At 71.2% G+C, this 112,350-nt stretch carries 103 protein-coding genes and 4 pseudogenes (2 of these 107 running past the window's edge); 54 read left to right on the top strand and 53 right to left on the bottom strand.

What is annotated here, in order from left to right; genetic code table 11:
- Nucleotides 1-705, bottom strand: the 5' portion of a protein-coding gene (locus tag AB0M63_RS18630) for a M56 family metallopeptidase (protein WP_355901747.1). It extends 231 nt beyond the left edge of the window; the window shows 705 of its 936 coding nt (coding positions 1-705); it begins with the start codon at nt 703-705; its stop codon lies off the left edge, out of view.
- Between the two features lie 110 nt (nt 706-815).
- Nucleotides 816-1,367, bottom strand: coding sequence for a DUF5134 domain-containing protein (locus AB0M63_RS18625; RefSeq protein ID WP_366020381.1), 552 nt, complete (start codon nt 1,365-1,367; stop codon nt 816-818).
- A 241-nt stretch (nt 1,368-1,608) separates the two neighbouring features.
- On the opposite strand from AB0M63_RS18625, the gene AB0M63_RS18620 reads away from it, so the two are divergent.
- From AB0M63_RS18620 to AB0M63_RS18610, 3 genes are all read left to right on the top strand, one after another.
- Nucleotides 1,609-3,291: an FUSC family protein gene (locus AB0M63_RS18620; protein ID WP_366020123.1), complete on the top strand. Its 1,683-nt coding sequence runs from the start codon at nt 1,609-1,611 to the stop codon at nt 3,289-3,291.
- Nucleotides 3,288-3,860: a MarR family transcriptional regulator gene (locus AB0M63_RS18615; RefSeq protein ID WP_355901745.1), complete on the top strand. Its 573-nt coding sequence runs from the start codon at nt 3,288-3,290 to the stop codon at nt 3,858-3,860. The genes AB0M63_RS18620 and AB0M63_RS18615 overlap by 4 nt, the downstream gene beginning before the upstream one ends.
- Before the next feature lie 118 nt (nt 3,861-3,978).
- Complete coding sequence (locus AB0M63_RS18610) at nt 3,979-6,627, top strand: cellulosome protein (protein WP_366020122.1); 2,649 nt, start codon at nt 3,979-3,981, stop codon at nt 6,625-6,627.
- A gap of 22 nt (nt 6,628-6,649) precedes the next feature.
- Here the strand turns inward: AB0M63_RS18610 and AB0M63_RS18605 are convergent, their stop codons facing one another.
- Nucleotides 6,650-7,417, bottom strand: a complete 768-nt coding sequence (locus tag AB0M63_RS18605) for a VOC family protein (protein ID WP_366020121.1) — start codon at nt 7,415-7,417, stop codon at nt 6,650-6,652.
- A gap of 97 nt (nt 7,418-7,514) precedes the next feature.
- A complete protein-coding gene (locus tag AB0M63_RS18600; protein WP_355901742.1) occupies nt 7,515-7,907 on the bottom strand; it encodes a VOC family protein in 393 nt (130 codons plus the stop codon).
- Between the two features lie 75 nt (nt 7,908-7,982).
- Between AB0M63_RS18600 and AB0M63_RS18595 the strand changes: the two genes are divergently transcribed.
- A complete protein-coding gene (locus AB0M63_RS18595; protein WP_366020120.1) occupies nt 7,983-8,522 on the top strand; it encodes a GNAT family N-acetyltransferase in 540 nt (179 codons plus the stop codon).
- A gap of 3 nt (nt 8,523-8,525) precedes the next feature.
- On the opposite strand, the gene AB0M63_RS18590 is transcribed toward AB0M63_RS18595, so the two are convergent.
- Complete coding sequence (locus AB0M63_RS18590; protein ID WP_355901740.1) at nt 8,526-9,209, bottom strand: glycerophosphodiester phosphodiesterase family protein; 684 nt, start codon at nt 9,207-9,209, stop codon at nt 8,526-8,528.
- Between the two features lie 393 nt (nt 9,210-9,602).
- Here AB0M63_RS18590 and AB0M63_RS18585 point away from each other — a divergent pair, with 393 nt between their 5' ends.
- The 5 genes from AB0M63_RS18585 to AB0M63_RS18565 all read left to right on the top strand — a co-directional run bounded on the left by AB0M63_RS18585 (nt 9,603) and on the right by AB0M63_RS18565 (nt 14,219).
- A complete protein-coding gene (locus tag AB0M63_RS18585) occupies nt 9,603-11,000 on the top strand; it encodes a DUF6421 family protein (RefSeq protein ID WP_366020119.1) in 1,398 nt (465 codons plus the stop codon).
- A gap of 38 nt (nt 11,001-11,038) precedes the next feature.
- Nucleotides 11,039-11,785, top strand: a complete 747-nt coding sequence (locus AB0M63_RS18580) for an SDR family oxidoreductase (protein WP_366020118.1) — start codon at nt 11,039-11,041, stop codon at nt 11,783-11,785.
- Nucleotides 11,782-12,861, top strand: coding sequence for a low specificity L-threonine aldolase (locus AB0M63_RS18575; RefSeq protein ID WP_366020117.1), 1,080 nt, complete (start codon nt 11,782-11,784; stop codon nt 12,859-12,861). The genes AB0M63_RS18580 and AB0M63_RS18575 overlap by 4 nt, the downstream gene beginning before the upstream one ends.
- A gap of 85 nt (nt 12,862-12,946) precedes the next feature.
- Nucleotides 12,947-13,519: a transglutaminase domain-containing protein gene (locus AB0M63_RS18570; RefSeq protein WP_366020116.1), complete on the top strand. Its 573-nt coding sequence runs from the start codon at nt 12,947-12,949 to the stop codon at nt 13,517-13,519.
- Between the two features lie 7 nt (nt 13,520-13,526).
- Nucleotides 13,527-14,219 (top strand): phenylalanine--tRNA ligase beta subunit-related protein, encoded by a 693-nt coding sequence (locus AB0M63_RS18565; protein WP_366020115.1) that lies wholly within the window; start codon nt 13,527-13,529, stop codon nt 14,217-14,219.
- A 4-nt stretch (nt 14,220-14,223) separates the two neighbouring features.
- On the opposite strand, the gene AB0M63_RS18560 is transcribed toward AB0M63_RS18565, so the two are convergent.
- Both AB0M63_RS18560 and AB0M63_RS18555 read right to left on the bottom strand, forming a co-directional pair.
- Nucleotides 14,224-14,952 carry a lysophospholipid acyltransferase family protein gene (locus AB0M63_RS18560; protein WP_033278392.1) on the bottom strand — a complete coding sequence of 243 codons (729 nt, stop codon included), beginning with the start codon at nt 14,950-14,952 and terminating at the stop codon, nt 14,224-14,226.
- A 186-nt stretch (nt 14,953-15,138) separates the two neighbouring features.
- On the bottom strand, nt 15,139-15,555 hold the full coding sequence (locus AB0M63_RS18555; RefSeq protein WP_366020114.1) for a DUF4395 domain-containing protein: 417 nt from the start codon (nt 15,553-15,555) through the stop codon (nt 15,139-15,141).
- A 75-nt stretch (nt 15,556-15,630) separates the two neighbouring features.
- Between AB0M63_RS18555 and AB0M63_RS18550 the strand changes: the two genes are divergently transcribed.
- From AB0M63_RS18550 to AB0M63_RS18535, 4 genes are all read left to right on the top strand, one after another.
- Complete coding sequence (locus AB0M63_RS18550; RefSeq protein WP_355901733.1) at nt 15,631-16,044, top strand: thioredoxin family protein; 414 nt, start codon at nt 15,631-15,633, stop codon at nt 16,042-16,044.
- Nucleotides 16,045-16,251: 207 nt separating this feature from the next.
- A complete protein-coding gene (locus AB0M63_RS18545; RefSeq protein ID WP_355901732.1) occupies nt 16,252-16,767 on the top strand; it encodes a flavin reductase family protein in 516 nt (171 codons plus the stop codon).
- A 244-nt stretch (nt 16,768-17,011) separates the two neighbouring features.
- Nucleotides 17,012-17,800, top strand: coding sequence for an electron transfer flavoprotein subunit beta/FixA family protein (locus AB0M63_RS18540; RefSeq protein WP_355901731.1), 789 nt, complete (start codon nt 17,012-17,014; stop codon nt 17,798-17,800).
- 61 nt (nt 17,801-17,861) lie between these two features.
- Nucleotides 17,862-18,824, top strand: a complete 963-nt coding sequence (locus tag AB0M63_RS18535) for an electron transfer flavoprotein subunit alpha/FixB family protein (RefSeq protein WP_366020113.1) — start codon at nt 17,862-17,864, stop codon at nt 18,822-18,824.
- A 67-nt stretch (nt 18,825-18,891) separates the two neighbouring features.
- Here the strand turns inward: AB0M63_RS18535 and AB0M63_RS18530 are convergent, their stop codons facing one another.
- A complete protein-coding gene (locus tag AB0M63_RS18530) occupies nt 18,892-19,785 on the bottom strand; it encodes an endonuclease/exonuclease/phosphatase family protein (protein WP_366020112.1) in 894 nt (297 codons plus the stop codon).
- A gap of 184 nt (nt 19,786-19,969) precedes the next feature.
- Between AB0M63_RS18530 and AB0M63_RS18525 the strand changes: the two genes are divergently transcribed.
- Together AB0M63_RS18525 and AB0M63_RS18520 are read left to right on the top strand one after the other, a co-directional pair.
- A complete protein-coding gene (locus AB0M63_RS18525) occupies nt 19,970-21,274 on the top strand; it encodes an aldolase/citrate lyase family protein (RefSeq protein ID WP_366020111.1) in 1,305 nt (434 codons plus the stop codon).
- A gap of 95 nt (nt 21,275-21,369) precedes the next feature.
- Nucleotides 21,370-23,538 carry a protein kinase gene (locus AB0M63_RS18520; RefSeq protein ID WP_366020110.1) on the top strand — a complete coding sequence of 723 codons (2,169 nt, stop codon included), beginning with the start codon at nt 21,370-21,372 and terminating at the stop codon, nt 23,536-23,538.
- On the opposite strand, the gene AB0M63_RS18515 is transcribed toward AB0M63_RS18520, so the two are convergent.
- Nucleotides 23,484-24,263: a hypothetical protein gene (locus tag AB0M63_RS18515; protein WP_366020109.1), complete on the bottom strand. Its 780-nt coding sequence runs from the start codon at nt 24,261-24,263 to the stop codon at nt 23,484-23,486. The genes AB0M63_RS18520 and AB0M63_RS18515 overlap by 55 nt on opposite strands.
- Before the next feature lie 7 nt (nt 24,264-24,270).
- Nucleotides 24,271-25,308: a LacI family DNA-binding transcriptional regulator gene (locus tag AB0M63_RS18510; RefSeq protein WP_355901725.1), complete on the bottom strand. Its 1,038-nt coding sequence runs from the start codon at nt 25,306-25,308 to the stop codon at nt 24,271-24,273.
- Nucleotides 25,309-25,516: 208 nt separating this feature from the next.
- Between AB0M63_RS18510 and AB0M63_RS18505 the strand changes: the two genes are divergently transcribed.
- Nucleotides 25,517-26,470 (top strand): ROK family protein, encoded by a 954-nt coding sequence (locus AB0M63_RS18505; RefSeq protein ID WP_355901724.1) that lies wholly within the window; start codon nt 25,517-25,519, stop codon nt 26,468-26,470.
- Between the two features lie 45 nt (nt 26,471-26,515).
- Here the strand turns inward: AB0M63_RS18505 and AB0M63_RS18500 are convergent.
- Nucleotides 26,516-26,971, bottom strand: a pseudogene (locus AB0M63_RS18500) (NPCBM/NEW2 domain-containing protein); the annotation flags it as partial.
- A 99-nt stretch (nt 26,972-27,070) separates the two neighbouring features.
- Here AB0M63_RS18500 and AB0M63_RS18495 point away from each other — a divergent pair.
- The 8 genes from AB0M63_RS18495 (at nt 27,071) to AB0M63_RS18460 (ending at nt 35,700) form a co-directional block, all read left to right on the top strand.
- The gene (locus tag AB0M63_RS18495) at nt 27,071-28,042 is read left to right on the top strand and encodes a TIGR01777 family oxidoreductase (protein WP_366020108.1); all 972 of its coding nucleotides are present in this window, start codon (nt 27,071-27,073) and stop codon (nt 28,040-28,042) included.
- Between the two features lie 30 nt (nt 28,043-28,072).
- Nucleotides 28,073-28,267 (top strand): hypothetical protein, encoded by a 195-nt coding sequence (locus tag AB0M63_RS18490; RefSeq protein ID WP_366020107.1) that lies wholly within the window; start codon nt 28,073-28,075, stop codon nt 28,265-28,267.
- 139 nt (nt 28,268-28,406) lie between these two features.
- Nucleotides 28,407-29,450 carry an NUDIX domain-containing protein gene (locus tag AB0M63_RS18485; RefSeq protein WP_355901721.1) on the top strand — a complete coding sequence of 348 codons (1,044 nt, stop codon included), beginning with the start codon at nt 28,407-28,409 and terminating at the stop codon, nt 29,448-29,450.
- Between the two features lie 250 nt (nt 29,451-29,700).
- The gene (locus AB0M63_RS18480) at nt 29,701-31,518 is read left to right on the top strand and encodes an ABC transporter family substrate-binding protein (protein ID WP_366020106.1); all 1,818 of its coding nucleotides are present in this window, start codon (nt 29,701-29,703) and stop codon (nt 31,516-31,518) included.
- A gap of 100 nt (nt 31,519-31,618) precedes the next feature.
- A complete protein-coding gene (locus AB0M63_RS18475; RefSeq protein WP_355901719.1) occupies nt 31,619-32,605 on the top strand; it encodes an ABC transporter permease in 987 nt (328 codons plus the stop codon).
- On the top strand, nt 32,598-33,518 hold the full coding sequence (locus tag AB0M63_RS18470; RefSeq protein ID WP_366020105.1) for an ABC transporter permease: 921 nt from the start codon (nt 32,598-32,600) through the stop codon (nt 33,516-33,518). The genes AB0M63_RS18475 and AB0M63_RS18470 overlap by 8 nt, the downstream gene beginning before the upstream one ends.
- Nucleotides 33,515-34,633 (top strand): ABC transporter ATP-binding protein, encoded by a 1,119-nt coding sequence (locus AB0M63_RS18465; protein ID WP_355901717.1) that lies wholly within the window; start codon nt 33,515-33,517, stop codon nt 34,631-34,633. The genes AB0M63_RS18470 and AB0M63_RS18465 overlap by 4 nt, the downstream gene beginning before the upstream one ends.
- On the top strand, nt 34,630-35,700 hold the full coding sequence (locus AB0M63_RS18460; RefSeq protein WP_355901716.1) for an oligopeptide/dipeptide ABC transporter ATP-binding protein: 1,071 nt from the start codon (nt 34,630-34,632) through the stop codon (nt 35,698-35,700). Before AB0M63_RS18465 ends, AB0M63_RS18460 begins: the two co-directional genes overlap by 4 nt.
- On the opposite strand, the gene AB0M63_RS18455 is transcribed toward AB0M63_RS18460, so the two are convergent.
- From AB0M63_RS18455 to AB0M63_RS18445, 3 genes are read right to left on the bottom strand one after another with little or no spacing between them, the layout of a single operon-like run.
- Entirely contained in the window at nt 35,673-36,728 is a 1,056-nt protein-coding gene (locus AB0M63_RS18455) for a protein kinase family protein (RefSeq protein ID WP_366020104.1), read from the bottom strand. The genes AB0M63_RS18460 and AB0M63_RS18455 overlap by 28 nt on opposite strands.
- 14 nt (nt 36,729-36,742) lie before the next feature.
- Nucleotides 36,743-37,045 carry a DUF1905 domain-containing protein gene (locus tag AB0M63_RS18450; RefSeq protein ID WP_355901850.1) on the bottom strand — a complete coding sequence of 101 codons (303 nt, stop codon included), beginning with the start codon at nt 37,043-37,045 and terminating at the stop codon, nt 36,743-36,745.
- Between the two features lie 38 nt (nt 37,046-37,083).
- The gene (locus AB0M63_RS18445) at nt 37,084-38,439 is read right to left on the bottom strand and encodes a dipeptidase (protein WP_355901714.1); all 1,356 of its coding nucleotides are present in this window, start codon (nt 38,437-38,439) and stop codon (nt 37,084-37,086) included.
- A gap of 132 nt (nt 38,440-38,571) precedes the next feature.
- Here AB0M63_RS18445 and AB0M63_RS18440 point away from each other — a divergent pair, with 132 nt between their 5' ends.
- Nucleotides 38,572-39,831 (top strand): geranylgeranyl reductase family protein, encoded by a 1,260-nt coding sequence (locus AB0M63_RS18440; RefSeq protein WP_355901713.1) that lies wholly within the window; start codon nt 38,572-38,574, stop codon nt 39,829-39,831.
- Here AB0M63_RS18440 and AB0M63_RS18435 read toward each other — a convergent pair.
- Nucleotides 39,821-40,270 carry a nitroreductase family deazaflavin-dependent oxidoreductase gene (locus tag AB0M63_RS18435; protein WP_355901712.1) on the bottom strand — a complete coding sequence of 150 codons (450 nt, stop codon included), beginning with the start codon at nt 40,268-40,270 and terminating at the stop codon, nt 39,821-39,823. The genes AB0M63_RS18440 and AB0M63_RS18435 overlap by 11 nt on opposite strands.
- 166 nt (nt 40,271-40,436) lie before the next feature.
- Between AB0M63_RS18435 and AB0M63_RS18430 the strand changes: the two genes are divergently transcribed.
- The 3 genes from AB0M63_RS18430 to AB0M63_RS18420 all read left to right on the top strand — a co-directional run bounded on the left by AB0M63_RS18430 (nt 40,437) and on the right by AB0M63_RS18420 (nt 43,113).
- Complete coding sequence (locus AB0M63_RS18430) at nt 40,437-41,129, top strand: TetR/AcrR family transcriptional regulator (protein ID WP_366020103.1); 693 nt, start codon at nt 40,437-40,439, stop codon at nt 41,127-41,129.
- Nucleotides 41,130-41,215: 86 nt separating this feature from the next.
- Complete coding sequence (locus AB0M63_RS18425) at nt 41,216-42,451, top strand: sensor histidine kinase (protein WP_366020102.1); 1,236 nt, start codon at nt 41,216-41,218, stop codon at nt 42,449-42,451.
- Nucleotides 42,448-43,113 (top strand): response regulator transcription factor, encoded by a 666-nt coding sequence (locus AB0M63_RS18420; RefSeq protein WP_355901709.1) that lies wholly within the window; start codon nt 42,448-42,450, stop codon nt 43,111-43,113. Before AB0M63_RS18425 ends, AB0M63_RS18420 begins: the two co-directional genes overlap by 4 nt.
- On the opposite strand, the gene AB0M63_RS18415 is transcribed toward AB0M63_RS18420, so the two are convergent.
- Together AB0M63_RS18415 and AB0M63_RS18410 are read right to left on the bottom strand one after the other, a co-directional pair.
- Entirely contained in the window at nt 43,074-43,361 is a 288-nt protein-coding gene (locus AB0M63_RS18415) for a DUF6332 family protein (protein WP_355901708.1), read from the bottom strand. The two genes, AB0M63_RS18420 and AB0M63_RS18415, sit on opposite strands and share 40 nt — an antisense overlap.
- Nucleotides 43,362-43,435: 74 nt before the next feature.
- Nucleotides 43,436-44,923, bottom strand: a complete 1,488-nt coding sequence (locus AB0M63_RS18410; RefSeq protein ID WP_366020101.1) for an MFS transporter — start codon at nt 44,921-44,923, stop codon at nt 43,436-43,438.
- A gap of 87 nt (nt 44,924-45,010) precedes the next feature.
- Here AB0M63_RS18410 and AB0M63_RS18405 point away from each other — a divergent pair, with 87 nt between their 5' ends.
- Complete coding sequence (locus AB0M63_RS18405; protein ID WP_355901706.1) at nt 45,011-45,388, top strand: MarR family transcriptional regulator; 378 nt, start codon at nt 45,011-45,013, stop codon at nt 45,386-45,388.
- A 28-nt stretch (nt 45,389-45,416) separates the two neighbouring features.
- On the opposite strand, the gene AB0M63_RS18400 is transcribed toward AB0M63_RS18405, so the two are convergent.
- Complete coding sequence (locus AB0M63_RS18400; protein ID WP_366020100.1) at nt 45,417-46,385, bottom strand: alpha/beta hydrolase; 969 nt, start codon at nt 46,383-46,385, stop codon at nt 45,417-45,419.
- 166 nt (nt 46,386-46,551) lie between these two features.
- On the opposite strand from AB0M63_RS18400, the gene AB0M63_RS18395 reads away from it, so the two are divergent.
- Together AB0M63_RS18395 and AB0M63_RS18390 are read left to right on the top strand one after the other, a co-directional pair.
- Nucleotides 46,552-47,007: a MarR family transcriptional regulator gene (locus tag AB0M63_RS18395; protein WP_355901704.1), complete on the top strand. Its 456-nt coding sequence runs from the start codon at nt 46,552-46,554 to the stop codon at nt 47,005-47,007.
- Nucleotides 47,008-47,307: 300 nt separating this feature from the next.
- Nucleotides 47,308-48,951: an MFS transporter gene (locus AB0M63_RS18390; protein WP_366020099.1), complete on the top strand. Its 1,644-nt coding sequence runs from the start codon at nt 47,308-47,310 to the stop codon at nt 48,949-48,951.
- An 87-nt stretch (nt 48,952-49,038) separates the two neighbouring features.
- On the opposite strand, the gene AB0M63_RS18385 is transcribed toward AB0M63_RS18390, so the two are convergent.
- From AB0M63_RS18385 to AB0M63_RS18370, 4 genes and pseudogenes are all read right to left on the bottom strand, one after another.
- Nucleotides 49,039-49,683 (bottom strand): helix-turn-helix domain-containing protein, encoded by a 645-nt coding sequence (locus AB0M63_RS18385; RefSeq protein WP_366020098.1) that lies wholly within the window; start codon nt 49,681-49,683, stop codon nt 49,039-49,041.
- A 60-nt stretch (nt 49,684-49,743) separates the two neighbouring features.
- Nucleotides 49,744-50,721, bottom strand: a complete 978-nt coding sequence (locus AB0M63_RS18380) for an aldo/keto reductase family protein (RefSeq protein WP_366020097.1) — start codon at nt 50,719-50,721, stop codon at nt 49,744-49,746.
- Nucleotides 50,722-50,769: 48 nt separating this feature from the next.
- Nucleotides 50,770-51,436, bottom strand: a pseudogene (locus AB0M63_RS18375) (carboxyvinyl-carboxyphosphonate phosphorylmutase).
- A 41-nt stretch (nt 51,437-51,477) separates the two neighbouring features.
- Nucleotides 51,478-54,417 carry a polysaccharide lyase family 8 super-sandwich domain-containing protein gene (locus AB0M63_RS18370; protein WP_366020096.1) on the bottom strand — a complete coding sequence of 980 codons (2,940 nt, stop codon included), beginning with the start codon at nt 54,415-54,417 and terminating at the stop codon, nt 51,478-51,480.
- 182 nt (nt 54,418-54,599) lie between these two features.
- On the opposite strand from AB0M63_RS18370, the gene AB0M63_RS18365 reads away from it, so the two are divergent.
- The gene (locus AB0M63_RS18365; protein WP_366020095.1) at nt 54,600-55,676 is read left to right on the top strand and encodes a substrate-binding domain-containing protein; all 1,077 of its coding nucleotides are present in this window, start codon (nt 54,600-54,602) and stop codon (nt 55,674-55,676) included.
- Nucleotides 55,677-55,692: 16 nt separating this feature from the next.
- Here AB0M63_RS18365 and AB0M63_RS18360 read toward each other — a convergent pair whose 3' ends face one another.
- The 4 genes from AB0M63_RS18360 to AB0M63_RS18345 form a co-directional block, all read right to left on the bottom strand.
- Nucleotides 55,693-56,706 carry a hydroxyacid dehydrogenase gene (locus AB0M63_RS18360; protein WP_366020094.1) on the bottom strand — a complete coding sequence of 338 codons (1,014 nt, stop codon included), beginning with the start codon at nt 56,704-56,706 and terminating at the stop codon, nt 55,693-55,695.
- A 29-nt stretch (nt 56,707-56,735) separates the two neighbouring features.
- On the bottom strand, nt 56,736-57,560 hold the full coding sequence (locus AB0M63_RS18355; protein WP_366020380.1) for a carbohydrate ABC transporter permease: 825 nt from the start codon (nt 57,558-57,560) through the stop codon (nt 56,736-56,738).
- 92 nt (nt 57,561-57,652) lie between these two features.
- Complete coding sequence (locus AB0M63_RS18350) at nt 57,653-58,624, bottom strand: sugar ABC transporter permease (protein ID WP_355901697.1); 972 nt, start codon at nt 58,622-58,624, stop codon at nt 57,653-57,655.
- Between the two features lie 10 nt (nt 58,625-58,634).
- Nucleotides 58,635-59,984, bottom strand: a complete 1,350-nt coding sequence (locus tag AB0M63_RS18345) for a sugar ABC transporter substrate-binding protein (RefSeq protein WP_366020093.1) — start codon at nt 59,982-59,984, stop codon at nt 58,635-58,637.
- A gap of 381 nt (nt 59,985-60,365) precedes the next feature.
- Between AB0M63_RS18345 and AB0M63_RS18340 the strand changes: the two genes are divergently transcribed.
- The 4 genes and pseudogenes from AB0M63_RS18340 to AB0M63_RS18325 all read left to right on the top strand — a co-directional run.
- A complete protein-coding gene (locus AB0M63_RS18340; RefSeq protein WP_366020092.1) occupies nt 60,366-63,266 on the top strand; it encodes a glycoside hydrolase family 2 TIM barrel-domain containing protein in 2,901 nt (966 codons plus the stop codon).
- Nucleotides 63,267-63,829: 563 nt separating this feature from the next.
- Nucleotides 63,830-64,633, top strand: coding sequence for a universal stress protein (locus tag AB0M63_RS18335; protein WP_366020091.1), 804 nt, complete (start codon nt 63,830-63,832; stop codon nt 64,631-64,633).
- A gap of 243 nt (nt 64,634-64,876) precedes the next feature.
- Nucleotides 64,877-65,725 carry a universal stress protein gene (locus tag AB0M63_RS18330; protein WP_366020090.1) on the top strand — a complete coding sequence of 283 codons (849 nt, stop codon included), beginning with the start codon at nt 64,877-64,879 and terminating at the stop codon, nt 65,723-65,725.
- Nucleotides 65,726-65,828: 103 nt separating this feature from the next.
- Nucleotides 65,829-66,138: pseudogene (locus AB0M63_RS18325) on the top strand (hypothetical protein); the annotation flags it as partial.
- A 74-nt stretch (nt 66,139-66,212) separates the two neighbouring features.
- Here the strand turns inward: AB0M63_RS18325 and AB0M63_RS18320 are convergent.
- The 3 genes from AB0M63_RS18320 to AB0M63_RS18310 all read right to left on the bottom strand — a co-directional run bounded on the left by AB0M63_RS18320 (nt 66,213) and on the right by AB0M63_RS18310 (nt 68,245).
- Entirely contained in the window at nt 66,213-66,347 is a 135-nt protein-coding gene (locus AB0M63_RS18320; RefSeq protein ID WP_366020088.1) for a hypothetical protein, read from the bottom strand.
- A 270-nt stretch (nt 66,348-66,617) separates the two neighbouring features.
- The gene (locus AB0M63_RS18315) at nt 66,618-66,896 is read right to left on the bottom strand and encodes a hypothetical protein (RefSeq protein ID WP_366020087.1); all 279 of its coding nucleotides are present in this window, start codon (nt 66,894-66,896) and stop codon (nt 66,618-66,620) included.
- Nucleotides 66,897-67,003: 107 nt separating this feature from the next.
- Nucleotides 67,004-68,245, bottom strand: a complete 1,242-nt coding sequence (locus tag AB0M63_RS18310) for an MFS transporter (protein ID WP_366020086.1) — start codon at nt 68,243-68,245, stop codon at nt 67,004-67,006.
- 161 nt (nt 68,246-68,406) lie between these two features.
- Between AB0M63_RS18310 and AB0M63_RS18305 the strand changes: the two genes are divergently transcribed.
- From AB0M63_RS18305 to AB0M63_RS18285, 5 genes are read left to right on the top strand one after another with little or no spacing between them, the layout of a single operon-like run.
- On the top strand, nt 68,407-72,108 hold the full coding sequence (locus AB0M63_RS18305; protein WP_366020084.1) for a nitrate reductase subunit alpha: 3,702 nt from the start codon (nt 68,407-68,409) through the stop codon (nt 72,106-72,108).
- Between the two features lies 1 nt (nt 72,109).
- Complete coding sequence (gene narH / locus AB0M63_RS18300; protein WP_366020083.1) at nt 72,110-73,633, top strand: nitrate reductase subunit beta; 1,524 nt, start codon at nt 72,110-72,112, stop codon at nt 73,631-73,633.
- Nucleotides 73,630-74,388 carry a nitrate reductase molybdenum cofactor assembly chaperone gene (gene narJ / locus AB0M63_RS18295; protein ID WP_366020082.1) on the top strand — a complete coding sequence of 253 codons (759 nt, stop codon included), beginning with the start codon at nt 73,630-73,632 and terminating at the stop codon, nt 74,386-74,388. The genes narH and narJ overlap by 4 nt, the downstream gene beginning before the upstream one ends.
- The gene (narI, locus tag AB0M63_RS18290; RefSeq protein ID WP_366020081.1) at nt 74,385-75,113 is read left to right on the top strand and encodes a respiratory nitrate reductase subunit gamma; all 729 of its coding nucleotides are present in this window, start codon (nt 74,385-74,387) and stop codon (nt 75,111-75,113) included. Before narJ ends, narI begins: the two co-directional genes overlap by 4 nt.
- The gene (locus AB0M63_RS18285; RefSeq protein ID WP_366020080.1) at nt 75,110-75,604 is read left to right on the top strand and encodes a hypothetical protein; all 495 of its coding nucleotides are present in this window, start codon (nt 75,110-75,112) and stop codon (nt 75,602-75,604) included. The genes narI and AB0M63_RS18285 overlap by 4 nt, the downstream gene beginning before the upstream one ends.
- Here AB0M63_RS18285 and AB0M63_RS18280 read toward each other — a convergent pair.
- Nucleotides 75,588-77,420 (bottom strand): PAS domain S-box protein, encoded by a 1,833-nt coding sequence (locus AB0M63_RS18280; RefSeq protein ID WP_366020379.1) that lies wholly within the window; start codon nt 77,418-77,420, stop codon nt 75,588-75,590. The two genes, AB0M63_RS18285 and AB0M63_RS18280, sit on opposite strands and share 17 nt — an antisense overlap.
- A gap of 451 nt (nt 77,421-77,871) precedes the next feature.
- On the opposite strand from AB0M63_RS18280, the gene AB0M63_RS18275 reads away from it, so the two are divergent.
- Both AB0M63_RS18275 and AB0M63_RS18270 read left to right on the top strand, forming a co-directional pair.
- On the top strand, nt 77,872-78,468 hold the full coding sequence (locus tag AB0M63_RS18275) for a hypothetical protein (RefSeq protein WP_366020079.1): 597 nt from the start codon (nt 77,872-77,874) through the stop codon (nt 78,466-78,468).
- A 99-nt stretch (nt 78,469-78,567) separates the two neighbouring features.
- Nucleotides 78,568-78,990 (top strand): Hsp20/alpha crystallin family protein, encoded by a 423-nt coding sequence (locus AB0M63_RS18270; protein ID WP_355901683.1) that lies wholly within the window; start codon nt 78,568-78,570, stop codon nt 78,988-78,990.
- Between the two features lie 522 nt (nt 78,991-79,512).
- Here the strand turns inward: AB0M63_RS18270 and AB0M63_RS18265 are convergent.
- Both AB0M63_RS18265 and AB0M63_RS18260 read right to left on the bottom strand, forming a co-directional pair.
- Nucleotides 79,513-79,863 (bottom strand): metalloregulator ArsR/SmtB family transcription factor, encoded by a 351-nt coding sequence (locus AB0M63_RS18265; protein WP_366020078.1) that lies wholly within the window; start codon nt 79,861-79,863, stop codon nt 79,513-79,515.
- Between the two features lie 357 nt (nt 79,864-80,220).
- A complete protein-coding gene (locus AB0M63_RS18260; protein WP_366020077.1) occupies nt 80,221-80,343 on the bottom strand; it encodes a hypothetical protein in 123 nt (40 codons plus the stop codon).
- A gap of 49 nt (nt 80,344-80,392) precedes the next feature.
- Here AB0M63_RS18260 and AB0M63_RS18255 point away from each other — a divergent pair, with 49 nt between their 5' ends.
- A complete protein-coding gene (locus AB0M63_RS18255) occupies nt 80,393-80,563 on the top strand; it encodes a hypothetical protein (protein WP_355901681.1) in 171 nt (56 codons plus the stop codon).
- A gap of 147 nt (nt 80,564-80,710) precedes the next feature.
- Here AB0M63_RS18255 and AB0M63_RS18250 read toward each other — a convergent pair whose 3' ends face one another.
- From AB0M63_RS18250 to AB0M63_RS18210, 9 genes are all read right to left on the bottom strand, one after another.
- Nucleotides 80,711-81,124: an anti-sigma factor antagonist gene (locus AB0M63_RS18250; RefSeq protein ID WP_366020076.1), complete on the bottom strand. Its 414-nt coding sequence runs from the start codon at nt 81,122-81,124 to the stop codon at nt 80,711-80,713.
- A 36-nt stretch (nt 81,125-81,160) separates the two neighbouring features.
- Complete coding sequence (locus tag AB0M63_RS18245; RefSeq protein ID WP_355901679.1) at nt 81,161-81,586, bottom strand: ATP-binding protein; 426 nt, start codon at nt 81,584-81,586, stop codon at nt 81,161-81,163.
- The gene (locus AB0M63_RS18240; RefSeq protein WP_366020075.1) at nt 81,586-81,891 is read right to left on the bottom strand and encodes a pyridoxamine 5'-phosphate oxidase family protein; all 306 of its coding nucleotides are present in this window, start codon (nt 81,889-81,891) and stop codon (nt 81,586-81,588) included. Before AB0M63_RS18240 ends, AB0M63_RS18245 begins: the two co-directional genes overlap by 1 nt.
- Nucleotides 81,888-83,618, bottom strand: coding sequence for a SulP family inorganic anion transporter (locus AB0M63_RS18235; protein WP_366020074.1), 1,731 nt, complete (start codon nt 83,616-83,618; stop codon nt 81,888-81,890). The genes AB0M63_RS18240 and AB0M63_RS18235 overlap by 4 nt, the downstream gene beginning before the upstream one ends.
- A complete protein-coding gene (locus AB0M63_RS18230; protein ID WP_355901676.1) occupies nt 83,615-83,956 on the bottom strand; it encodes a metalloregulator ArsR/SmtB family transcription factor in 342 nt (113 codons plus the stop codon). The genes AB0M63_RS18235 and AB0M63_RS18230 overlap by 4 nt, the downstream gene beginning before the upstream one ends.
- A gap of 338 nt (nt 83,957-84,294) precedes the next feature.
- Nucleotides 84,295-85,290 (bottom strand): hypothetical protein, encoded by a 996-nt coding sequence (locus AB0M63_RS18225; protein WP_355901675.1) that lies wholly within the window; start codon nt 85,288-85,290, stop codon nt 84,295-84,297.
- A gap of 130 nt (nt 85,291-85,420) precedes the next feature.
- The gene (locus tag AB0M63_RS18220; RefSeq protein WP_355901674.1) at nt 85,421-86,122 is read right to left on the bottom strand and encodes a response regulator transcription factor; all 702 of its coding nucleotides are present in this window, start codon (nt 86,120-86,122) and stop codon (nt 85,421-85,423) included.
- A gap of 132 nt (nt 86,123-86,254) precedes the next feature.
- Complete coding sequence (locus AB0M63_RS18215) at nt 86,255-86,917, bottom strand: CBS domain-containing protein (protein WP_355901673.1); 663 nt, start codon at nt 86,915-86,917, stop codon at nt 86,255-86,257.
- Nucleotides 86,914-87,378 (bottom strand): cyclic nucleotide-binding domain-containing protein, encoded by a 465-nt coding sequence (locus AB0M63_RS18210; RefSeq protein ID WP_355901672.1) that lies wholly within the window; start codon nt 87,376-87,378, stop codon nt 86,914-86,916. The genes AB0M63_RS18215 and AB0M63_RS18210 overlap by 4 nt, the downstream gene beginning before the upstream one ends.
- A 258-nt stretch (nt 87,379-87,636) precedes the next feature.
- Here AB0M63_RS18210 and AB0M63_RS18205 point away from each other — a divergent pair, with 258 nt between their 5' ends.
- The 4 genes from AB0M63_RS18205 (at nt 87,637) to AB0M63_RS18190 (ending at nt 92,723) form a co-directional block, all read left to right on the top strand.
- Nucleotides 87,637-90,330, top strand: coding sequence for a GNAT family N-acetyltransferase (locus AB0M63_RS18205; RefSeq protein ID WP_366020073.1), 2,694 nt, complete (start codon nt 87,637-87,639; stop codon nt 90,328-90,330).
- 11 nt (nt 90,331-90,341) lie between these two features.
- Nucleotides 90,342-91,073: a CBS domain-containing protein gene (locus tag AB0M63_RS18200; RefSeq protein ID WP_355901670.1), complete on the top strand. Its 732-nt coding sequence runs from the start codon at nt 90,342-90,344 to the stop codon at nt 91,071-91,073.
- 21 nt (nt 91,074-91,094) lie between these two features.
- Nucleotides 91,095-91,604: a flavodoxin domain-containing protein gene (locus AB0M63_RS18195; protein ID WP_355901669.1), complete on the top strand. Its 510-nt coding sequence runs from the start codon at nt 91,095-91,097 to the stop codon at nt 91,602-91,604.
- A 129-nt stretch (nt 91,605-91,733) separates the two neighbouring features.
- Complete coding sequence (locus AB0M63_RS18190) at nt 91,734-92,723, top strand: hypothetical protein (RefSeq protein ID WP_355901668.1); 990 nt, start codon at nt 91,734-91,736, stop codon at nt 92,721-92,723.
- On the opposite strand, the gene hypE is transcribed toward AB0M63_RS18190, so the two are convergent.
- From hypE to AB0M63_RS18135, 11 genes are all read right to left on the bottom strand, one after another.
- Nucleotides 92,724-93,758 (bottom strand): hydrogenase expression/formation protein HypE, encoded by a 1,035-nt coding sequence (hypE, locus tag AB0M63_RS18185; RefSeq protein ID WP_355901667.1) that lies wholly within the window; start codon nt 93,756-93,758, stop codon nt 92,724-92,726.
- A complete protein-coding gene (hypD, locus tag AB0M63_RS18180; protein ID WP_366020072.1) occupies nt 93,755-94,870 on the bottom strand; it encodes a hydrogenase formation protein HypD in 1,116 nt (371 codons plus the stop codon). Before hypD ends, hypE begins: the two co-directional genes overlap by 4 nt.
- Nucleotides 94,867-95,487 (bottom strand): CBS domain-containing protein, encoded by a 621-nt coding sequence (locus tag AB0M63_RS18175; protein WP_366020071.1) that lies wholly within the window; start codon nt 95,485-95,487, stop codon nt 94,867-94,869. Before AB0M63_RS18175 ends, hypD begins: the two co-directional genes overlap by 4 nt.
- Nucleotides 95,480-96,841: a Ni/Fe hydrogenase subunit alpha gene (locus tag AB0M63_RS18170; RefSeq protein WP_366020070.1), complete on the bottom strand. Its 1,362-nt coding sequence runs from the start codon at nt 96,839-96,841 to the stop codon at nt 95,480-95,482. Before AB0M63_RS18170 ends, AB0M63_RS18175 begins: the two co-directional genes overlap by 8 nt.
- Complete coding sequence (locus AB0M63_RS18165) at nt 96,838-97,590, bottom strand: oxidoreductase (RefSeq protein ID WP_366020069.1); 753 nt, start codon at nt 97,588-97,590, stop codon at nt 96,838-96,840. Before AB0M63_RS18165 ends, AB0M63_RS18170 begins: the two co-directional genes overlap by 4 nt.
- Before the next feature lies 1 nt (nt 97,591).
- The gene (locus tag AB0M63_RS18160) at nt 97,592-98,398 is read right to left on the bottom strand and encodes an FAD/NAD(P)-binding protein (protein WP_355901662.1); all 807 of its coding nucleotides are present in this window, start codon (nt 98,396-98,398) and stop codon (nt 97,592-97,594) included.
- Nucleotides 98,395-98,859: a cyclic nucleotide-binding domain-containing protein gene (locus AB0M63_RS18155; RefSeq protein WP_366020068.1), complete on the bottom strand. Its 465-nt coding sequence runs from the start codon at nt 98,857-98,859 to the stop codon at nt 98,395-98,397. The genes AB0M63_RS18160 and AB0M63_RS18155 overlap by 4 nt, the downstream gene beginning before the upstream one ends.
- Nucleotides 98,859-99,995 carry a 4Fe-4S dicluster domain-containing protein gene (locus AB0M63_RS18150; RefSeq protein WP_366020067.1) on the bottom strand — a complete coding sequence of 379 codons (1,137 nt, stop codon included), beginning with the start codon at nt 99,993-99,995 and terminating at the stop codon, nt 98,859-98,861. The genes AB0M63_RS18155 and AB0M63_RS18150 overlap by 1 nt, the downstream gene beginning before the upstream one ends.
- Before the next feature lie 114 nt (nt 99,996-100,109).
- Nucleotides 100,110-100,367 carry a HypC/HybG/HupF family hydrogenase formation chaperone gene (locus tag AB0M63_RS18145; RefSeq protein ID WP_355901659.1) on the bottom strand — a complete coding sequence of 86 codons (258 nt, stop codon included), beginning with the start codon at nt 100,365-100,367 and terminating at the stop codon, nt 100,110-100,112.
- A gap of 6 nt (nt 100,368-100,373) precedes the next feature.
- Complete coding sequence (gene hypF / locus AB0M63_RS18140) at nt 100,374-102,662, bottom strand: carbamoyltransferase HypF (RefSeq protein WP_366020066.1); 2,289 nt, start codon at nt 102,660-102,662, stop codon at nt 100,374-100,376.
- Nucleotides 102,659-103,147, bottom strand: coding sequence for a hydrogenase maturation protease (locus AB0M63_RS18135; protein ID WP_366020065.1), 489 nt, complete (start codon nt 103,145-103,147; stop codon nt 102,659-102,661). The genes hypF and AB0M63_RS18135 overlap by 4 nt, the downstream gene beginning before the upstream one ends.
- 440 nt (nt 103,148-103,587) lie before the next feature.
- Here AB0M63_RS18135 and AB0M63_RS18130 point away from each other — a divergent pair.
- The 4 genes and pseudogenes from AB0M63_RS18130 (at nt 103,588) to pflA (ending at nt 108,792) form a co-directional block, all read left to right on the top strand.
- A pseudogene (locus AB0M63_RS18130) lies at nt 103,588-104,522 on the top strand (universal stress protein).
- A gap of 200 nt (nt 104,523-104,722) precedes the next feature.
- Complete coding sequence (locus AB0M63_RS18125; protein WP_366020064.1) at nt 104,723-105,646, top strand: carbamate kinase; 924 nt, start codon at nt 104,723-104,725, stop codon at nt 105,644-105,646.
- Between the two features lie 153 nt (nt 105,647-105,799).
- On the top strand, nt 105,800-108,058 hold the full coding sequence (pflB, locus tag AB0M63_RS18120; protein WP_366020063.1) for a formate C-acetyltransferase: 2,259 nt from the start codon (nt 105,800-105,802) through the stop codon (nt 108,056-108,058).
- A gap of 5 nt (nt 108,059-108,063) precedes the next feature.
- Nucleotides 108,064-108,792, top strand: coding sequence for a pyruvate formate-lyase-activating protein (gene pflA, locus AB0M63_RS18115; RefSeq protein ID WP_355901653.1), 729 nt, complete (start codon nt 108,064-108,066; stop codon nt 108,790-108,792).
- Here the strand turns inward: pflA and sulP are convergent.
- Entirely contained in the window at nt 108,786-110,501 is a 1,716-nt protein-coding gene (gene sulP, locus AB0M63_RS18110; protein WP_366020062.1) for a sulfate permease, read from the bottom strand. The genes pflA and sulP overlap by 7 nt on opposite strands.
- Nucleotides 110,502-110,729: 228 nt before the next feature.
- Between sulP and AB0M63_RS18105 the strand changes: the two genes are divergently transcribed.
- Both AB0M63_RS18105 and AB0M63_RS18100 read left to right on the top strand, forming a co-directional pair.
- Entirely contained in the window at nt 110,730-111,359 is a 630-nt protein-coding gene (locus tag AB0M63_RS18105; protein ID WP_355901651.1) for a hypothetical protein, read from the top strand.
- 149 nt (nt 111,360-111,508) lie between these two features.
- Nucleotides 111,509-112,350, top strand: partial view of a universal stress protein gene (locus AB0M63_RS18100; RefSeq protein WP_355901650.1) — the 5' portion only. 64 nt of this gene lie beyond the right edge of the window; the window shows 842 of its 906 coding nt (coding positions 1-842); its start codon is at nt 111,509-111,511; its stop codon lies off the right edge, out of view.

Raw genomic sequence — 112,350 nt, 5'->3', positions numbered from 1 at the left:
GCGGCGGGAGGCCATGTCGTCGGCGGCGAGTTCGACCAGGCGGTGCATCTCGTCGCGGAACGCGGCGAACACCGGCACCTGCGGAAACCCGTTCGCGAGCGCGCCCGAGCAGTGCAGCAGCCAGTCGTGCCGGGCCTGCGCGTGCCCCTGCTCGTGGGCGAGCAGCGAGTCCAACTGTCGACCCTTGAGCCGGCGCAACGCGGCCGTGGTGATGACCAGTTGGGGCGCGGTACCGGACATCCACCAGGCGTCGGGCCGCTCACCCTCCAGGACGACCAGCGGCTCGGCACCGGGCTCCTCGCCGGGCAACACCGGGGCCCGTACGAGGAGTTCGGCCCTGCGCAGCCGACGCCGTGCCCGGGCCCGTACGACTTCCCGGACCAGCATCGCCGCGGTCCACGCCCCGCCGCACGCGAGGATCACCGCGGTCGCGGCGGCCCAAGGCCCGGTCGTCACCAGGGGATAGGCGTCCACGACCGCGTGCGGCGCACTGGCGAAGACATGACCGCGCACGGCCTGCCACGCGGCGGCGGCGCTGAGCGTCATCGACAGGGCGCAGCACAGCAGCACGGCCACCACCACGCACTGCCAGACCCACAGCGCGACCACCGGTTCATGGTCCGACCAGTCGGCCCGGGCGAGCAGCCGTGGGGCGACTACGGCGGCCAAGGCGCCGAGCAGCAACAGTGCCGCGGGGACCATCATGGGAGCACCTTATGAGCGGCGCGGTGATCAGGGGTACGGCTTGTCACGCCAAAGTGACGCAGACCACGATTCCGTACAACCGCGCCCGCGTCCCGGCTCCCCGTGCTCCTTCACAGGGTCAGCAGCATCGCGACCATGCCGATCCCCATCGAGAGCCGGCACGCCCGCGCCAGCTCCGGCCGATCGCCCCACCCGACGCTCCCGGTGCCGCCGGTCGTGGCGGACGCGGGCACCAGCCGGGCCCCCGACAGCAGCACGTATCCGACGAAGTAGAGGAGCAGCGCGCCGGTCACCAGCGGGACTCCGGAGCCACCGTGCTCGTGGTGGTGTGCGGGGGAGGCGGCCATCACGAGTGCCATGTAGATCATGGCCGCGGTGCCCAGCAGATGGTGCACATGGTGCGGGCTCCTGCGCGCCGTCCACAGGGCGCGCAGCGCCGCCGCGCCGAACACCGCCGCGTAGACGGGCCAGGCCCACGACGGTGGGCTGAACACCGCGGCGGGCACGGCCATCGCGGCCATGCCGAAGCCCATCAGCGCCTCGCCGCCCGCGGCCCGGCGCTGCTCCTCGACGGGGCTGCGCATCCGCAGCAGGCAGTAGGCCCCGGTCGCCGCGCACAACGCGACCAGCAGCCAGCCGGGCGAAGCCGGTCCACCATGCACGCGCATCCCCCCTGATCCGTGTCTCTGACGAACGGCGCGGGTGGCTCGACCTCCCCTGCTCCGCCCTCGGCCTCACTCTCCGTCGACAGTCGGTCACAGGATGCCCGTGCCGCACGGGGCGCAACCGAGCGCAACGGTGTACACGGGGAGCACTCGGCGGAGCGCGGCAGACTGGCGCCGTATCGGAGGTGTGCTCGCGGGGAATGTTTCACGAGTAAAACACCTGCTAAACTTGTGCCCCATGAGCAGTGCGACCCCCGCCCCCACCCCGCGCGTCCGACGTCTCCCGCTCACCGGCGTGCTGCGCCTCGGCCGGCCCTCCGACATCTGGTTCAAGCCCGCGCTCAGCGTGGTCGCCTCGGTCGCCCCGCCCAACCTGATCCTGCTGGGCCTCGGCCGCCTCGACCTGGCGATGTACACGATGGCCGGCTCCCTGTGCGCGCTCTACGCCCACAACAAGCCGTACGCCGCCCGGGCCCGCGCCCTGGTGTGGGTGGTGCTCGGGATGATCGGCGGTCTCGCCGTCGCGCTGGTCACGGCCTCCCTCACCACGAACGCCGTCGTCCTCGTCACGGTCGGCGCCGCCCTGGCCGCCGTACAGAAGGGACTCTGCGACGCGACCCGGATCGGCCCGCCCGGGAACGTGGTCCTCACCTTCATCAGTTCCGCCTCGCTCTTCGCGCCGCAGACGCTCGGCCAGGTCCCCGGCCACCTCGCGCCGGCCGCCGCCGCGGGCGCCTGGGCCTGGCTCGTCGGCATGGCGCCCGGGCTCGTCCGTCCCTACGGCCCCGAGCGCCGCGCCACCGCCCAGGCACTGAACGCGGCCGCCACGTACGCGGCCACTCAGGGCGAAGGCCACGCACGCGCGCGTGCCGCCGCGGCAGCCGCCGTCCACGCCGCCTGGCAGTCCCTGCTCGCCACCGGCACCCGCACCGCGCCCCGCCGCGCTCTCGAACGCCTCGTCGTCCGTGCCGAGGTCGCGCTCGCCGCACCCGCGGACACCGACCCGGAGCGGTTGTGCACCTGGGCGCGCGAACTGCGCGGCAGGGGACCGGTCCCGCAGGCCGACGAGACCGTGGGCGCCGCGGCCGAACTCCTCGGCGTGGAGGCCGAACTCGCCACCCCCGCCCACCCGTTGTGGACCAGGCTCGGCCCGCTCACCCCCCTCGTGCTGCGCACGGCGCTCGGCTGCGCCCTCGCCGGATACGCCTCCCTCGCCCTCGGGATCGGCCGCCCGTACTGGGCCCTCGTCACCGCCGCCTCCCTCTACCAGGCCAATATCACCCTCACCTGGGGCCGGGGCGTCCAGCGCGTCGTCGGCAACCTCGCCGGTGTGCTCGTCTTCGCCGCCGTGGCCCCGTTCGCCCACCTCCACCCGGCGGCCCTCGTGCTGTGCTGCCTCGCCTTCAACTTCGGAGCCGAGGCACTGATCGGCCGCAACTACTGGCTCGGCAGCGTCTGTGTGACTCCGATGGCGCTGCTCGTCACCGAGTTCGCCCGCACCCAGCAGCCCGGCGAGCTGATCACCGAGCGGGTCGTGGACACCCTCGTCGGCGCCCTGGTCGGCCTCGTCGCCGCGGTCGCGGTCACCAACCGCCGCGCGACCGACCGCATCGAGGAGGCGCTGAGCGCGGTGGAACAGACCCGTGAGCAGGCCGCGCGGCTCCTCGCGGAGCGGGATCCCGCGCCCGGAGCCCTGGATTCCGCGCACCGCGCGCTCGCCGCCGCGTTGGTCGAACTGCGCGCCATCGTCGACGCCGCGTCCGGCGAGTGGTGGCAGCGCGCCCTGCCGCAGGAGCGGGTCGTGCTCGCCGAGCGGTCCGGACACCGTACGCTCGCCGCGACGGTACGACGCCGGGGGCCGCGCCCCTGGATCGCCGTGGATCGGCGCACAGGCGGGAAGACGGAGGGCGTACGGGGATGACGGCAACGAACGGACGGCCGGCGGGCGGGCCGGACCCGGCCCGCCCGACCACTCCGGGTGCGATGCGGCGCGACACCGTCGCCGCCGTCGTCGGGCAGTGGCAGGCCGTGCACCCCGACCTCGACACCGGCCCGATGGAGATCATCGGCCGCATCAACCGGTGCGCAGCCCTGCTCCAGCAGGCCGAGGACGCGCCCCTGCGGCGGGCGGGGCTCAGCCGTCCCGAGTTCGACCTCCTCGGCGCGCTCCGCCGTACCGGGCACGAGCTGACGCCGAGCGAGCTGACCCGGGAGACCTTCTCCTCGGGCGCCGCCGTCACCAAGCGCCTCAAGCACCTGACCGAACGCGGTCTGGTCGAGCGCCGCGGCGACACCCGCGACCGCCGGGTCGCCCACGTCCGCCTCACGGACGCCGGCCGCGACCTCGTCGACGCCATCCTGCCCGAGCAACTCGCCTACGAGACCACCGTGCTGTCCGGCCTGGACAGCCCCGGACAGGGCGAACTCGCCTCCCTTCTCGGCGAGTTGCTCGTCCAGCTGGAAGGCCGACCGGGCGTGCTGCGCGTCTGAGCCGCCGCACCCGGACGGTGACGGACCGTTGACGCGGATCGCGTGATCTCCCTACGTTCGACCAGGCCGGTTCGGGACGCCGACCGGCATACGACATGTCGAACAAGGGATTGATGCCGTGGCAGCCGCAGCCTCCGCCCGCGAGACGCTCACCATCGACCTCGGCACCGGAACGGGCCCCTTCCACGGAGGCGCGAGCGGCACGCTCTACGGCCTCTACGGCGCCGGCGTCCCCAGCCGCAACCTCGTCGAGGGCATGTACGTCCGCACGGTCTCCACCAAGGCCCAGGACGGCACCCAGCACCCAGGCGCCGACGCCCTGGACATCCTGCGCCCCTTCGTCGAGGCGGGCGGCCGGGACGTCTACGTCTACATGACCGACATCTACCGCGGCTTCCCCTATGAATGGCCCGGCGACACCGGGGCCGAGCGACTCGCCGACTTCACGGCCCGCGTCCGCAGGCAGGTCGAACAGGTGCTGGCACTGGGCAGGTACAAGTCCCATGTCGTCTACGTCCCGTTCAACGAACCCGAGGGCAACATGTTCGGCACGGGGCAGTGGAGCTACGACCAGGTCTCCTGGCGCACCGACCCGCACCGCTACTTCACCGCCTGGCGGGACATCCACCGTCTCATCAAGGACCTCGACCCGGGCGCCCGCATCGCCGGCCCCAACACCTCCATCCTGTACGACGAGGTGCGCGGCTTCCTGGAGTTCGCCAAGGCCGAGGGCGTCCTGCCCGACGTCATCACCTGGCACGAGCTGTCCTCGCCCGACGAGATCCGCACCAACGTCACCAAGTACCGCGCGCTGGAGCGGGAGTTGGGCATCGGCCCGCTGCCCGTCAACCTCAACGAGTACGCGCACAACTACCACTTGTCCGTGCCGGGGCAGATGATCCAGTGGATCGCCGCGATCGAGGAGTCCAAGGTCGACGCCGACATGGCGTACTGGAACATCGACGGCAACCTCAACGACTCGGCCGTGGAGGCCAACAAGGGCAACGGCCAGTGGTGGCTGTTCAACGCCTACGGGCAGTTCACCGGCAACACCGTCCGGGTCGACGCGCCCCACCCCAACATCCAGTACACGCTGCAGGGCGTCGCCGCGCTCGACCGGGACAAGCGGCAGGCGCGGGTGCTGCTCGGCGGCGCCGGCGGGGCCGCGGACGTCGTGTTCGAACACGTCGACCCCGAAGTCTTCGGCACGACCGTGCACCTGCGGCTCCAGGAGATTCCCTGGACGGGCCAACTCGGCGCCTCCGCCCAGCCGTTGCGGCTCGCAGATCACGAACTGCCCGTTCTGGACGGCAAAGTGACGCTGCGTCTGGCGGACCTGGAGGAGATGTCGGCGTACCAGGTGATCCTCTCCCCGGGTGGAAAGGGGGCCGTAGCGCTGCCGCCCTCGGTCGGCTGGCGGCGGACGTACCAGGCCGAGGACGCGACCTACCTCGGCGGCGGCCGTTCGCTGAACGGGCCCGAGGGGTCCCCGTCCGCCGTCGACAGGTTCGCCGGCTCGACCGGCTACCACGTGGGCGGACTCCGTACCGGGTCCGACGGCGTGCTCGCCTTCTCCGTGGAGGTCCCGGAGGACGGGACGTACGACGTGAGCGTCTTCGCCAACTCCTACAACCTGGCCGACGCGGTGCGCGAACAGGGGCCCACCAATGTCTTCCTCCGGGTCGACGGCAGGCACCCGCGGGAACTCCGGCTGCCGCTCGGCTACAAGCGGGCGGTGTGGGGGCACACCGACACCCGGGTCGAGCTGACCGCCGGCGCGCACACGATCACCCTCGCCGCCCAGGACCCCGACCTCGGCGCCACCCGCGGCGACGCCGTCGTCGACAGGCTCGACCTCGCCCTGCGCGACGAGCACGTGAACGCACCCGCGCTGTACGACGCCGAGTTCGCGGCCCTGGGCGGCGGTGCCCGCGTCGGCTATGCGTGGCGCGGAGCCTCGGGCCCCGGCGTCGCCGTACTGCCGAGGGGCGGAACCGCCACCTTCTGGGTGCACGCGGCGGACGACGGGGAGGCGGCGGTGAGCGTCGATCTGATCGGCTCCGGGGAGGGCGTGTTGAAGGTCAACGGCGAGGATGTGTCGACGATCAATGGCGTGGACGTGGGGACGTTCGGCGGAGACGGCATGAGGACAATCGATGGAGACGGCATGGGGATTGTTGAACGATCCTCCGTGCCCCTGTTCCTCGTGTCCGGCATCAACAAGGTCACCGTCGCCGCCACCTCGGACCAGCTCGTCCTGGACCGCCTCCAGGCAGGGCCTTCACGCGGCCTCCTCCCCACCTCGACCCACCCGGCCGAGGAAGGCGTCACGACCGGCGGTGCCCGGGTCACCGGTGCCCACACGTTCGCCACCGGCGGCAAGGCGGTGGAAGGCATCGGAGCGGGCCCCGGGAACGCCCTCGCCCTCACTGTGACGGCAGAGCGCGCCGGCCGCCACGCGCTCACGATCCGCTACTCCAACGGCGAGCAGGCACCCGCCACCCACTACAACCCGGACCCGGTCTGCCGCCACGCCGACATCGCGGTCAACGGGGGCGTCCCGCAGCGCGTGCTGTTCCCCACGACCTTCCACTTCAACGACTTCCGCGACCTCTCCGTCCCGGTCACCCTCGACGCGGGCGCCAACACCCTGACCTTCACCGCCGACGAACTCCCGGACCACGACGGCCACTCCAGGAACCAGTACGGCCAACGCTCCGCGTACGCACCCGTGATCGACCGAGTGACGGTGACTCGGCTGGCCTGAGGACGGGGCACGGGCGGCCGGCTCAGCCCGCCTCGTCGGCCGCCGCGTACACCCCGAACACCGCGCCCTGCGGGTCCCGCAGCACCGCGATCCGCCGTACGTCGCCGACGGACGTGGGTTCCATGAGAACCGCGCCGCCCGCCTCCGTCGCCGTGGCGGCGGAGGCGTCGACATCGGTCACGGCGAAGTACGGCAGCCAGTGCGGGGGCACCTCCGGCGGGAACTTCTCGTCCATCGTCATCATGCCGCCGAAGTCGGCACCGTCGATGCCCCACTGCGGGTAGTGCTCCGAGGGACGGACGGTCCAGCCGAACACCGTCGTGTAGAAGGCCTGCGCCCGCTCGGGCGCCCGCGTCAGCAACTCCACCCAGCCCAGCGCGCCGGGCGCGTTGAACAGCCCGGCGCCGGGGAAGGTCCGCGCCTGCCACATCTGGAAGGCGGCACCGCCCGGATCCAGGGCGACCGCGAAGCGCCCGATGTCGAACACGTCGACGGGTTCCATCACCAGCGTCCCGCCCGCCGCCCGCACCTTCTCCGCGGCCGCGTCGGCGTCCGCCACCGCGAACGACTGGTTCCAGCCCACCGGTTGCGACTCCTGGTACAGCGGCGTCAGCGCGGCGACCGCCGCGTCCCCGACGTGCGCGACCGTGTAACCGCCCGCCTCCTGCCGGGGATCGGTCTCCGTACGCCAGCCGAACAGGTCCGAGTAGAACCGCTTGGCCGCCTCCAGATCACTGGTCCCCAACTCGGTCCAGCAGGGTCCACCGGTCACCGGCTTGTCGAGCTTCATGGCGTTCCTTCCGCAGAGAACTCCCCTCCCCGCACGCTATGCCCGGGCCGCGACCCCGGCCATCCGACGGGGAAGGGGAGCCCTGCCCGCCGTAGGCCTAGATCCCCGGCCGATAACGCAACGGATGATCCGCCGGCACCTCCACCAGCACGATCCGCGTCCCGTCCGGATCCGAGATCCACATCTCGATCAGCCCCCAGGGTTCCTTTACCGGCGGCCGCACGATCTCGACCCCCTTCGCCCGCAGCTCCTCGTGCGCGGCCTCCGCGTCGGCGACCTGCATCCACAGTCGTACGGCGGGGGAGGGCGGGGTGTCGGAGCGCCCGGACACCTCCAGGAAGCCGCCGCCGAGGAAGTAGACGGTCCCGCGCTCCGGGCCCGTGCCGAACTCCCGGTGGACGGCCAGCCCCAACTGCTCGCCGTAGAAAGCGCGGGACCGCTCGGGATCGCCGGGGCGCAACAGGATTCGGCTGCTCAGTACGTGCACCATGCGGCCGGAGCCTAGTGGCTCTTCCGAGTTACTCTCGTCTCTGCCCGAGCCGCGCCCTGATCGGAGTTGTGCACCATGGACACCGCCGCCACCGGACTGACCTTCCGCGACGCCACCGACGCCGATGCGGACGCCTTGGTGGTGCTGATCGAGTCCGCCTACCGGGGGGACTCCAGCCGGGCCGGGTGGACCACCGAGGCGGACATCCTCGAAGGGCAGCGGACCGATCCCGAGGGTGTGCTCGCGGTCATCAAGTCGCCCGACAGCCGACTGCTGGTCGTCGAACGCGACGGTCAGGTCGTCGCCTGCTGCCAGCTCGAACACCGGGGCGACCACGCCTACTTCGGGATGTTCGCCGTCAGTCCGCGGCTCCAGGGCGGCGGCCTCGGCAAGGTCATCATCGCGGAGGCCGAGCGCACGGCCCGCGAGGCCTGGGGCGTGCGGGAGATGCACATGACCGTGATATCCGTACGCGACGACCTCATCGCCTGGTACGAGCGCCGCGGCTACCGCCGTACGGGCCGGATGACCCCGTTCCCGTACGGCGACGAGCGGTTCGGCATTCCGCAGCGCGAGGACCTGCAGTTCGAGCTGCTGGTCAAGCCGCTGGTGTGAGGGTCATGCCGTGAAGCGGCCGGTGCGTTTGATCTCCGGGTAGTCGGTGGTCGCGCCGTCCAGCTCCAGGGCGCGTACGAGCCGTAGCTGGTCCTGGGTGTTCACCACCCAGCCGATGATCTTGAGGTCCGCCTTGCGGGCCGCCTCGACGACCTCCAGGGTCAGCCGGCGGATGTTGAGGCAGACCGTTTCGGCACCGGCCTCGGTGGCCCGGTCCACCACGTCGGGGCCGAAACGGCTCGCGATCAGCGCGGTGCGTACACCGGGCACCAGACGGGAGATCTCGGCGATCGCCTCGTCGTGGAAGGACGACACCTCGACCCGCCCGGCCAGGTCGCGCCGCTGCATGACCTCGGCCAGCGCCCGCGCCGCCGCCAGGTCCTTGATCTCGGCCTGGAGCGGTGAGGCGACCGCGTCCAGTACCTCTTCGAAGACGGGCACGCGCTCGCCGCGGCCCGCGTCCAGGGTGCGCAGTTCGCCGAGGGTCCGCTCGGCGATCGGACCGGTCCCGTCGGTCGTACGGTCCACGTCGGCGTCGTGCATGACGACGAGGGCGCCGTCCTTGCTCAGATGCAGATCGAGTTCGATGACATCGAGGCCGGCCTGCTCGGCGGCGACGAAGGAACGGAGAGTGTTCTCGGGTTCGAGACCCATGACTCCGCGGTGACCGATGGTAAGGAAGTTCAAGGTTCAACTCGCTTCCGTCGACGGCGGCTCGGCACGCGCGCGTGGGCGCGGCCGGACACCGGCGTCCACGTGGCAGAGCCGCAGCCTAATGGCCGGACCCGGCGATGTACCCGCGCGTACACGGGGCAACAACGCACTTGGCGCTGTACCACGCGTCGCCGTCACTCCTCCGTGGACGAGTGCCGCGGACGTTGACCGGAACCGAGCCCCGGTTCCATGCGCGTCGGTGTCTACCCCATCACAGTGGAAGTAATCGCCTTCTCCGTGTCTGACAGGAAAAATAGCGGTGAAAGTCCGGGGTGCGCAGGATAATCTGCGGAGCCTCCCCTTGCTGGGGGAAACCATGAACGCATACGGTGTCCCTACGCGAGGTTCTCCCGTGGAGGATGGGGCATGACTGAAATTCTTGTGCAGGTGGGTGCGGAGGAGCGGGTTCCTCCCGTGACCAGGGTGGTGGAGCATCCGGCATGGCCCGTGCTCAAGGATGCCGTGGAGCGGATCCGGCCATGGCAGTCGAAGGACGGGTCGATCGACTTCACGGCCGAGGGTGCCCCGGACCGCGCGGACGTCGAGCGCACCGTGCGCCGTGTGACGGGTGCGGTCGAGGAACTCTCCCCGCTCCTCCCGCACGACGCCGCTTACCACGCCGCGCTGGTCGCGGACCTGGAGCGCTGGGCCGACGACGGCTTTCAGGTGCCCGACTTCCTCGACTCGCTGCTGGCCTTCCAGCCCGCCGCGAACCGCCGGGACGGCCTCCAGCACCTGGTCGTCTTCCCGATGTACACGCAGAACGGCAACCCGGACCGCAACCTCGAAGCGGTCGTCCTGCGCATGGTCTGGCCCGACTGGCTGGCCGAGCTGGAGGAGAGCCGCTACGACAACCCGCTGTTCTGCGGCATCACCTTCGAGGACTTCACGGCCGGCTACGACACCAACTCGGCCGTGCTCTTCCCGGAGACCATCGCCGTACGCCAGGCGCCGGAACGTTTCTCCTGGGGTGGCATCTTCTGTGACCGCGAGGCCGCCCGCTTCCGCCGGGTGACCGAGGCCGCCGTCGACATCCTGGGCATGCGACTGCCCGAGGACATCGCCTCCATGGTCGACGACCAGAAGCGCTGCGAGGAGGCCTTCGTGCTGTGGGACATGGTCCACGACCGCACCCACAGCCACGGCGACCTGCCCTTCGACCCGTTCATGATCAAGCAGCGCCAGCCGTTCTGGATGTACGGCCTGGAGGAGCTGCGCTGCGACCTCACCGCCTTCAAGGAGGCCGTGAAGCTGGAGGCCGACGGCGTCCCGCAGGCCCGTGACGTGCAGTACGCGGTCCTCTGCGACCGCATGTTCCGCTTCCCGGTCACCGGCGAACGCGTCCGCAACTACGACGGACTCGGCGGCCAGCTCCTCTTCGCCTACCTGCACCAGCACGACGTCGTCCGCTGGACCGACAACAAGCTGCACATCGACTGGCGGCGCGCCCCCGAGGTCACCAACCGGCTGTGCGCCGAGATCGAGGACCTCTACCGCGCGGGCATCGACCGACCCAAGCTCGTCCACTGGTTCAAGGCCTACGAGCTGGTCGCCACCTATCTCGCCCCGCACCCGGGCTCCAAGTGGGCCAAGGGCCCCGACGCCCTGGACCTGACCCAGCCGCCGCGGAAACTCGTGGATGACGTGCTTCCGGACGAGTTTCCACTGAGCATGTTCTATGAGGCACTCTCCAAGAAGCTGAAGAACGTGATCGCCTCGACCAAGGGGATCCGGGTGGAGAGCGCCGAACAGGTCGCCGCGTGAGCGACCGCACGACAGAAGTGGCTCAGGAGGCGAGGACCATGGGGAACGGGGCGCTCAACGGCGCGGTGATCGCGGTGGCCGGAGCGGGCGGGCCCGCGGGCCATGCCGTACTGCTGCGGCTGGCCGAGGCGGGCGCGACCGTCGTCGGCTCGGACGCGCATCCCGAACGTCTGGCGGAGGCCGTGGACGCGGCCCGCTACGCGCACGGCGGTGCCACCGTCGTCGGGGACACGGTCGACCTGCTCGACGCGCAGGCGACCCGCGACTGGGCCGAGCACATCGAGAAGGACTTCGGCCGCATCGACGGCCTGGTCCACCTCGTCGGCGGCTGGCGCGGCAGCGCCACCTTCACCGACACCGACCTCGCCGACTGGGAGTTGCTGGAGAAGCTGCTCATCCGCACCGTCCAGCACACCTCCCTGGCCTTCTACGACGGCCTGGAGCGCAGCGACCGCGGCCGCTACCTCCTGATCAGCGCGGCCGGCGCCAGCAAGCCCACCGCGGGCAACGCGGCGTACTCCGCCTCGAAGGCCGCCGCCGAGGCCTGGACCCTCGCCATGGCGGACGGCTACCGCAAGGCCGGGGGCGAGGGCGGCCCCACCTCCGCCGCCGCGATCATGGTGGTGAAGGCGCTGGTGCACGACGCGATGCGCGCCGAACGCCCCAACGCGAAGTTCGCGGGCTTCACCGACGTCAAGGATCTCGCCGAGGCCATCGTCGGCGTCTGGGACAAGCCCGCCACCGAAGTGAACGGACACCGTCTGTGGCTGACCGAGAAGCCGTGAACCCTCCGAAGGCCCCTTTTACGCAGGCCCGACGCCACCACGACCCGGAGATCCGCGGCTTCGCCAGCGACAACTACGCCGGCGCCCACCCCGAGGTGCTCGCCGCCCTCGCCCTCGCCAACGGCGGCCACCAGGTCGCCTACGGCGAGGACGACTACACCGACCACCTTCAGGGCATCATCCGCAGCCACTTCGGCGCCACGGCGGAGGCCTTCCCGGTCTTCAACGGCACCGGCGCCAACGTCGTCGCGCTCCAGGCGGTCACCGACCGCTGGGGCGCGGTGATCTGCGCCGAGAGCGCGCATATCAACGTCGACGAGGGCGGCGCCCCCGAACGCATGGGCGGCCTCAAACTGCTCACGGTGCCCACCCCGGACGGCAAGCTCACCCCCGAACTGATCGACCGGCAGGCCTACGGCTGGGACGACGAGCACCGCGCGATGCCCCAGGTCGTCTCGATCACCCAGAGCACCGAACTCGGCACCCTCTACACGCCCGACGAGATCCGCGCGATCTGCGACCACGCCCACGCGCACGGCATGAAGGTCCACCTCGACGGTTCCCGGATAGCCAATGCGGCCGCCTCCCTGAACGTCCCCATGCGGACGTTCACCAACGCGGTCGGCGTCGACATCCTCTCGCTCGGGGGCACCAAGAACGGCGCGCTGTTCGGTGAGGCGGTCGTGGTGATCAACCAGGACGCCGTCAGTCACATGAAGCACCTGCGCAAGCTGTCGATGCAGCTCGCCTCCAAGATGCGCTTCGTCTCCGTGCAGTTGGAGGCGCTGCTCGCCAAGGACCTGTGGCTGCGCAACGCCCGCCACGCGAACGAGATGGCCCAGCGCCTCGCCGAGGGGGTGCGCGCGGTGCACGGTGTGGAGATCCTCTACCCGGTGCAGGCAAACGGAGTCTTCGCGCGTCTCCCGCACGATGTGAGCGAGCGCCTTCAGCAGCGGTTCCGTTTCTACTTCTGGGACGAGGCCGCCGGCGACGTCCGCTGGATGTGCGCCTTCGACACGACCGAGGACGACGTGGACGCGTTCGTGGCGGCCCTCAAGGAGGAGATGGCGCGCTGACGGACAGATGGATGCAATGCATAGGTATGCGGTCACCTGAAAAGTCATTGACTCTCGGGTGATCGCTTTCCTATGCTCTCCGGTCATGGAGCTGATCCAGAACACCTCTGACCTGTCCGCCTACTTGGCCGCCGACGAGGTCATCGACCACGAGCATCCCCTCGTGCGGGAGACGGCCGCGCGCCTTGCCGGCAGCGCCGCGGACTCGTATGGCTATGCACGGCTGGCGTTCGAGTTCGTGCGGGACACCATTCCCCACTCGCAGGACTCCGGCGACCTGCGCGTCACCTGGCGGGCCTCCGATGTCCTGGAACAGGGCACCGGCATCTGCTACGCCAAGGCGCACGCCCTCGCCGCACTCTTGCGGGCCGAGGACATCCCCACCGCGTTGTGCTATCAGAAGTTCGACGTGGTGCACGGGCTGGTGGCCGTCCGCTTCAACGGGGCCTGGCACCGGCAGGACCCGCGCGGCAACAAGCCGGGCGTGGACGCGCAGTTCTCCCTCGACGGTGAGCGCTTGGCCTTCGTACCGGATCCGGAGTTCAATGAGCTGGACTATCCGGTCCTGTACGCTGAACCACCTGCGGTCGTGCTGAGCGTTCTCAAAGCCGCCCCCGACCGGCCGTACCTGTGGAAGACGCTCCCGACCGCACTCTGAGGCAACCATGGCACTCACGCTGACCGTGTCCGACGAAGTCCGCGCCCTCGCCCCCGGGTTCACACATCTCGCGATCGAGGCGCACGGACTGGTCAACGGGCCGAGCACCGGCGCGAGTTCGGCGCTCCTCGACGACGCGGCCCGCCGACTCGCCGTACGACTCGACGGCCGCGCCCCGCACGAGGACCCGCACATGGCGGCCTGGCGCGAGGTGTACACGGCGTTCGGATCGAAGCCGTCGCGCACCCGCAACTCGGCCGAGGCGCTGGCCAAGAGGGCGCTCTCGGACGGCGGGCTGCCCCGGATCAATCTCCTGGTGGACCTCTACAACGCCATCAGCGTCGCCCACCTGATCCCTGTGGGCGGTGAGGACACCGACCGCATCCAGGGCGGGATGGTGCTTCAACGCGCCGTCGGGGACGAGGAGTTCGTGACCGTCGCGGGCGGCGAGGAGGTCGTCGAGCACCCGGACGCGGGCGAGGTGGTGTGGTGTGACGCGGCCGGTGTCACCTGCCGCCGCTGGAACTGGCGGCAGGGGCCGCGCACCAGGCTCACGGAGGAATCGGCCTCCGCCGTCTTCCTGTTGGAGAGTCTGGCGCCGATGCCGGTGGCCGACGTCGAGAACGCCGGGGCCGAACTCGCCGAACTACTGGGGAAGTTCAGCCCCGGGGCGCGGATCTGCGTCCACGCCCCGGCATGACGGCTCAGCGGGCCTCGGCGGCCTTGACCTCTTCGGGGGTCGGCGCGGTGCCGCCGAGATGGGCGGGCATCCACCAGGTGTCGTCCGGGCCGTTCGGCCGCACCGGGTACGCGCGCTGGGCGGCCTCCAGCAACTCCTGGATGCGCTCGCGCAGTCGGCGGGTGATCGCGCCCGCGTACTGGTCCTGAGGAGCCTCCACCGGCTCGCCGACCCGGATGGTGATCGGGGTGTGGCTGCGCTTGAAGTTCTTCGGGTGCCCCTTGGTCCACAGGCGCTGGGTGCCCCACAGGGCCATCGGGATCAGCGGGACGCCGGCCTCCTGGGCCATGCGCGCGGCACCGGACTTGAAGCTCTTCAGGGTGAAGGACTGAGAGATGGTCGCTTCGGGGAAGACGCCGACGATCTCGCCGGAGCGCAGTGACTCCAGTGCGTGCTGGTAGGCCGTCTCGCCCTGCTTGCGGTCCACGGGGATGTGCTTCATGCCGCGCATCAGCGGACCGGAGATCTTGTGCCGGAACACCGACTCCTTCGCCATGAAGCGCACCAGGCGCTTCTGCGGCAGAGCGGCGAGACCGTCGAAGATGAAGTCCAGGTAGCTGATGTGGTTACTGACCAGCACGGCGCCGCCCGAGCGCGGAATGTTCTCCGACCCCTTGCAGTCGATCTTGAGGTCCCAGGCCTTGAACAGCGTTTGTGCGAGACCGATGACGGGGCGGTAGACAAGCTCAGCCATGGACGGGGTGGACCCTTCTCTCTGCCTGGAAGGGGTTCTCCGGGCGGGAAAGTTACGCAGCCGTAGGTTTACGGCATTGCGCAGATCGTGCCCCAAGAACGGACGAGTGGCCAGTCCTCGTGCCGCAGAACGGCGAGATCCTCGTCACGTCCATTACTTGATCCACCTCGGGCTTTTAAATTGCCTTTACTGTGCACGTACTGTGACGCGACGCGCGAGCAGGTACATCTCGCACCCCAGGCAGTACCCGAAAGCGGCATTGAGGAAGGCGGCGGCGAGCGCGGCGCCGGTCGCCGCCAGTCCCAGCCACTCGGGACCCGGGCCGAAACCGACCAGACCCACCCCGGCGAAGACCAGCCCGACCGCCTGCGCGAACCGCGGCGGCCGCGGCGACTCGAACTCGGTCGGCGGCCCGATCCGGGGCCGTACGGCCGTCCGGAACAGCCAGCCGTAGGGCGAACGGCCCACGCCGCCCGCCGCACCCAGCGCGAACGCCAGGGTCTGCCACGCCAGCAGCCAGAAACTGCCGGTGATCAGCACGACCGCCAGTACTACGGTCGTCAGGGCCGCTCCGAACCGCGGTCCTCTCACGTCGATGTCCATGAACCCAGGATTCCGCAGCGGAAACGATTCGTAGTGCTGGGAATCTTTGCAGTCTCGTGAACGCTGAAGTCGGGGATGACCGGACTCATGGTGTGCGTGGCGGTGCTCGCGGTGGCGAGCGCCTACGGAGTGCTGCATCGGCGGCGGAGCGGGAGAGTACGGGTGCGCGGGCGCGACGGCGGAAAACGGCTCGGGACCGCCGAGTTGGGCGGCGACCTCGGCGAGAAGGCCACCCTGGTGCAGTTCTCCAGCGCCTTCTGCGCGCCCTGCCGGGCCACCCGCCGGGTGCTGGGCGAGGTGGCCGACATGGTCGCGGGCGTCCGGCACATCGAGATCGACGCAGAGGACCATCTGGACCTCGTACGCGAACTCGACATCCTGAAGACCCCCACCGTGCTGGTCCTCGACGCGGACGGACGGGTCGTGCGGCGTGCCACCGGCCTCCCCCGCAAGGCGGATGTCATCGCGGCTCTGGGGGAGGCGGTCTGACGGCTGTGACGACCACGGTGAGGCATCTCCCATATACCGGAACGTACTTGACTGTGCGCACCACCTATCGTCAGCCTGACCGTATGCCTTCGGAACTCCTTCTCTTCGGGCGGGTGCACGTCGACCTCGCCCGCACCGCGAGCGCGCGCTGTCCGGGCTGTTGAGCAGCCACGGTCCCGCTCGTCCCCTCCGCAGAAGGACAACTCCATGCCGGCCACGCCCGACCTCGGCACCCGTACTCCTCAGCTCGCTTCCCCCGACCTGCTGCGCTCCGTCTTCCGGCAGCACGCGGCCGGTGTGGCGGTGATCACCGCGAGCGGTGACGCCGGTCCGGTCGGCTTCACCGCCACCTCGCTCAGCTCTGTCTCGGCGCAGCCCCCGATGCTGTCCTTCGGGATCAGCACCGGTGCCTCCAGTTGGCCGGCGATATCCGGGGCCGACCATGTCGGCGTGCATCTCCTCGGCGAGCACCAGGAGCAGTTGGCCGCCACCTTCGCGCGCAGCGGCGCCGACCGGTTCGGGGCGCCCACCGCCTGGCGCGAGGGGCCCGAGGGTGTGCCGGTCCTCGACGACGTGCTCGCCTGGCTCGTGTGCAGGGTCGTCGCGCGCGTGCCCGCCGGGGACCACCGCATCGTCGTGGCCGAGGTCGTCCTCGGCGATCCCGCCGGTTCCGGCCGGCCGCTCCTCTACCACCAGGGGCGCTTCAATGGGCTGCGTGACTGAGGCCACTCTCTCGGGGTGACGGGCCACCCTGCGAAAGCGTCGAGTTCCGATTACGCTGCGTTGCACAGGTCACAGTTCAAAGCGCTTGCTTAGCGGGCACCCCTTGGGGGAGCGTAGTGGTGCGTACTGGCGAGTAATATTTCGCTCGGAGCACCGGTCGCCCCCACCGGGAACGGCCGTTCTAGGCGCCTATGCTGCCTGGAAGTAGGCAGCCGAAAAATGACGATGCAGTAGGAGAGCCGGCGTGAGCTTGAGGATCGTTGTCACTGTGAAGTACGTGCCCGACGCCACTGGCGACCGGCACTTCGCCGATGACCTGACCGTCGACCGGGACGACGTGGACGGTCTGCTCTCCGAGCTCGACGAGTACGCGGTCGAGCAGGCGCTGCAGATCTCCGAGAACTCGGACGACGACGTGGAGATCACCGTCCTGACCGTGGGCCCCGAGGACGCCAAGGACGCCCTGCGCAAGGCGCTGTCCATGGGCGCCGACAAGGCGATCCACGTCGAGGACGACGACCTGCACGGCACCGATGTCATCGGCACCTCCCTGGTGCTGGCCAAGGCGATCGAGAAGGCCGGCTTCGACCTGGTCGTCTCCGGCATGGCCTCCACCGACGGCACCGCCGGTGTGGTCCCCGCCCTGCTGGCCGAGCGCCTGGGCGTCCCGCAGGTCACGCTGCTCTCCGAGGTCTCCGTCGAGGACGGCGTGGTGAAGGGCCGTCGTGACGGCGACAGCGCCTCCGAGCAGTTGGAGGCCTCCCTGCCGGCCGTCGTGTCGGTCACCGACCAGTCGGGCGAGGCGCGTTACCCGTCCTTCAAGGGCATCATGGCCGCCAAGAAGAAGCCGGTTCAGGCCTGGGACCTCTCCGACCTGGAGATCGACGCCGACGAGGTCGGCCTGGCAGGCGCCTGGAGCGCCGTCGACTCCGCGGCCCAGCGCCCCGCGCGCACCGCCGGCACGATCGTCAAGGACGAGGGCGAGGGCGGCAAGCAGCTCGCCGAGTTCCTCGCGGGCCAGAAGTTCATCTAAGGCTTCCGCCCAACTCGCTTACCGCCCCTCAGACTTCGCAAGCACGCAGGAGACCATCCCCATGGCTGAAGTTCTCGTCTACGTCGACCACGTGGACGGCGCCGTCCGCAAGCCCACCCTGGAGCTGCTGACCCTGGCCCGCCGTATCGGCGAGCCCGTCGCGGTCGCTCTCGGTGCGGGTGCCGAGAACACCGCCGCCGCGCTCGCCGAGCACGGCGCGGTGAAGGTGCTCACCCACGATGCCGCCGAGTACGCCGACTACCTCGTCGTCCCCAAGGTGGACGCCCTCCAGGCGGCCTACGACTCCGTCTCCCCGGCCGCCGTCCTGGTGCCGTCCTCCGCCGAGGGCAAGGAGATCGCCGCCCGCCTCGCGGTGCGCATCGGCTCCGGCATCATCACCGACGCCGTGGACCTGGAGGCCGGAGACAACGGCCCGGTCGCGACGCAGTCGGTGTTCGCCGCCTCCTTCACCACCAAGACCCGCGTGGCCAAGGGCACCCCGGTCATCACCGTCAAGCCCAACTCGGCCGCCGTGGAGGCAGCCCCGGCCGCCGGCACCGTCGAGGCCCTCGCGGTCACCTTCTCCGACAAGGCCACCGGCACCAAGGTCACCGCGCGCACCCCGCGCGAGTCGACCGGCCGCCCCGAGCTGACCGAGGCCGCGATCGTCGTCTCCGGCGGACGCGGCGTCAACGGCGCGGAGAACTTCGCGATCATCGAGGCCCTCGCCGACTCCCTCGGCGCGGCCGTCGGCGCCTCGCGTGCCGCCGTCGACGCCGGCTGGTACCCGCACTCCAACCAGGTCGGCCAGACAGGCAAGAGCGTCTCGCCGCAGCTCTACATCGCCAACGGCATCTCCGGCGCGATCCAGCACCGCGCGGGCATGCAGACCTCGAAGACGATCGTGGCCGTCAACAAGGACGCCGAGGCACCGATCTTCGACCTCGTCGACTACGGCGTCGTCGGCGACCTCTTCGACGTCGTCCCGCAGCTCACCGAGGAGATCACCACCCGCAAGGGCTGATCCCGCCAGGCTGTACGAGGCCCCTGCGACCCGCGCGGTCGTGGGGGCCCTCGCGTGTCCGGGCCGCTCAGCCCAGGCTGATGGTGGACCGTACGGGCAGATGGTCGCTCGGGAACTGGCTGTTCTCGGAGAAGGTGTCCAGGGTCGTCCGGCGCACGGTGACGCCCGGGGTGACCAGGATCCAGTCGATGCGCGCACCGCCCGGCACGAGCGCGCGATAGCCGTGGAAACTCCCGTACAGCTTCCCGCGCCCCGCCGCCGCGTCCCAGGTGTCCCTGAAGCCGGCGCCCAGCATCGTGTCGTAGACCGAGGTGGTGTACGCGGCGGTGTTGAAGTCGCCGGTCACCACGAACGGCAGGGACCGGTCGAGGCCCGCGATGCGTTCGGCGATGAGGGTGGCGGCACGCTCGCGTGCGTACTGACTCGCGTTGTCCAGGTGGGTGTTGAGGACGTAGAACTCCCGTCCGTTGTCCCCGAGATCGCGGAAGCGGATCCAGGTCGCGATGCGCGGGTGGGCGCCGCCCCAGGTATTGGAACCGATCACGGCGGGTGTGTCGGAGAGCCAGAACTGGTCGTACTCGACGGGGGCGAGCCGGCGGGTGTCGTAGAAGATCGCCGTCTCCTCGTCGTGGCTGCCGCCCTTGCGGCCGCCGCCGATCCAGTCGTAGTGCGGGGCGAGGTCGTGCCTGATGTCCTGGAGCTGCCGGTAGAGGCCCTCCTGGGTGCCGATGATGTCGGGGGCCGCGCGGAGCAGCAGATCGCGCATCACCGGGCGGCGGGCCTTCCAGCTGTTGGGTTCGTCGCTGCTCGCGTAGCGCAGGTTGAACGTCATGACGTCCAGCAGCCTGGTCTCCTTGCGGACGGTTCCGGAGCGTACGGTTCCGATCAGTGGCAGGGCGACGGCGGCCGCCACCAGTGTGGTGAGCCCGGCGCGCCGCGTCACCGTCCTGACAGTCGACATGTGCATCCCCTCCCCTTGGGAGTCAGGATGAAGGGGCGAAGAGCCGGGCGGAAGAGGGCCTCGGGGCAGGAGTGAACGCCATGGGCTCCTGCCGTGGACAGGGTGTTGACCGGCGGGAAGCTCCATGGATAACTTCGTTCTACGGATTGTTGATTCCGCAGAGCGGAAAACTGGAGGGTGTGGGATGGGTCAGGGCCAGCAGGAGAAGGTGGCGACGAGTCTCGCGGGCGTGGTCGGCGAGGAGATCAGCGCCTCCCTGGCACCGGTCGACGCCGAACTGGAGCGCCGCTACCCCGGCGACCCCGGCACCCGCCAGCCCGTCCACACGGTCTACGTCCCCGGTGACGTCTTCGCCGCCGACACCATCCGCTCCTGGGGCGACCGGGCGCTGGCCGCCCTCGACGAACACGCCCCCGACGCGGCCTCTTTCGCCGCCGTGCTTGGCCTCTCCGACGAACTCGCCGAGCCCGTCCACGCGCGCGTGCGGGCCAAGTTGGAGCGCGAGCCCATCGAGGACCTGCGTGTCGACTTCGAGGACGGCTACGGCCCCCGCCCCGACGTCGAGGAGGACGAGGCCGCCGCCCGCGCGGCCCGGCTGATCGCCGAGGCGTTCGCGAAGGGCACGGCGGCGCCGTACATGGGCATCCGGATGAAGTGCATGGAGGCACCAGTGCGCGACCGGGGCATCCGCACCCTCGACATCTTCCTGACCGGCCTGATGGCGGCCGGCGGGCTGCCCGAGGGGCTGGTCCTGACACTGCCCAAGGTCACCTACGCCGAGCAGATCACCGCGATGGTGCGGCTCCTGGAGGCCTTCGAGAAGGCGCACGGCCTGGAGCAGGGGCGCATCGGCTTCGAGATACAGATCGAGACCAGCCAGTCCATCCTCGCCACCGACGGCACGGCGACCGTCGCCCGTATGATCCAGGCCGCCGAGGGCCGCGCCACCGGCCTGCACTACGGCACCTTCGACTACAGCGCCTGTCTCGGCGTCTCCGCCGCGTACCAGGCCAGCGACCACCCGGCAGCCGACCACGCGAAGGCCGTCATGCAGGTCGCGGCGGCGGGGACCGGGGTGCGCGTCTCGGACGGCTCCACGAACGTCCTCCCGGTGGGCCCCACCGCGCGGGTCCACGACGCCTGGCGGCTGCACTACGGCCTCACCCGGCGGGCCTTGTCCCGCGCGTACTACCAGGGCTGGGACATGCACCCCGGGCACATCCCCACCCGCTACGCGGCCGTCTTCGCCTTCTATCGCGAAGGCTTCGAACAGGCCGCCGCGCGCCTCACCCGCTACGCCAACCGGGCCGGCGGCGACGTCATGGACGAGCCCGCGACCGCCAAGGCCCTCAGCGGCTATCTGCTGCGCGGCCTGGACTGCGGAGCGCTCGACATCGCCGAGGTGGCCAGGGCGACCGGGCTGACCCGGGCGGACCTGGAGGGCTTCGCGGCGCCGCGCCGGGGTGACCTGACGGCATCCGCCAAGTAGCGGACCTGTCACAGGTATTGACGTCGGATGCTGTTGTCACCGCCGCCCCGTAGGCTGTACGGCGTTCATGGTCGTGCCACAGGAACGGAGCGGCGGTGCCTTCGGGGGAGAGCGGACGCGTGGACGGGACCGACCGGTTGCTGGCCGGGCGCTATCGCGTCGTGGCCCGGCTCGGGCGCGGCGGCATGGGCGTCGTCTGGCGGGCCGTGGACGAGGTCCTCGGCCGAGAGGTCGCCGTCAAGGAACTGCGCACCTTCACCGACGCCCACGGGCCCGAACTGGCCGACCTGCGGCTGCGGATGCAGCGCGAGGCGCGGGCGGCGGCGCGGGTGCGTCATCCCGGAGTGGTCGCCGTGCACGACATCGCCGAGGTCGACGGACGCCCGCTGATCGTCATGGAGCTGATTGACGGCCCCTCCCTCGACGACGTCCTGGCGGAGCGCGGCCCGATCGGCCCGCGCGAGGCGGCCGGAATCGGCGCGAAGGTGATGGAGGCACTGGCCGCCGCCCACTCGGCCGGCGTCCTGCACCGCGATGTGAAGCCGGGCAACATCCTCCTCGACCGCTCGGGCCGGGTCGTCCTCACGGACTTCGGCATAGCCACCATGGACGACCCGGGCGACGGCTCCGCCACCCACCTCACCCGCAGCGGCGAACTCATCGGCTCCCTGGACTACTTGGCCCCGGAACGGGCCCAGGGCGCCGACCCCGGCCCGGCCTCCGACGTCTGGGCCCTGGGCGCCACGCTCTACGCGGCGGTGGAGGGCACCTCACCGTTCCGCCGCACCTCGACCTACTCCACACTCACGGCGATCGTCTCCGAGCCCCTGCCGGAAGCCCACCGGGCGGGCCCCCTCGACCCCGTCCTGCGTCAACTGATGGACAAACGCCCGGAGTCCCGCCCCGGCGCCGAGCAAGCGCGGGAGCTGCTGGAAGGGGTGGCGGGCGCGTCGGGCACGGATTCACCGACGACCACATTGCGGGTGACCGGCGACGGGGTTCCCGAACTACCGCCGGGATTCGAGCCGGTGGAGCCGAAGGGGAGCGCGGGAGCGGGCGCCGGAGCGTGGACTCCGGAACCGAAGCAGCCAACGGAGCCTCGGGCGGCGGGTTCTGGGGCACAAGGGGCACCAGGGGCTTCGGAGGCGGCACCCCTGGTCGACGCTGGAACCGGCGCGGGGGGAGCGGGCGCCGCTGAGCCGACGGGGACCGTGCCCGGACTCGGGTCCGCGAAGGCCGACGTGCCAGCCGCGCGCGGCCTCGGGATCGGGGACCGCGTAGCCTCGGCCGGGCGGATGTCCGGCGTCGGCGAGCCGGCCGCAGGCGGTGGCCAGGCGACCGGCGGTACGCCTGAGGCAGCGGGACCGGGCAACGCGGCGACCTCGGGACGCCCCGGATTCGAAGGGCCAATACCCGCTAAATCGGCGCGAGTTGCAGCATCGCCGTACACCCCGTGCGTGGCACCCCCACCCGGACCAGGAGAGCACACCCCCGCTTCCTCGGCGCGACTCACCCCTGACGCCCTCCCACCCGCCTCCACGCCCCCGGGCTTCGGCCCACCCCTCGCCCCCGCGCCTCACGCGACCGGCCCCATGGACCGCCCCGACCCGCCCCGCCGCAAGGCACGCGTCCTGCTGGTCGCCGCTGGGGTAGCTGTCGTCCTAGCCGGTGCCGGAGTCGTCGTCGCCCACATGGTCAACTCCGGGGACACGTCCGTCACTTCGAGGACCAGCTCACCCCCGGCCGGAGAGGTGGTCGGCCCCGCCTCGCCCACCGGACACACGGACGCCGACCGCTCGGCCGACCCCAAGCCCACCGGTCAGGGCGACGACGGCTCCCAGGCGCCGACGCAGCAGCACACGGACAAGGGCAACAGCACAACCGGGGGGAAGGCTCCTGGCACCGCGCCGGGCAAGTCAGCGCCCCCCAGCGGCGGAAGCACCCCGACGACAGGCGATGACAGCCCCAGTCCCAGCCCCGCTGCCGCCTGCCAGTCCATCGGCGGCGGCAAATACAACTGCCAGGTGTGGCGCAGCGCCAAGTCCTACACCGCGTCCGGCACCGAAGCCGGAGTCCTCGGCGCGGGGACCAACTACTTCTTCTGCCAGCAGAACCTGGGCCGCCGCGAGACCTACGGCCAGTGGACCAACGTCTGGTGGGCCAGGACGGACGACGACAGCGGCAACACGAACGTCTACGTCAGCGACGTCTACATCAAGGGCGGCGACAACGACGAGCCGGTCCCGGGGCTGCCGGTCTGCTGAAACCGTCCGAAGCACTCCAGGCCGGACACCGTCACCAAGCCTTCCTCCAGGAACAGTCGGGTACCCCGCTCGCACAACTCCCGGTCCGCGCGCGCCCGCCTGCAGAACTTCTCCGGCGTCCGCCCGAACAGCTTCCTCAACTCCGCCGAGCCGCCCAGCAGTTCGGTGAGCAGCGCACGCTCGCCCGGATGCCGGCGCGGTACGCCCGTACCGTCATGCAGCACCCCATGTCGGTTGACGTACGCGTACACGCCTCGTGGCAACTCCCCGGACTCCGGCTCGAAGCGGAACTCGGACCCGGGCAACCACACCCGGTCGAAGGCGACCTCGCTCGCGTCCACCACCGCGAGCTGCCGCGCGTCGAACCACGTCACGAACAACTCCCGTACGACACCGGGTGAGTTGATCGGAGACGCCGAGACATAACCCATGCGGCTCACATGCGCGGAGACGCCGATGCCGACACCCGTGACCCGCGCCTTCACCATCGGGACGGGAGACGTGATTCCGAACTCCGCCATCTTGTGGCGCAGTTGGCCGGGGCAGGCGTTGGAACCGATGGCGAGGACCGGGGTGCGGTCCTCGTACGTGACGCGGTCGTCGAGGGGCAAGAACCGGTCTCCGACGAGGAGTCCGGAGGTGGCGGGCCAGGCGCCCGGGTAGGTGAGGGGTTCCTCGCGCGGTGCCCGAGCGAGCCCCAGGGCCTCCAAAGTACGGTCGTCCACGGGCCGCTCAGTCCGTCGGCGGCAGCTCGCCCGAGCCCCGGGTGATCAGCCGGGTGGGCAGTTCGATGCGCTCCGGGGCGATGAGGGTGCCGTCCAGTTGGCGGAAGAGGCGGTCGGCGGCCGTGCGGCCGAGGGTCGCGGAGTCCTGGGCGACGACGGTCACTCCGGGCTGGAGCAGATCGGCGAGTTCGAAGTCGTCGAAGCCGACGAGGGCGACCCGGCGGGACTGTTCGGCCAGGACCCGGACGACGGTGACCGTCACACGGTTGTTGCCGGCGAAGATCGCGGTCACGGGGGAGGGGCCGGTCAGCATCTCCTCGGCCGCCCGGCGCACCCGCACGGGGTCGGTCACACCGAGGGACATCCAGGCGTCCTCGACCGGTATGCCCGCGTCCTCCATGGCGGCCCGGTAGCCGCGCAGTCGCTCGACGGCGGTGTGGATGCGGGGCATGTCACCGATGAAGCCGATGCGCCGGTGGCCGTGGGAGATGAGGTGGGTGACGCCGTCGCGCGCGCCGCCGTAGCTGTCGGACAGGACGACGTCCGCGTCGATCTGCCCGGCCGGACGGTCCACGAACACGGTCGCGACGCCCGCCTTGATCTCCGGCTCCAGATAGCGGTGGTCGTCCCCGGCCGGGATCACCACCAGCCCGTCCACGCGCCGGGCGCACAGCGCCAGCACCAACTCCTGCTCGCGGTCCGGGTCTTCGGCGCTGGAGCCGTTGATCAGCAGGGCGCCGTGGGCGCGGGCGACCTCCTCGACCGCGCGGCTGAGCGGGCCGTAGAACGGGTCGGCGAGGTCCTCCAGGACGAGGCCGATGCTGGCCGTGCGGCCCTTGCGCAGGACGCGGGCGCTGTCGTTGCGACGGAAGCCGAGGGCGTCGATGGCCTCCTGGACGCGACGCTCGGTGTCGGGGGTGACGCCCGGTTCGCCGTTGACCACGCGAGACACCGTTTTCAGGCCGACACCGGCGCGTGCGGCCACGTCCTTCATGGTCGGACGGTTGCCGTAGCGGTTCTCGGGGCGGCGGGCGGTCTCTGGCACGATGCGCTGTCCTGTCCTGTCGTCCACGGGGGATGCATAGGTCCATGGGTTTGTATGAGGATGTGGCGTCGAGCATAGAGCCTGGACAACGTTGTCATATGCGAGAGAGACTGTCCACCGATATCTCCGGCCTGCGCCCCCACCGCGAGACCGGTCCAACTCACCTTCTGGTGGTACCTCATGTTTGACGGGGAGATCTGACACTGTGATGCACACCGACCTCGTGGCCGCGCTCGACATCGGAGGCACCAAGATCGCCGGGGCGCTGGTGGACGGCCACGGCAAGATCCTGGTGCGCGCGCAGCGCCCGACACCCTCGCAGGACGACGGCGACACCGTGATGCGCGCCGTGGAGGAGGTGCTCGGGGAGCTCACCGCATCGCCTTCGTGGTCCCGCGCGAGCGCCCTCGGCATCGGCAGCGCGGGTCCCGTGGACGCCTCCGCGGGCACCGTGAGCCCGGTCAACGTGCCCGGCTGGCGCGACTATCCGCTCGTCGAGCGGGTGCGTGCGGCGACCGGGGGCCTGCCCGTCGAGCTGATCGGCGACGGTGTGGCGATCACGGCGGCCGAACACTGGCAGGGTGCCGCGCGCGGGCACGCCAACGCGCTCTGCATGGTGGTGTCCACGGGTGTCGGGGGCGGCCTCGTCCTGGGCGGGCAGTTGCACCCCGGGCCGACCGGCAACGCGGGCCACATCGGCCACATCAGCGTGGACCTGGACGGCGACGCCTGCCCGTGCGGTTCGCGCGGGTGTGTGGAGCGGATCGCCAGCGGTCCCAACATCGCCCGGCGGGCGGTCGAGGGCGGTTGGCGGCCGGGCCCGGACGGCGATGCCTCTGCCGCCGCGGTGGCCGCCGCGGCCCGCGCCGGTGATCCGGTCGCCGTGGCCTCCTTCGAGCGGGCCGCACAGGCCCTCGCCGCCGGTATCGCGGCCACCGCGACCCTCGTCGAGATCGACATCGCCGTGATCGGCGGCGGCGTGGGCAAGGCGGGCGACGTGCTCTTCACGCCGCTGCGCAAGGCCCTGAGCGACTACGCGACGCTGTCCTTCGTGCAACGCCTGACGGTGACGCCGGCTCAGATGGGCACGGACGCCGGGCTGGTGGGAGCGGCCGCGGCCGCGCTCGCCGGGCGGGCGAGCACGACCTCGGCCGGGGTGTGAGGAACCGAGCGGACGAAACGTTCGTTCAGTGGCCTACGTCCTTGCTCAGCACGTGAGTCGAGCGTCCGCCCAGTCCGCGTGGTCCGAGTCGATCCCGTCACCGCCGTTGGTGACGAGGAGCCGGACCACCTGGGCGCCGGTCACATCCGCCGTGACCGGCTGGGCGGGCATCGCGTTGGTGAGGACGCCGGTCGAGGCGACCTTGGTGCCGTCCGCCCTCTCCTCGTTGCTGGTGTTGCGCTCAACGGGCCCGTATCCGTTAGTCGTTGACAACCAGAGCAGGTCACCGAGGTAGGAGGGTCCCGCCTGGGGAGCCACCACCGCGGACGCGGTGAACGGCAGGGTGTTGCCGGTCGGTGAGCGGTAACTCGCCTGGAGCGTCAGGTCGTACGACCCCGTCGGTGTCCCCGCGGGCGGGGTGACCGTCGTGGTGAGCGGGGCCCGCGTGGCCGCCTGGATCAACGGAGTGGCGCCGAGGCCGAGTTCGACGGCGGGCGCATTCTTGAGCGCGTGCCGGTCGGCCAACAGGCCGAGGCGATTTACTTTTGAACGCGTTCAAGTTTCTGCGCTAGGCTCACTCCGAACCGAAGGGGGAGCCCTGTGAAGATCGTCATTCCCGGTGGTACGGGACAGGTGGGCGCGGTGCTGAACCGTGCTCTGACCGGGGCCGGGCACGAGGTCGTCGTGCTGAGCAGGCGGCCGGCGCGTGATCGTGAGGTGTGGTGGGACGGCGAGAGGCTGGGCTCCTGGGCCCGGGAGGTTGACGGCAGTGACGTCGTGATCAACCTGGCGGGGCGCAGCGTCAGTTGCCGTTACACGCCCGCCAATCTGAAGGCGATGATGGACTCGCGAGTCCACTCGGCCCGGGTCGTCGGCGAGGCCATCGCCGCCGCCGCGCAACCGCCGCGCGTCTGGCTCCAGATGAGCACCGCCACCGTCTACGCCCACCGCTACGACGCCCCCAACGACGAGGCCACCGGTCTGATCGGCGGCGCCGAACCGGACGTCCCCGGCTACTGGTCCTACAGCGTGGAGATCGCCAAGAACTGGGAGCTGGCGCAGGAACGCGCCGACACCCCGCACACCCGCAAGGTCGCGCTGCGCGCCGCCATGGTGATGAGCCCCGACCGCGGCGGTGTCTTCGACGTCCTGTCGGGGCTGGTCCGGCTCGGGCTCGGCGGTCCGGTCGCGGGCGGCGCCCAGTACGTCTCCTGGATCCACGACCAGGACTTCGTGCGCGCGGTCGAGTTCCTCGTCGACCGCGACGACATCGCAGGACCGGTGAACCTCGCCGCCCCGGGACCGCTCCCGCAGCGCGCCTTCATGCGCGTCCTGCGAGCCGCCCGTGGCGTCCCCGTGGGACTGCCCGCCACCAAGTGGATGGCGGAACTGGGCGCGTTCGCCCTGCGCTCGGACACCGAACTCCTCCTGAAGAGCAGGCGGGTCGTCCCGGGTCGCTTGCTGGCGGAGGGGTTCAGCTTCGATCATCCGCAGTGGCCGGAGGCGGCCGTGGATCTCGTGCGACGGGCCCGGGACGGGGCCGGTTCCGCCCGGCGGGCCGTCCGGGCGTGACCCCGGCGCGCTTCGTCAGTTGAACGGGGCATGAAGAAGCGCAGCATGCTCGCCATCGCCTCCCTCGCCACCGGATTCGTCGTCGCCGCGATCACTCCGTCGCACTCCCACGACCACGACGTACTCGGCGATCTGAACGTCAAGGACACCGTGGGCTCCGTGGACCATCTCGTCAGCGACGGCAGCCTCGCCGTCGACGAGGGCACCCTGGGACAGAACAGCTGATACCGGTCGGAAGCGCACGGCGCCGGTGCCTCGTCGGAGGGGGCACCGGCGCCGTCGTATGCGCGCTCTCAACTGGGGCTGGTTTCCGTGGCAGGGTGGAACGGGCAAGCCTCAGGGGGCCAACAGAAGAGGGGGAACTGTGACCGTCGTCTGGATCAACGGCGCGTTCGGTGCGGGGAAGACGACCACCGCACGGGAACTGATGGACCTGATCCCGAACAGCACGCTCTTCGACCCGGAGGTCATCGGCGGAGCACTGCCCTGCCTGCTCCCGCCCAAGCGTCTCGCGGAGGTCGGCGACTTCCAGGACCTGCCGATCTGGCGGCGGCTGGTGATCGACACGGCGGCCGCCATGCTCGCCGAGCTGGGCGGGACCCTCATCGTTCCGATGACCGTGCTGCGCCAGGAGTACCGCGACGAGATCTTCGGCGGTCTCGCCGCGCGCCGGATCGCCGTCCGGCATGTCCTCCTCGCTCCGGCTGAAACGATCCTGCGCGAACGAATAGCCGCCCGGGAGATCCCACCGGACCTCCCCGACGGCGAGCTGCGGATGCAGCAGTGGGCATACGACCACATCGAGCCGTACCGCGCCGCGCTCGCCTCCTGGCTCACCGCCGACGCCCATCTCGTCGACACCAGCGCGCTCACCCCCTACGAGACGGCCACCCGGATCGCCGGGGCGGTCGGCAGTGGTGCCGTGCCCGTCTGCGACATCGTGCAGACCCCGGAGCCCACCTCCGAGACCCTCGCGGCCGGAGTGCTCCTCTTCGACGAACAGGACCGCGTCCTGCTCGTCGACCCCACCTACAAGGCCGGCTGGGAGTTCCCCGGCGGGGTCGTCGAACCCGGCGAGGCGCCCGCCCGGGCCGGCATGCGCGAGGTCACCGAGGAGACCGGCATCGTCCTCGACGACGTACCCCGGCTGCTCGTCGTCGACTGGGAGTCGCCCGTACCACCGGGCTACGGCGGACTGCGCCTCCTCTTCGACGGCGGCCGGCTGGACGCGGCGGAGGCGGGTCGGCTGCTGTTGCCCGGGCCCGAGTTGCGCGGCTGGTGCTTCGCCAGCGAACAGGAGGCCGCGGACCTGTTGCCGCCCGTCCGCTACGAGCGGTTGCGGTGGGCGCTGCGGGCCCGTGAACGCGGGGCCGCGCTGTATCTGGAAGCTGGTATTCCGGTCGGCTGACGGCACGTGAATTTGCGGTCTGATCAACGATGTTGGAAGGGACTTTGCCTATTCGGGGACACGACCTGGTGATTTTGCGGGGCGTGGGGCATTCCGATAACAAAGCGAGGGCGAATTGTCGCCTTCCCGGTATGAACAAGAACGTGAAGAAGGTACATCGGAGCCCTAACGTCTTTGCGCAGCTCAGTTCTCTCGCGGCCGCCGGCCGCCTTGACGGGACCGGATCTCGTGCCGGTCGAAGGAGAGGAACATGCGCGCGCCATCCTCGGCCCTCACCCGGGCCCTCACCCTCGCCGCCGGCTTCGCCCTGGCGCTCACCGCCTGCAGTAGCGGCGGCGGGGGCGGCAGCTCCAACAAGGGCAGCTCGGCCGGGCTCACGTCCTGCAACACCGTGGGCAAGGCCAACACCTGCAACTCCGCCGCCACCAAGTCCGGAGGCACGTTCACCTATGTGCTGGAGAAGAACATCCAGCAGTGGAACGTCCAGGACGTCAACGGCAACACCTTCGAGAACGCGGAGGCCTTGGAGGTCGTCCTGCCGCAGGTGTTCATACCTCAGCCGGACTTCACCGTCTCCCTGAACACCGACCTGGTGACCTCGGCGACACAGACCAGCACCAGCCCGCAGACTGTCGTCTACAAGATCAACCCGAAGGCGTCGTGGAACGACGGCACGCCCATCAGCGCCGACGACTTCATCTACTACTGGCGTACCAACAACGGCAAGGACTGCCCGCCGCCGCCCGCCAGCGACTCCACGCAGACCAAGGGCTGCCTGCCGCAGAGCACCGCGGGCTACGACCGGATCAAGTCCCTCACGCCGTCCGACAACGGCAAGACATTCACGATGGTGATGTCGAAGCCGTACTCGGACTGGAAGTCGCTGTTCGGTGCCGGCTATCCGCTCTATCCCGCGCACACCGCCGAGAAGCTCTCCGGTGCCAAGGTCGGTGACGCCGCCGCCATGACGGCCACGCAGATGGCGCAGGCCTGGCAGTACTTCCTGAAGACGCCGCCCACCAAGTACCCCACGGCGGGCGCCTACAAGATGCAGCAGTGGGTCGACAACGACCACGCCACCTATGTACCCGACCCCAAGTGGTACGGCGCGAAGAAGGCGACCCTCCAGCGGCTGATCTTCAAGGTGATCTCGGACGCCACTCAAGAGCCGACAGCCCTGAAGAACAACGAAGTTCAGGCCATCTACCCGCAGCCCGAGGTCGACCTGGTCAACCAGGTCAAGGACATCCCCGGCATCACGTACGCCATCGGCAACGGGCTGACCTGGGAGCACTTCGACCTCAACCTGCACGACCCGGTGATCGGCAAGTACCTGGCGCTGCGGCAGGCGATGTTCACGGCGATCAACACCAAGGACATCATCGCCAAGACGGTCGGCCAGTTCGACCCGGCCGTGAAGCCGCTCGGCAACCACAACTTCGTTCCCGGGCAGGCCGGTTACAAGGACGTGGTCAGCGGCACCGGTCAGGGATCGGGTGATCTGACCAAGGCGAAGAAGTACCTCACCGACGCCAAGTTCACCGGCGTGGGCACGGCGTTGAAGACACCGGACGGCAAGGCCGTCGGCCCCTTCAACTGCCGCTACACCACCGGCAACCAGATCCGGCAGAGCGAGTGCCAGATCCTGCAGAGCAACCTGGCGAGCCTCGGCATCAAGATCACCATCAAGCCGATCGGGGCCGCCGACCTCGGCACGGTCCTCGCCGGGCACCAGTACGACATCATCGTCTTCGCCTGGGTCGCACCGCCGTTCCCGAGCAGCGGCGCGCAGCAGAACTGGTTCACCGGCGGCGGCGGCAACTACGGCGGCTACAGCAACAAGACGGTCGACTCCCTGATCTCCCAGGCCATTGGTGAGACGGACGCGACGAAGGCCGCGGCACTCCTCAACCAGGCCGACCAGCTGATGGTGAACGACGCTTATGTGCTGCCGCTCTACCAGAAGCCGACGTTCCTCGCCGTCCAGACGAGGTTCGTCAACATGCGGAACAACTCGTCGAACGTGGGCCCGGCCTACAACACCGGCGAGTGGGGCCTGAAGAAGTAGCACCACCGGCACGCCCGTCGAGCCCGGCCCCGGCGACACCGGGGCCGGGCCCGGCCCGGACGGCATCCCCGACCCGCCGGCCTCCGAGAGAAGAGACCGCATGCTCGCCTACACCGTGCGTCGCATCCTCGTCTCCATACCCGTCCTCATCATCTCGACGTTCATCGTGTTCCTCGTCGTCATCAACTCCGGTGACCCGGTGGCCAACTTCGCCACCTCACGTCAACCCGCGCCCAGCAAGGCGGCGGTGGCCGCCTTCGCCCGGCACATCCACGCCAACCAGCCGGTGATGGAACGCTATTGGAACTGGATCACCGGCGTCCTGCACGGCGACTTCGGCCCGTCCGTGCAGGCCAACCTGAACATCGGGCACGACCTGTTCACCCGGTTCAAGGTCACCATCACGCTGGTCGCCGCGGCGATGATCCTCGCGCTGATCCTGGCCGTGGTGTTCGGCGTGTTCAGCGCCATCCGCCAGTACTCCGCGGCCGACTACACCATCACCTTCTTCGGCTTCCTGTTCCTCGCGATGCCGGTGTTCTGGTTCGCGGTCCTCCTCAAGCAGGCCGGAATCTGGTTCAACGAGAAGACCGGTAGCCAGTTCCTCGGCACCATCGGCGAGAAGTCCCCGTATCTCGAAGTCGACACCACCTGGAACGAGTTCACCGATCACGTGGGCCATCTCATCCTGCCGACCATCACGCTCGCCCTGGTCTCCTTCGCCTCCTGGACCCGCTATACCCGCGCCTCCATGCTGGAGGTCCTCAACAGCGACTACGTACGGCTCGCCCGCGCCAAGGGGCTGCGGCGCGGCAGGGTGATGACCCGGCACGCGCTGCGCACCGCCCTCATCCCGCTCGCCACCGTCACCGCGCTCGACATCGCGATCATCCTGGGCGGCGCGGTGATCACGGAGACGATCTTCCAGTGGCACGGCATGGGCGAGATGCTGGTCCAGGCGGCGACCACGCTCGACGTCTACCGCACCATGGCCTGGCTGTTGCTCTCCGCCGTCGTCGTCATCGGGTTCAACCTCATCGCCGATCTCCTCTACGCCGTACTCGACCCGAGGATCCGCTATGACTGACATCGAGGCACCGGGGTCCGCGGGCACTCAACTGCCGCCCGGCGACCACGAGTTCACCGTACGGCAGCGCACCCAGACCCAGTTGGTGCTGCGCCGCTTCGTGCGGCACCGGGCCGCGATGGTCAGCCTGGTCGTGTTCGTGCTGATCCTGCTGTGGGCGTTCATCGGCCCCCACCTGTGGCACTACTCCTACGAGAAGTACACCGAGGACAACTCCAAACCGCCGTCCTGGAAGCACCCGTTCGGCACCAACTCCTCGGGATACGACGCCTACGCACAGGTCATGCGCGGCACCCAGACCTCGCTGAAGATCGCTATCATGATCGCGCTCGGTTCCACCCTGGTCGGCGCGATCTGGGGCGCCATCGCGGGCTTCTACCGGGGCATCGTCGACGCGGTGATGATGCGCATCGCCGACCTCGTGCTCACGCTGCCGCTGTTCGCGATCGCGCTGGTCATCTCCTCGCGCACCGGCGGCTCCTGGTACTGGATCGCGATCGTGATCGCCGGGCTGACCTGGGCGTACGTGGCCCGGGTGGTGCGCTCCTCGGTGCTGTCGCTGCGCGAGAAGGAGTTCATCGAGGCGGCGCGGGCGCTCGGCGCCTCCGACGTGCGGATCATCTTCCGGCACCTGCTGCCCAACGCCCTCGGCCCGATCATCGTCAACGCGACGGTCCTGGTGGCGACCGGCATCCTCACCGAGACCGCGCTCTCCTTCCTCGGCTTCGGTGTCCAACCGCCCGACACCTCCCTGGGGTTGCTGGTCTCCCAGGCGCAGACGGCGGTCGACACCCGGCCCTGGCTCTTCTATATCCCCGGCGCGTTCATCATCGCCATCGCACTGACCATCAACTTCATCGGCGACGGACTGCGCGACGCCTTCGACCCCCGGCAGCAAAGGGTGCGACAGTGACGACCACGAGTCATGGAGTGCGCGAGGTCCCCGTGACGTCCGCCGTGCTCGAAGTCGAGGACCTCAGCGTCGAGTTCGGCACCGAGGACGGCACCGTACGGGCCGTGCGCGGTGTCGGCTACCGGCTCGACCGCGGTGAATCGCTCGGTATCGTCGGCGAGTCCGGGTCCGGGAAGTCGGTGACCGCCCTCGCTGTGATGGGGCTGCTGCCGGCCGGCGCCCGGGTCCGCGGCTCGGTCCGCTTCGAGGGCACCGAACTCCTCGGGCTGTCCGACGCCCGCCTTTCCGACCTGCGCGGCAGCGGCATCGCGATGATCTTCCAGGACCCGATGACCTCGCTCAACCCCGTCTACAACGTGGGCTACCAGATCAGCGAGACCCTGCTCCGCCACAACCCGGAGATGAAACACAAGGATGCCCGCAGACGGGCCGTCGAACTCCTCGGCACGGTCGGCATCCCCAGCCCGGAGCGGCGCGTCGACAGCTATCCGCACGAGATGTCCGGCGGGATGCGCCAGCGCGTCGTCATCGCGATCGCCATGGCCAACGACCCGGACGTGATCATCGCCGACGAACCGACCACCGCCCTCGACGTCACCGTGCAGGCACAGATCCTCGAAGCCCTGGAGACCGCCCGCGCCGAGACCGGCGCGGCCCTCGTCCTCATCACCCACGACTTGGGTGTGGTGGCCGGCCACACCGACCGGGTCGCGGTCATGTATGCGGGCCGGATGGTGGAGACGGGGTCGGTCGAGGACATCTTCTACACCCCGCGCATGCCCTACACCCTGGGCCTGCTCGGCTCCCTGCCCCGCATGGACCGGGAGGAGGCACGGCTCACCCCCATCACCGGCTCACCGCCGAGCCTGCTCAACCTGCCACCCGGCTGCCCCTTCTCGCCCCGCTGCCCGATGCGCCGCGACGTGTGCGACACGGACGAACCCGCCCTGCGCAGAGCGGGGGGCGATCTGCATCTCAGTGCCTGCCACTTCGCCGACGAACTCGTCGACACCGGCGCCGGTCAGGTCTTCGACGCCGTCGGCGCGGACACCGAGGCCCTGGCCCGCTTCGCCGACGCGGCCCCCGCCACGAACCCCGAGGAGGACCCCGTATGACCGCGCCCGCGCAGGCCGCCACCTCCCTGCCGCCGCTGCCCGGCCACGGCGGCACCGGCGAACCGGTCCTCCAGGTCCGTGACCTCGTCAAGCACTTCCCGGTCATGTCCAAGGGCGTCATCCGCCGCCGCGTCGGCGACGTGCACGCCGTCTGCGGAGTCTCCTTCGACCTGCACGAGAACGAGACCCTGGGCCTGGTGGGGGAGTCGGGCTCGGGAAAGACGACGATCTCCCGCACCGTCCTCGGCCTGGAGCGGGCCACGGCAGGTCAGGTCCGCTACGGCCGGCAGGAGCTGACCGAACTGAGCAGACGTCAGATGCGGCCCCTGCGCCGCGAGTTGCAGATCGTCTTCCAGGACCCGTACGCCTCGCTCGACCCGCGGATGACCGTCCACGAGATCGTCGCCGAACCCCTGCGCATCCACGGGCGGTACGGGACCGGTGCCAAGGACGAGGTCCGCGAGCTCCTGCGCCTGGTCGGGCTCAACCCCGAGCACGGCAACCGCTTCGCCCACGAGTTCTCCGGCGGCCAACGCCAACGCATAGGCATAGCAAGGGCGTTGGCCCTGCACCCGAAGGTGATCGTCCTCGACGAGCCGGTGTCGGCGCTCGACGTGTCGATCCAGGCGGGTGTGCTCAACCTGCTGATGGACCTGCAGAGCGAACTGAGCCTGTCGTTCCTGTTCGTGGCCCACGACCTGTCGGTGATGCGACACGTGGCCGGCCGGGTGGCCGTCATGTACCTGGGTCGCCTCGTCGAGATCGCCCCCGCCCGGCAGCTCTTCGCCCGCCCGGCACACCCGTACACCCAGGCCCTGGTCTCGGCCATCCCGCTGCCCGACCCGCGCAAGGAACGCGCCCGGAAACGGATCACCATCCAGGGCGACGTCCCGAGCCCCGTCCGCCCGCCCAGCGGTTGCCGCTTCCGCACCCGCTGCCCGAAGTTCGCCAACCAGCTCACCGAGAGCGAACGCACGTCCTGCGTGGAGGAGATACCGGCGCTTGTGGACCGGGGCGGGGGCAACCCGGTCGCCTGTCACTACGCGGAGAGCGTCGAGTTGTTGTAGGCGATCCCGAGTGTCTCGGCCGACGGGTACGGAGTCAGCCGACTCTCCTGCGCCAGACGCCGGTTGAAGTCGCCCACGGTCGCGGCGAGTTGTGCGTACCGGGAGATGAGTCCGGCGGCGGCACGGGGGATGTCCTCGGGACGCTTGCCGTCGGCGCAGGCGCGGATGAACTCCTGGCGTTCGTCCCTGCCGTAGCCGTACAGGTCCACGACGAGCCAGTGCACCAGGTAGGAGAGGGCGTAGGCGCGGTCGTAGTGACGGTGGCGGTCGTGGAAGTCGCGCTCGTCCGCCGTGAGTTGGAAGCGCGGTGAGAGGGCGAGGCCGTGGTCGGCGAGATAGAGCTGCCGTCCGTCGGTGAGGATGTTCCTGAAGTGGGTGTCGAAGTGCACGAGTTGGTGCTCGTGAAGGAATCCGGTGACGGCTACGAGCCCCTGTTCCACCAGGGCGCAGGCGGCATCGGGATCGCCGGTGCGCAGCTGCGCGGAGAGCCAGTCGTGCAGGGTGTACGGCAGGTGTTCCAGGAACAGTGTCAGGCTCGCGGACGCCGTGCGCAGTGCCTCGATGTGCTCACGCCCGCCGCCCCAGTAGGCCACGTTCCGCTCCACGTCGGCGAGTTCCTCGGGCAGCCACTGCTCCGGGTCGGGCAGTACGCGCCAGTGGTGCAGCAGCGGGAAGCCCGGAAAGCGGCCGGACACCACCCAGTTGGTCGTCATCTCGTGGACGACCAGCTCACGCCAGACGCCGAAGCCGGGGTTGGGAACGGCACCGATGCCGTAGTGGCAGAAGGCGGGCGCCCCGAACACGTTGGCCGTGGACCGCACGTTCTCCGGCAGCCGCTCGACATCGGTCAACGGCATCCGCTTCACGAACACCTTTCTGCCGTCGACTTCGACCAGCACCGAGCGACCGCCGACACCGGTCCCCAAGGGCGTTCCGGCCGCGACCAGTTCGGCGAGTTCGTGGTCGGAGAGGAGTGCGAGGGACGTGGCGATGTCGCTGTGGACGGCGATGCGCGAGGTGTCGGACATGCGGCCATCCTCGTTCAGGCGGCCCCGAGTTGGAGGCGGACCGTCATCTCCACGGTCACCTCGTCGTCCGCCGCGAGACCCTGGGGCTTGCGTACAGCTGTCTTGAGGGGCAGCAGATAGCCACCGTCCTTGGGGAAGAGCGACGTCGTGAAGCCGACCTCGCCGATCCGGGCCTCGACGGGAATCACACCCCAGCCGTACGAGGCCATGGTGGCGACCTCACGGATGTCCGCCGACTCCTCGTCCGGCACGGGGACGAAGTAGTACGGCGACGGGCCGCGCCACTCGATCACCCGGCCGGTGAAGACGAACCGCATGGTCTCGGTGCCCTTCCTCAACGAGGTTCGGTACGCGCTCAGTTGCCCGCGTAGTTCCGCAGGAAGAGCGCCTCCGCCACCGACAGCCGCTCCAACTCCTCCGGCGACACACTCTCGTTCACCGCGTGGATCTGCGCCTCCGGCTCGCTGAGGCCGATGAGGAGGATCTCGGCCTGCGGGTAGAGGGCCGCGAGGGTGTTGCAGAGGGGGATGGAGCCGCCCTGGCCGGCGTACTGCATCTCCTGGCCGGGGTAGGCGACCGCCATCGCGTCGGCCATCGCCGTGTACGCCGGGCTGGTCGTGTCGGCGCTGAAGGGCTGGCCCTGACCGATCTGCTCGACGCGGACCCGGGCGCCCCAGGGGGTGTGTGCCTCCAGATGGGCCTGGAGCAGCTTGGCGGCCTCGACGGCGTCCATGCCCGGCGGGACACGGAGGCTGACCAGCGCGCGGGCGCCGGCCTGCACGGACGGGGTGGCGCCGACGACCGGCGGGCAGTCGATGCCGAGGACCGTGACGGCCGGGCGCGCCCAGATCCGGTCGGCGACCGCGCCGGATCCGATCAGCTCGACGCCGTCCAGCACCTTGGCGTCGGCGCGGAACTGCTGCTCCTCGTACGCGAGTCCGTCCCAGGATGCCTGGGCCGGCAGGCCGTCGACCGTCGTCGAGCCGTCTTCCGCGCGCAGCGAGTCCAGTACACGGATCAGCGCGGCCAGCGCGTCGGGCGCGGCGCCGCCGAACTGGCCCGAGTGCAGGTTGCCTTCGAGGGTGTCGATCTGCACGCGCACCATCGTCATGCCCCGCAGGGTGGCGGTGACCGTCGGCAGACCGACCCGGAAGTTGCCCGCGTCGCCGATCACGATCGTGTCGGCCTTCAGCACCTCGGGGTTTTCCTCGGCGTACCGCTCCAGGCCCCCCGTGCCCTGTTCCTCCGAGCCCTCGGCGATCACCTTGACGTGCACCGGGACACCGCCGTTGGCCTTGAGGGCGCGCAGCGCGAGCAGGTGCATGATCACGCCGCCCTTGCAGTCGGCGGCACCGCGCCCGTACCAGCGGCCGTCGCGCTCGGTCAGTTCGAACGGCGGGGTCGTCCACGCGGACTCGTCCAGCGGCGGCTGCACGTCGTAGTGGGCGTACAGGAGCACGGTCTTCGCGCCCTCGGGGCCGGGCAGGTAGCCGTACACCGACTGGGTGCCGTCCGGGGTGTCGAGCACCGCCACGTCCTGGAAGCCCTCGGTGCGCAGCGCGTCGGCGACCCAGTTCGCGGCGCCCTCGCTCTCGCTCTTCGGGAACTGGTCGAAGTCCGCCACCGATTTGAAAGCCACCAGCTCGGTGAGCTCTCTCCGCGCCGTGGGCATCAGCGAGGCGACGGTCTCGGCGACCGGATTCGACGACATGGGCACGCTCCTTGTGGGTGCGACGTTGTACGAATGATGCCGTCGATCCTCCCACAACGGCCTGTGGCGATGTCCGCCGTAGGATGCGGGGGACAGGTGCGGCAGCGGCTTGATCGGGAGCAGTAGACCATCGTGAGCAGCGAGAACTCTTCGGCGGACGACGAACAGCGGGTGTGGGACGTCGTCGTGGTGGGCGCGGGACCCGCGGGGGCCTCGGCCGCCTATGCGGCGGCGGTCGCGGGACGGCGCGTGCTGTTGCTGGAGAAAGCCGAGCTGCCGCGCTACAAGACGTGCGGCGGCGGCATCATCGGACCCTCGCGCGACTCGCTGCCACCCGGCTTCGAGCTGCCGTTGAAGGACCGCGTACACGCCATAACGTTCTCGAACAACGGGCGCTTCACGCGGACCCGCCGGTCCCGGCAGATGCTGTTCGGGCTGATCAACCGGCCCGAGTTCGACCAGCAGCTCGTCGAGCACGCGCAGAAGGCCGGCGCCGAGCTGCGCACCGGCGCCACAGTGACACGGGTCGAGCAGCACGGCTCCGCGGTGCCGGACCGGCGCACGGTCGCCCTGGTCCTCCAGAGCGGCGAGACGGTGCTCGCGCGGGCCGTCGTCGGCGCCGACGGCAGCGCCAGCCGCATAGGGGCCCACGTCGGCGTCAAGGTCGACCAGGTGGACCTGGGCCTGGAGGCGGAGATCCCGGTGCCGGAGACGGTCGCCGAGGACTGGAAGGGGCGGGTGCTCATCGACTGGGGCCCGATGCCCGGCAGTTACGGCTGGGTCTTCCCCAAGGGCGACACGCTCACGGTCGGGGTGATCTCCGCGCGCGGTGAAGGCGCCGCCACCAAGCGGTACTTGGAGGACTTCGTCGCCCGGCTCGGGCTCGCCGGCTTCGAACCGAGCATCTCCTCAGGGCACTTGACCCGGTGCCGCGCCGACGACTCGCCGCTCTCGCGCGGGCGGGTGCTGGTGTGCGGGGACGCGGCGGGGCTGTTGGAGCCGTGGACCCGGGAGGGCATCTCCTTCGCGCTGCGGTCGGGCCGGCTCGCGGGGGAGTGGGCGGTGCGGATCGCCGAGGCGCACGACGCCGTGGACACCCGCCGCCAGGCCCTGAACTACGCGTTCGCGATCAAGGCGGGGCTCGGCGTGGAGATGAAGGTCGGCAAGACCATGCTGGCCGTCTTCGAGCGGCGCCCCGGTCTGTTCCACGCCGCCCTCACCGGCTTCCGGCCTGCCTGGAAGGCCTTCATGGACATCACCCGGGGCTCGACCACGCTCGGCGAGCTGGTGCGCAGCCACCCCATGGCACAGCGCGCGCTGACCGCCTTCGACCGCAGGATCGGGGAACCCGTCGCGCCCGATGAGCCCGCGGAGGGCGAGGTCAGCTCCTGACCGTGACGTGGAAGACGGGGTGGTCGGGGGCGATCCGCCGCAGCTCGTCGTCGGAGGAGTCGGGGCCGACTCCTCCGAAGAACACGCCGACCTCGGCCTTCCAGCGCTTGAGGTAGGCGCGCAGCAGCGGCACCTTGTCGTCGTCGGTGACCTCGGTCGCGGTGAACGCGTCCACCTTCTTGCCGAGCCGCAGCTCGCCGCCGCCCGCCGCCCGCATGTTGTGCGTCCACTGGACGTGTCCGCGCGGAGCGACGAGGTACTGCTGGCCGTCCACCGTCAGCAGGTTCACCGGGGTGGTCCGCCACTCGCCGCTCTTGCGGCCGCGGACCGCCAGCACCCGTGAACCCCAGACGCTGAGACCGCGGCGGGTGAACCAGGCGACGGCGCGGTTGAAGACGTTCACGGTGAACCAGCCGGGCTTCTGAACGTGCGTGCTCATGGTGACTCCCAAGGTCATGGAGAGCGTCGCTCACTTTTGTGAGCACTGCTCTCGCTTGGCATCAGTCTGCATCGGATCGGTGATCCAGCGCAAGAGCACTGCTCTCCTTTTTGTTCGCCGCTCTCGTTTGTGTGCACTGCTCCGATTCCATGGCACACTGGCTCGTATGAGCACCACACAAGGGGCCCGCGCCCGCGCCAGGATCGAGGTCACCGCAGCCATCAAGGACGAGGCCCGCAGACAGCTCGTCGCAGAGGGCGCCGTCAAGCTCTCGCTGCGCGCGGTCGCCCGTGAGCTGGGCATGGTCTCCTCCGCCCTGTACCGGTATTTCCCCAGCCGCGACGACCTGCTGACCGCTCTCATCATCGACGCGTACGACTCCCTCGGGGAGACCGTGGAGACGGCGCATTCCGCGGTGGCGGACGACGGGCCGCTGCGACGCTGGACGACTGTGTGCGAGGCCGTGCGCGGCTGGGCGCTCGGGCATCCGCACGAGTACGCGCTGATCTACGGCACACCCGTGCCCGGCTACGTCGCGCCCGAGACGACGGTCCCGGCCGCCGCCCGGATCGGCCTCCTCCTGATCGGCATCGCCCAGGACGCCCACCGGGCCGGCACCCTGACCGAACCCCCGCTCCCGGCCGAGCTCCGCCCCGAGGGGGAACGCATGGTCGCGGACTTCGCCACCGACCTCCCACCCGCGACGGCCGTGGCCCTCGTCGCCGCCTGGGCCGAGCTCTACGGCCTGGTCGGCTTCGAACTCTTCGGCCAGTTCCACCGCGTCGTGGAGGACCGCGAGCGGTTCTTCCACCACTCGGTACGGCGACTCGCCCTCGGAGTGGGTCTCAGCGACGGCTGACCCAAAGACGTACTCCCCGGGAAGTACGCGTGATCACCCCGCCGGGCTGACGCCCCCAGCGCCGCCCGGCGTCTAGCGTGACGTGCATGGACGAGCAGCGTGTACGCGGCGGAGCGCCACCCCGGTGGTGGCGCTACGGACCGCCGTGGTGGAACCGCCCGGAGGGCGAGCCGGCGGCGCCGCACCGGTGGCCGTGGCGCTCCACCTTGCTGGTCACCGTGTTCGTGCTGATCGGCAGCAACTTCGCCTCGCACAGCCAGCAGGACCGGGTCCCGCTCGACATCTACGCGCGCGTGCTGCTCGTCGCCGGATCGGCGCTGCTCCTGTGGCGCCACCGGTACCCCGTGCCGGTCGCCTTCGGCACCGTGCTCTTCGCCGTCCTCTACCTGGGCGCCGGATATCCCTACGGCCCCGTCTTCCTGACCGTCGCCCTCGGCTGCTTCGGCGCTGTCGTCGCCGGGCGGCGCTGGGCGGCCTGGACCGCGCTCGGCGTGCTGTGGGCGGCGCATCTCCTGGTCGCGCACTGGCTCTACCGGTGGCTGCCCCCGCAGCACGACCACGGAATGCCGTGGAGCGGTGAAGTGGCCGTCGCCACCTGGGTGGTGGCCATCGCCACGATCTCCGAACTGGCCCGGACCCGCCGCGAACAGTGGGCCCGCGACCGCGCCGAACGCGCCCAGGCGGCCCGCCGCCGTGCCGACGAGGAACGACTGAGGATGGCCCGCGAACTCCACGACGTCCTGGCCCACAGCATCTCCGTCATCAACGTCCAGGCAGGTGTCGGCCTAGCGCTCCTCGACTCCGACCCCGAGCAGGCCCGCACGGCCCTCACCACCATCAAGGCCGCAAGCAAGGAGGCGCTCGGCGAGGTCCGCCAGGTCCTCGACACCCTGCGCACCCCGGGCGACGCACCGCGGGCCCCGGCCCCCGGCCTCGACCGGCTGCCCGAACTGGTGCAGCAGGCGGCGAGCGCCGGCCTCACCGTCGAACTCGACGGCACACCGCCCCGCCTCCCGCCCGGCACCGACCTCGCCGCCTTCCGCATCGTCCAGGAGGCTCTCACCAATGTCGTACGGCATTCCGGGTCGCGGCACGCGCGCGTGCACGTCGATCACAACCCCCGGGAGCTACGGCTGCGCATCGACGACGACGGACCCGCGACCGGCGCGGACGCGGGAGGCAGCGGCAACGGACTGGCCGGGATGCGGGAGCGGGCCGCCGCCCTCGGTGGCACGATCGAGGCGGGCCCGCGCCCGGACGGCGGCTTCCGGGTGCTCGCCGTACTGCCCCTGACGACACAGGCGAAGGAGGACGACCGGTGATCCGCGTACTGCTCGCCGACGACCAGTCACTGGTCCGGGCCGGGTTCAAGGCGCTGCTGGACGCCCAGCCCGACATCGAGGTGTCCGGCGAGGCCTCCGACGGCGAGGAGGCCGTGCGCAAGGTGGGCGAACTGCGCCCGGACGTCGTCCTGATGGACATCCGCATGCCGCTGCTCGACGGCCTGGCCGCGACCCGCCGTATCACCGGCGACGGCGGCCTGAAGGACGTGAAGGTCGTCATGCTGACCACGTTCGAACTCGACGAGTACGTCTTCGAGGCGATCCGCTCCGGCGCCTCCGGCTTCCTGGTCAAGGACACCGAACCGGACGAACTCCTGCGCGCGGTAAGGGCGGTGGTCGAGGGCGACGCACTGCTGTCGCCCGGTGTCACCCGACGGCTGATCGCCGAGTTCGCGGCCCGCTCCAAGGAGCCCGCGACCGCCGACGCGCTGACCGAACTCACCGAGCGGGAACGGGAGGTGATGGCCCTGGTCGGCATCGGCCTCTCCAACGAGGAGATCGCCCGCCGCCTGGTCGTCAGCCCCCTCACCGCCAAGACGCACGTCAGCCGCACGATGGTGAAACTGGGCGCCCGCGACCGGGCCCAACTGGTCGTACTCGCCTACGAGTCGGGGTTGGTCCGCCCCGGCTGGCTGGGCTGACCCGCGCCCTGCCGGTACCCGTACAGCACGGTCACCACCCGGGCGAGGAACACGACCGGCACGAGCACGAGCGCCCCGCGCACCAGCAACGTCTCGACGGTACGCGGAAGTTCGAACAGCAGCGCGGGACCGGCGACCGCCCCGAAGAGCACCGCAGCCACGAACACCGCGCTGGCCAGCGCGTATCCGATCTCGACGGTCATCGCGTCCCGCTCGGCCTGAGTGCGCCGTCCCCCGGTCGTGGTCATCCCGGAAGTCTCACACGTGTGCGCCCGGCGGGGCAACGAAGCCCGCCGGGCGCACACTCAGTGGAGGCGTCCCCCTAGTCGCGGACCGCCACGCGCTCCGCTTCCGCCTCCGTCGCGGTGGACTTGGCGACCACGATGGACTGCGACTGCCGGCCACCGCGGCCGCGCAGCCCGGGCAGCGTGATCAGCAACCCGGCGAGCGCGATGCCCGTCACCACGACCAGTCCGGGCCGGTAACTGTCCAGCACCGCCTGCGGGGTGGCGTGCGCGGGGGCGTGGGCGGTGACCACGGCCGTCACGACGGCCAGGAAGATCGCGCCGCCCACCTGCACCGAGGTGTTCAACAGCCCGGAGACCATGCCCTGTTCGTGATCCTCGACCCCGTTGGTGGCCTGGATGTTGAGCGAGGGGAAGACCAGCGCGAAGGCCGCGCCGATCAGCAGCATCGACGGCAGGATGACCGAGGCGTACCCGGGATCGACGCTGACTCGAAGGAAGAGGGCGTACCCCACGACCATCAGCGCGAAGCCCACCACGATCAGCCGCTGGGTGCCGAACCGGTCGACGATCGCGCCCATCTTCGTCGAGGACGCCGCCACCAGGGCACCGGCCGGCAGGAAGGCGAGTGCCGTGTGCAACGCCGACCAGCCGAGCAGCTGTTGCATGTACAGCGTGACCAGGAACTGGAAGCCGACGTACGACCCGAAGAGGGTCATCGCGCCGAGCTGTGCGCGGATCTGGTTGCCGGAGCGCAGTACCCCGAGCCGGATCAACGGCCCGGCGGAGCGCCGCTCGACGAACACGAACACGGTCAGCAGGACGGCAACCGCCAGGAACGACAGGAGAGTTCGGGCCGATGCCCACCCGACCTCCGGGGCCTGTACGACGGTGAAGACGAGCAGCAGCATCGACGCGGTGCCGAGGACGGCGCCCGGGACGTCGTAGCCGTTGTGGTCCTTCTCGCGTTCGCTGCGCGGCAGCAGCTTCAGGCCGGCGAGGAGGGCGAGCAGGGCGATCGGTGCGGGCAGCAGCATGGTCAGGCGCCAACTGGCCTCGGTGAGCAGGCCGGAGAGGACCAGCCCCATCGAGAAGCCGGTGGCGGCACAGGTGGTGTAGATGGACAGGGCGCGGTTGCGCAGCGGGCCCTCGGCGAAGGTCGTGGTGATGATCGACAGGCCGGCGGGTGCCGTGAAGGCGGCGCTGAGGCCCTTGATGAAGCGGCTGGCGATCAGCAACGGGCCCGAGTCGACGAGGCCGCCGAGCAGGGAGGCCACCGCGAAGACACCGAGGGCGACCAGGAAGACCTGGCGGCGGCCGAGCAGGTCGGCGGTCCGGCCGCCGAGGAGGAGCAGCCCGCCGTATCCCAGGATGTAGCCGCTGACGATCCATTGGAGCGTCGAGGTGGAGAGGTCGAGTTCGGAACCGATGGAGGGCAGGGCGACGCCGACCATCGACACGTCGAGCGCGTCCAGGAACATCGCGGCGCAGAGCACCAGCAGGGTGCCCCACAGCCGTGGGGTCCAGCGTCCCTCGGACAGCGGAGGGGTGAGCGGAGAGGTCATGCCGCAGAGACTACATGCGTATGCATCGAATGCAAACGCATTTAATTACGATGCAACAAAGCGGCTTCTCTGCTACGGTGCGCTGTCATGGCGGCGAAGAAGGCCGAGCAGGCGCTCGTGCACCAGTGGCGGGAGATGCTGGCGCTGCACGCCCGCACACAGTGCGAACTCGACCGTGCTCTGCATCAACACGGCCTGTGCGGCAGCGACTTCGAGGTGCTGGACGTACTGTCCGGCGGATCGTGCGCGTTCCGCGTCCAGGAGATCTCCGAGCGCGTCCACCTCAGCCAGAGCGCCCTCTCCCGTCTGATCGCCCGGCTGGAGAAGGACGGCCTGGTCGAGCGCGGCCTGTGTGCGGAGGACCGGCGGGGTGTGCGGGTCACCCTCACCGAGAAGGGGCGCGCGCTGCACGGCGAGGTACTCCCGGTGCAGCGCGCGGTGTTGACGAAGATGCTGGCCGACTGACGAGGCGTCAACTCCAGGGCATCGTGCGTCAGTTGGCGGCGAGTGCCTCGCGCAGGGTCTGGATCGCCATGGTGATGGCGGCCTCGGCGGCGTGGGTCTCGCGCAGGGCGTTGAGCATGACGAAGTCGTGGATGATGCCCTGGAAGCGGACGGCGGTGACAGCGACCCCGGCTTCGCGGAGCTTGTTGGCGTAGGCCTCGCCCTCGTCGCGCAGGACGTCGGCCTCGCCGGTGATGACGAGGGCCGGGGGCAGTCCGATGAGCTGCTCGGTGGTCGCCCGGAGCGGGGAGGCGGTGATCTGGGCGCGCTCGGTTTCGTCGGTGGTGTATTGGTCCCAGAACCACTGCATGCCGTCGCGACGCAGGAAGTAGCCTTCCGCGAACTGGTGGTAGGAGCCGGTGTCGAAGGCGGCGTCGGTGACCGGGTAGAACAGCACCTGCTGGACGAGCGGGACGTCGCCGCGTTCCTTGGCCATGAGGGTGAGTGCGGCGGACATGTTGCCGCCCACGGAGTCGCCGACGACGGCGATGCGGCCGCCGTCCAGGCCCTTGGCCGCGCCCTCCTGCACGATCCACCGGGCGACGGTGTAGTTCTGCTCGATGGCGACCGGGTAGCGGGCCTCGGGGGAGAGGTCGTACTCCGGGAAGACCACGGCGGCCCGCGCTCCGACGGCGAGTTCGCGCACCAGGCGGTCGTGGGTGTGGGCGTTGCCGAAGACCCAGCCCGCGCCGTGGATGTAGAGGATCACCGGAAGCGTGCCGGTGACCCCGGCGGGGCGGACGATCCGGGCCCTGACCTGCCCGGTCGGTCCTCCGGGCACGGTGATCCATTCCTCGTCGACGGCGGGCTTGGTGATGTCGCCGGACTGGACGTCGTCGACGGCCTTGCGGCCTTCGGCGGGGGTGAGGTCGAAGAGGTAAGGAGGGTTCGCTGTCGCCTCGACGAACGCCTGGGCGGCGGGTTCCAGGACGGGACGGGGTGCGGTGCTGTCGGTCATGACGATCTCCTCGGATCGAGTGCCACGGGTGGGTGGTGCGGCACAAGGGTGAGAGTAGCGCGCGACTAAGTCGTGCACAACTTAAGCGCGCTCGATAGAATCGGCCGGACCTGAACGATAAGCTGGCCATTGCCCTGAAGCAGGCACCGGAGCGAGGAGCCGCACCATGAGCCCAGCCGCCGCCGAACCGGCCGAGGGATCGCTGCTCCTCGACGACCAACTGTGCTTCGCGCTGTACGCGGCCTCTCGCGCGGTGACCGCCCGCTACCGCCCGCTGCTGGACCGACTCGGCCTGACCTACCCGCAGTACCTCGTGATGCTCGTCCTCTGGGAGCAGGACTCGATCTCCGTACGGGACCTGGGCACCGCGCTCCAGCTCGAATCCAGCACGCTCTCCCCGCTGCTGAAGCGGCTGGAGGCGAGCGGTCTGCTGCGCCGCGAACGCCGGCGCGACGACGAGCGCTCGGTCGCCATCCGGCTCACCGACACCGGGGAGCGGATGCGCGAGCGGGCCGCCGCCGTACCCCTCGCCATCGGCGACGCCATGGGCCTCACACCCGAACAGGACGCCCTGGCCAAGCAGCTCCTCCGGCTGATCACCACCAACGTCGCGACCGGCTGAACAGCCCGCCACCTGCGCGTTCTCGCTCGGCAGAGCAGTGTGTCGTCACCGCTGTTCACCTTAGTTTGCAGGCCCAACGGCATCTCCAGGACCGGGTCCCAGGTATACGGTCCGAAGCGATTTCCCGAAAAGAAATGGCTTACGTCAATGGAGATTCAAGCCGAACAACCACGTCAAGTTCCGGGCCGCGGGATGCGACAGACGGAGTCGGCACCGTCACCCCCGCCGTAGCCACGCACGGAACGCCACGCGCAGTTCACACCCGGTCAATCCGCCCCCGTACGACGTTTATGAGGTGCCATGCCGACCCTGGTCTCCGAAGTCTCGCCTCCATCCCCTCAGCCGGACTCCCCGTCACGGAACGTCACCGCCACCATCGTGCTGGCCTGCGTGGGAGTCTTCGTCTCCTACCTGCCGGTCGTCGGTGTGTCGGTCGCGCTCGCCGTGATCCAGCAGGCGCTTGACGCCTCCACCACCGGGCTCCAGTGGATCACCGACGCCTTCATCCTGCCGACCGCCGCCCTGCTGCTGACCTTCGGTGTCATCGGTGACCTCTTCGGCCGCAAAAAGATGTACCTGATCGGTCTGACGCTGTCCTGCGTCGGCTGTCTCATCGCCCTCACCGCGCACAGCGTCGTCCAGGTCTGCGTCGGCCAGGCACTGACCGGCGTCGGCACCGCCGCCCTGCTCCCCGCGACCCTCGGTCTGATCAGCCACGTCTGCCCCGACCACCGCAAGCGGGGCGCCGCGATAGCCCTGTGGACGGCCGCCCTCGGCCTCGGGCTGACCCTCGGCCCGCTCTTCAACGGCCTGATCGTGGAGCACGCGAGCTGGCGCTGGATCTTCCTGCCCACCCTGGCCATCGGCGCCGTCACGGTCGTCGTCGGCGCCTTCCTCCTGGCCGACTCCCGCTCGGACCGCGAACGCCACCTCGACATCCCCGGCCAGCTCCTCGCGATCGTCGCCATCACCGCCGTCGTCTACGGCGTCATCGAGGGCGGGGGCGCTCCGGGCTGGGGCTCGGCCGAGGTCGTCACCGCGTTCGTCGTGGCGGCCCTCGCGCTGCCGGCCTTCGTCTTCGTCGAACTGCGTTCACGCTGCCCCATGCTGGACATGCGCCTCTTCAAGTCCAAGGCGTTCTCCGGGGCCGCGCTCGTCATGGCGCTCACGCTGTTCGCCCAGGTCGGCCTGGTCTTCTCGCTCAGCGAGTACTTCGGCCTGGTCCACCACGCCTCGACCTGGGACATCGGGGTCCGCCTGATCGCGCTCAACGGCTTCACCGTCGTCCTCGGCCCGGTGGTCGGGCGGCTCATGCACCGCTTCTCGCCCGGCCTCGTCCTGGCGACCGGCCTGGTGATCGGCGGCATCGGGGCGCTCCTGGTGAACCTCTTCGACGCCACCACCGGAACCGGTGAGGCCGTCCTGGTCATCGCGGTCCTCGGCCTCGGTATCGCGCTGGCCATGGCCCCGATCACCACGATCGCGATGAACAGTCTCCCGCGGCGCCTGGGCAGCACCGCCGGCTCCGCCAACAGCGCCCTGCGCCAGATCGGCAGCGCGCTGGGCCCCGCCATCTTCGGTGTCGTCCTCACCAACCGCACCCTGGACACCCTGCCCGCACACGTGGCCGCCTCCGGCCTCAACCCGGCCGACCAGGGCCAGGTCATCGGCCTGGTTAACGGCGTCGGCATCCAGGCGGGCGCCTTCCTCCACCTCAACACCGGCGAGGCGACGGGCCAGGCCCTCGCCGCCTACGGCGCCAGCTTCACGGACGCGCTGCACACCTGCGCCCTCGTCGGCGGCATCGGCATGCTGGTGGCCGCGGCCGTGGCCCTCGTCACGATCGGCATCCGCGCCCACGCACCGCACGCCGAGACGGAGCCGGAGGCCACGGCGGCGACCCACCCGGCCGCCGGCGCGACGACGATCGGCGAGACCGGCTGACCAACGGCCCCTGCTCCACGGGTGGTTGCCCTTCGGCTTCGGTTCCGAAGGGCAACCACCCTTTTGCTACGTCGAGTTGACGTGGCGTCAGAGGCCGGGCGAGGGTGCGCTGTCGTTCTCCAGCGCGGGGGCGAGGAGGTGACAGAGCGAGTCGGCCAGCAGATGCAAGGGGTCGGCGGTCTCCAGCGGCCACTCGACGGCGATCCAGGCGGAGAAGAACGACTCGGTCTGCAGCACGGCCATCAGCGCTCGCTGGCGGGCCTCCGCCGGATCGACACCCCGCCAGCGCTCGGGGTGACCGACCAGCATGGCGACATAGCGCTCGTGCGCCTCGACGTACTGCACCCGGCCCTCACCGAGACTGCGGAGTGCCGCCGGGGCCGTCGCGTTGGCGACCCGGCGGACGGGCGCCATATCCCGCCAGCGGGCCGCCGCCTCGTCCAGCCAGGCCCTGATGGCGCCCCGGGTCCACCGCGGCAGCGCGGCCAGGTCGGCGAACGCCTCGCCCATCACCCCGTACACACGCTCCACCAGCGCGTCGACGATCTCGGCCTTGCCGGGGAAGTGGGCGTAGACGGTGACCCGAGTGACCCCGGCGGCCTGGGCGATGTCCTCCATCCGCGCATCGAGAAACGGCTTCTCGGTGAACACCGTGACGGCCGCGTCGAGCAGCCGGCGATGCGTGAGGATCTTCTGCTCTTCGCGCAGGTTCTTGCGGGGCGTGGACTCCATCCGTCCAGTGTGTTGCATGGGGGATGGTCGCGGCCGCCGACCTGCGCGAAGGGCCCGGCGTCAGTCCTCGGCGGTACCGCGCTCCGCGACCGGGTCGAGGAGCGTGTCGATCGCCCGCATGAGCTCGTCGTCCAGCTTGACCCCCGCGGCCTTGACGTTCTCGGTGACCTGCTCGGGGCGGGAGGCGCCGATGATGGCGGCGGAGACGTTGGGGTTCTGCAGCACCCAGGCCACGGCGAGTTGGGCGAGGGACAGCTCGGCCTGCTCGGCGAGCGGCTTGAGCCGCTGGACCCGTTCCAGGACGTCGTCCCGCAGGAACCGGCCGATCATGTCCGCGCCGCCCTTGTCGTCGGTGGCGCGGCTCCCGGCCGGCAGCGGGGCACCCGGCGCGTACTTGCCGGTCAGGACGCCCTGGGCGATGGGCGACCAGACGATCTGCCCGAGCCCGAGTTCCTCGCAGGTCGGCACGATCTCGTCCTCGATCACCCGCCACAGCATCGAGTACTGCGGCTGGCTGGAGACCAGCGGGATGCGCAGCTCCCGGGCGAGCGCGTGCGCGCCGCGGATCTGGTCGGCGGTCCACTCGGAGACGCCGATGTAGTGGGCCTTGCCGGAGTGGACCACGTCGGCGAACGCCTCCATGGTCTCCTCCAGTGGCACCGTGGGGTCGTAGCGGTGCGCCTGGTACAGGTCGACGTACTCGGTCTGCAGCCTCCGCAGCGAGTTGTCGATCGACTCCATGATGTGCTTGCGGCCCAGGCCCCGGTCGTTGGGGCCGGGACCGGTCGGGAAGTAGACCTTGGTGAAGATCTCCAACCCCTCCCGCCGCTCGCCCTTCAGCGCCCGGCCGAGCACGGATTCGGCCCGGGTCTGCGCGTAGACGTCGGCGGTGTCGAAGGTGGTGATCCCCGCGTCGAGGGCGGTCCGTACGCAGGCGAGTGCCGCGTCCTCCTCGACCTGGGATCCGTGGGTGAGCCAGTTGCCGTACGCGATCTCACTGATCGTCAGACCGCTGCGGCCGAGCTTGCGGAATTCCATGGTCCGACTCTACTCACGGTCGATCACGCGGAATCGGCCGGAACGGCCTCAAACCCCTTGTTTTCCCCGCAGGTTGTGGGTCACGAGCTCAATGGACTCCGCGACGCCGACCCTGGTGCCGTCGGTGCCGCTGTCCGGGGCGGGGAGGCGCCCGTCCGAGACCCTGAGTTCCTCCAGCGCGCTGTTCATCGCCACGTGCACACTCAGCTCCGCCAGTTCGGTCAGCGACAGCCGCGGCGAACGGCCGCCGGCGATCTGGTTGAACAGCAGCGGCTTGTCACCGATGGAGGCCCGGATCCGCCGGATCGCCTCGACATCGCGCACTCCGTCGACCAGCACGACATCGGCGTCGGTGGCGGCGAGTGCCTTGGCACGGACGAGGATCTCGGCCTCGTCCGTGGCATCGGTCCGCGCGACGACCACGAGATCGGTTCTGGAGGCCAGTACGCGCTTCCGGGTCGCCGTAGCCGTCGTCGATGTCCACCAGCAGGTGGTGATTCGGAAAGGCCCACCGCAGCCGTTCCGTGAAGGCAACCATGTCCGGCCAGGCGATGAATCCGATGTCGGGCAGCCCGTAATGGGACGCGGCGAACCCGAACCCCGATACGAACAGCCCGTCGTAATGGCGGGCCGCGAGAGAGGCGGAGTACATGTCGTACACGCCGATGAGAGGCGTGGTAGTTAAATGTCCCCCCAAGGCCCAGGGGAGCGACAGTCGACACCGGCAGGTGCACCAGACTCCGAAGGCTCGGCGGCCTAGTGACTGACGATCTGGAGCACCGGTGGGTTGACGGAGTTCTGCCTGCTGTTGAGCACGACGGCCAGGCCGACGGCGTTCAGTGGCTGCCAGATCGCGAGAGAGGCGGTGCCGTCGCCGCCGGCCGAGGTGACCGCCGAGGCGACGGCGCTGGTCACGTCGAGTCCGATCCAGTCGGCGGCGGTGGAGATCTGCCCGGTTCCCTGGGCCGTTCCCAGTGCGGGGGAGGTGTTCCAGGTGACCCCGGACTCGGTCCAGCTGTCGCTCGCGGTGGCGAAGGCCTGCAGCGAGGTCTGGGTGCCACCGGAGTCGGAGACGACGCCGTAGGTCCACAGCACCGCCCGGGAGACCGTTCCGGTGATCGCCGAGACGTCGAACTTCAGCAGCGCCTCCCGGGAGTAGCCGCTGGCGGTGGTGTTGGTGTTCTTGACGACCATCGTGGTGGTGGTCCCGTAGTTGACGGTGCCGTAGGCGCTGCCGTCCCGGACGTAGGCGTCGGCGCCGGCCGCGAGCAGGGTCGCCGTCGAGGCGGTCAGGGCGGTACCCGAGGTGCTCAGCGTCGCTGTGCGGGAGGCGCCCTGGCTGCCGCCGGTCTCCGCCAGCAGGGTGATCGTGCCGGAGCTCGACGACAGCACCGAGATGCCGGTGCCCGCGGTGGCCGAGACGTACCCGGAGCGGGCGATGGTCACCTTCACCGTCGAGGTGGTCCGGGAGGGGTCGGCGACGCTCACCGTGAGGGTGCCGCTCTGCTCGCGCATCAGTACCGAGCAGGGTGCGCTGACGGTGATCGGACCGATGGTGCCGGCCGCGAAGAAGTTGGCCGCGGTGACGCCCGAGGCGCTGTCGGCGACGGCCTGCACGGTCGCGGTGTTGGCGAGCACGGTGACCGTCGGCGCCGCCGCGCGGGCCGCCGCAGCGGAGGCGTTGGCGCCGGGCATCAGCAGGTAACTGTAGGAGGAGCCGCTCGGGTTGGTGCCGTGGCCGAACCAGAGGGTGAGGTAGCGGCGGGTCAGCTGGGTGGTCGTGTCGTAGCCGTTGATGTCGGACCAGGCTCCGGTGCGGGCCTCGCGCAGTGCGTTGACGGTGGCGCCGCCGGGGAAGACGTAGCCGCCGAATCCACCGATGGCCATCGACTTCGCACCGGTGAACTGGGCGGTCCAGCCGAGGGCGGTCGACTGGGCGACGCCGTCGACGGTGAGCGAGTGGGTACCGTCCGAGCCGAGGTTGCGGTTGTCGATCACGGTCTCCACCGCGACGCCGTCGGTGCAGGTGATCCCGGCGCCAAGGCACATCACCGAGTCGTCCAGGAAGAACCAGGACTTCTTGCCGGTCAAGGTGGAGGACAGGCCGCGCACGTCCTGGCCGACGGCGGCGTAGGTGCCGTCGGTTGCGCCGCCGGCCCAGACGGCGGCCGGGCGGGGAGCGCCCCAGGTGCCGCCCGCGCCGTCGGCGAGGGGGAGCGTGGAGACGGTGGTGCCGGGCAGGCGGTAGGGGTTGACGGTGGGCCAGAAGGCGTCCGAGTACTGGCCGTTGCCGTAGGTCGAACCCCACCAATAGAGCATGCCGTTGTTGGTGTGCCAGCCTCGGACGTTCTCGCCGTTGCCGTTCTCGTAGAAGGTGGTCCGCGCCGAGCACATGCTGACCGAGGCGGCCCAGGTGGAGCGGCGGTGCACCGCGCGGTCCATGGCGAAGATCCGGTGGCCGTTGGTCTCGGCCGTGGCGGTGACGGTGGAGTCGTTCAACAGGGTCTGCGCCCGGGCCAGTTCGGGGACGCCCTGGGCGGCGTCGGAGAGGTAGGGGCTGTAGGTGTCGCGCTGCAGCCAACCCTTGACCATGCCCTTCCACTGAGAGCTCTGGGCGGTGGAAGCGACTCCGGAGTCGGCCAGCCGCAGGATGTCCGAGATCAGTACGTGCCCGCGCCGGTGGTCGTCCTGCTGGATCTGCAGCGGATCGGTGACGGAGACGCCTCGGCTGCACGCGCGGCCGACCACGCCGTCCATCACCAGGCCGTTGTAGAGGAAGGGCGCGTAGGAGGAGACGACCGAGTCGAAGATGTTCTGCTGCCCCGTGTCGGTGACCGCCCAGGTGGAGCCGGACAGCAGCCAGAGCATCCGGCTCAGGCCGCTGAGCATGACCTCGCCGTAGGAGCCGGTGTAGGGGACGTAGCTGTGCTGGATGAACGAGCCGTCGGGGTAGAGGCCGTCGCCGATGATCACGTCGGGGAAGACCGGGGAGAGCGCGGCGGAGGCGGTGGCCAGCTTCGCGGAGTTCTTGCCGACGACGCCGCGCAGCGCGATCACGCGGCACAGGTCGACCCGGTTGGCACCGGTGCTGGTACCGCTGTAAGCCGCCACGGCGGTGTCGGGGACGTAGTGGTCGACGGCGGCGCAGTAGTTCGCGATCTCGGTCGAGGTGAGCTGCGCGTACATCAGCACGGCGGTGTCCAGCAGCGCCTCGGGGCTGCCGATCTGCCAGTCCCACCAGTTGTCGTAGGTGGTGGCGGTGGCGGTGTAGGCGTTGCTGTACAGGTAGTCCAGGCCGGTGGTGACCGCGGTGGCCAGGGTCGCGTTCCCGGTCAGGCCGGTGCCCGGCTGGACGTAGGCCAGAGCCATCGTTCTCAGCCGGGAGTAGCTGGTGGTCATGTTGCCCGAGACGGTGCCGAGCGGCAGGTCGCTCCAGAGCGAGGCGGTGCCCACCGCCATGGCGCTCTGGTAGGTCGTCGCCGTGCTGCCGAGGGTGGAGAGGGCCGAGGCGAAGGGGGCCGCGGTGGAGTCGAAGCCGCTGCCGGTCAGCAGACCCAGCCAGCGCCCGCGCAGGGTGTCATAGGCGTCCGCGGCCCAGGCGCGCGGTGCGGGAGCGACCCATTGGGCCGCCGCGGCCAGCACCGTGGCGGCCGCGCTGACCTGGAGAAACTTTCGCCGTGTGACATGCGCACCCATGTGGCCTCCTTGCCGCTGGGCCCGTTCTCCCGAAGGGTGCGGGCTTGAGTGAGCCAGAAGGTAAGCGCTTCCAAATGATCGCGTCAATGGATTCCGGCGAAATGAATGACCAAAAGCACACCGCTGCTGAACGTCTGACCGTATGATCGACCCTGCGAAAGACCTCGGCGAAGGAGCCCGTTGTGCGACCGTCGGTCGATGAACGCCAGGAACGCATTCTGCAACTGGTCCGTGAGCGGGGCAGCCTGCGGGTGTCCGAGCTCGCCGCCGAGCTGGGGGTGTCCGCCGTCACCACCCGGCGCGACGTGGAGACACTGGCGGAGCTGGGGCGGCTGCGCCGGGTGCACGGTGCGGTGACCTGGCCGGAGCGGGCCGCCCCGGCTCCGGTCCGGCACCCCGTCGAGGCCGGGGCGCCGGTGCTTGGTCTGCTGGTGCCGGCCGATCAGTACTACTACGCCGAGGTGATCCAGGGTGCCCGGGCCGCCGCGGCCGCGGCGGGCGCCCGGCTGGTGCTGGGCATCTCCAAGTACCGGCAGGAGGAGGACGCCGCCCAGATCGCGTCGATGCTCGCCGCGGGCGCGGACGGGCTGCTGCTGACCCCCAATTGGGCCGGGACCACTCCCACCGCCGCGGAGGAGCGGACCATCCTCGGTCTCCAGGTGCCCACCGTGCTGCTGGAGCGGCGCGCCGCACCCGGGTCGGCCGCGGCCGAACTCGACCGGGTCTGCACCGACCATGTGCACGGGGCCTGCGCCGCCGTGCGCCACCTCGCCGCGCTGGGCCGCCGCCGGATCGCCCTGCTGCTCACCGAGACGACCCCCACCGCCGGCTTCGTCCGCACCGGCTACCACGCCGGGCTGGACGCCATGGGCCTGGACCAGCCGGAAGACCTGGCCGAGGAGGATTCCGAGTCCCGCCTCCGCCGCCTCCCCGATCTGGTGGCGGCGAAGACGGTGGACGCCGTGCTGGTGCACACCGACACGGAGGCGCTGATCCTGCTCCAGCACTTGCAGGCGCGCGGGCTGCGGGTGCCGGAGGACGTCGCCCTGGTCGCCTACGACGACGAGATGGCGGCTCTGGCCGACGTGCCGCTGACAGCGGTGGCGCCCCCGAAGCGCGCCCTGGGCGAGGCGGCCGTAGGGATGCTGCTGGACCGGCTGGCGGAGGAACCCGGATCGGACTCACCCCGCCGCCATCTGGACCTGTTGCCGCAACTGCGGGTGCGCCGGTCGACCGCTGACGACGCCGCGGCCTCCTGACCCGTTCGGCCGGAGCTCAGGCGGTACGTTCCAGCTCCTCTTGCAGGACGGGGTGCTGGAAGGGCAACCCCTGGGCGTAGCGGGCCAGTTCGGCCGTCGCCGAGTCGGCCATCCGGTGCAGCTCGCCGCCGATGGAGCCGGCCACATGCGGGGTGAGCAGGACATTGGGCAGGTCGTAGAGCGGGGAGTCGGCCGGCAGCAGCTCGGGGTCGGTGACATCGAGCACGGCGTGGATCCGGCCCGACGCCACCTCCTCGACCAGCGCCTCGGTGTCCACCAGGGAGCCGCGCGCGGTGTTGACCAGAGTGGCGCCGTCCGGCATCAGCGCCAGCCGGCGCCGGTCGACCATGTGCCGGGTCTCGGGGAGCGCGGGAGCGTGGATGCTGAGCACGTCCGAGGCCGCGCACAGCTCGTCCAGGCCGGCCCGGCGCACGCCCAGCGCCGATGCCTCGGCGGCCGACAGGTACGGGTCGTGGACCAGGATGTCGAGGTCGAAGGGGCGTAGCAGCTCGATCACGCGTCTGCCGATCCGGGAGGCTCCGACGACGCCCACAGCGCGGCGGTAGTTGCCTATGCCGGTGTAGCGGTGGTGCCAGGAGTCGATCTCGCGGCGCTGCCGGAAGTCCTCGCGGATCTGCAGCAGCCGCTTGTTGGACATCAGCACCGCGGCGACGGTGTACTCGGCGACCGGCAGGGCGTTGGCCCAGGCCGCCGAGGAGATCCGGACGCCCGCGCGCCAACTGTCCTCGGTGGCGATGTACTTGACCGAGCCGGCCGCGTGCACGATGGCACGCAGCCGGGGCGCCGCCGCCAGGACCTCACGGTCCACGGGCGGGCAGCCCCAGAAGGTGTACAGCACCTCGGTGTCGCGCAGGGCCTCGGCCACCAGGGGGCGGCCGAAGTCGTCGGCAACCAGGTCGGGGACCAGGTCCGCCACCCGGGCGAGCTGGGCCAGACCTCGGGGGCCGAGGATTCTGGGTACCAGGCCCGGGTGCATGGCGAGGAGGGTGCGGGGCCGTGCGGTGGTCATACGGGGGGCTCCTTGCTGGCCGGAGGCGGCTATTTCACGCTTCCGGCGGTGAGTCCCGAGCGCCAGAAGCGCTGGAGACAGAGGAAGAGGGCTACGACGGGGATCACCGCGATCACCGATCCGCAGATCACGAAGGAGATCAGCGCCGGGTCCTCGATGACGTTGTTCTGCCAGATGAAGAGGCCGAGGCTGACCGGGTAGAGGCTCTTGTCCGAGAGCATGACCAGGGCCAGGAAGAAGCCGTTCCAGATGGCGGAGAACTGGAACAGCATGATCGTGGTGAAGCCCGACTTGAGCATCGGCAGTCCGATGGAGCGGAAGACGCGCAGTTCGCCCGCACCGTCGACGCGGGCGGCCTCCAGCACCTCGTCGGGAACGTAGCCGGTGCTGAAGACCCGGGCCAGGTAGACCCCGAAGGGGTTGACCACCGAGGGGATGAGCACCGCCCAGACCGTGTTGACCAGGTGCACCTTGGAGGCGAGCAGGTACAGCGGCAGTACCGTCGCGGAGCTGGGGACCAGGACGCCCAGCAGCACGACGCCGAACAGCTTCTCCTTGCCCGGGAAGGTGTACTTGTCGAAGGCGTAGCCGGCGGCGACGCTGATCAGCGCGCACACGGCGGAGCCGCCGAACGCGTAGAGGAGCGAGTTGAGGAACCAGTGGAAGTAGATCCCGCCGTCCTCGTGCACCAGCCCGGACAGGTTTCCCAGCAGGTCGAAGTGGTGCGGGGTGAAGATGTCGCCGGCCGCCATCCCGGTGGGGTCCTTGGCAGCGGCGACCAGCATCCACAGCAGCGGGAAGAAGGTGTACAACGCGGCCAGGGCGAGCGCCGTGTTCACGGCCGCGCCGGACATGGTCCGCGGCCGGGAGGGCGGCCGGGTGGACGGCGGGGCGGGCTCCGCGGCCGGCTCTGCCGCCCGGGCGCGGGTTTCGACAGGTGTGCTGGTCATGCGCTCCTCCACGGGTTGGAGATCCGGGTGACCGCGAAGGACAGACCGGCGCAGACGGCCGCGAGCAGGATCGAGCCGGCCGCGGAGAGCCCGTAGTCGGTGTTCTTGAACGCCTGGACGTAGTTGTAGAGGTTGGGCGTCCAGTCAGCGGTGATCGCGCCGGGCGCCGAGCGGTTCAGCAGCAGCGGCTCCTGGAACAGCTGCATCACGCCGACCGCGGTGAACAGGCCGACCAGCCCGACCGAGCTGCGGATCATCGGGAGTTTGACACTCCAGGAGGCACGCAGTTCGGAGGCGCCGTCCAGGACCGCGGCCTCCAGCAGTTCCCGGGGGATGGCCTGGAGCGCGGCGTAGAAGATCACCATGTTGTAGCCGAGGACCTCCCAGATCGCGATGTTGGCCATCGCGGGCACGGCGGTGGTCGTCGAGCCCAGGTCGAAGCCGATCCCGCCGGACCGCAGCGCCGACACGACGGGGCTGACGCCCGGCGTGTAGAGGTAGAGCCAGATGATCGCGGCGATGATGCCCGGGATCACATGGGGCAGGAAGAGCGTGAGCTGGAAGAAGCGCTTGGCCCGCGCCAGTGCGGAGTCCAGCAGCAGCGCCACCAGGAGCGATCCGGCCAGCATCAGCGGGACGTAGAGCAGCGCGAAGACCGCCACGTGCAGGAAGCCGGACCGGAAGTCCGGGTCGGCGAGGGCCGTCGCGTAGTTGGACAGCCCGCTGAAGACCGTGGTGGCCGGGCCGTAGCCGAGTCCGGAGTGGTGTTCGCGGAACAGGCTGAGCCAGAGGGCGTAGCCGATGGGGGCGAGGGTGGCCAGGGCGAAGAGGAGGAAGAAGGGGGCCAGCAGCACTGCCGCCGCGCCCTTGCTCCGGTCCCCGCGCGTGGTCCTGCCTGTGCCGGTCCCGCGCCCCGCGGAAGCCTTTCCGGGCTTCCGAGGGGCCGCGGCCGGCTGGATGTCAGCCATGGAGCGCGCCTCAGCCGTCGGAGACGTTCAGACCGGCGGCCTTGATCTGCTTGACCGTTTCCTCCTGGCCGGTCTTCAGCGCGGCGGCTATGGTGCCGCCCTTGCCCAGCCTGCCCCAGGGCTTCGCCAGGTCGGCCCAGGTGGAGACCATCGTCGGTCCCCAGGTCCAGCCGGTCTTGACGGTGGGCGCGGCCTGCTTGGTCAGCGCGTAGACGTCCTGGCCACCGAAGAAGGTGGAGTCGAAGGACTTCTGAGCGACATCGGCCATCGCGGAGACGGCCGGCAGCGCGCTGGAGGCGCCGCCCTTGACCCGGGCGGCGACGGCGTCCGCGTCTGTGGACATCCAGGTGGCGAACTCGGCCGCCGCGGCGGCGTTCTTGCTGGTCCTGCTCACCGCGTAGCTGGAGCCGCCGACGGCGCCGGCCGCCGGGGTGCCGTCCCAGGTGGGCAGTTGGGCGACGGCCCACTTGCCGGACTGGTCGGCGAAGCCGGTCTTCAGGTAGGCGGCCTCGAAGGGGCCGTTGATCTGGGCGAGGACGTTCCCGGCGGTGGTGTCCGCGGCGAGCGCGGGGTCGCTGGTGGTGGCGGTGCCGACCAGACCCGCGTCGATCAGGCCCTGCCAGTAGGAGGCGACCTTCAGGGTCGCGGCGTCCTGGAAGTTCACCTTCCAGGAGTCGCCCTGGGTGCCGAACCACTGGGCGCCGGCCTGCCAGGCCAGCCCGGAGAACGTGGAGGCGTCGTCGGTCGGGAAGTTGACCAGCCTCGCCTTGGGGTTGGCCTTCTTCAGCGCCACCGCGTCGGCCTTGAACTGGTCCCAGGTGGTGGGAACGGGCAGGTCGTACTTCTTGAACAGGTCCTTGCGGTAGTAGAGCATCTGCGGCTCTACGTCGTAGGGGACCGCCCAGGTCTTGCCGTCCAGCGTGGTGGCCTGCACGGCGCCCTCGGCGAACTTCGAGGTGACGCTCTTGGGGACGTACTTGCTGATGTCCTGGACGTCGCCCTGGCTGACGAAGTTCGGCAGCTCCGAGTACTCGCAGTTGAACAGGTCCGGGCCGTTGCCCGCCTTGATCGCCGCGAAGATCTTGGCGTAGCCGTCGGTGCCGTTGGTGATCTGCGAGTACTTCACGTGGATGTCGGGGTGGGTCGCGTTGAACTTGGCGACGACCGCGTCGGCGTTCAGCGTCCAGGACCAGAAGGTGATCTCGGCGGGGTTGGCGGAGGTGCCGGCGGCAGGGCTGTCACTGTCGCTGCTGCCGCAGGCCGCGGCCAGGGTCAGTGAGAGCGCGGCACACGCGGCGGCGGCGAACGTACGGCCGCGGCGGGATCTCGGGGCGGGGACTGCGGGGGAACTGAGCGTCATTGCGGGGCTCCTCGGGCGAGGGCGGGCCCGACCGGGCCGTGGAAAGGGGTGTATGCGGAGGCACGTTCCGGGGCGTGGGGTTCCGGTGCCGTTGGAACGCCATCATTGGGACCGGTTCGATCGCAGTCAAGAGCGAATCATCGGAAATCTTTCGATCGCACACTCGATCGTTATCCTGTCGTCGTCCGGCGTTCGATCCGGTTCGCCGGGGGAGCTTACCGCCATATAGGCGCTCACATCAGAGCATGTCAGTGCGCCTGCGGCTTTCGTTTCGAGATCATTTGATCGTTCGCTCTTGACGTGGCTCCAGGGCCTTCCTAGATTTTCGCTCAGCCGTTCGGAGAGCCGATCGGCCCGCCCACCACCGTCCCGAGGAGTTCCGTGGACCTGCCCTACTACGAGGACCCGGGACCGGGCACCGGCTTCGAGCCCGCCCGCGCCACGGCTCGATCGAACGCGCCGGCGCTGAGCCTCAACGGCAACTGGCGCTTCCGGCTGCGCCCGACGGCGGCCGACCCCGCGCCGGGGTTCGACGCCGACTGGGAGAACTGGGACGAGATCCCGGTCCCCGGCCACTGGCAGCTGCACGGTCATGGCTCGCCCGCCTACACCAATGTGCGCTACCCGTTCCCGGTCGATCCCCCGCACGTGCCCGACGAGAACCCGACCGGGGAGTACCGCCGCGCCTTCGACCTGCCGGAACACTGGCTCTGGCCCGAGCAGGGCGCGCGGACGCTGCTGCGGTTCGAGGGGGTGGACTCCTGTTTCCGGGTCTGGCTGAACGGCGAGCTGCTGGGCCACGCGGCCGGCAGTCGGCTGGCGCACGAGTTCGAGGTGGGCCGGCTGTTGCGGCCGGGCCGCAACACCGTGGCGGTGCGGGTGCACCAGTGGTCGGCCGGCAGCTATCTGGAGGACCAGGACATGTGGTGGCTGTCCGGGATCTTCCGTGACGTCACCCTGCTGGCCAGGCCCCGGGCCTCGCTCGACGACCACTTCGTGCACGCCGGCTACGAGCACGCCACCGGCACCGGCGTCCTCCGCGTCGAGACGTCCACGCCGGCCGTGCTGAGCGTCCCCGAGCTCGGCCTGCACCGGGTCGACCCGGCGGGACCCCACCGGGTTCCCGGCATCCAGCCCTGGTCCGCCGAGGAGCCCCGGCTCTACGACGCCGTACTCAGCACCCCCGGCGAGACCGTCGACCTGCGCATCGGCTTCCGCAGCATCGCCGTGGAAGACGGCCTGCTGCGGGTGAACGGGCGGCGGATCGTGTTCCGCGGCGTCAACCGCCACGAGTGGCACCCCGAGCAGGGCCGCGCCCTGGACCGGGCCACCATGCTGCGGGACGTCCTGCTGATGAAGCGGCACAACATCAACGCCGTCCGGACCAGCCACTACCCGCCGCACCCGGACTTCCTCGACCTGTGCGACCAGTACGGGCTGTGGGTGATCGACGAGTGCGACCTGGAGACCCACGGCTTCGAGGAGGTGGGCTGGCGCGGCAACCCCACCGACGACCCGATCTGGCAAGAGGCGTGCCTGGACCGGATCGAGCGCACCGTCGAGCGCGACAAGAACCACCCCTCGATCCTGCTCTGGTCGCTGGGCAACGAGTCCGGGACGGGGCAGAACCTGGAAGCCATGGCCGCCTGGTGCCACACCCGCGACCCGGAGCGCCCGGTGCACTACGAGGGCGACTGGGACAGCCCCTACGTCGACGTCTACTCCCGGATGTACGCCTCGCACGAGGAGGTCGAGGCCATCGGACGGCGCGCGGAGGCACCGGCCTCGACACCCGAGCGCGACGCCCACCGCCGCGCGCTGCCCTTCATCCAGTGCGAGTACGCCCACGCCATGGGCAACGGCCCGGGCGGCCTGACGGAGTACCAGGACCTCTTCGAGCGGTACGAGCGGCTGCAGGGCGGCTTCGTATGGGAGTGGATCGACCACGGCATCCCCCGGCACGCCCCGGACGGCACCCTCTACCACGCCTACGGCGGCGACTTCGGCGAACCGCTGCACGACGGCAACTTCATCGCCGACGGGCTGCTGTTCCCCGACCGCACACCCTCTCCGGGACTGGTCGAGTACCAGAAGGTGATCGCCCCGGTGCGGATCACCGCCGGCCGGCCGGGCACGGTCCGTATCGACAACCGGTACGACTTCCGCTCCCTCGCGCACCTCGCCTTCACCTGGACGGTGGAGCAGGAGGGCATCCCGGTCGCCCACGGCACCCTCGCGGTACCGGAGACGGCGACCGGCGAGTACGCCGAGCCGGCGCTGCCCCAACTGCCCGACACGGTCGGCGAGTCCTGGCTCACCGTGCGCGCCGTCCTCGCTGGAGACCAGCCCTGGGCCGAGGCCGGGCACGAGGTCGCCTGGGGCCAGCTCCCGGTCACCGGCCGGACGCCCGCGGTCCCCGACTCCACCCCCGGCCCCGCCCCTGCCCGACCGCGTCGCGGCGGGACCGCGGTGGCCCTCGGCCCGGGGCGGTTCGACCCGGCGTCAGGCCTCCTGCTCCGGCTGGGAGAGCTGCCGGTCGACGGGCCCCGACTGGACATCTGGCGCGCCCCCACCGACAACGACCGCGGCGGCCAGGAACTCGCGGTCGCCCGGGCCTGGCTCGCGGCCGGCCTGGACCGGATGCGGCACCGCACGGTCGCGGCGGAGCCGGAGGACGGCGCGTACGTCGTCCGCACCCGGGTCGCCCCCGCGGCCACCGACCTCGCCCTGCTCGCCACCTACCGGTGGAGCGGCGCCGAGGAGTCGCTGCGCCTGGACCTCTCCGTCGAGACCGAGGGCGACTGGGGCGGGCTGACCCTGCCCCGGCTGGGACTGCGGATGACCGTCCCGGCGGTGCTCGACCAGGTCGCCTGGTTCGGCCTGGGCCCGGGTGAGTCGTACCGGGACAGCAGACAGGCGGCCAGGATCGGTCGCTTCGCCCTCGACGTGGACGCACTGCAGACCCCGTATGTGATGCCGCAGGAGAACGGGAACCGCAGCGACGCCCGCTGGGCGACCTTCACCGACACCTCCGGCCACGGGCTACGGGTCGAGGGCTGGCCCGGCTTCGACTTCACTGCCCGGCGGTGGACCGCCGAGGACCTGGACGCCGCACGGCACACGACCGACCTCAAACCGCGCGACCGCCTCTACCTCACCCTCGATCTGGCCCACCAGGGCATCGGCAGCGGCTCCTGCGGCCCGGCCGCACTGCCGCAGCACAAGCTCATCCCGGCCGACGCCCTGCTCACGCTCCACTTCTCGCCGGAACGACCGGGCTGAGCGCCACCGCTGTCCGAGAGATCCGGCGTCGCGTCCTTGACCGCGCGGACCTCGGCGAGGGCAGATCTCGGCAAGGCCGGACATGGCTGTCAGGCTGTTGGACGTCCCATTCGGTGGGCCGACACCGTGCCCGGCTACACGGCCTTGGCCCAGTGCCGGACCACCCGGACGAGGAGGTGACTTCGCCGACCCGTCCGGCGGGCGAGGGCTGCTCCTCGACCTGGCTTTCCGCCCCGAGAAGGTGCCCGCGGCTGCCCGGTCCTCTCAGGAGATCCTTCGACTGCGGGCGGCTGGCCGGGCATCTGTGGACGTGTGCCGGTGTGGGGGAGCTGATGGCGAAAAGCTGTACCGGGTGCGGCTGACGGAGCTGGGCCTTTTCGCAGCACAAGCTGAAGCCGTCGACGCCTTCGAAGAGCGCGCCCGGAATCCGGACCGGGCCGCCGTCCCACACAGGGGCCGGACGGCACCCACGCCGACTCCCATACGGCCCCTGTGGGGACCCTTCACGGCGCAGGAGCCTGACCACAGAAGCGGGCAGCTACGGAGAAAGAGGAGGGGCCGTCATGCGCGGTCCGGTCGTTGTGGGAGTGGACGGTTCACCGTCGAGTCTGGTCGCGGTGGAGACCGCCGCACGTACCGCCGAACGCCAGGGTGTGGAACTGCAACTCGTCCACGCCGTCGACTGGCCCGCCGGGCGGGTGACGGACGGCGTGGGCTCCTGGGGCCTGCGGCCGGAGTGGGACCACGGCGGCGCCAACGGCGCGTTGGCCGAGGCCGAGCGGCGTGCTCGATCCGCCGCGCCCCGCGTCGATGTCAGGTGCGAGGTCCTCGTGGGAGAGCCGGCGAGGGTACTTGAGTCGGAGTCGCGGGACGCCGGACTCACAGTCGTCGGTCATCGGCGCACGGGCCCCGGCGGTTCGCGACACCATTCCGTCGCCGGACAGCTCCTCGCGCATGGTTCGCGCCCGGTGTTGGTGGTCTGTGGCAGGCGGGAGCCCGCCGGATCGGTCGTGCTCGTCGGCGGCGAGTCCATGGCGGCCCGGAAAGCGGCCGAGTTCGCCTTCGCCGAAGCCGAAGCGCGTGGCGTGCCGCTGCTGGTGCTCGACACACGACGGTTGTGGCAGCGGCGCTCGCACTCCCTGCCCGCCTCCCTTCTGATCCGGCTGAGGGGGCGTCACCCCGAGGTCAAGGTGAACCGGCGAGTCGTAAAGGGCCGGATCCGCCGGACGTTGATCACGTTGAGCGCCGACGCCCAGCTCGTCGTGGCCGGCGCACACGGCCGACGAGGCACGGCCGGCCCGCTCGACGAGGCAGTGCTCCGGGACGTGCGATGCCCGGTCGCCGCCGTCCGCTCCGAGAGGGGATGAGCAGACCGGAGCCGAGTCGCAAAGGCCCGCTGCCCGACCGGGGCGGGCCTTCGTCCGTCTCCGACCGAACGCCGGTGACGACCCTCTGCCGGGGCGCCGTACGGCCCTGTCGAAAGGGGCCGTACGGCGCCCCGGCCCGGTTCTTGAGGCCCCTGCCCCCGGTGTCCGCGCGGGACGAGTATCACGCTCGGAGCCATTGCGGGACCCCGCACGGCAGAGCACGGCAGAGAAGGGAACGGGACCATGACTCTCCATCACGTGACCGTTGGCGTGGACGGTTCACTGCTTTCCGTACGGGCCCTGGACCGGGCCGCGGACGAGGCCGCACGTCGGCGCACCGAACTGCGGGTCGTCTACGCCGTGTCCGACCGCGACGAGTCCGGACCGATCCTGGAGTCGGCTGTCGCCCGCATCCACGAACGCCACCCCGGCCTGCGGGTGATGACCAAGCCCGTAGAGGGCCCGGCCGTACGGGTGTTGACCGAGGAGAGCAGGTGCGCGGCCCTCACCGTCGTGGGCACGCGCGGGTTCGGCGGGGTCGCCGGCACACTTCTCGGCTCGGTGAGCCTGCGGCTGGCCGCCCACGCGCACGGGCCGCTGATGGTCGTACGCGAGGACCACCCGTGCGACACCGCACCCTCCGCCGACGGACCGGCGGTCCTGCTCGGCCTGGAGAACGACACCGACGTCGACGCGGCCGTCTACGCGTTCGCCGAGGCCGAGCGTCGCGGAGCGCGGCTGCATGTCCTGCACGCGCAGAACCACCGGCACGTCACCCCCGAACTCCCCTCGCTGCTCCCCGCGACGAGCCCCGGCCAGCGGCGCACGGCACAGCGGGACCGGGCCGAAGCGGCCGTGCCGCGCTTCAGCCTCGCCCGGCTGAGGGAGCACCACCCCACCGTGGGCGTCGACGCCCGCACGGTCCGCACCGGGCCTTCCGGCGCTCTGCTGGAGGCGACGCGCGAGGCAGCGGTCGTGGTGATCGGTGCCCACCGCCGCAAGGGGCACGTCGGCCCGCACCTCGGCCCGGTCGCGCACACCCTGCTGCATCGCTCGCACTGCCCGGTCGTGCTGGTGCCCACGGCCCGGTGACCCGCGCGGGCGGGCGCCAAGTAGCCCTGCCGAAAAGGACGTTCGGGCCCTGGGCATGGCCCCTGCAGCCCCTCGGCAGGGATGAAGATCATGACAGTGCACGGCCACGTTCCACGACTGGGCCGGGGCCGGCTGGGCGGACCGGCTGTTCATGCTCGGTCTGCTGGGCATCGGCCTGGCGCTGGTCGCTGGCACCGCGATGATGGCCCTGATGTGGATCGCGGAATGGCCTCCGGCCAAGCACCTGTCGGACGGCACGCCGAGCATGTCGACCAACCCGTTCGCCGACTACCACCTCGTCTACGCCGTCGCGCTGATCGCCCTGGCGGCCGCGGGCGCGGGCGCCACCTGGGGCCTGGGCAAGGGTGTGGGCACGGCTGCCCTTCGTCAGCCGCAACCGCTGGCTGCTCTGACCGCTCGGAGCACATCGGGCCCGGGGCGCCGCCGCTGAGGGAACAACTCCCGCAGCGGCAGCGCCCTTTCGCCCTCAGGCCGTCCCGCCACGCCAGGGTGGCGGCCCGACCGTCCTGCGTGCGGTGTCCGCACGGTGTGCGAGCCGGTCCAGGCGGCGGCGCAGCCGGTCGGCCAGCTCATGAGCGCTCGCCTCGCGTGCGTGGACCACGAGCAGGGTGTCCCGTCCCGGATGTACGCGATCGCCTCGGCGTCCACGTCGCCCTCGACCCGTGCATCCAGGCGGCCGTCATCGCGGCCCAGACCGAGGACCGACTGCGGCAGAAGGACCGTTGACGTTCCGTCGGGCGGGGCTCTCGGCTCCGTCAGCGGAGGCCGATCACTCCTCCGGCACCATCTCGATCGCCCCGCTCGGGCACTCGGCCGAAGCAGTTGCCGCAGGACATGCAGCTGCGAGCCTCGAACAGTGCGGTGGACTCGTCTACGCGTCGATGTGCCGCGCCGCCTTCTTGCCCTGCCCCACGGCCACGGTCACCGTGCGCTCGGCTGGCATCAAGTCCCCGTCGGCAAAAGCACCCTGACGGTCCGTCATGAGGTTTGCCGTCGGCGACCCGCACCATGCCGTGGTCCATGGCCAGGTCCGGCGCGTCCGCAGCAGGGACGGTTCCGAGTCCTGGCCCAGCGCCACCACCACGCTGTCCGCCGCCAACTCCTCGAACTCGCCGGTGGGTTGCGGGAATCCGGTCCCGTCCAGCTCCATCCGCTCGCTCGTCCGACACGGGCCCCGCGCTCTCGGCATCCGTGCACGGACGACGGCCCGGGCAGGGGCCACGTGTCCCTTGCCCGGGCCGAACGGCCCTGTCGCCCTCAGTGCGCGGCCGGAAGCGCCGCCCGCCGGGACAGCACCCGCCGCACCTCGGTCCCGGTGAAGACCAGCGCGCCCGTCGCGACCGCAGCCAGCAGCAACAGGCCGACCGCGTAGGAACCGTACGAGCCGTACAGCGAGCCCATCACCAGCGGCGGGACGAAGCCGCCCAGGCCGCCCGCGGCGCCGACGACGCCGGTGACCGAGCCGGTGCGGTTGGACGGGGCGAGCAGCGCCACGAAGGCGAACGTCGCGCCGCTGCCCGCACCCAGTGCCCCGGCCATGGCCAGGAAGGCGACGGTGCCCAGCGGGGCGAGCGCAGGGGTGGCGGACTGCATCAAGGCGCCCGTGCTGACCAGCGCGAGCGCCCCGGTCAGCACGCGCGTCGGGCCGACGCGGTCCGACAGCCAGCCGCCAACCGGCCGCATGGCCACCGCGAGCAGCACGAACCCGGCCATGCGGTTCGCCGCGTCGTCCTGGGTGAGGCCGTAGCCGTTCTTCAGATAGGTCGGCAGGTAGACGGAGAACGCGACATAGCCGCCGAAGGCCACCGCGTACAGCGCCGACGCCTGCCAGGTGACGCCGAGCCGCAGCGTCGCGGCCAGCCGCCGGCCGATCGGCTCGGTCGGCACCGCGCGGTCCGGGGCGTCCCGCAGGATCAGCGCCGCCACCACCGCGTACAGGACCAGGACTCCGGCGGTGATCAGGAACGGGGTCGACACGCTGTGGGCCTTCACCAGCTTGACCGTGCTCAGCGCGCTGATCGCGGTACCGCCCATGCCCATGCCGAACAGGCCGATGGCCAGACCGCGCCGCTCGGGCGGGAACCAGGCGTTCACGAACGGCACCCCGACGGCGAACGCGGTACCGCCGACGCCGAGGAAGAAGCCGCCGACCAGCAGCGCGGTGAGCGAGGAGTGGCCGGCAAGTCCCAGGTACAGCACGGGAATCACGGTCGCCGCGGACACCAGCGGGAACATCACCCGGCCGCCGAACCGGTCGGTCAGCGCACCCACCGGAATCCGTCCCAGCGAGCCGACCACGACCGGCACCGCCACCAGCAGTGACTGCTGGAAGGAGGACAGCCCCAGTGAGTCCTTGAAGCGTGGGCCGAGCGGGCTGATCAGCGCCCACGCCCAGAAGTTGACGGCGAATCCGACGGTGGCCAGGGCGAGCATCAGCCAGGCCCGCCCCGGGATCGGGGCCCGCGGCGCCTGTTGGGGGTTCCTCGACGACTGGAGCATGGCTCAGGTCCCTTCTGCGGGTGGGTGACTGACGCCAGACTTCTGGATCACCCCGCCTGGGGGCGTGGGCCGAAAGCCCTCGGGATACGGCCGGTCGGGACCCACCCGGGGCCGTTCGGCCCACGGTGGGCCGGCCACTGCCCCGCATAGCGTCCCGGTTCATGGAGAACGACAAGACCGCTCGCCCCGCACGGCGCAGCGCCGCCGAGGGCTGGCCGCTCGCCGCCCGCCGTCTGCTGACGCGCCGTGAGGTGTCGGCCGACGGCCGGGCCGTCTTCACCGAGGCCGACCCCAAATGGGAGGGCTTCTACCGCGACCGCTGGGCGCACGACAAGGTCGTGCGCTCCACCCACGGCGTCAACTGCACCGGTTCCTGCTCGTGGATGGTGTACGTCAAGGACGGCATCATCACCTGGGAACACCAGGCAACCGACTACCCGTCCATCGGCACCGACTGCCCCGAGTACGAGCCCCGCGGCTGCCCGCGCGGCGCCTCCTTCTCCTGGTACACCTACTCACCCAGCCGCGTCCGCTACCCCTATGTCCGGGGCGAGTTGCTGAAACTGTGGCGCGAGGCGCGCCGCCGCCTCGACGACCCGGTGGCCGCCTGGGCCGAGATCACCGCCGACCCCGCGAAGGCCCGCGCCTACAAGAGGGCCCGCGGCAAGGGCGGCCTGGTGCGGGCGAATTGGGACGAGGTGAGCGAGCTGGTCGCCGCCGCCCACGTCCACACCATCAAGACGTACGGCCCCGACCGTGTCGCCGGCTTCTCCCCGATCCCGGCGATGTCCATGGCCTCCTTCGCCGCCGGGGCCCGCTTCATGTCGCTGATCGGCGGCACCCTGCTCTCCTTCTACGACTGGTACGCGGACCTTCCGATCGCCTCCCCGCAGGTCTTCGGCGACCAGACCGACGTACCCGAGGCCGCCGACTGGTGGAACGCCGGCTACCTGATCATGTGGGGCTCCAACATCCCCGTCACCCGCACCCCTGACGCGCACTTCCTCACCGAGACCCGCTACAACGGCACCAAGGTCGTCGCCGTCAGCCCCGACTACGCCGACAACGTCAAGCACGCCGACGAATGGCTCGCCCCGCACCCCGGCACCGACGGCGCGCTGGCGATGGCCATGGGGCACGTGATCCTGCGCGAGTTCCTCGTCGACCGCGAAGTGCCGTATTTCCAGCAGTACTTGAGGACGTACACGGACGCGCCGTTCCTCGTGACCCTGCGCGAGCACGGTGACCACGGTCTGGTCCCCAACGGGTTCCTCACGGCCGCCGATCTCGGCCGCGACGACGAGGAACACGCCGAATCCAAGACCGTCCTCCTGGACCGGGCCACCGGGGAACCGGTGGTCCCGGGCGGCTCGCTCGGCTTCCGGTGGGGGGAAGCCGGGCGAGGCCGCTGGAACCTCGAACTCGGCGAAGTCGAGCCCGAGTTGAGTCTGCTTGAGCGAGCCGAGGACGTCGTCGAGATTGCCCTTCCGCGCTTCGACGAGGGTGCCACCGAGGGCGGCTCGACCATGATGCGCGGCGTCCCGGTCCGCCGTGTCGGCGGCCGGCTCGTGACCACGGTCTTCGACCTGATGCTCGCCCAGTACGGTGTCAACCGCCCAGGTCTGCCGGGCAGTTGGCCCACGTCCTACGAGGACGCGTCCCAGCCGTACACGCCCGCCTGGCAGGAGACGATCACCTCGGTCCCCGCCGCACAGGCCGCCCGCATCGCCCGCGAGTTCGCCCGCAACGCCGAGCGTACGCAGGGCCGTTCGATGATCGCGATGGGTGCCGGCACCAACCACTGGTTCCACTCCGACACCATCTACCGCGCCTTCCTGGCACTGACCACGATGACCGGCTGCCAGGGCGTCAACGGCGGCGGCTGGGCCCACTACGTCGGCCAGGAGAAGATCCGCCCGATCACGGGCCTCCAGCACCTGGCCTTCGCCTTCGACTGGCAGCGGCCCACCCGGCACATGGCCGGCACCTCGTACTGGTACCTCAACACCGACCAGTGGCGCTACGAGGCCTTCGGTCCCGACGAGTTGGCCTCCCCGCTCGGCGAGGGCCGCTTCAAGGGCAAGGCCTTCGCGGACACCCTCGCGCAGGCCGTACGCCTCGGCTGGACCCCCGGCCACCCCGGCTTCAACCGCAACCCGCTCGACCTGACCGACGAGGCCGCCGCGCAGAAGCGCCCCGTCGCCGAGCACATCGTCGACGAACTCAAGGCCGGACGGCTGAGGTTCGCGGTCGAGGACCCCGACGACCCGGCCAACTTCCCACGTGTGCTCACCGTTTGGCGGGCCAACCTGCTCGGCTCATCCGGCAAGGGCAACGAGTACTTCCTCCGTCACCTCCTCGGCACCGACAGCGCCGTACGCAGCGAGGAGACGCCACCCGAGGCCCGCCCCGAGGACGTCGTCTGGCACGACGAGGCGCCCGAGGGCAAGCTCGACCTGCTGGTCGCCATGGACTTCCGGATGACCTCCACCGGCCTGCTCGCCGACGTCGTCCTGCCGGCCGCCACCTGGTACGAGAAGGACGACCTCTCCAGCACGGACATGCACCCCTTCGTGCACGCCTTCACCCCGGCCATCGCCCCGCCCTGGCAGGCCCGCACCGACTACGACACCTTCCTGACGATCGCGGACAGGTTCAGCGAACTCGCCGCCGGGCACCTGGGCACGCGCACCGACGTCCTCGCCGTACCGCTGCTGCACGACACCCCCGACGAACTCGCCCAGCCCGGCGGGACCGTACGGGACTGGAAGGCGGGGGAGTGCGAGCCGGTCCCCGGACGGACCATGCCGAAGCTGGTCACCATCGAGCGGGACTACGCGGCCGTAGCGCAGAAGATGCGGGCCGTCGGACCGCTCCTTGACCGGCTCGGGACGACCACGAAGGGCGTCACCGTCCACCCCGACCGCGAGATCGACGAACTGCGCCACCGCTGCGGCACCGTCCGCGAGGGCATCGCCGAGGGCCGTCCCTCCCTGGCCACCGCCTCCGACATGTGCGAGGCGATCCTCGCCCTGTCCGGCACCACCAACGGCCGGCTCGCCACCGAAGGCTTCCGGCAACTCCAGGAACAGACGGGCAGCGAGGGCCTGGTGGAACTCGCCGCCGAACGCGAGGCCGAGCGGATCACCTTCGCCGACACCCGCACCCAGCCCCGGGCGGTCATCACCTCGTACGAGTGGTCGGGCAGCGAGACCGGCGGCCGTCGCTACTCGCCCTTCGTCATCAACGTCGAGCACCGCAAGCCCTGGCACACCCTCACCGGACGCCAGCACTTCTTCGTCCAGCACGACTGGATCGCCGAACTCGGCGAGCAACTCCCTGTCTACCGGCCCCCGTTGGACGCCCGCCGCCACTACGGCGACGAACATCTCCGCGACGGCCAGGCCGAAGTGACGGTCCGTTACCTGACCCCGCACTCCAAGTGGTCCATCCACTCCGAGTACCAGGACAACGCCTACATGCTCGCCCTGTCCCGCGGCGGCCCGGTCATCTGGATGTCCGTGGAGGACGCCGAGAAGATCGGCGTCAAGGACAACGAGTGGATCGAGGCCTACAACCGCAACGGCGTCGTCGCCGCCCGTGCCGTGGTCACCCACCGCATGCCCGAGGGCACGGTGTACATGTACCACGCCAAGGATCGCACGGTGAACGTCCCGAAGACCGAGGTCAGCGGCCGGCGCGGCGGCATCCACAACTCCCTGACCCGGCTGCTGCTCAAGCCCACCCATCTCGCGGGCGGCTACGCCCAGTTCACCTACGCCTTCAACTACTACGGCCCGACCGGCAACCAGCGCGACGAGGTCACCGTCATCCGCCGCCGCAGCCAGGAAGCGGAGTACTGAGATGCGCGTGATGGCCCAAGTGGCGATGGTGATGAACCTCGACAAGTGCATCGGCTGCCACACCTGCTCGGTCACCTGCAAGCAGACGTGGACCAACCGCACCGGCGTCGAGTACGCCTGGTTCAACAACGTCGAGACCAAGCCCGGCGTCGGCTACCCGCGCCGTTACGAGGACCAGGAGCAGTGGAAGGGCGGCTGGATGCTCGACAAGCGGGGCCGCCTGGTCCTGCGTTCGGGTGGCCGCGTCAAGCGCCTGCTGTCCCTCTTCTCCAACCCGGACCTGCCCTCCATCGAGGACTACTACGAGCCGGTCACCTACGACTACGACAACCTGGTCAGCGCCCCGGCTGGACAGGACATCCCGGTCGCCCGCCCCCGCTCGGTCCTCACCGGCAGACCCACCGCCATCACCTGGGGCGCCAACTGGGAGGACGGCCTCGGCGGCGCCCCCGAGAACGCGGGCGGTGACCCCAACCTCACCGGTGAGTGGGCCGAGAAGGTGAAGTTCGAGTTCGAGCAGACCTTCCTCTTCCACCTGCCCCGCTTGTGCGAGCACTGCCTCAACCCGGCCTGCGTGTCGGCCTGTCCGTCCGGCGCCCTGTACAAGCGCGTCGAGGACGGCATCGTCCTGGTCGACCAGAACCGCTGCCGGGGCTGGCGGATGTGCGTGACGGCATGCCCGTACAAGAAGGTGTACGTCAACCACGCCACCGGCAAGGCCGAGAAGTGCACCTTCTGCTTCCCGCGCATCGAGGCCGGCCAGCCCACCGTCTGCTCCGAGACCTGCGTCGGACGGCTGCGCTACCTGGGCCTCCTCCTCTACGACGCCGACCGCGTCGGCGAGGCCGCGGCCACCCCGGACGAACAGGACCTGCTGGACGCCCAGCGCGGGGTTTTCCTCGACCCGAACGACCCCCAAGTGCGGGCCGCCGCACGGGAGTCGGGCATCCCGGAGGACTGGCTGGAGGCGGCCCGCCGCTCCCCGGTGTACGACCTCGTCTGCCGTTTCAAGGTGGCGCTGCCACTGCACCCGGAGTACCGCACCCTGCCCATGGTCTGGTACGTCCCGCCGCTCTCCCCGGTCCTCGACGCCGTCACCGGCGCGGGCGGCGACCAGGACGACCCCGACCACGTCTTCGCCGCCGTCACCCGGCTGCGCATCCCGCTGGAGTACCTGGCCGAGCTGTTCACCGCAGGCGACACCGACGTGGTGGCCGGAGTCCTGATGAAACTCACCGCACTCCGCTCCCACATGCGCACCCGCACCCTCGGCGAGGAGACCGACGAGCACGCCCTGACGGCGGTCGGGCTCACCGCACGCGAGGCCGAGGACCTGCACCGCCTGCTCGCCGTCGCCAAGTACCAGGACCGGTACGTCGTCCCCGCCGCGCACAAGGAGGACGCGGCTGCGCTCTCCGCCATGGAGAACTGCTGCCCGGTGGAGTCCGGCGACGCACCGTCCGAACGCCGGGTCCTGCTCGGCATGCCCACCCTGCGCCGCGCGACCGACGGAGGCCGTCCATGAGCCCGCTGCCAGCCACCATCCCGGCGATCGTCCGCACCCGCATCCGCGCGGCCTCCCGCCGCCGTACGGCGACGACACCGGACGAGGCCGAGCGCCACGCCCTGCAACTGCGGTTGCTGTCCTTGCTCCTGGTGTACCCGGATGCCGAACTGTGCGCTGACAGGCGCCAGTTGGCGGACGCGGTGACCGCACTCCCCGTCTCCCAGGCCGCCACCCAACTCACCGCCTTCATGGCCTGGTTCACGACCGAGGAGCCCGATGCGCTGGAGCGGCACTACGTCGAGATGTTCGACCTGCGCCGCAAGAGCAGCCTCTACCTCACCTACTACCTGCACGGCGACACCCGCCGCCGTGGCATGGCCCTGCTCGCGTTGGCCCAGCGCTACCGTGCGGCCGGCTGGGAGATCGACGGCGGTGAACTGCCCGACCATCTCCCAGTCGTTCTGGAGTTCGCCGCGCTGGCCGGACCCGGACGCGGCGAGGCACCGCTGCGGCAGCACCGGCGCGGCCTTGAGCTGATCCACCACGCCCTCACGGACGCCGGCTCCCCCTACCACCACCTGCTCGCCGCCCTGCGCTCCCTGCTGCCGCCGCCCACCGAGGCGGACCTGGCGGCGGTAGCCGAGTTGGCCGCGCAGGGACCGCCCGCCGAGGAGGTGGGCCTCGACCCGTACGGCAACGGCGAGTTCGCCCCGCCCGGCACCTTCACCCCGCCCGAGCAGGCCCCGCCCACACGTCAGGAGGACGACCGATGAACTCCTCGACCGCCGACCTCCTGCTGTGGGTCGCCTTCCCCTACGTCTGCCTCGCCGTCTTCGTCGTCGGCCACGTCTGGCGCTACCGGCACGACCAGTTCGGCTGGACCACCCACACCAGCCAGCTCCTCGAACGCCGGTGGCTGCGCTGGGGCAGCCCGCTGTTCCACCTGGGCGCGTTCGCGGTGATCGCCGGACATGTCGTCGGTCTCGCGGTGCCCGCCTCCTGGACCGAGTCCGCCGGCATCTCCGAGCACGCGTACCACCTCACCGCCGTCTGGTTGGGCTCCGTCGCGGGCGTCGCCATGGTCGCCGGTCTCGGCATGCTGTGCGCGCGACGGCTGTTGACCCGCCGGATCCGGCTCACCACCGACCGCAGCGACAAGCTGCTCTTCCCACTACTGGCTGCCACCGTCCTGCTCGGCATCTCGGCGACCGCCACACACAACGTCTTCGGCGGCGGCTACGACTACCGCGAGACCGTCTCCGTCTGGTTCCGCGGTGTGTTCACCCTCCAGCCTCAGCCGGAGGCGATGAGCGGCGTCCCCCTGCTGTTCCAGCTTCACGCCGTCACCGCCTGTCTCCTCTTCGCCGCCTGGCCCTTCACCCGCCTCGTGCATGTGTGGAGCGCGCCGGTCGGCTATCTGACCCGGCCGTATCTGGTGTACCGGCGGCGGGCGGACGTGGTGCGGGTCGGCAGGCCCGCGCCCGGGGACGTCCGGTGATCGGCGTCGTCGGACACGGGGACCTGACTTCCGTGTCCCTGAAGTCGGTCGAGGCCGAACTGCGGGACCGCCTGGAACGTGCCGAGGACGGCGCGGCCGGACTGGTGCGCGCCGGGGCGGGGCTGCCCGTGGCCTTCGGGCGGGCGGTGCGGGCGTCCGGCCGAAGGCTCGTCGTGCTGCTGCCCTCCCAGCACTCGGTGCCCGCGCCGCTGCCCGGCCCCGACCGGGACGGAGCACGCGAACTGCTGCTGCAGGCCAGGGAGGTCCGCTTGGCCGCCTTCGACCCCGCCGACCGTGACGACTGCATCGGCGCCGACGAACTCCTCGTCCGTTCGAGCCGTTCCGTGCTGGCCGTCTGGGACGGGTCGCCGTCCGACGGCACGGACGCCACCGCCCACCTCGTCGCCTACGCCCGCGCGCGTGGGATCCCGGTCGAGGTCGTCTGGCCGGAGGGGGCCGCCCGGACGGCGCGGCTCACAGCCGGAGCGTGAACCACGTCGTCTTGCCCTCGTCGGTGGGCCGTACGCCCCAGGTGTCGGCGAGGGCCCGCACCAGGATCAGACCCCGCCCGGACTCCTCGTCCTCGGCCGCGAGCCGCGGCTGGGGCAGTTGCGGGCTGTGGTCGCTGACCTCCACGGTGAGGTCGGTCGCCGTGCGGTGCAGGTGCACGCCGATCGGCCCCTGTGCGTGCTGCACCGCGTTGGTCAGTGTCTCCGACAGCAGGAGCAGTGCCTCGTCGGTGCTCGTGGCGCAGTTCCACGAGGTGAGCGCCTTGTGCAGGAACGCCCGGCCCTCCGGGACCGAAGCCGGCTCGGCCGCGAGATCGACGCCGAGGGCCGCCAGCGGCGCGGCGGGCAACTGGGCCAGCAGGAGCGTGACGTCGTCGTTGTGGCTCTCCGGGTCGGGCAGCAGGCTGGCGAGGACATGGTCGGCCGTGGCCTCCAGACACGGTGTGCCGGCGAGGAACTCGTCCAGGACGACGGAGAGTTCACCCACCCGCTCCTCGATGTCGCTGCCCGGCGTCTCGATCAGCCCGTCGGTGTAGAGCACCAGCGTCGCGCCCGGCGGTATCGCCGTACAGGACTGCTCGTACAGGATGTCGCCCACGCCCAGCGGGGCGTTGACGGGGGAGGACAGGCGGCTGACCTCGTCGGCCGCGCCCGCCACGAGGATCGGCAGGTGCCCGGCCGAGCACACCGTCACGGTGCCGGTGTCCGGCGCGATGACCAGATAACAGCAGGTGACGAGCTGGTCCGGCACGTCCAGGTCGGCCACGCAGGTGTCCAGGGCCTGCATCAGCTGCCGGGGCTGCATGCCGGTCTTGGCCAGCGCGTGCGCCGCCGAGCGCAACTGCCCCATGACGGCGGCGGCTTCGAGGCCCCGGCCCATCACGTCACCGATCAGCACGCCCACCCGGTCGGCCCCCAGCGGGATCAGGTCGAACCAGTCACCGCCCACACCCGCGCCCTGTGTGGCCGGCCGGTACCTGCTCGCCGTGGCCAGTCCGGGCAGCGCGGGCGGGGTGCCCATCAGGGAGCGCTGCAGCGTGAGGGCGATGTGCCGCTGCTGCTCGTACAGGACGGTGAGTTCGGCCTCCGCCCGCTTGCGGTCGCTGATGTCCCGCACGATGGCGCACGCGCCCACCACCGTGCCGCGGGTGTCCCGGGTCGGCCACAGGGTGACGTCGACGTCCAGCAGGGCCCCGGCGCTGGTGACCCGCAGTGTCTCGAAGTGCTCGACCTTCTCACCGTCCCGCAGCCGTTCGAGCAACGCGCTGATCTCGTCGTCGAGTTCGGGCGGGGAGAGCAGCGAGACGTGCCGGCCGATGGCCTCCTCGGCGGTGTAGCCGTACAGGTCCTGTGCGGCGGCGTTCCAGTAGGTGATGTACCCGTCGAGGGTCTTGGCGAGGATCGCGTCCTGCGACGACTCGACCAGCGCGGCGAGTTCGTTGATGCGGGCCTCGGCGGCCTTGCGGTCGCTGACGTCCCGCACGGCGGCGGAGACGAGCAGACCGTCCGCCGTCTCCAGCGGGCTGAGGCTGATCTCGACGGGGAACTCGGTACCGTCCTTGCGCAGCCCGTGCAGGTCGAAACCGGCCCCCATGGGCCGCACCTGACGGTTCGCGGCGTATCCGCCCCGGTGCACGGTGTGCTGGGGGCGGAAGCGGTGCGGCATGAGCAACTCCACCGGCCCCCCGAGCAGTTCCTCGCGCCGGTAGCCGAAGAGCGCCTCGGTCTGGGCATTGACGAGCCTGATGGTTCCGGTGTCGTCGACGATGACCATGGCGTCCGGCGCGGCCTCCAGCAGCCCCCGGAACCTCTCCTCGGCCCGCCCCGGCTCGCCCGAGCCGACCGTCGCGCCGCACCGGCACCGCTCCGGCCCACCGGCAGCCGGCGTGTTTTCCGTCCTCACATGGTCGGCCACCCGCGCCTCACCTCCACCCCGACGACGATTCGGACATCTCACAGCGTTCGTGGCGTCCTCACCCCGGAATGTCGCTTAGTGCCCTCAAACGCCCGAGCCTGTCCGCGGGCGGCGCACCGTATGGGCGGGACACGCCAGAAGTGCCCATCGGGACCCCCGTGTTCCGGATCTCGATCCCGATCTCCCCTACGCGGGGGACCAGTTGGGCCCGGAGGAGAGCCGGACGGCCCGTTGATCGGCCCCCGTCGGCCCCTCTGGCACACGCGCCTCGGATGAGACGTTTCCAGCGACGAACCACAACCGGGTGTGCCGCAGCGCAGAGGAGCGCCGACCGATGGTGAAGACACGACGCATCCGTACGGGAAAGGTGCTGTTCTGGCGGTGGCGCCACAACCCGCTGCGGCGCCCGGGCGACCGCCTGGAGGCCTGGATCGTCCTCGGCGCCTGGCTCCTCGCCCTCGCCGCGGGACTGCTCGCGGGGGTGACGAACGCCGCGCACACGGAGCGGAGCCTGGCAGAGCGCCGTGCGGAACTGGCCCTGACACAGGCCGTGTTGACCGAGAACGCGCCACGGCCCACGACCGCGCCGAGGTATTACAGCGACGACCTGGTGTGGGCGACGGTGCGCTGGACCGCCGCCGACGGAACGGCACGGACGGGCCCTGCCCAGGTCGAAGCGGGTGGGGTGAAGGGCGACCGGGTCACCGTGTGGACCGACACCGACGGCCGGCTGGTGCGCAGGCCGCCCTCCGCCACCGCGGCCCGTTTCCAGACGGACCTCATAGGCGCGTCGACCGGTCTGGCCGCCTGGTGCTTCGTGCTCGTCTGCGGTCGGCTGGTGTGCGTTCGTCTGGAACGCCGGCGGTTGGCGGAGTGGGCCACGGAGTGGGACCGGATCGGTCCGCAGTGGCGGAAACGGATGAACGGCTGACAGGTACCGAACGGGCCCGGCTCAGGACCGACCGGCCCACGCGGACACCCGCCACGGCGCACGATCCTGGAACCAGGAAGACACGAGGAGGAGGGTGAGATGAGCGGCATGATCGAACGGTTGCCCGGCTGGCCGGCCTTCCCCGACCTGTTCGGCTGGGTCGAGGCCGGAATCCCGGCGGTCCACGCGGTTCCCGGGACGCACGGCATCCGCATCGAGGAGAACCTGACGGACGAGACCTACGTCCTGCGGGCCGAACTGCCTGGCATCGACCCGGCCGTGGACGTCGAGATCACCGTCACCGAAGGCATCCTGACCCTGCGGGCCGAACGCACCGAGGAGACCAAGGAGAAGCACCACACCGAGTTCCGCTACGGCACCTTCACCCGCTCCGTGCGGCTGCCGGCCGGCGCCGACGGCGACGAGGCGACCGCGGAGTACAAGGACGGTGTCCTGACCATCACGGTCCCGGTGCCGGGGAAGACGGCAGGCACCAGGACCATCCCCGTGCGGACCGGCTGAGCGCAGGGGCTCACCATGACGCACGGCGTGTGCGCGACCGGGGAGGTGCCCGGTCGCGCACACGTGGCTCGGCCACGAGCGGCACATGGGGCCTTCCCGTCACCCCGGTACAGCATGCCCGCCGCCCGGCCACCGGGGCCGACGCGGCGAGCCCGAGACGGCCGAGGCCCTGCGCGAGCGCATCGACCACACCCTCGGCTGGACCACCGTGGTGCCGGGAGTCGTCGTGCTCGCCAGGCCGCCGGACGGTGCCCGCCGAACGGTTCGCCCGCGGCGAGATCGACGAGGAGGAGTACCGGGGCCGGCTGTCCGTGCTGCGCGAGAACGGGCCCAGCCTCACTGAACACTGATCACGGGCGTCCGCGATCTCCGAACTCCCTTGCCGCTGGACTTGTCCGCAGGTGACCGACGGGTCACCCGCGAGCGGGGTTGCGTCACTCGGAGGTGAAGACGGCCGCCTCCCCTCCCGCAGGACGGAGAGCTGTCAACTCCGAGGAGGCGGCTGTCGATGGTGGGCCGTCGCTACGACGGCGGTTCCGCCCGGGACTGGCCCGCCTGGAGGTTGGCGAGCAGTTCGGCCTGCCCGGCCAGCACCCCGGACAGGATGGTGCGCGCGACCCGCAGCAACTCGGCGATGTACGGGCTGGTCAGCGAGTAGTAGACGGTGGAGCCCTCCTTGCGGGTCACCACCAGGTTCGCCCTGCGCAGCACGGCCAACTGCTGGGAGAGGTGCGCCGACTCGATGCCCACCTCGGGCAGCATCTCCGCGACCGCGTGCTCGCGCTCGCTCAGCAGCTCCAGGACCCGGATACGGGCAGGGTGCCCGAGCGTCTTGAAGAATTCGGCCTTCAGCTGGTAAAGCGGCGTGCTCATCGTGCCGTCACCTCCCCGGCGGAGCAGCACGGTTGTCGCGTCCGGTCCCCGGCGCATCGCATCCACCCATTCGTCAAAGACATGCCGCCCATCCTCGCCTGCGGCAGCGGCCACGCCGAATCCGAGCACGAGGGGCGATGTGACCGGGAGCGGGACCGGCTTCGAGTGGGGCCGGCCGGAGCGGGCCGCCTGGCCGGGGCGGTGGACATCTGGTCGTCGTCGATGTGCTGTCCTCCACGACGGCGGTGAGTGTCGCCGTCGTGGAGGGAGAAGGCCGTCGCCGTCTACGCCCAGCCGTCCGGCGCGCGGACGGCTGACGCCCGCTACGCCGTCACGCCCGACTGCCCCTGGTCGCTCTCACCGGCCCATCTGCGCCACGGCCAGTTCGTCGCGCGCCTGGTGCCGCTGACGCCCGAACGGGGCGGCCGTCGCGGTCGCCGCACTGCCCGGTGTGCGGGTGGTGGCGGCCTGTCTGCGCAACGCGGCAATCATGGCTACCGGATGTTCCGGGGTGCCATAGCCACGGGCGGTGAGCCGGTCGCCGACCGCGATGACGTGGACGGCAGCCCGCGTCCCGCGCTGGAGGACATTCGCGGCGCCGGCGCTGTCACCCTCCGATCTGCACGCGCAGGGCGTGGGACCCATGTCCGCCGCCGGGGCGGCCGCCGCGAAAGCTGCCTATGAGGGCACCGCCGACTGAGGCGCGCGGTCGCCGCATGCACCTCCGGCCGGCAACTCGCGGCGACGGGTGGCGCCCAGGACGTGGCCATCGCGACGAAGGAGGACTTCCGCACCGTCGCACCCCGACGGGACACGGAGGGCGCCTTCGCCCCCGGCCGGCGTGGGGTCACCCGTCCTCGTGGTCCGCGGTCGGCCACCCAGTGGTCCGCCACTCTCGGCGGCCCGCCGCCGGCTCGCCGTTCAGTGCGCTGTGCACCGTGAGCGCGGCGATCAGGTCGGCGTGCACGGGAATGGGCGGGCAGTCGCCCGCCGGAACGAGGGAGCCGTCGGCGGGGATCGCGGCCAGTTCCAGATCTCGGCCCGCTGCGGCCAGACGTCGTGCGGCCTCGGTGATCGCCAACTGCCCCTCGGCCGACCAGCCGCGCAGTCCGGTCAGGTCGACGATGACCGGTCCGCTGCCGCGTCCCACCACCCAGCCGACGGCACCGTCGAAGCGGCGGACGGCGTCCGGGCCCAGGTATCCGGAGACGGACAGGACGCCGAGGTCCTGCTCCGCGGTGTAGCGCCACTCGATGGTCATGGTCGTCAACTTCCTTGCGCGGTCGGCCTGTTCGGTTCAGAGGGGGAGGGTGATCCAGATGCTCTTGCCCTTGCCGTCGGCGTCGCTGCGGACGACCGCGGTGCCGCCCAGGCCGAGGGTGAGCTCCATGACGGTGGCCAGACCGCGGGCACCGGCGTCGGTGGTCGCGCCGTACAGGGCCGGCTGGTGGGGGTGGCGGTCGTGGACGGCGAAGGCCAGGCAGTCCTCACCGGCCGCGTAGATGACGGTCACCTGCGGAGAGACGGTGGCGGCATGCCGGACGCTGTTGGTGACCAGCTCGCTCAGGATCAGCAGGGCCGGGCCGACGGTGGGGTGGCGGGGGCTGATGCGCCACTCGGCCAGTGCCTGCTCCGCGGTCTCCCGGGCCATCCGCACGGCGGAAGGCATCGCGGGCAGTGTCACCACGTGCCGGTGGGGGAGGGCTTCGAGCCGGGTGCTCATCACGCCCCCGCGCGGGTGGGACGGAGTCCGCTCACCATCTGGGGGTGCAGACGCAGCAGGGTGTCGTGCGGGCCGTGACTCCAGCCGGCGAGGGTGCGCAGGTAGTGGGCGGCCACGTCCAGGTCGGTGATCACCTCGACCGGTCCTGCGACGCTGACGCGCCGGCCCGTGCCGGTCGCTTCGCGGACCTCGTCCACATGGGAGGTCGCCCTCAAAGGAACCGCGGCTGCCGAAGCGGGTGGCAGCCACAGGGCCTCCGCCCCGGAGACCTCGACCATGCGCAGCGATGCGGGCGCAGTGCTCATCCGACGGCTTCCTCTGTTTCCTCGCTGACGGGACGGGACGCCCGGGTGGGGAGCGGCATGAGACCGGCACCCTCCAGGTAGGCGCGAGCGCTGTCGATCGCCTCGGGCGTGGTGGCGTACTCACGCCCCTCCAGGCACAGGAGCTCCAGTGCGCCCACCGAGTCCAGGACCTGGCGCTGGCCGAGGCGTATCCCGGAGGTCATGACGACGATGCCGCGCCGCTGCAACTTCTGAACGGCGTCCTTGAGGACGAGAGCACCGGTGGCGTCGATGGTGCTGACGCGGGACATGCGCAGGATGACGACGCGGACGTCGGCGACCTCGGCCAGCTCCAGCAGGAAGCGGTGGGCGGCGGCGAAGAACAGTGGCCCGTCGATGCGGTAGGCCACGATGTGCTCGGCGAGCAGCGCGTGCTCCTCCCCGCTGTGGTCACCCCGGTCCAGCGGCACCTGATCCAGGCGGGCCTGTTTGGCGACCGCCCGCAGCGCCAGGACACCGGCGACCACCAGGCCGATGACCACGGCGTACACCAGGTCGAGGGCGAGGGTCGCGACCGCGGTGAGGACGAGGATCAGGGCGTCGGAACGCGTGGCCCCGGCCATCGCCCGAAGCGAGCCGACCTCGACCATGCGGACCGCCGTGGCCAGCAGCACGCCCGCGAGCGCGGCGAGCGGGATCCTGGAGACCAGGGGCGCGGCGGCGAAGACGATCACGGCGAGGACCAGGGCATGGGTGAGCGCCGCCAGCCGGGACCCGGCGCCGGTACGGACGTTGACCGCGGTGCGCGCGATGGCACCGGTCGCCGGGACGCCGCCGAACAGCGGGGCCACCACGTTGGCCAGTCCCTGCCCGAACAGTTCGCGGTCCGGATCGTGCCGCTGGCCCACCGTCATGCCGTCGGCGACCGAGGCCGACAGCAGGGACTCCAGCGCGGCCAGCGCTGCCACCGCCATCGCCGGGGCCAGCAGCGAGCCGAGCGCACCCGGATCGAGGAAGGCGAGGGACGGCGCGGGCAGGCCGGACGGCAGATCGCCGATCGGCTTCGCCGCGTCCAGCCCCGCCGCCTGCGCCACGACCGTCGCGCCGATCACCGCGACGATGGAGAACGGGATCGCGGGCCGCCACCGGGCGCCGATCAGCATGACGGCGGCGACCGCCAGGGCGAAGGCCGGGGCGGTCCGGTTCGGGTGCTCGGCGAACTCCGCCAGTGCGCGCCAGGTGACCACCAGCACCCGGTCGCCGTCCGGCTTGGGCACCCCGAGCGCGTTCGGGACCTGCTGCAGGCCGATCACGCAGGCGATACCGAGAGTGAAGCCCTCCACCACCGGCGCGGGCACGTACTGCATGTACTTTCCGGCCTTGAGCAGGGCGAGCGCGACGAGCATCGCCCCCGCCATCAGCCCCACCGTGAGCACTCCGGACGGCCCGTGCTCGGCGACGATCGGCACCAGCACCACGGTCATCGCGCCGGTCGGGCCGGACACCTGCACATTGGATCCGCCGAAGACCGCGGCGAGCGCGCCGGCGATGACCGCGGTCGCCAGCCCTGCCTCGGCGCCGAGCCCGGAGGAGACGCCGAAACCGAGCGCGAGCGGCAGCGCGACGACCGCCACCGTCAGACCGGCCAGCAGGTCCCGGCGCGGGTCGCGACGTGCCTCCAGCAGATCACCGCGGCCGGGCAGCAGCACCGCGAGCCGGGCCCGCGCCCGGCCGAGAGGGATCCTCATCGCGCGGCGACCTCGGCTTCCCGCAGCTCGGCCAGCAGCTCGTTCCGTCCCGCGAGCATCTCGGTCAGGATCCGCCGCGCTGCCTGCATCAGGTCCGCCACGTCCCCGCCGGCGAGGGCGTACACCACCGTCGAGCCCTCGCGCCGGTTGGTGACGATGCCCGACCGGCGCAGCACCGCGAGCTGCTGCGACAGGCTGGAGGGCTCCACCTCGATCGCGGCCAGCAGTTCCCGTACCGGCATCGGGCCGTCCTGCAGCAGCTCCAGCACCCGTATCCGTACGGGATGCCCCAGCATCCGGAAGAACTCGGCCTTGGCCTGATACAGCGGAACCGACACGACGAGCCCCTCATTTCCCACTTCGGACGCCTGACCCTGGGGGATGCGGATCGCCGCGCCCATAGCTACCTGCCAACACAGTAAACAGAGCATCTAACCAATTGCGAAATTATGCAATTAAGCATCTCGTGGATGGAGGGCTGGAGTCCGTCCGCGGACGGGACGGCGGGCATGAGATGAAGCGGAGTCCGATCGACGGAAGCTGACCACCCCCTGCATCCATGGCGCGGGAAGTATCCACGAGTGGCAGTGCCCCGCGCCGGAGGACGTCGGCGAGCTGTCCGCGGAGCGGTGCGCGGAAGGCGCGGACCCGGTGCCGTACCGAGGTGGGCCCCGGCTCAGCCCGGTGCCGCGAGCCGGTCCCGCTCCAGCGACTGCGCCGCCGTACGACGCGGGGAGGCCGGCCCCTCCGGGCCGTAGCCCAGACGGATGACCATCTGGGCGTGCGCCCGCCCGTCCTCCGGTCCACGGACCAGTTCCCCGCGCAGGTCGGGCCACTCCATGGCCTGATGCAGCAGCGAGGCCCGTACGCCGTGGACCGTCGCGACCAGCAGGGCGTGCTGGAGTGCCTGCCCGGCCCGCAGCCAGTCCGCCCGGCGGTCGTGTGCCGTGGACAGTACGGCGATCGTCGGCCGTTCCTCGAAGACGCGGGCGGCGAGTGCGGCGGGGTGGCGATGGGCGCCGAAGTCCCGCATCGGGACCCGGTCGCGGTAGTCCTGCGGCCCGACGGCCGTCGGCGGTATGCCCAGCGCGGCGGCGTCCGGCTCCCGGACCCAGCGGCGGCTCTCCGAGGAACGGTCGCGGTCGGCCGTGGTGCGCCGCTCCGCCTCCAGCGTCACCCGCAGCAGGCGGTCCCGCTCGTCCGGGTCGGCGAAGCCGAGCAGCGCCCCGTCGGCGTGCGCGGCCTCGGCCAGCTCGCTCAACAGGGCGGTGGGCAACGGCCGTTCGGAGAACGGGAAGCGGCTGCTGTGCCGGCGCCACACGGCGTCGTACAACCCCGGAGCCGGCGAGATGCGCGTGGGTCCGCCGAGGCGGACGGCGGCCAGCAGGCCCGGCTCGGCGGGACTGGGCAGCACTCGGGTCACCGGTTCCCAGCCGTGGTGCGCGACCGCCAGCCGCAGGTTGAACAGCGCGCAGCCGACCGAGAGGTGCAACGCCCGTCCGGCCGGGTCGATGTGCCGTAGACCGCGGTTCGCGGCGGCCCGGATCTCCAGCGCGGGCGTGTCCGGGTCCAGCCGGAACCGCCAGGGCTGCGTGTTGTGGATCGAGGGGGCGGCCACGGCGGCGGAGATCAGTTTCTCCAGTGTCGCCACGTCGAGCAGCGCGGTGGACATGAGGGTCTCCTCCCCGCCCTCTGCCGAAGGGGCGGTGGAACTGGTCGATGACCCTCTCCACAGTGGCCCCGCCCGACCTTGCGGGGCAGGGGCCGTACGGTCCCCGCCCCGCGCCGTACGGCCCCGGAACTCACCGCGGACGCGGGGCGTCCTGTTCGGACTGCTCCAGGTGCGAGGCGAGCACAGCGGCCTGCACCCGGCGCTGCACGCCCAGCTTGGCCAGCAGCCGGGAGATGTGGTTCTTGACCGTCTTCTCCGACAGATAGAGCTTCTTGCCGATCTCGCGATTGGTCAGGCCGTCCCCGATGAGCGCCAGGATCTCCCGCTCGCGCGGGGACAGGCCGGCCAGTTCGGGCGCCACCTCCGGCGCACCGGCCGGCTCGGCGCGCAGGGAACGCATCAGCCGGGCCGTCGTCGCCGGGTCGAGCATCGACTGGCCCGAGGCGACCGTGCGCACCGCCGAGACCAGGTCCGAGCCCTTGATCTGCTTGAGCACATAGCCGGACGCACCGGCCATGATCGCGTCGAGCAGCGCCTCCTCGTCGTCGAACGACGTCAGCATCAGGACGGCCAGCTCCGGCATGTTGCTGCGCAGCTCACGGCAGACGGAGATGCCGTCGCCGTCCGGCAGCCGCACGTCCAGCACGGCCACGTGCGGCCGTACCGCGGGAGCCCGTACGAGGGCGTGCTCCACGTTCCCCGCGTCGCCGACCACGCTGATGTCCGGCTCGGAGTCCAGCAGGTCGGACAGGCCGCGGCGGACCACCTCGTGGTCGTCCAGCAGGAAGACGCGGATCGGGTCCTGCGCCGTGAAGGTACGTGCCTCGGTCATGACGACCCCTTGTTCCCCGGTGTGAGACGTACTCCGGACGTCCGTGCCCACGATCATCACGTGCCGGGGCCGGTCGTACTAGGGCCGACCGGCCCCACTTCGACCATGGTGCACCCTGGGGAACCCCTGTCGTCAGACCGCGGACGGGTTCTGTCCGTCCAGTGCGAAGCGCACGTCCACCACTCCTTCGACCGCCCGCACCAGACGGGCCGCCACGGGCACCAGGGAGGTGTCGCGGACCCGGCCGCCGAGCGTCACGACGCCCTCGGCGACCTCCACCCGCACCTGCGAGTCCGGGGCGGGGAAGAGGTAGGCGGCCACCTCCCGGCGGACCTCCTCCGCGATCTCCTCGTCCTCGCGCAGGAACACCTTCAGCAGGTCGGCCCGGCTGACGATGCCCAGCAGCCGGCGGTCGTCGTCGACCACGGGCAGCCGCTTCACACGGGCCCGCACCATGTCCCGCGCGGCCTGCGCGAGCGTGGCGTCCGCCGGGACGGTCAGGGCGGGCGAGGTCATCAGCTCGGCGGCCGTGACCGAGCCGGCCTTGCGCAGGTCGGACAGCCTCCGCAGCTGGGTGTACCGGTCGGGGTCGCTGTCGCGGAACTCCTCCTTGGGCAGCAGATCGGCCTCGGAGACCACCCCGAGGACCCGGTCCGCGCCGTCCACCACCGGCAGCGCGCTGACCTTGCGCTCCTGCATGGTCCGCACGATGTCCTTGAAGGACGCCGCGCCGTCGACGGTGGCGACCGAGCGGGTCATCACATCGCTCACGATGTGCGGGGATCCCGTCGTCATCGGGGGCTCCCGCTGCCGTAGGGGCCGTACAGGTCCAGCAGCCGGGTGCGTGCCGCGCGCAGCCGGTGCCCCACGACCTGGCCCACCCACTCGGCGACGGCGAGCCCGAACCCCGGATCCTGCCGGCACGCGGCACGCACGGCCTCGGCGTCGAACTCGTAGACCCGGAGCGGGGTCACCGCCTCGGCACCCAGATGCCAGGTGTGCGGGGCGAACAACCAGGACCAGCCGACCAGTTCGTTGTGGCCGAGGGACTCGATGACGGCCGCCCGGCGGCCGGGTACGTGCATGTCGAGGTCGACCGTGCCGCTGCGGATGATCCAGAAGCGGCTCGCGCGGCGGTCCTCCTCGAAGAGCCGGGTGCCCTGGGGATACGACACCTCGTGGGCCAGCTCCATCAACCGCTCCCGGTACTCGGCGGGGAGCGCGCGCGGCATGCTCATGGTTACCGGACCGTTCATGGCGTGCCTCCAGTAAGGCGTACGGAACTGCCACCTCCAGGGTGTGCCCACCGGCTTTGCCCGGACCATGGGCCACCCGGCCCTGCGGAGGGGCCACCCGGCAGGTCACGGCTCCCGCGCGCCATCGGCCGTGGAACGCCCGGAACGGGCCCCCATCAGGGGCCGACCGGCCCTCGATCCGCACCCGGACAGCCCATGGGAGCGCGGCCCGTCCCGGCGGACGCTCGGAGTGTCAACAGACCTGGAAGGGATTCCGCGATGACGCACGACGCGCTCAGCAGGCCCACCGTCCACGCCCTGCTCGCGGACGGCACCACGGTGTGCATCAGGCAGACACGGCCCGGCGACCACGACCAACTGCGGGGCTTCTACGAGGAGATGTCCCCGGAGAACCTGCGGCTGCGCTTCTTCGGGATCAGCCGACGCGCGGGCGAGATGGCCGCCGAACGGGCGTGCGCGTCCCCGCACCCCGGATACCGCGCCCTCATTGCCGAGACCCTGGGCCGGATCGTCGGGCTCGCCGAGTACGACACCTCCGGCACCGGCACGGAGGCCGACATCTCCATCGCGGTCGCCGACGGACTGCACCACCGGGGCGTCGGCACACTGCTGGTCGAACACCTCGTCTCCGCGGCCCGGGCCGAGGGCATCACGATGTTCACGGCCGACGCTCTCAGCGAGAACCGCGAGGTGCTGCAACTCTTCGCCGACCTCGGTCTGCGCACCGTCCGCCGCTTCGAGGGACCCGAGACGCGCTGCACCCTCGCCCTCGACGAGAGCGAGGGGTATCTGTCGGCCACCGAGGAGCGGGGCCGGGCGGCCGATGTCGCCAGCCTCGAACCGCTGCTGCGGCCGGACGCGGTGGCCGTCGTCGGTGCCGGCCGCAAGCCGGGCTCGGTGGGCCGGGCGGTCCTGCACCACCTGCGCTCCGGCGGCTTTACCCGGCGTCTGTTCGCCGTGAACCCCGCCGCGACCTCGATCCTCGGCGTGCTGGCGTACCCCTCGGTGGCGGCCCTGCCCAGGATCCCCGACCTGGTCGTCGTGGCCGTACCCGCCGCAGCGGTCCCGGCGACGGCCGAGGAGTGCGGGAAGGCGGGCGTCCGGGCCCTCCTCGTCATCACCGCTGGTCTCGACGCCGACCACGCGCGGGAGTTGATGGCCCTCTGCTGGACGTACGGCATGCGGCTCGTCGGCCCCAACTGCCTCGGCGTCTCCAACACCGACCCGGCCCTGTCCCTGGACGCCACCTTCGCCGCCGACCATCCGAGCCCCGGCACCGCCGGTGTCGCCGTGCAGTCCGGGGGAGTGGGCATCGCCCTCCTGGACGGCATGTCCCGGCTGGGCATAGGCGTCTCGTCCTTCGTCTCCCTCGGCGACAAGTTCGACGTCAGCGGCAACGACATGCTCCAGTGGTGGGAGAGCGACGGCCGCACCGATCTGGCCCTGCTGCACCTGGAGTCCTTCGGCAACCCGCGGGCCTTCTCCCGCACCGCCCGGCGCGTGACCCGCCGTATGCCCGTGCTGACCGTCGACGCCGGCCGTACCGACGCGGGCCGCCGCGCCGCCGCCTCGCACACCGCGGCCGCGGCCACCCGCACCATGACCCGCGGCGCCCTGTTCACCCAGGCCGGCATCACCGCCACCCGCTCGGTCGGCGAACTCCTGGAAGCCGCGGCCCTGTTGCACGCCCAGCCGCTGCCCGCGGGCTCTCGCGTGGCGATCCTCACCAACGCGGGCGGCGCCGGCGTGCTCGCCGCCGACGCCTGTGCCGAGGCCGGACTGAACCTGCCGGCGCCGACCCCGCAACTCATCGACGACCTGCTCGCCGTACTCCCCGAGGGCGCCGCCGCCGGAAACCCCGTCGACGCCACCGCGGCCGTCACCGAGGAGCAACTCGCCCACTGCGTGGACCGGATCATGCGCCACAACGGATTCAACGCCGTCCTCGTGGCCCTGGTCCCGACGGCGGTCGCCGAGGCGACCGGCGACGACCTCGTCCGGGCCCTCACCCGCGCACCCGCCCGACGAACCAAGCCGATCGCCGTGGTACGGCTCGAACAAGCCCTGCCCGTCGAGCTGTTGGCGACCACGGACGGCGGCGCGATCCCCTCGTACGCCGAACCCCAGGCGGCCGCACGGGCGTTGGCGCACGCGGCCCGCCGCGCGGCCTGGATCGCCCGCCCCGTCGGCACCGTCCCGGCCCTCGACGACGTCGACACCGACCGTGCCCATGCCGTGGTCGAGGCCTACCTCGACGCCCACCCCGACGGCGGCTGGCTCGACCCCCGCGGGTGCGCCGAACTCCTCGGCTGCTACGGCATCCCGCTGTCCCCGTGGGCCTGGGCCGAGACCGAGGACGACGCCGTCCTCGCCGCCGACCGGCTGCGCGGCGCCGACGGCCGGGTGGTCATGAAGGGCCACTGGCCGGGCCTCCTGCACAAGTCCGTCGAACACGCGATCCACCTCGATCTGCGCGGCGACTCCCAGATACGCGCCGCCTTCCGCGACCTGGAGACCCGGTTCGCCGGCCGGCTGACGGGCGTGGTCCTGCAGCCCCTGGCCGACCGCGGCACCGAACTGTTCGCGGGCGTGGTCCAGGACGAGGTCTTCGGACCGCTGGTCCTGTTCGGACTCGGCGGCACGGCCACCGAGATCCTCGCCGACCACGCGGCCCGCCTGGCACCGCTCACCGACGACGACGTGCACGACCTGATCACCTCCCCGCGCTGCGCCCCGCTGCTCTTCGGCGCGGACGGCGCGCGATCCGTCGACCTCGAAGGCCTCGAACAGGTGCTGCTGCGGCTGTCCCGGATGGCGAGCGACCTGCCGCAACTGGCCGAGGCCGACTTCAACCCCGTTCTCGCGACACCGGGCCGGGTCACCGTGCTCGACGCGCGCGTGCGCCTGCTGCCCCGCCGGCCGCAGGACCCCTATCTGCGCCGACTCCGCTGAGGAGGAGAACCATGAAGCACGACAAGGTCGGCTCCGTGATGACCACGGAGGTCGTCCGGGCCACGTACGGCACGCCCTTCAAGGAGGTGGCCCGGCTGCTCGGGGCGCACCGCGTCAGCGGGCTGCCGGTGGTCGACGAGGACGAGAAGGTCCTCGGAGTCGTCTCGGAAACGGATCTGATGATCCGGCAGGCCGAGACACCGGACCCGTACGAGCCCAGGAAGCACTCCCGGCTCGCCGGTCTGACCCGGCGGGGCAGGACGCGGGCCGTGAAGGCCGGGGCGCGTACCGCCGGCCGGCTGATGACCGCGCCGCCGGTCACGGTGCACGCCGAGAACACGATCGTCGAGGCCGCCAGGACCATGGCGAAGCACCGGATCGAGCGGCTGCCCGTCCTCGACGAGGAGGACCGGCTCGTCGGCATCGTCACCCGCCGCGACCTGCTGACGGTGTTCCTGCGGCCCGACGCGGAGATCCGCGCCGTGGTCGAGGAGGAGGTGCTGCGACGGGCGCTGTGGATTCCGGCGCACACCGTCGATGTCTCCGTCGTCGAAGGAGTGGTCACCCTCACCGGCCGCATGGAACGCAAGAGCGAGACGGAGATCGCCGTCTCCATGACCGGCCAGATCGACGGCGTGGTCGCGGTCGTCGACCAGCTCACCTTCCGTCTGGACGACACGCACACGCGACCCGAACAGCCCGCCGTCCCGGGTATCCGCAACGACTGGTCGCACAGGATGTGACGGGAAAGGAGGCGGACCGCCATGCATGCGAGTGTGCTGGTCGCCTACGGAACGAAGAACGGATCGACCGCGAGGATCGCGGAGGTGGTGGCCGACGTCCTGAACAAGGCGGGCGTCACCGCCGAGGCGATGCCCGCGGCGGCGGTCCCCGATGTGAAACCGTACGGTGCCGTCGTGATCGGCGGCGCCCTGTACGCCGGACGCTGGCACAGCGACGCCCGCCGGTTCCTGGGCCGGCACCGCCGCGCCCTGGCCGGGCGGCCGGTGTGGCTGTTCAGCAGCGGCCCGCTCGACGCGTCGGCCACGGAGAAGGACATCCCACCGGTGGCCGGAGTGCGGCGCGCCATGACCCGGCTCGACGCCCGCGGGCACGTCACCTTCGGCGGCTGCCTGGAGGAGGGAGCACAGGGGCGTATCGCCCGGGCGATCGTGCGGAACGGAAAAGGCGGGGACTTCCGCGACTTCGCCCGGATCGAGACGTGGGCGGCGGGGATCGCCGACGAGCTGCTCAAGCAGCGGAACGCGGCCTGAACTGCCGGAGCGGACAAGCTCCTTGGCCCTCTTCGACCCGACACGAGAGCGGTCCCCGGCAGCCCGGCCGGGGACCCTGGGAATGGACGGTTCACGAACGATGGACGGTCCGCGAAAGGCGGGATCACCATGTCCGTGTCGTACGAGAAAGCCGGTCACGCGGCGATGCACCTCGCTCGCGCCGCGTCCCTCGCGCCCTCCCCGCACAACAGCCAGCCCTGGTTCTTCGTCGAGGAGGGCCACGACCACGGCTTCGAGGTGCACGCCGACGCCGGGCGCCGCATGATCCTCACCGACCCCGGCGGCCGGCAGATGATCATCGCCTGCGGGGCGGCGCTGTTCAACGCGCGGATGGCCGTACGGCACCTCGGCTTCCGGCCGACCGTCGAGCTGCTGCCCGAGCCCGGGAACCCCGCCTTCCTGGCCCGCGTGGGATACGCCGTCCACGCCCCGAGCACCCCCGAGGAGGCGGAACTCGTCGCCGCGATGGCCGAACGCCACACCCACCGCGGCCCGTTCACCGGTGAACCGCTGTCCGAGGACCTCCTGGAGGAACTGCGCGAGCACGCCCGGGTCGAGGGCGCCGTCTTTCAGGTCCTCGACGAGCCCGAGGACCTGGACGTGCTGGCGCAGCTGGTGCGCACGGCCGAGGACGTGCATCGCGCGGACCCGGGGCACACCGCCGAGGTGAGGCGCGGCCTCGGGTTCGGTGGAATACCTGTCGAGGCCTGCCGGTACCACCCGGACTGCACACTCCTCGCCGGTCGTGACTACCTCGACCTCGCTCGCCGGTACATCGTCCCGGCCCGCAGGCGCGGCCTGGGGACCGGCACCGTCGCCACGCTGTCCACCCCGCGCGACGACCGTCAGGACTGGCTGCGGTCGGGACAGGCGCTGCAACGCGTCCTGCTGGCCGCGGCCGCGCGGGGGGTCATGGCCGCCTTCCACCCGCAGCCCCTCGAACTGCCCGCCCTGCGCGCGGTGGTGCGCCGACGCCTGACCGCCGGGAACTTCCCGCAGATGGTGCTGCGGCTCGGCCGTCCCGCGCAGACGTGGACCGCTCCGCGCCGTGCGCCCTCCCGGGCCCTCGTGCGCGAGGGTGCCCCGGCGCGGTACTGATCAGCAGATTCTGGGGAGTTGCTCCCCGAGCGGCATCTCCACGATGCGCCGGGCGCCCACCAGAGTCCGCAGCGTCACCCGTCCCGGGGGACCCTCGGGCAGCACCTCGCCGACGCGCACTGCCTGCGCACCTTCGGCGAGTGACCGCATCGCGCCGAGTGCGGCATCGGCGGCGTCCGCGGCGACGAAGGCGACCACGCACCCCTCGTTGGCGACGACCAGCGGGTCCAGGCCGAGCAGGTCACAGGCGGAGGCGACCGCCTCCGGCACGGGTACGGAGCCCTCCTCGATCTCGACGGCGACGGACGAGTCGCGGGCGATCTCGTTGAGGGAGGCGGCGAGCCCGCCCCGGGTAGGGTCGCGCAGCACATGGACGTCGGCACCGAGCGGTGCCAGGGCACGCACCAGGTGATGCAGGGGCCGGGAGTCGGACGCGATGTCGCTCTCGAAACCGAGGCCCTCACGGGTGCTGAGCACGGTCGTGCCGTGCAGCCCGATCGGCCCGGACAGCAGCACCGCGTCGCCCGGGCGGGCCAGCGCGGCGGACGGATACAGGGAGCCGTGCCGCTGCCCGACGCCGGTGGTGTTGATGAACAACCTGTCGGCGGCGCCGCGGCCCACGACCTTGGTGTCGCCGGTGATCACCGGCACGCCCACGTCCTGGGCCGCCTTCCCCAACGAGGCCATGACGGACCGGAGTTCGGCCAGCGGCAGCCCTTCTTCGACGATCAGGGAGACCGTCAGGGCGAGCGGCCACGCGCCGCGCATCGCGAGGTCGTTGACCGTGCCGTGCACGGCGAGCGAGCCGATGTCCCCGCCCGGGAAGAACAGCGGGCTGACGACGAAACTGTCGGTGCTGATCACCAGTTCCCGGTGGCCCGGCAGCAGCGCCGCGTCCTCCATCGGACCCCGAGCATCGCCCAGGGCGGGCAGGATCAGCCGGTCGAGCAGTTCCTCGGTGAGCCGGCCGCCGGCGCCGTGGCCCAGCAGCACGACCTCGTCCTCGTGACGGGGGGTGGGGCAGTCGATGGTCATGGCGTGCTCCTCGAAGACGCGGGGCCGGATGTGCGTCCGGCCGCGTGGAAGGCCGCGCACGTGCCCTCGGACGACACCATCGGCGCGCCGAGCGGGTGACGCGGGGTGCACCGGGTGCCGTAGGCGGCGCAGTCGGTGGGCAGCCTCGCCCCGGTCAGGATCGCGCCCGCGATGCACGCGGGGTCCTCCACCGGCCGCAGTCCGCCCACGTCGAACCGGCGGGCCGCGTCGAACTCCGCGTACTTCTCGGCGAGTTCGAGTCCGCTGTCGGACAGGACACCGATGCCGCGCCAGGCCCGGTCGGTGACATGGAAGACCTCGCGGACGGCGTCCTGGGCGGCGGTGTTGCCCGAGCGCCGTACGGCCCGCACGTACTGGTTCTCCACCTCCGCCCGCCCGGACTCCAGTTGACGGACCGTCATCAGAATCCCCTCCAGCAGATCGAGCGGTTCAAACCCGGTTACCACGATCGGCACCCGGTAGCGGGCGGCGATCGGCTCGTACTCCCGCCAGCCCATCACCGCGCACACATGCCCGGCCGCCAGGAACGCCTGCACCTCGCAGTCCGGGTCGTCGAGCAGCGTGGTCATCGCGGGCGGCACCAGTACATGGCTGACCAGCATCGAGAAGTTCGTCAGCCCGAGGCGGGCCGCGTGCAGCACCGCCGTCGCGTTGGCGGGCGCCGTCGTCTCGAAGCCGACCGCCAGGAAGACGACCTCCCGGTCCGGGTGGGCGGCGGCCAGCCGCACGGCGTCCATCGGGGCGTACACCACACGGACGTCCGCGCCGCGTGCCCGCAGCGACAGCAGGTCGGTGTCGGTGCCGGGCACGCGCAGCATGTCGCCGAAGCTCGTGAGGATCACACCGGGCCGGGGGGCGACGGCCATGGCCCGGTCCAGGGTCTCCAGCGGGGTCACGCAGACCGGGCAGCCGGGGCCGTGGATCATCCGCATCCCGGCGGGCAGCAGCTCGTCGATCCCCTGGCGGACCAGGGTGTGGGTCTGGCCGCCGCACACCTCCATGATCTGCCAGGGCGAGGTGGCCGTCCGCCGCAGCTCGTCCAGCAGTTGCCGGGCGAGCACGGGATCGCGGTACTCGTCGAGGTACTTCATCGGTGCGTCAGGTCGAGCCGGACGTCGACGACGCCCTCCACCGCCCGCACCGCACGTGCGATCACGGGCACGAGCAGCCGGTCCGGCAGCGAGCCACCGAGGGTGACCACGCCCTCGTTCACCTCGACCGTCAGCGGCTCGGTGACCGGGAGCCGGTTCAGCACACCGTCCCGGACCTCCGCCGCGATCTCCGTGTCCTGGCGCAGGAACACCTTGAGCAGGTCGCCGCGGCTGACCACGCCCTGCAGCAGTCCGACGCCGTCCACGACGGGCAGTCGCTTGACGTGCCTGCGGGCCATGATGCGGGCGGCCTCCGCGACGGAGGCGTCGGCGTGGACGGTCACCACGGGCGTGCTCATCAGCTGGCCCGCGGTGATCGCGCCGGCCTTCGTCTGCACGGCGGCATCACCCTCGTCGGTGTCCCGGAACTCCTCCTTGGCCAGCAGGTCAGCCTCGGAGACCACCCCGACGACCCGGCCCTCACCGGCCAGCACCGGCAGGGCGCTGACCTTCCACTCGTCGAGCAGCCGGGCGACCTCCTTGAAAGGCGCCTCGCTGCCGACGGCGACGACGGTGTGCGTCATCACATCGCTCACGGTGTACGGAGATTCAGGCATGGCGGCCTCCCGTGGTCGCTCCCGAGGTACGGACGATCGTCAGGTCGAGGAAGTGGGTGGAACAGGAGATGCACGGGTCGTGATTGCGGATGGCCCGCTCGCACAGGGACGTCAACTCGACGTCGTCCACGTCGCGTTCACGGATCGCGGTCTGGGCCAGCCGGCGCAGGTCGTCCTCGATCGCGGCCTGGTTCTGCGCGGTCGGCGGCACCATCGTGGCGTCGGTGACGATCCCCTCGGCGTCGATCGCGTACCGGTGGTAGAGCACCCCGCGCGGCGCCTCGGTGGCACCGTGCCCGACACCCGCGACCGGCGGTACCTCCGTGTACGGGCGCGCGGGCGGCTCGTAGGAGCCGATGATCCGCAGCGCCTCGTCGAGGGCGTACACCGTCTCCACCGCCCGCACCAGGATGGACCGGAACGGATTGCGGCACACGGCCCCCTCGCGCGGATCGCCCAGCCCCGCCGCCACGGCCGCCTCCAGCGCCACCGGCGACAGCAGCGCACCGCTGATCGCGAACCGGGCCAGCGAGCCGGTGAGATGCAGCCGCCCGTCCAGGCGGGACTGCAGCGCGGTGGAATGGGCCACATGGGTCTCGGCGACGTGCTCGGTGAACTCGCGTACGGGGAAAGACCACTTGGTCCCATCGGCGCGCAACACGGTCGGCGTGCCGCCCTCGATCGCGTAGGTGTCCGGGGCGGCCAGCGCGAGCAGATCGGCGTCGGTGCGCGCGTCGGGGAACTCGAAGCCCGCCACCCAGCGCACGGTCTCCCACGCGTCGTCCAGCGCCCGCTTCAACTGCTGTGCCAGTGGCCGCAGTTCATCGCGAGCCGGAGCGCGGTAGAAGCCGCCCAGGCGCACGTTGACCGGATGGACGGCCCGTCCTCCGACCAGCTCCATCAGGTCGTTGCCCGCCTTCTTCAGCCGCAGCCCGCGCTCGACCTCGGCCCGGTGTGTGCGGGCGAGTTCGATCGCGCTCGCGCGGCCCAGGAAGTCAGGGGCGTGCAGCAGGTAGATGTGCAGCGCCTGGCTCTCGATCCACTCGCCGCAGTACAGCAGCCTGCGCAGATCCCGGATCACCGGGTCTACGGTCACTCCGCACGCGTCCTCGATCGCCGCGCAGGCGCTCATCTGGTAGGCCACCGGGCAGATCCCGCACACCCGCGCCGTGATGTCCGGCGGCTCGGTGTACGAACGGCCGCGCAGGAAGGCCTCGAAGAAGCGCGGCGGTTCGTAGATCTCCAGCCGTGCCGCGGTGACCGTGCCGTCGTGGACGTGCAGGCTGAGCGCACCCTCGCCCTCGACCCGGGACAGCGAGCCGACGTGCAGGACACGGGATCCACGGTGCGTCACTGGTCCAACTCCTTGTCGAACGCGAGGGCGTTGAAGGTGTGCAGGTACCGCAGGACGGCGTCCTCGTCGAGGCCGTCGCGGCGCAGCAGCGGGATCAGCGCGGGCAGGTTCACCGAGCCGGACGGCCCGAAGCAGCCGAAGCAGCCGCGCCCGTACGCCGGACACAGTGCCCCGCATCCGGCATGGGTGACGGGGCCGAGGCAGGGGGTGCCGTGCGCGACGGTGACGCAGACGGTGCCGCGTCGCTTGCACTCGAAGCACACGCTGTGGTTCGGCACGTCCGGCTTGCGGCCGGCGAGGAACGCGGTGATGACCTCGATCAGTTGCCGGCGGTCGATCGGGCAGCCGCGCAGTTCGAAGTCGACGTCCACATGCGCCGACACGGGGGTGGAGGTGGCCAGCGTCGAGATGTACTCGGGGTGCGCGTAGACCGTGCGCCGGAACTCGTCGACGTCCGCGAAGTTGCGCAGGGCCTGGATGCCGCCGGCGGTCGCGCACGCGCCGATGGTCACCAGGTGGCGGGAGGCGGCGCGGATCTCGCGGATCCGCTCGGCGTCGGCGGCCGTGGTGACCGAACCCTCGACCAGGGACAGGTCGTACGGTCCGGGCAGCACCGCGCTGGACGCCTCCAGGAAGTGCGCGATGTCCACCTCGCCGGCCAGCGCCAGGAGTTCGTCCTCGCAGTCCAGCAGGGTGAGCTGACAGCCGTCGCAGGAGGCCAGCTTGAACACGGCGAGCTTGGGTGCCATCTCACAACTCCCTTACGGAGAGGAGCGGTTCGGCGCGCTCCCAGTCCACGACGGGACCCTCCTGACACACCAGCAGAGGGCCGAGCTGGCAGTGCCCGCAGTGTCCGGTCGCGCAGCGCATGTTCCGTTCCAGCGAGACCCGGATCCGGTCGCGGCGCATGCCGCGGTGGGCCAGTTCGCGGGCGGTGGCCCGGATCATCGGCTCGGGGCCGCAGACGAACGCCCACGCGCTCGCCGGCTCGAAGTGCGCCCGGCCCAGCAGTTGGGTGACCACGCCGACGTCACCGCGCCAGTCGGGGTCGGGCTGGTCCACCGTCACTCCGGTGTACGCCGTGCCCCAACTCTCCACTTCCTTGAGGGAGATGAGGTCGCCCGGGGTCCGGGCGCCGACCAGGACGTTGACGCGGCGGTAGGCCGAGGGGTCGGCCAACGCGTCCAGGACCAACGGCCGCAGCGGAGCGAAGCCGATACCGCCCGCCACAACCACCACGTCCCGGCCGCGCGCCCGCTCCAGGTCCCAACCGGTGCCGTACGGACCGCGGATGCCGATCACATCGCCGACCCGGGCGGAGCACAGCCCCTCGGAGACCGCGCCCACCGAACGCACTGTGTGCGCGAGGCCGCCTGTGGACTGCACGGAACTCACCGAGACCGGTATCTCGCCGCGACCGAAGGAGTGCACCATCGCGAACTGCCCCGGCAGGAAGTCGGGGAGCGCCGAACCGACCGGCTCGAATCGCAGCGTGACGGTGTCCGCGGTCTCCGGCCGACGGGCGACGACGCGATGAGGGACCGGCACGACGGTCACAGCTCCTCCTTCGTCTCGTAGATCCCGTACAGGTCGACCAACCGGGCACGGGCCGCGTTCAGCCGGTGGGCCAGCACCCGGCCCACCCAGTGCTCGACGGCACGTCCGAACTCGGCATCGTCCAGGCACATCAGGCGTACCGCGACGGCGTCGAACTCGTAGGCCTGCAACCGGGTCACGGCCCCCGCGCCGAGCTGCCAGACGAACGGCTCGTACAGCCAGGACCAGCCGACGAGGTCGCCGATGCCCAGGGTCTCGACGACCGGCGGGCGGCGGCCCGGCACATGCATGTCGAGGGCCGCCGTACCGCTGCGGACGATCCAGAAACGGTCGGCGTGCACGCCCTCCTCGAAGAGCCGGGTGTCCGGCGGGAAGGTCACCTGGCGGCCGACGCGGAGCAGCCGCTCGCGGTGTTCGGCGGGCAGTGCGTGGTTCATACGCAGGGCGATCGAGGGGGCCATCAGTCCGTCTCCGCTCCGAGTTCGGTCTCCAGTGCGGCCACTTCCTCCGTGATGTCGATGCCGGCCGGGCACCAGGCGATGCAGCGCCCGCAGCCGACGCAGCCGGAGGTGTCGAACTGGTCGTGCCAGGTGGAGAGTTTGTGGGTCAGCCACTGGCGGTAGCGGCTGCGGGCCGTGCGGCGCACCGGACCGCCGTGCAGATACGAGAAGTCCAGGTCGAAGCAGGAGTCCCAGCGCTGCCGGCGCTCGGTGTGGTCACCGGTCAGGTCGGTGACCTCCTCCGTGGTGGTGCAGAAGCAGGTCGGGCACACCATGGTGCAGTTGCCGCAGGTCAGACAGCGGGCGGCGACGTCGTTCCACCGCTCGGCGTCCAGACTCGAACCCATCAGGGCGCGCAGGTCGACCGGGGGCAGCGAGCGGCCCATGCGGTCGCGGGCCGCCTCGACCGAGGTCCGGGCCGTGGCCTCGGTGACCGTGTCGGGCGTGCGGTGGGGCACCTGCTCCAGCAGCCGCGCACCCGCCTCGCTGCCGACGCGCACGAAGAACCGGTGACCGTCCTCGTCGACCACCTCGGTCAGCGCCAGGTCGTAGCCGGGGTCCGCGGCGGGCCCGCCGCCGGTGGAGACACAGAAGCAGGTCGCGCCGGGCTCGGTGCACTCGGCGGCGATGAGCAGCGCGCCGGTGCGGCGCCGGCCGTAGCCGGAGTCCTCGTACTGTCCACTCGTCAGGACCCGGTCCTGGATCGCGATGGCCCGCAGATCGCACGGGCGCACGCCGAGGAACGCGTACGAGGGCGCGTCCGTCTCGTCGGCGGTGAAGGAGACCTCTCCCTCCGGCGTCCGGTCGGCACTCCACAGCCGCTCACGGGACGGGTGCAGGAAGTTCTTCCAGGACTGCGGGCCCGCGCTGTGCGCGAAGGCGGCCCCGTCCTCGCGGTGCGCCAACCGGTAGCGTCCGGCGTCCAGCTCGACGCCCCAGCCGTAGGGCAGCGCGTCGGCCGAGGTCAGCTCCGCGAGGACGACCGCCCCGTCGCGCACGGTCGGCCCGACGACGGTCCGCCCCTGTGCCACCAGCACGGTGACCAGCGTGTCCAGGCCGTTCCGGTCGAGCACGGCCGAGGCCGGAGTGGCGGTCATGACGGTCCTCCTTGTCCGGGGCGGATCGTGCGTCTCCACTTCAAGATTCCGGTGCGCGGGGGTGTCGGCGGCATGGGCCGACCGGCCCTGAACGCGAGCCGAACCGACCGGGCCCTAGGGCAGCGGCTCACCCAACTCGCCCTCGACCGCCCCCGCCATCGCCCGCAACACCTCCAGCGTCCTGCGCGCCTCCACCTCGTCGACCCGGGTGATCGCGAACCCCACATGCACGACGACGTACGACCCGACACCGGCATCGGGGGTACAGCTCAGACAGACCTCGCGCCGCACCCCGCCAAAGTCCACGGTGGCCATGCGCAGCCCCGCGTCGTCATGGATCTCCACGATCCGGCCCGGGATACCGAGACACATCCGCGTTCACCTCTCCCCGGCCAGCCGCGCGGCCGCGACCGCCGCCTGGCCGTAGCTGATGCCACCGTCCCCGACCGGGACCTGACCGCCGACCAGTACCCGCAGGCCCTGCGCGTGCAGTCGCCGCCTCACCTCGGTCAGCAGCCGCCGGTTCACGAAACAGCCGCCGCCCAGGCACACCGTGCGCGGCGCGCCGTCGGCCACCGCACGGGCGACGAGATCCGCCGTGGCGATCGCCAGCGTCAGATGGAAGGCCGCCGCCAGCAGACGCGCCGGCTCCCCGCCCAACTGCCGTTGCAGGAGGTCGACGAGGGTGGGTGCGGGGTCGTACACCCACAGACCGCGCGCCCGTACGATCCGGTGGTCCAGCGGTACCGCGTGCAGATCGCCGGCCGCGGCCTCCAGCAGGACGGCCGCCTCACCCTCGTAGCCGACCCGGTCGCATAGCCCGAGCAGCGCGGCGACCGTGTCGAACAGGCGTCCGGCACTGGAGGCCCTCGGACAGTTGACGTCCCGGGCCACCATCGCGCGTACCGCGGCGGCCTCGGTCGGGTCGAGCCGTTCGGTGAACCGCCGGGTGAGCCAGGGGTACGGCCGTGGGGAACCCAGCGTCTCACCGCCGAGCAGCCACCCCAGCGCCGTACGGGACGGATGGCGTACGGCCGCGTCGCCGCCGGGCAGGGGCGCGGTCGCGAACCGTCCCGCGCGGTGGTATCCGCTGAGGGTGGCCACGAGGATCTCGCCACCCCACAGGGTGCCGTCGTCGCCCAGCCCCAGCCCGTCGTAGGCGACTCCGAGGAAGGGGCCCCGTACTCCGTGCTCGGCGGCGCAGGCCGCGACGTGGGCGTGATGGTGTTGCACGGGGATCCGGCGCAGTGACTGTTCCTCGGCCCACCGGGTGGAGAGATAGCCCGGATGCAGGTCGTGGGCGAGGACCGTGGGCTCGATTCCGGTCAGCCGTTTGAGGTGTTCGTACGACGCCACGAACGCCTCGTGGGTCGTCATGTCCGCCAAGTCGCCGGTGTGCGGGCCGAGATGGGCCCGGCCGTCGGCGGCCAGGGTGAAGGTGTGCTTCGACTGGGCGCCGACGCCCGCGACGGGTTCCCGCACGGCCAGCGGCACGGCGGCGGGGGCCAGCCCGCGGGCCCGGCGGATCGTGATCCGGGCCCGTCCGGCGAACTGCACCACGGAGTCGTCGTAGCGGGAGCGGATGGGCCGGTCGTGGGTGAGGAAGCCGTCCGCGACGCGGGCCAGTGTGCGGTGGGCCTCGGTGTCGTCGATCGCGATGGGCTCGTCGCTGAGGTTGCCGCTGGTGACGACGAGCGGGCGGGCCACCTCGTCGAGCAGCAGATGGTGCAGACCGGTCGTGGGCAGGAACAGGCCGACGCGGGACAGGCCGGGGTGCACCTCGGAGGCGAGCGGCGGCGCGCCCCGCCACCGGCGTCGGGCGAGCAGCACCACGGGGCGTTCCGGAGACGTCAGGGCCTCCTGCTCCGTGGCACCGATCCGTGCCAGGCGGCGGGCCGTGGCGAGGTCGGGGACCATCACGGCGAGGGGCTTCGCCGGGCGGTGCTTGCGCTTCCGGAGCCGGGCCACGGCCGCCGACTCGCCCGCGTCACACAGCAGTTGGTAGCCGCCGAGGCCCTTGAGCGCGACGATTCCGCCCTCGGCGAGGGTCTTCACGGCCGCCCGCAGCGCCTCCTCGCCGCGCAACTCGCCCCAGGCAAGCCGTGGACCACAGGCCGGGCAGGCGACGGGCTCGGCGTGGAACCGCCGGTCGGCCGCGTCGGCGTACTCGGCCGCGCACTCCGCGCAGAGCGGGAAGCGGCGCATGGCAGTGCGGATCCGGTCGTAGGGCAGGTCCTCGATGATCGTGGCGCGCGGCCCGCAGTCCGTGCAGTTGATGAAGGGGTAGCGGTGCCGACGGTTTCGCGGGTCGCGCAGTTCGCGCAGACAGGCCTCGCAGATCGCCGCGTCGGGCGGGATCTCGAGCTGCGTCGGGTCGGTGGCGCCGGGTGGGCTGGGCCGGACCTGGAAGCCGTGACAGGGGGCGGACCGGGTTGGAACGGCGGCCAGTTGGACCCGGCGTACCCGGGCGAGGGCCGGCGGGGCCGTCCGCAGGCGGGTCGCGAACTCCGCTATGTCCAGGGGCGGTCCGGCCACCTCGCCCTCCACGTGACCGTTGATGTTCGCCACCCAGCCGTCCAGACCGAGCCCGACGGCGGTGCGGTACACGAACGGCCGGAAGCCGACGCCCTGGACGGTGCCCTCCACGTGGAAGCGCCGCACGGTCATGCCGGCCTCCCGGTCAGCACGTCGTCCTCGACCGCCGCGACGAGGGGTTCCACGCGGGCCGCGACGGCGGGGGAGAGACCGGTGCCGAACTCGCTGTCGGCGCCCTCCACGGCGTAGACGACCAACTGACGCGGCAACAGGCCGAGGACCCGGGCGAGTTCGACGGCCTCGCCGAGACCCAGCCCGTGCGAACTGGTCGCCGACGGCGGAAGGAGGTGCGCGGAGTCCAGTGCGAGGCGGTGTACGCGGCCGGGTGTGCCCGGGTGGGCGTGGGCCGCGTCCACGACCACGGCGAGATCGGCGCTCTCCCACAGCCCGATCAGCCGACCGGGGTCGCCGTCGCACACCGACAGGACGGTGTCCGGCGGCAGCGGGTGTTCGACGGCCCGCTCCCGCAGCCGGGCGATGACGGCCGGGCCCACCCCGTCGTCGCGCCGGAACGCGTTGCCGACGCCGATGACGGCGATCGCGGTGCGTGTCCTCATGTCCGCCAGGGTGGGCCGCCCCGGCGGGAGCCCACAGGGGCCGAACGGACCTCTCCGCCGGGCCGACCCGCCCTGAGCGGGTGCCGAGGTCCGGCGGTCTCGCGTGTGCCGGGACGTGGTCGGTGGCTCGCCGGGAGGGCGAGGGGGCAGGCGACGCCCATCCGGGCGGGTGTCCCGCCCAGCCTGACCGCCTCGCGGGGGCAGACGGCTGCCGGTCCGCCGACCCGCGCGGTCGGGCCTGCCGGACGGGTCGTTCGTCCGCCGTCCGGTCTCCGCCGGTCCGTCGTCACCAGCTACAGCCACGCGGGACCATGCCCGCCGACTGTCCGACGGGGGAGGGACCGAACGGACCCGGTCGCGGCCCCGGCGGCCCATGTCCGACGACGGGCCCAGGGAAGACGCTGGCACCGACAGCAGTCCGAGCACAGGAGGTGCCCGCCATGTTTCCGCCCGTCATCGTCGGAGTCGACGGATCCGAAGAGAGCCTTGCCGCCGCCTGGGGGCACCTCCCACGCCCTTTAGGCAGTGGGGGAGGGCCGCGCGCGAGGCGGTACGCAGGGACCGGCCGTTGCGTCTCGTGCATGCCTGGAACTGGCATCCCCGCGAGGGAGCCGGTGAACAGGCCACCGCGGCTCAGCGTTATCTGGCCCGGCGCTCCCTCCGCGCGGCCGAGACCCGCATCCAGCGCACCGGCCTCGATGTGAGCCTGGACGACGAGCAGGTCGAGGGGCCGGCGACCGCCGCCCTGCTGAAGTCGGCTGCGCAGGCCGATCTGCTGGTACTCGGCTCACGCGGGCTGAGCGGGTTCACCGGGTTCCTGGTCGGCTCCGTCGCCCTCGGTGTCGTGGCGCGCGCCGAGCGGCCGGTCGTCCTCGTCCGGGCCGGTGAGGAGGCTGCCGACGAGCATCTTCCCGACGTCCGCGGGGGCGCGTCCCTCCTCACCGGATACCGGGAGGTCGTACTCGGCATCGACCTCGCCAACCCCTGCGACGAGGTGATCGAGTTCGCCTTCGCGGAGGCTCTGCGGCGCGGGGCCCGTCTCAAGGTCGTGCACGCCTGGCAGCGGCCTTCCCGCATCGGGCTCGGACCGGGCGAGATCGGCCTGTTGAACGACCCGGAGCGGGCCGAGGAGTGGCTCGGTTTCCTGACCGCCGTCCTGGAGGTGTGGCGCGACAAGTACCCCGGGGTCGAGGTCCTGGAGACCGTCACCGAGGGCCGGCCCGAGTCCGTACTGGTCCGCGCCGCCTCCGGAGCGAGCCTGCTCGTCGTCGGTCGCCACATGACCGAACGTCCGGCAGGACCGCGCACCGGTCCCGTCACCCACGCCGCGATCCACCATGTCGGCTGCCCCGTGGCGGTCGTTCCCCACGTCTGAGAGACGTCCGCGAACAGCCGAAGCCGAAGCCGAAGCCGAAGCCGAAGCCGAAGCCGACGCCGACGCCGACGGTACGGCGGGACCTTCGGGACCCCTGCGGGCCGTTCGGCCACTGCCCGTGACCTGGCACGGCACAGAACCATCGGTGATGCATCGACACCACAAGGCCGTACTCGCCGCCACCCTGGAGGACCGAAGCCATGCGTATCGTCGTCGCCCTCGGAGGCAACGCCCTGCTGCGCCGGGGCGACCGTCCCGACGCCGCCGTCCAGCAGGCCAACGTCGACCGGGTCGTCACCGCCCTCGCCGGCCTCGCCCACGACCACGAACTGGTCATCACCCACGGCAACGGTCCCCAGATCGGCCTCCTCGCCATGGAGAGCGCCGCCGACCCGCAGTTGAGCAGGCCCTATCCGCTGCACATGCTCGGCGCCGAGACCCAGGGCATGATCGGCGCCCTGCTCGCCCGCGACTTCCACAACGCCCTGCCCGGCCGCCGTATCGCCGCCCTGGTCACCCACACCTTCGTACGCGCCGACGATCCGGCCTTCGAGCGGCCCGCCAAGTGCGTCGGCCAGGTCTACGGCGAGGACATCGCCAAGTCCCTCGCCCGTAACCGCGGCTGGACCATGGTGCGTGACGGCAAGGGCTGGCGCCGTGCCGTGCCCTCCCCGAGGCCGGCGAGCATCGTCGAGACGGAGACGGTCCACGAGCTCCTCAACGGCGGCACGCTGGTGATCTGCGCGGGTGGCGGAGGCATCCCCGTCGTCGCCGACCAGGACACCGGGGCGCTCACCGGCGTCGAGGCGGTCGTGGACAAGGACCTCACCGCCGCCCTCCTCGCCGAGGAGATCAAGGCCGACTTCCTGCTCGTCCTCACCGACGTCCCGTGCGTGTACGAGGACTACGGGCTCCCCACGCAGCGGCCCCTCCTCGACGCCACCCCGGCCGAACTGCGCCGCGTCGGCTTCCCGGAGGGCTCCATGGGACCCAAGGCGGAGGCCGCCGCCCGGTTCGTCGAACGGACTGGAGGACTCGCCGCCATCGGGGCACTGGACGCGGCCTACGAGATCGTCCACGGCAGGTCGGGCACGCTGATCCGCCCGGACCTCACGGCCGGTTGAAGGACCGGCGCAGGGGAGCGCATAGGCCGTCCGGCCCCGCCCCGGAGGGCCGGACGGGCCCGCCCGCGGGCACTGCCCGGCACTCCCCGCGACGGCTCACGAACGACAAGCATCGAAGCACAGCACACGCGTGAACACTGGAGGGGAACGGCGATGACCACCACCGTGACAGCTGGCGACCGGGTCTCCGAGGCCTGGCGAGGTTTCGCCGGGACCACCTGGCGCGAGCGCGTCGACGTGCGCGACTTCATCCAGGCCAACCTCTCCCCGTACGAGGGCGACGCCACGTTCCTCAGCGGACCCACCGACCGCACCCGAGCCGTCTGGGAGAAGGTCAGCGCCCTGTTCCCGGAGGAGCGGAGCCGAGGCATCCTGGACGTCGACACCGCCACGCCCGCCACGATCACCTCGCACGCCCCCGGCTACATCGACCGCGAACGGGAGTTGATCGTCGGCCTTCAGACCGACGCCCCGCTGAAGCGCGCGATCATGCCCAACGGCGGTCTGCGCATGGTGGAGAACGGCCTCAGGGCCTACGGCTACGAGCCCGACCCGTTCGTCACCAAGGTCTTCGGGACCTACCGCAAGACCCACAACGACGGTGTCTTCGACGCCTACACACCCGAGATGCGCGCCGCCCGCAAGGCCGGCGTCATCACCGGACTGCCCGACGCCTACGGCCGCGGCCGGATCATCGGCGACTACCGGCGTGTGGCGCTGTACGGCACGGACCGGCTGATCGAGGCCAAGAAGGCCGAGCGGGCCATGCTCGACGGCTGCGCGTCCGTCGCCGAGATCATCCGGGACCGGGAGGAACTCGCCGAACAGACAAGGGCGTTGGGCGAGCTGACCCGGATGGCCGCAACCTACGGCTGCGACGTCTCCCGCCCCGCCGCCACCGCCCACGAGGCCGTCCAGTGGCTCTACCTCGGCTATCTCGCCGCGGTGAAGGAGCAGAACGGCGCCGCGATGTCGCTGGGCCGCACCTCCACCTTCCTCGACGTCTACCTCCAACGCGACCTGGACGAGGGCGTGTTGGACGAGACCGGCGCCCAGGAACTCATCGACGACTTCGTGATCAAGCTGCGCATCGTACGGTTCCTGCGTACCCCCGAGTACGACGCCCTGTTCTCCGGCGACCCGACCTGGGTGACGGAGTCCATCGGCGGCATCGGCATCGACGGCCGCCCGCTGGTCACCCGTACCTCGTTCCGCTTCCTGCAGACCCTCTACAACCTCGGTCCCGCCCCGGAACCCAACCTCACCGTGCTGTGGTCGCCCCGACTGCCCACCGGATTCAAGGAGTTCTGCGCCCAGGTGTCGATCGACACCAGTGCCGTCCAGTACGAGTCCGACGACCTGCTGCGCCCGCGCACCGGCGACGACACCGCGATCGCCTGCTGCGTCTCCGCGATGGCGGTGGGCAGGGAGATGCAGTTCTTCGGCGCCCGGGTCAACCTCGCCAAGGCGCTCCTGTACGCGGTCAACGGCGGCAAGGACGAGATGACCGGCGAACAAGTCGCCCCCGATACACCCCCGTTGACCGGCGAGTACCTCGACTACGACGAACTGTCGGCCGCGTACGACCACGTCCTGGACTGGCTGGCCCGGACCTACGTCAACGCGCTCAACGTCATCCACTACATGCACGACAAGTACGCCTACGAGCGCATCGAGATGGCCCTGCACGACTACCCCGTGCACCGCTTCATGGCCTGCGGCATCGCCGGCCTGTCGGTCGCCGCCGACAGCCTCTCCGCCGTCAAGTACGCCCGGGTGAAGGTGTTCCGGGACGCCGGCGGCCTCGCCGTCGACTTCCGCACCGAGGGCGACTTCCCCGCCTACGGCAACAACGACGACCGAGCCGACAGCATCGCCGTGGGCCTGGTCGAGTCCTTCATGGCCAAGGTGCGGCAGTACCCCACCTACCGCGACGCCGAACACACCCAGTCGGTGCTGACCATCACCTCGAACGTCGTCTACGGCAAGCACACCGGCAACACCCCCGACGGACGCCGCGCCGGACAGCCCTTCGCCCCCGGCGCCAACCCGATGAACGGCCGTGACCGGCACGGAGTCGCCGCCTCCGCCCTGTCGGTCGCCAAACTGCCCTACGAGGAGGCCCGCGACGGCATCTCGCTGACCACGACCATCACCCCGGAAGGCCTCGGACACTGGCCGGAGGAGCGGGCCGGCAACCTGGTGGGCATCCTCGACGCCTACATGGCGTCCGGCGGCTTCCACATGAACGTCAACGTGCTCGACCGCGCCACCCTTCAGGACGCGATGGAGCACCCGGAGAAGTACCCGGACCTCACCATCCGCGTCTCCGGATACGCCGTCAACTTCGTCCGCCTGACCCGCGAGCAGCAACTCGACGTGATCAGCCGCACCTTCCACGGATCGTTGTGAGGGCCATGAGCAGCGGCCGGATCCACTCCTGGGACCTGTCCACCGGCGTGGACGGTCCCGGGACCCGGTTCGTCCTCTTCCTCAGCGGCTGCCCGCTGCGCTGTCTGTACTGCGCCAACCCCGACACCTGGCACATGCGCGACGGCAAGGAGACGACGGTCGACGAGGTGATGGCGGAGATCGAGAAGTACCGGTCCTTCATCACCACGGCAGGCGGGGGAGTGACCCTCACCGGCGGAGAACCCCTGCTCCAGTCCGCCTTCACCGGCGAGGTGCTGCGCCGCTGCAAGGCGGCCGGACTCCACACCGCCCTGGACACCTCCGGCTTCCTCGGCGTACGGGCCACCGACGAACTCCTCTCCCACACGGACCTGGTCCTGCTGGACATCAAGTCCTTCGACCAGGCCGCCTACCGGAAGCTGACCGGCGGCGAACTCACCCCCACCCTCGACTTCGCCACCCGCCTCAACCGCCTCGGCGTCCCGATGTGGATCCGGTACGTCCTGGTCCCCGGCTGGACCGACGACCCACGGCGAGTCGACGCCCTGGCCCACTTCGTCGCGGGCCTCGCCACGGCCGAGCGCGTCGACGTCCTGCCGTTCCACAAGCTCGGCGCCGCGAAGTACGACGCTCTCGGCATCCCCTTCCCGCTGCGCGACAACCCGGTCCCCGCCCCCGCCCTGACCGAGAACGTCCGCGCACGCTTCCGGGCGCACGGCGTCGCGGCCTACTGACCCTCGAGCCAGGTCCGGTACGCCGCCACCGTCGTCGGGAGCGTCGGGAAGATCCGGTCCCTGCCGACCGCGTCCGCGAGACCGTACGCCTCCAAGTCCGCCAGCAGGTCCTGCTTGACCCGGGCGAGGGCGAACTCGATGCCCCGGTCGGTCAGTTCGCGGCGCAGGTCGTCGACCGCGTCGAGGGCGGTGATGTCCACCTCCACGTTGGCCTCGGTGTTGAGGACGAACCAGCGTACCGGGGTGGTCTGTTCGTCGACGGCGGCCAGGGCGCGCCGCCGGAAGTCCTCCGCGTTGGCGAAGAACAGCGGCGAGTCGTAGCGGTAGACCAGCAGACCGGGGATGGTGCGGGCCTGCGGATAGTCGTCCACGTCGTGCATGCCGGCCATGCCGGGGACCAGGCCCTCGACGGCGTCGTGCGGGCGGGCCACCCGGGTCAGCAGCTCGGCCACCGACAGGCCGACGGCCACGAGCACCCCGTACAGGATGTCCAGGGCGAGCACCCCGGCGAGGCAGCCGAGGGCCAGGAACAGTTCCCGGCGGCGGAAGGACGCCAGCTTGCGGAAGCCCGCCAGGTCGATCATGCGGGTCGCCGCGTAGACGACGAGCGCGCCCAGCACGGCCGACGGGGTACGCGTCAGCAGCGGGCTGAGCAGGAGCAGTACGGCGAGCACCACCGCCCCGGCCACCAGGGAGTACGCCTGACTGCGGGCGTTCGCGGAGGAGGCCAGCGCGGTACGGCTGGCGCTGCTGCTCACCGGGAAGCCGTGCAGCACCCCGGCGCCCAGATTGGCCGCGCCCAGGGCGAGGAACTCCTGGTTGGCGTCGAGCCCTGGACCGTCGTCGTCCCGCTCGTGGAACGCCCGGGCGGTGAGAATGAAGTCGGTGTAGGCGACCAGCAGTACACCGAGCGCGGGCAGCACGAGATGTGGCAGCTCGCCGAGGTCGGGGATCGCCAGGCCGGGCAGACCCGACGGGACTTCGCCGATCACCTTGAGCCCGTACCGGCCGTCGAGGTCGAAGACCACCACGGCGGCCGTGCCGAGGACGACGGCCAGGAGTGGGCCGGGCACGGCAGGGACCTGACGGGCCAGGACGAAGAGGAACGCGAGGACGGCGGCGGAGAAGACCACCGTGGGCAGGTGTGCGTCCGTCAAGTGGCCGAGGAACGACCACAGTTGGGGGAAGAACTCCGAGCCGGTCGTCCGGACTCCGGTGAGCTTGGGCAGCTGGTCCACCGTCATGATGAGCGCCACGCCCGTGAGATAGCCGATCAGGACGGGGCGGGAGAGCAGGTCCGCGAGGAAGCCCAGCCGGAGCAACCGGGCCGCCAGGCACAGCAGTCCGACCGTGAGCGCGAGCGCGGCGGCCAGTGACGCGTAGCGTTCGCTGCCGCCGGCCGCGAGCGGGGCGACGACCGTGGCCGTCATGAGAGCGGTCGTGGACTCGGGGCCGACCGACAGCAGCCGCGAGGAGCCGAACAACGCGTACAGCCCGAGGGCCGGCAGGATCGCCCACAGGCCCGTGACCGGTGGCAGTCCGGCGACCCCCGCGTATGCCATGACCTGAGGTACGAGGTACGCGGCCACGGTCAGGCCGGCGAGCAGGTCACCCTTCAGCCATGAGCGCCGGTAGCGGAGAAGGATGCCGAGCCCGGGTGGCGGCCGACGCCACGATCCCCGGTCGTGTCCACTCGTGCCCAGCGTCATGTGCCACCTCTCACGCCCGCTCCCATGATCCGACGGTCCGCGACCACACGCGAGACGTGCGGTCCGCCCCCCTCCGGCACCCGAGCCGCGCCGGTCCCAACAGCCCTTGCGGATAGGGCCGTTCAGCCCCACGGCCACAGACCTTCGGCATCCGGTGGTGCCCGGTGTCCCGGACGAAAGTAAGGGATGTCAAGCAACACCCCTACCGCCCCGAAGGGAATCACGACCATGGCCCTGCACGAGCACCCGCACCGGACCTCCGGCTTCCACCTGCCGTCGTTCCGCAGGAACGGGACCGCCTCCGCATCCGAGGCGGCCGAGTCGGCAGCCATCGACACGCACACCGCGCGGGCCTACGCCTTCGCGTCCCTGCGTCTGCTCACCGGGTTCGTCTTCCTGTGGGCCTTCCTCGACAAGACCTTCGGCCTCGGCTACGCCACCGGCTCCGGCAAGGGCTGGATCGACGGCGGATCGCCGACGAAGGGCTTCCTCGGCTCCGTCGCCGCCGGGCCCATGGAATCCACCTTCCACTCCTGGGCCGGCGACACCTGGGCGGACTGGCTGTTCATGCTCGGTCTGCTGGGCATCGGTGTCGCCCTGATCGCGGGGGTCGCGCTGCGGTTCGCCGCCGTCGCGGGCACCGTGATGATGGCGCTGATGTGGATCGCCGAGTGGCCGCCCGCCAAGCACCTCTCCGACGGCTCGCTGAGCATGTCCAGCAACCCGTTCGCCGACTACCACCTCGTCTACGCCGTCGCCCTGATCGTCCTGGCGGCCGTCGCCGCCGGCGACACCCTGGGCCTCGGCCGGCTCTGGGCGAAGCTGCCGGTCGTCCGCGACCACAGCTGGCTGCGCTGAGCACCACGACGCGGTGGGCCCGTCCGAGGCCCACCGCGCTCCGCCGCGCGCGGGACGGTCGGACCCGATGAGGGACGAGTGGCCCATGCCCGGAGAACCCCCCGAAGACGACGCTGGAATCAGGTTCCTCACCCCAGGAGGTGGAGATCATGCTCGGCACCATCACGACCGGCCTGGACGGATCGCCGGAGAGCCGGACCGCCGCGGAATGGGCGGCCCGAGAGGCGGAACTGCGCGGCCTGTCGCTGAAGATCGTCCACGTCTGGGAGCCGGTCCCCGAGCCGATGGCGCAGGCGCCGCTGGTCGGAGCCGAGACCCAGCAGCACTGGACCGAGAGGATCCCGCGCGAGGCGGCGGAAGGGCTGCGGCTGCGCCACCCCGGCGTCGAGGTGACCAGTGAGCAACTGTCCGGCCACCCCGGCGACGTGCTCGCCGAGGCGGCGAAGGACTCCGAACTGCTCGTCCTCGGCTCACGCGGCCTGGGCGGAATCGGCGGTTTCCTGGTCGGCTCCGTCGGCCTGAGCGCCGTAGCGCACACCGGACGGCCCGTGGTCCTCGTCAGGGCCGGCGAACAGGCCGCCGACGAGCACGAGACGGACCCGGCGGGAACCTCCGCCGCCGCGACGCCCTTCCGGCCCGTCGTCCTGGGCCTGGACGTCGACCACCCCGACGACACGCTGATCGAGTTCGCGTTCCACGCCGCCAGGCTCCGCGCCACCTCCCTGCACGTCGTGCACGGCTGGTTCCCGCCGCCGTACTACGCCTACGGGACGCCCGCGAACCCGCCCCTGCGCGAAGCGCTCGCGCTGAGCGACCAGGAGGCACTCGCCGAGGTGCTGCGCCCCTGGCGGCAGAAGTACCCGGACGTCGAGGTCACCCAGGAGTCCCGCTACGGCAGCGCCGCCGTCCTCCTCGTCGACGCCGCGCGGACCGCCTCCCTCGTGGTCGTCGGCCGGCGCATCCGGCGCAACCCCCTCGGTACCCACATCGG

It is taken from the genome of Streptomyces sp. NPDC051576, assembly GCF_040681835.1.
GTDB lineage: Bacteria > Actinomycetota > Actinomycetes > Streptomycetales > Streptomycetaceae > Streptomyces.
This window is presented reverse-complemented; position numbering and strand designations above follow the sequence as displayed.

Coding starts and splice junctions, on each gene's coding strand:
- AB0M63_RS18315 (WP_366020087.1), bottom strand. CDS start 66,896: ATGGAGCTGGACGGGACCGGATTCCCGCAACCCACCGGCGAGTTCGAG.
- AB0M63_RS18570 (WP_366020116.1), top strand. CDS start 12,947: ATGGAGCTGATCCAGAACACCTCTGACCTGTCCGCCTACTTGGCCGCC.
- AB0M63_RS18555 (WP_366020114.1), bottom strand. CDS start 15,555: ATGGACATCGACGTGAGAGGACCGCGGTTCGGAGCGGCCCTGACGACC.
- AB0M63_RS18345 (WP_366020093.1), bottom strand. CDS start 59,984: ATGACGCTCAGTTCCCCCGCAGTCCCCGCCCCGAGATCCCGCCGCGGC.
- pflB (WP_366020063.1), top strand. CDS start 105,800: ATGACCACCACCGTGACAGCTGGCGACCGGGTCTCCGAGGCCTGGCGA.
- AB0M63_RS18240 (WP_366020075.1), bottom strand. CDS start 81,891: ATGAGCACTGCGCCCGCATCGCTGCGCATGGTCGAGGTCTCCGGGGCG.
- AB0M63_RS18390 (WP_366020099.1), top strand. CDS start 47,308: ATGCCGACCCTGGTCTCCGAAGTCTCGCCTCCATCCCCTCAGCCGGAC.
- AB0M63_RS18105 (WP_355901651.1), top strand. CDS start 110,730: ATGGCCCTGCACGAGCACCCGCACCGGACCTCCGGCTTCCACCTGCCG.
- AB0M63_RS18265 (WP_366020078.1), bottom strand. CDS start 79,863: ATGAGCACGCCGCTTTACCAGCTGAAGGCCGAATTCTTCAAGACGCTC.
- hypE (WP_355901667.1), bottom strand. CDS start 93,758: ATGACCATCGACTGCCCCACCCCCCGTCACGAGGACGAGGTCGTGCTG.
- AB0M63_RS18155 (WP_366020068.1), bottom strand. CDS start 98,859: ATGGCCCCCTCGATCGCCCTGCGTATGAACCACGCACTGCCCGCCGAA.
- AB0M63_RS18565 (WP_366020115.1), top strand. CDS start 13,527: ATGGCACTCACGCTGACCGTGTCCGACGAAGTCCGCGCCCTCGCCCCC.
- AB0M63_RS18250 (WP_366020076.1), bottom strand. CDS start 81,124: ATGACCATCGAGTGGCGCTACACCGCGGAGCAGGACCTCGGCGTCCTG.
- AB0M63_RS18415 (WP_355901708.1), bottom strand. CDS start 43,361: ATGACCACGACCGGGGGACGGCGCACTCAGGCCGAGCGGGACGCGATG.
- AB0M63_RS18210 (WP_355901672.1), bottom strand. CDS start 87,378: ATGAACGGTCCGGTAACCATGAGCATGCCGCGCGCGCTCCCCGCCGAG.
- AB0M63_RS18460 (WP_355901716.1), top strand. CDS start 34,630: ATGACCGCGCCCGCGCAGGCCGCCACCTCCCTGCCGCCGCTGCCCGGC.
- AB0M63_RS18305 (WP_366020084.1), top strand. CDS start 68,407: ATGGAGAACGACAAGACCGCTCGCCCCGCACGGCGCAGCGCCGCCGAG.
- AB0M63_RS18245 (WP_355901679.1), bottom strand. CDS start 81,586: ATGAGCACCCGGCTCGAAGCCCTCCCCCACCGGCACGTGGTGACACTG.
- AB0M63_RS18620 (WP_366020123.1), top strand. CDS start 1,609: ATGAGCAGTGCGACCCCCGCCCCCACCCCGCGCGTCCGACGTCTCCCG.
- AB0M63_RS18215 (WP_355901673.1), bottom strand. CDS start 86,917: ATGACGACGGGATCCCCGCACATCGTGAGCGATGTGATGACCCGCTCG.
- AB0M63_RS18450 (WP_355901850.1), bottom strand. CDS start 37,045: ATGCGGTTCGTCTTCACCGGCCGGGTGATCGAGTGGCGCGGCCCGTCG.
- AB0M63_RS18135 (WP_366020065.1), bottom strand. CDS start 103,147: ATGAGGACACGCACCGCGATCGCCGTCATCGGCGTCGGCAACGCGTTC.
- AB0M63_RS18545 (WP_355901732.1), top strand. CDS start 16,252: ATGCCGGCCACGCCCGACCTCGGCACCCGTACTCCTCAGCTCGCTTCC.
- AB0M63_RS18615 (WP_355901745.1), top strand. CDS start 3,288: ATGACGGCAACGAACGGACGGCCGGCGGGCGGGCCGGACCCGGCCCGC.
- sulP (WP_366020062.1), bottom strand. CDS start 110,501: ATGACGCTGGGCACGAGTGGACACGACCGGGGATCGTGGCGTCGGCCG.
- hypD (WP_366020072.1), bottom strand. CDS start 94,870: ATGAAGTACCTCGACGAGTACCGCGATCCCGTGCTCGCCCGGCAACTG.
- AB0M63_RS18150 (WP_366020067.1), bottom strand. CDS start 99,995: ATGACCGCCACTCCGGCCTCGGCCGTGCTCGACCGGAACGGCCTGGAC.
- AB0M63_RS18455 (WP_366020104.1), bottom strand. CDS start 36,728: ATGTCCGACACCTCGCGCATCGCCGTCCACAGCGACATCGCCACGTCC.
- AB0M63_RS18200 (WP_355901670.1), top strand. CDS start 90,342: ATGAAGCACGACAAGGTCGGCTCCGTGATGACCACGGAGGTCGTCCGG.
- AB0M63_RS18400 (WP_366020100.1), bottom strand. CDS start 46,385: ATGACCGACAGCACCGCACCCCGTCCCGTCCTGGAACCCGCCGCCCAG.
- AB0M63_RS18530 (WP_366020112.1), bottom strand. CDS start 19,785: ATGTCGACTGTCAGGACGGTGACGCGGCGCGCCGGGCTCACCACACTG.
- AB0M63_RS18190 (WP_355901668.1), top strand. CDS start 91,734: ATGTCCGTGTCGTACGAGAAAGCCGGTCACGCGGCGATGCACCTCGCT.
- AB0M63_RS18550 (WP_355901733.1), top strand. CDS start 15,631: ATGACCGGACTCATGGTGTGCGTGGCGGTGCTCGCGGTGGCGAGCGCC.
- AB0M63_RS18595 (WP_366020120.1), top strand. CDS start 7,983: ATGGACACCGCCGCCACCGGACTGACCTTCCGCGACGCCACCGACGCC.
- AB0M63_RS18125 (WP_366020064.1), top strand. CDS start 104,723: ATGCGTATCGTCGTCGCCCTCGGAGGCAACGCCCTGCTGCGCCGGGGC.
- AB0M63_RS18435 (WP_355901712.1), bottom strand. CDS start 40,270: ATGAGCACGCACGTTCAGAAGCCCGGCTGGTTCACCGTGAACGTCTTC.
- AB0M63_RS18410 (WP_366020101.1), bottom strand. CDS start 44,923: ATGACCTCTCCGCTCACCCCTCCGCTGTCCGAGGGACGCTGGACCCCA.
- AB0M63_RS18430 (WP_366020103.1), top strand. CDS start 40,437: ATGAGCACCACACAAGGGGCCCGCGCCCGCGCCAGGATCGAGGTCACC.
- AB0M63_RS18330 (WP_366020090.1), top strand. CDS start 64,877: ATGACTCTCCATCACGTGACCGTTGGCGTGGACGGTTCACTGCTTTCC.
- AB0M63_RS18355 (WP_366020380.1), bottom strand. CDS start 57,560: ATGTCCGGCGCGGCCGTGAACACGGCGCTCGCCCTGGCCGCGTTGTAC.
- narJ (WP_366020082.1), top strand. CDS start 73,630: ATGAGCCCGCTGCCAGCCACCATCCCGGCGATCGTCCGCACCCGCATC.
- AB0M63_RS18335 (WP_366020091.1), top strand. CDS start 63,830: ATGCGCGGTCCGGTCGTTGTGGGAGTGGACGGTTCACCGTCGAGTCTG.
- AB0M63_RS18580 (WP_366020118.1), top strand. CDS start 11,039: ATGGGGAACGGGGCGCTCAACGGCGCGGTGATCGCGGTGGCCGGAGCG.
- narH (WP_366020083.1), top strand. CDS start 72,110: ATGCGCGTGATGGCCCAAGTGGCGATGGTGATGAACCTCGACAAGTGC.
- AB0M63_RS18205 (WP_366020073.1), top strand. CDS start 87,637: ATGACGCACGACGCGCTCAGCAGGCCCACCGTCCACGCCCTGCTCGCG.
- AB0M63_RS18525 (WP_366020111.1), top strand. CDS start 19,970: ATGGGTCAGGGCCAGCAGGAGAAGGTGGCGACGAGTCTCGCGGGCGTG.
- AB0M63_RS18445 (WP_355901714.1), bottom strand. CDS start 38,439: ATGTCGTCGAATCCGGTCGCCGAGACCGTCGCCTCGCTGATGCCCACG.
- AB0M63_RS18220 (WP_355901674.1), bottom strand. CDS start 86,122: ATGACCGAGGCACGTACCTTCACGGCGCAGGACCCGATCCGCGTCTTC.
- AB0M63_RS18585 (WP_366020119.1), top strand. CDS start 9,603: ATGACTGAAATTCTTGTGCAGGTGGGTGCGGAGGAGCGGGTTCCTCCC.
- AB0M63_RS18195 (WP_355901669.1), top strand. CDS start 91,095: ATGCATGCGAGTGTGCTGGTCGCCTACGGAACGAAGAACGGATCGACC.
- pflA (WP_355901653.1), top strand. CDS start 108,064: ATGAGCAGCGGCCGGATCCACTCCTGGGACCTGTCCACCGGCGTGGAC.
- AB0M63_RS18380 (WP_366020097.1), bottom strand. CDS start 50,721: ATGGAATTCCGCAAGCTCGGCCGCAGCGGTCTGACGATCAGTGAGATC.
- AB0M63_RS18600 (WP_355901742.1), bottom strand. CDS start 7,907: ATGGTGCACGTACTGAGCAGCCGAATCCTGTTGCGCCCCGGCGATCCC.
- AB0M63_RS18235 (WP_366020074.1), bottom strand. CDS start 83,618: ATGAGGATCCCTCTCGGCCGGGCGCGGGCCCGGCTCGCGGTGCTGCTG.
- AB0M63_RS18165 (WP_366020069.1), bottom strand. CDS start 97,590: ATGGCACCCAAGCTCGCCGTGTTCAAGCTGGCCTCCTGCGACGGCTGT.
- narI (WP_366020081.1), top strand. CDS start 74,385: ATGAACTCCTCGACCGCCGACCTCCTGCTGTGGGTCGCCTTCCCCTAC.
- AB0M63_RS18360 (WP_366020094.1), bottom strand. CDS start 56,706: ATGACCACCGCACGGCCCCGCACCCTCCTCGCCATGCACCCGGGCCTG.
- AB0M63_RS18350 (WP_355901697.1), bottom strand. CDS start 58,624: ATGGCTGACATCCAGCCGGCCGCGGCCCCTCGGAAGCCCGGAAAGGCT.
- AB0M63_RS18175 (WP_366020071.1), bottom strand. CDS start 95,487: ATGCCTGAATCTCCGTACACCGTGAGCGATGTGATGACGCACACCGTC.
- AB0M63_RS18490 (WP_366020107.1), top strand. CDS start 28,073: ATGAAGAAGCGCAGCATGCTCGCCATCGCCTCCCTCGCCACCGGATTC.
- AB0M63_RS18405 (WP_355901706.1), top strand. CDS start 45,011: ATGGCGGCGAAGAAGGCCGAGCAGGCGCTCGTGCACCAGTGGCGGGAG.
- AB0M63_RS18560 (WP_033278392.1), bottom strand. CDS start 14,952: ATGGCTGAGCTTGTCTACCGCCCCGTCATCGGTCTCGCACAAACGCTG.
- AB0M63_RS18395 (WP_355901704.1), top strand. CDS start 46,552: ATGAGCCCAGCCGCCGCCGAACCGGCCGAGGGATCGCTGCTCCTCGAC.
- AB0M63_RS18270 (WP_355901683.1), top strand. CDS start 78,568: ATGAGCGGCATGATCGAACGGTTGCCCGGCTGGCCGGCCTTCCCCGAC.
- hypF (WP_366020066.1), bottom strand. CDS start 102,662: ATGACCGTGCGGCGCTTCCACGTGGAGGGCACCGTCCAGGGCGTCGGC.
- AB0M63_RS18505 (WP_355901724.1), top strand. CDS start 25,517: ATGCACACCGACCTCGTGGCCGCGCTCGACATCGGAGGCACCAAGATC.
- AB0M63_RS18310 (WP_366020086.1), bottom strand. CDS start 68,245: ATGCTCCAGTCGTCGAGGAACCCCCAACAGGCGCCGCGGGCCCCGATC.
- AB0M63_RS18385 (WP_366020098.1), bottom strand. CDS start 49,683: ATGGAGTCCACGCCCCGCAAGAACCTGCGCGAAGAGCAGAAGATCCTC.
- AB0M63_RS18275 (WP_366020079.1), top strand. CDS start 77,872: ATGGTGAAGACACGACGCATCCGTACGGGAAAGGTGCTGTTCTGGCGG.
- AB0M63_RS18225 (WP_355901675.1), bottom strand. CDS start 85,290: ATGTCCACCGCGCTGCTCGACGTGGCGACACTGGAGAAACTGATCTCC.
- AB0M63_RS18370 (WP_366020096.1), bottom strand. CDS start 54,417: ATGGGTGCGCATGTCACACGGCGAAAGTTTCTCCAGGTCAGCGCGGCC.
- AB0M63_RS18605 (WP_366020121.1), bottom strand. CDS start 7,417: ATGAAGCTCGACAAGCCGGTGACCGGTGGACCCTGCTGGACCGAGTTG.
- AB0M63_RS18480 (WP_366020106.1), top strand. CDS start 29,701: ATGCGCGCGCCATCCTCGGCCCTCACCCGGGCCCTCACCCTCGCCGCC.
- AB0M63_RS18425 (WP_366020102.1), top strand. CDS start 41,216: ATGGACGAGCAGCGTGTACGCGGCGGAGCGCCACCCCGGTGGTGGCGC.
- AB0M63_RS18535 (WP_366020113.1), top strand. CDS start 17,862: ATGGCTGAAGTTCTCGTCTACGTCGACCACGTGGACGGCGCCGTCCGC.
- AB0M63_RS18145 (WP_355901659.1), bottom strand. CDS start 100,367: ATGTGTCTCGGTATCCCGGGCCGGATCGTGGAGATCCATGACGACGCG.
- AB0M63_RS18475 (WP_355901719.1), top strand. CDS start 31,619: ATGCTCGCCTACACCGTGCGTCGCATCCTCGTCTCCATACCCGTCCTC.
- AB0M63_RS18470 (WP_366020105.1), top strand. CDS start 32,598: ATGACTGACATCGAGGCACCGGGGTCCGCGGGCACTCAACTGCCGCCC.